The 115,343-nt window shown below is 62.5% G+C and carries 102 protein-coding genes (1 of these 102 running past the window's edge); 40 read left to right on the top strand and 62 right to left on the bottom strand.

Going from position 1 to position 115,343, the window contains the following annotated elements; translation table 11 throughout:
• The 3 genes from B0E55_RS26700 to B0E55_RS26690 all read right to left on the bottom strand — a co-directional run.
• The coding region annotated (locus B0E55_RS26700; protein ID WP_080910826.1) for a non-ribosomal peptide synthase/polyketide synthase crosses the window boundary (this coding region is incomplete at its 3' end): on the bottom strand, nt 1–3,048 show 3,048 of its 18,407 nt. 15,359 nt of the annotated region lie to the left of the window's left edge.
• 209 nt (nt 3,049–3,257) lie between these two features.
• Nucleotides 3,258–4,295, bottom strand: coding sequence for a cation diffusion facilitator family transporter (locus B0E55_RS26695; RefSeq protein ID WP_029255498.1), 1,038 nt, complete (start codon nt 4,293–4,295; stop codon nt 3,258–3,260).
• Nucleotides 4,292–4,714: an ArsR/SmtB family transcription factor gene (locus B0E55_RS26690; protein ID WP_020907992.1), complete on the bottom strand. Its 423-nt coding sequence runs from the start codon at nt 4,712–4,714 to the stop codon at nt 4,292–4,294. Before B0E55_RS26690 ends, B0E55_RS26695 begins: the two co-directional genes overlap by 4 nt.
• Before the next feature lie 109 nt (nt 4,715–4,823).
• Between B0E55_RS26690 and B0E55_RS26685 the strand changes: the two genes are divergently transcribed.
• A complete protein-coding gene (locus B0E55_RS26685; RefSeq protein WP_029255500.1) occupies nt 4,824–5,249 on the top strand; it encodes a nitroreductase/quinone reductase family protein in 426 nt (141 codons plus the stop codon).
• Nucleotides 5,250–5,309: 60 nt separating this feature from the next.
• Here B0E55_RS26685 and B0E55_RS26680 read toward each other — a convergent pair whose 3' ends face one another.
• From B0E55_RS26680 to hisI, 4 genes are all read right to left on the bottom strand, one after another.
• Nucleotides 5,310–5,696: a DUF2784 domain-containing protein gene (locus B0E55_RS26680; protein WP_020907994.1), complete on the bottom strand. Its 387-nt coding sequence runs from the start codon at nt 5,694–5,696 to the stop codon at nt 5,310–5,312.
• A gap of 73 nt (nt 5,697–5,769) precedes the next feature.
• Nucleotides 5,770–6,396 (bottom strand): SRPBCC family protein, encoded by a 627-nt coding sequence (locus B0E55_RS26675; RefSeq protein WP_020907995.1) that lies wholly within the window; start codon nt 6,394–6,396, stop codon nt 5,770–5,772.
• Nucleotides 6,397–6,420: 24 nt separating this feature from the next.
• Nucleotides 6,421–6,714 carry a DUF1905 domain-containing protein gene (locus tag B0E55_RS26670; protein WP_080910825.1) on the bottom strand — a complete coding sequence of 98 codons (294 nt, stop codon included), beginning with the start codon at nt 6,712–6,714 and terminating at the stop codon, nt 6,421–6,423.
• A gap of 6 nt (nt 6,715–6,720) precedes the next feature.
• Entirely contained in the window at nt 6,721–7,068 is a 348-nt protein-coding gene (hisI, locus tag B0E55_RS26665; protein WP_003942390.1) for a phosphoribosyl-AMP cyclohydrolase, read from the bottom strand.
• A 101-nt stretch (nt 7,069–7,169) separates the two neighbouring features.
• Between hisI and B0E55_RS26660 the strand changes: the two genes are divergently transcribed.
• The gene (locus B0E55_RS26660; RefSeq protein ID WP_020907996.1) at nt 7,170–7,691 is read left to right on the top strand and encodes a universal stress protein; all 522 of its coding nucleotides are present in this window, start codon (nt 7,170–7,172) and stop codon (nt 7,689–7,691) included.
• 21 nt (nt 7,692–7,712) lie between these two features.
• Here the strand turns inward: B0E55_RS26660 and B0E55_RS26655 are convergent, their stop codons facing one another.
• Nucleotides 7,713–9,194: a flavin-containing monooxygenase gene (locus B0E55_RS26655; RefSeq protein WP_020907997.1), complete on the bottom strand. Its 1,482-nt coding sequence runs from the start codon at nt 9,192–9,194 to the stop codon at nt 7,713–7,715.
• 118 nt (nt 9,195–9,312) lie between these two features.
• Between B0E55_RS26655 and B0E55_RS26650 the strand changes: the two genes are divergently transcribed.
• Nucleotides 9,313–9,930: a TetR/AcrR family transcriptional regulator gene (locus tag B0E55_RS26650; protein ID WP_029255504.1), complete on the top strand. Its 618-nt coding sequence runs from the start codon at nt 9,313–9,315 to the stop codon at nt 9,928–9,930.
• Here B0E55_RS26650 and hisF read toward each other — a convergent pair.
• The 11 genes from hisF to B0E55_RS26600 all read right to left on the bottom strand — a co-directional run bounded on the left by hisF (nt 9,927) and on the right by B0E55_RS26600 (nt 18,317).
• Nucleotides 9,927–10,700: an imidazole glycerol phosphate synthase subunit HisF gene (hisF, locus tag B0E55_RS26645; protein WP_003942380.1), complete on the bottom strand. Its 774-nt coding sequence runs from the start codon at nt 10,698–10,700 to the stop codon at nt 9,927–9,929. The genes B0E55_RS26650 and hisF overlap by 4 nt on opposite strands.
• The gene (locus tag B0E55_RS26640; protein ID WP_021333657.1) at nt 10,697–11,530 is read right to left on the bottom strand and encodes an inositol monophosphatase family protein; all 834 of its coding nucleotides are present in this window, start codon (nt 11,528–11,530) and stop codon (nt 10,697–10,699) included. Before B0E55_RS26640 ends, hisF begins: the two co-directional genes overlap by 4 nt.
• Before the next feature lie 9 nt (nt 11,531–11,539).
• Entirely contained in the window at nt 11,540–12,274 is a 735-nt protein-coding gene (gene priA / locus B0E55_RS26635; RefSeq protein WP_003942371.1) for a bifunctional 1-(5-phosphoribosyl)-5-((5-phosphoribosylamino)methylideneamino)imidazole-4-carboxamide isomerase/phosphoribosylanthranilate isomerase PriA, read from the bottom strand.
• A 19-nt stretch (nt 12,275–12,293) separates the two neighbouring features.
• The gene (locus tag B0E55_RS26630) at nt 12,294–12,545 is read right to left on the bottom strand and encodes a hypothetical protein (RefSeq protein ID WP_019748773.1); all 252 of its coding nucleotides are present in this window, start codon (nt 12,543–12,545) and stop codon (nt 12,294–12,296) included.
• The gene (gene hisH, locus B0E55_RS26625; protein WP_003942389.1) at nt 12,542–13,177 is read right to left on the bottom strand and encodes an imidazole glycerol phosphate synthase subunit HisH; all 636 of its coding nucleotides are present in this window, start codon (nt 13,175–13,177) and stop codon (nt 12,542–12,544) included. Before hisH ends, B0E55_RS26630 begins: the two co-directional genes overlap by 4 nt.
• A 9-nt stretch (nt 13,178–13,186) precedes the next feature.
• Nucleotides 13,187–14,308: an MFS transporter gene (locus tag B0E55_RS26620; RefSeq protein ID WP_024487482.1), complete on the bottom strand. Its 1,122-nt coding sequence runs from the start codon at nt 14,306–14,308 to the stop codon at nt 13,187–13,189.
• A gap of 92 nt (nt 14,309–14,400) precedes the next feature.
• On the bottom strand, nt 14,401–14,550 hold the full coding sequence (locus tag B0E55_RS31985; protein WP_007732248.1) for a hypothetical protein: 150 nt from the start codon (nt 14,548–14,550) through the stop codon (nt 14,401–14,403).
• A complete protein-coding gene (gene hisB, locus B0E55_RS26615) occupies nt 14,547–15,161 on the bottom strand; it encodes an imidazoleglycerol-phosphate dehydratase HisB (protein WP_003942383.1) in 615 nt (204 codons plus the stop codon). The genes B0E55_RS31985 and hisB overlap by 4 nt, the downstream gene beginning before the upstream one ends.
• Nucleotides 15,158–16,300 (bottom strand): histidinol-phosphate transaminase, encoded by a 1,143-nt coding sequence (locus tag B0E55_RS26610; RefSeq protein ID WP_019748776.1) that lies wholly within the window; start codon nt 16,298–16,300, stop codon nt 15,158–15,160. The genes hisB and B0E55_RS26610 overlap by 4 nt, the downstream gene beginning before the upstream one ends.
• Nucleotides 16,297–17,619: a histidinol dehydrogenase gene (hisD, locus tag B0E55_RS26605; RefSeq protein WP_020908000.1), complete on the bottom strand. Its 1,323-nt coding sequence runs from the start codon at nt 17,617–17,619 to the stop codon at nt 16,297–16,299. Before hisD ends, B0E55_RS26610 begins: the two co-directional genes overlap by 4 nt.
• Before the next feature lie 152 nt (nt 17,620–17,771).
• Nucleotides 17,772–18,317: a hypothetical protein gene (locus tag B0E55_RS26600; protein ID WP_019748778.1), complete on the bottom strand. Its 546-nt coding sequence runs from the start codon at nt 18,315–18,317 to the stop codon at nt 17,772–17,774.
• A gap of 55 nt (nt 18,318–18,372) precedes the next feature.
• Between B0E55_RS26600 and B0E55_RS26595 the strand changes: the two genes are divergently transcribed.
• The 3 genes from B0E55_RS26595 (at nt 18,373) to B0E55_RS26585 (ending at nt 23,532) form a co-directional block, all read left to right on the top strand.
• Nucleotides 18,373–21,642: an arabinosyltransferase domain-containing protein gene (locus B0E55_RS26595; RefSeq protein ID WP_406682341.1), complete on the top strand. Its 3,270-nt coding sequence runs from the start codon at nt 18,373–18,375 to the stop codon at nt 21,640–21,642.
• A 140-nt stretch (nt 21,643–21,782) separates the two neighbouring features.
• A complete protein-coding gene (locus tag B0E55_RS26590) occupies nt 21,783–23,036 on the top strand; it encodes a glycoside hydrolase family 1 protein (protein ID WP_080910823.1) in 1,254 nt (417 codons plus the stop codon).
• 46 nt (nt 23,037–23,082) lie between these two features.
• A complete protein-coding gene (locus B0E55_RS26585; protein WP_020969792.1) occupies nt 23,083–23,532 on the top strand; it encodes a hypothetical protein in 450 nt (149 codons plus the stop codon).
• Here B0E55_RS26585 and B0E55_RS26580 read toward each other — a convergent pair.
• A complete protein-coding gene (locus B0E55_RS26580) occupies nt 23,510–24,313 on the bottom strand; it encodes an AraC family transcriptional regulator (RefSeq protein ID WP_080910822.1) in 804 nt (267 codons plus the stop codon). The genes B0E55_RS26585 and B0E55_RS26580 overlap by 23 nt on opposite strands.
• A 92-nt stretch (nt 24,314–24,405) precedes the next feature.
• On the opposite strand from B0E55_RS26580, the gene B0E55_RS26575 reads away from it, so the two are divergent.
• Nucleotides 24,406–25,209, top strand: a complete 804-nt coding sequence (locus tag B0E55_RS26575; RefSeq protein ID WP_037120385.1) for a sulfite exporter TauE/SafE family protein — start codon at nt 24,406–24,408, stop codon at nt 25,207–25,209.
• On the opposite strand, the gene B0E55_RS26570 is transcribed toward B0E55_RS26575, so the two are convergent.
• Both B0E55_RS26570 and B0E55_RS26565 read right to left on the bottom strand, forming a co-directional pair.
• On the bottom strand, nt 25,206–25,829 hold the full coding sequence (locus B0E55_RS26570; RefSeq protein WP_029255511.1) for a dihydrofolate reductase family protein: 624 nt from the start codon (nt 25,827–25,829) through the stop codon (nt 25,206–25,208). The two genes, B0E55_RS26575 and B0E55_RS26570, sit on opposite strands and share 4 nt — an antisense overlap.
• Entirely contained in the window at nt 25,823–26,479 is a 657-nt protein-coding gene (locus B0E55_RS26565) for a nitroreductase family protein (protein WP_042952053.1), read from the bottom strand. Before B0E55_RS26565 ends, B0E55_RS26570 begins: the two co-directional genes overlap by 7 nt.
• 110 nt (nt 26,480–26,589) lie before the next feature.
• Here B0E55_RS26565 and B0E55_RS26560 point away from each other — a divergent pair, with 110 nt between their 5' ends.
• Nucleotides 26,590–27,219 carry a LysE family transporter gene (locus tag B0E55_RS26560; RefSeq protein ID WP_020908008.1) on the top strand — a complete coding sequence of 210 codons (630 nt, stop codon included), beginning with the start codon at nt 26,590–26,592 and terminating at the stop codon, nt 27,217–27,219.
• Between the two features lie 21 nt (nt 27,220–27,240).
• On the opposite strand, the gene B0E55_RS26555 is transcribed toward B0E55_RS26560, so the two are convergent.
• The 5 genes from B0E55_RS26555 to B0E55_RS26535 form a co-directional block, all read right to left on the bottom strand.
• Complete coding sequence (locus tag B0E55_RS26555; protein ID WP_020908009.1) at nt 27,241–27,912, bottom strand: DUF1345 domain-containing protein; 672 nt, start codon at nt 27,910–27,912, stop codon at nt 27,241–27,243.
• A 68-nt stretch (nt 27,913–27,980) separates the two neighbouring features.
• Entirely contained in the window at nt 27,981–29,300 is a 1,320-nt protein-coding gene (locus B0E55_RS26550; protein WP_080910821.1) for a lipase family protein, read from the bottom strand.
• Nucleotides 29,301–29,320: 20 nt separating this feature from the next.
• Nucleotides 29,321–30,652, bottom strand: coding sequence for an SAM-dependent methyltransferase (locus B0E55_RS26545; RefSeq protein ID WP_080910820.1), 1,332 nt, complete (start codon nt 30,650–30,652; stop codon nt 29,321–29,323).
• Nucleotides 30,653–30,796: 144 nt separating this feature from the next.
• Nucleotides 30,797–32,371: a pyridoxal phosphate-dependent decarboxylase family protein gene (locus B0E55_RS26540; RefSeq protein WP_198538458.1), complete on the bottom strand. Its 1,575-nt coding sequence runs from the start codon at nt 32,369–32,371 to the stop codon at nt 30,797–30,799.
• Nucleotides 32,368–33,765: an MFS transporter gene (locus tag B0E55_RS26535; protein ID WP_198538457.1), complete on the bottom strand. Its 1,398-nt coding sequence runs from the start codon at nt 33,763–33,765 to the stop codon at nt 32,368–32,370. The genes B0E55_RS26540 and B0E55_RS26535 overlap by 4 nt, the downstream gene beginning before the upstream one ends.
• Nucleotides 33,766–33,888: 123 nt before the next feature.
• Between B0E55_RS26535 and B0E55_RS26530 the strand changes: the two genes are divergently transcribed.
• Together B0E55_RS26530 and B0E55_RS26525 are read left to right on the top strand one after the other, a co-directional pair.
• The gene (locus B0E55_RS26530; RefSeq protein WP_080910818.1) at nt 33,889–34,542 is read left to right on the top strand and encodes a GNAT family N-acetyltransferase; all 654 of its coding nucleotides are present in this window, start codon (nt 33,889–33,891) and stop codon (nt 34,540–34,542) included.
• Between the two features lie 41 nt (nt 34,543–34,583).
• Nucleotides 34,584–35,153 (top strand): DUF5655 domain-containing protein, encoded by a 570-nt coding sequence (locus B0E55_RS26525; RefSeq protein WP_080910817.1) that lies wholly within the window; start codon nt 34,584–34,586, stop codon nt 35,151–35,153.
• Between the two features lie 350 nt (nt 35,154–35,503).
• On the opposite strand, the gene B0E55_RS26520 is transcribed toward B0E55_RS26525, so the two are convergent.
• Nucleotides 35,504–51,697 carry a non-ribosomal peptide synthetase gene (locus B0E55_RS26520; protein ID WP_080910816.1) on the bottom strand — a complete coding sequence of 5,398 codons (16,194 nt, stop codon included), beginning with the start codon at nt 51,695–51,697 and terminating at the stop codon, nt 35,504–35,506.
• A gap of 192 nt (nt 51,698–51,889) precedes the next feature.
• Here B0E55_RS26520 and B0E55_RS26515 point away from each other — a divergent pair, with 192 nt between their 5' ends.
• On the top strand, nt 51,890–53,749 hold the full coding sequence (locus B0E55_RS26515) for a DUF4012 domain-containing protein (protein ID WP_080910815.1): 1,860 nt from the start codon (nt 51,890–51,892) through the stop codon (nt 53,747–53,749).
• A 182-nt stretch (nt 53,750–53,931) separates the two neighbouring features.
• Nucleotides 53,932–54,963, top strand: coding sequence for an iron-siderophore ABC transporter substrate-binding protein (locus B0E55_RS26510; protein ID WP_029255518.1), 1,032 nt, complete (start codon nt 53,932–53,934; stop codon nt 54,961–54,963).
• A 36-nt stretch (nt 54,964–54,999) separates the two neighbouring features.
• Here the strand turns inward: B0E55_RS26510 and B0E55_RS26505 are convergent, their stop codons facing one another.
• The 6 genes from B0E55_RS26505 to B0E55_RS26475 all read right to left on the bottom strand — a co-directional run bounded on the left by B0E55_RS26505 (nt 55,000) and on the right by B0E55_RS26475 (nt 62,351).
• On the bottom strand, nt 55,000–55,503 hold the full coding sequence (locus tag B0E55_RS26505) for a GbsR/MarR family transcriptional regulator (RefSeq protein WP_020908019.1): 504 nt from the start codon (nt 55,501–55,503) through the stop codon (nt 55,000–55,002).
• Between the two features lie 574 nt (nt 55,504–56,077).
• Nucleotides 56,078–57,331 carry a hypothetical protein gene (locus tag B0E55_RS26495; protein WP_080910814.1) on the bottom strand — a complete coding sequence of 418 codons (1,254 nt, stop codon included), beginning with the start codon at nt 57,329–57,331 and terminating at the stop codon, nt 56,078–56,080.
• Between the two features lie 34 nt (nt 57,332–57,365).
• On the bottom strand, nt 57,366–59,375 hold the full coding sequence (locus B0E55_RS26490; RefSeq protein ID WP_080910813.1) for an ArnT family glycosyltransferase: 2,010 nt from the start codon (nt 59,373–59,375) through the stop codon (nt 57,366–57,368).
• 93 nt (nt 59,376–59,468) lie between these two features.
• On the bottom strand, nt 59,469–59,981 hold the full coding sequence (locus B0E55_RS26485; protein ID WP_080910812.1) for a GNAT family N-acetyltransferase: 513 nt from the start codon (nt 59,979–59,981) through the stop codon (nt 59,469–59,471).
• Nucleotides 59,982–60,104: 123 nt separating this feature from the next.
• Nucleotides 60,105–61,409 (bottom strand): HNH endonuclease signature motif containing protein, encoded by a 1,305-nt coding sequence (locus B0E55_RS26480; RefSeq protein WP_080910811.1) that lies wholly within the window; start codon nt 61,407–61,409, stop codon nt 60,105–60,107.
• Between the two features lie 48 nt (nt 61,410–61,457).
• Nucleotides 61,458–62,351, bottom strand: a complete 894-nt coding sequence (locus B0E55_RS26475) for a dihydrodipicolinate synthase family protein (RefSeq protein WP_080910810.1) — start codon at nt 62,349–62,351, stop codon at nt 61,458–61,460.
• 71 nt (nt 62,352–62,422) lie between these two features.
• Here B0E55_RS26475 and B0E55_RS26470 point away from each other — a divergent pair, with 71 nt between their 5' ends.
• Complete coding sequence (locus tag B0E55_RS26470; RefSeq protein ID WP_080910809.1) at nt 62,423–63,331, top strand: LysR family transcriptional regulator; 909 nt, start codon at nt 62,423–62,425, stop codon at nt 63,329–63,331.
• Nucleotides 63,332–63,337: 6 nt separating this feature from the next.
• Here B0E55_RS26470 and nadC read toward each other — a convergent pair whose 3' ends face one another.
• From nadC to nadA, 3 genes are read right to left on the bottom strand one after another with little or no spacing between them, the layout of a single operon-like run.
• A complete protein-coding gene (gene nadC / locus B0E55_RS26465; protein ID WP_003941805.1) occupies nt 63,338–64,210 on the bottom strand; it encodes a carboxylating nicotinate-nucleotide diphosphorylase in 873 nt (290 codons plus the stop codon).
• Nucleotides 64,210–65,781, bottom strand: a complete 1,572-nt coding sequence (locus B0E55_RS26460) for an L-aspartate oxidase (protein ID WP_080910808.1) — start codon at nt 65,779–65,781, stop codon at nt 64,210–64,212. The genes nadC and B0E55_RS26460 overlap by 1 nt, the downstream gene beginning before the upstream one ends.
• Nucleotides 65,778–66,815 (bottom strand): quinolinate synthase NadA, encoded by a 1,038-nt coding sequence (gene nadA / locus B0E55_RS26455; RefSeq protein WP_020908027.1) that lies wholly within the window; start codon nt 66,813–66,815, stop codon nt 65,778–65,780. The genes B0E55_RS26460 and nadA overlap by 4 nt, the downstream gene beginning before the upstream one ends.
• Nucleotides 66,816–66,917: 102 nt before the next feature.
• On the opposite strand from nadA, the gene B0E55_RS26450 reads away from it, so the two are divergent.
• Nucleotides 66,918–67,646: an NUDIX hydrolase gene (locus tag B0E55_RS26450; RefSeq protein ID WP_007733069.1), complete on the top strand. Its 729-nt coding sequence runs from the start codon at nt 66,918–66,920 to the stop codon at nt 67,644–67,646.
• A 14-nt stretch (nt 67,647–67,660) separates the two neighbouring features.
• Here B0E55_RS26450 and B0E55_RS26445 read toward each other — a convergent pair whose 3' ends face one another.
• Entirely contained in the window at nt 67,661–67,993 is a 333-nt protein-coding gene (locus B0E55_RS26445) for an SDR family NAD(P)-dependent oxidoreductase (protein ID WP_019748808.1), read from the bottom strand.
• Nucleotides 67,994–68,103: 110 nt separating this feature from the next.
• A complete protein-coding gene (locus B0E55_RS26440) occupies nt 68,104–68,706 on the bottom strand; it encodes a TetR/AcrR family transcriptional regulator (RefSeq protein ID WP_046378680.1) in 603 nt (200 codons plus the stop codon).
• An 83-nt stretch (nt 68,707–68,789) separates the two neighbouring features.
• Between B0E55_RS26440 and B0E55_RS26435 the strand changes: the two genes are divergently transcribed.
• Nucleotides 68,790–69,620, top strand: a complete 831-nt coding sequence (locus B0E55_RS26435) for an SDR family NAD(P)-dependent oxidoreductase (RefSeq protein WP_019748810.1) — start codon at nt 68,790–68,792, stop codon at nt 69,618–69,620.
• 45 nt (nt 69,621–69,665) lie between these two features.
• Here B0E55_RS26435 and B0E55_RS26430 read toward each other — a convergent pair whose 3' ends face one another.
• Genes B0E55_RS26430 through bioB form a run of 3 tightly spaced genes read right to left on the bottom strand, consistent with a single transcriptional unit; the run spans nt 69,666 to nt 71,502 of the window.
• Nucleotides 69,666–70,256, bottom strand: a complete 591-nt coding sequence (locus B0E55_RS26430; RefSeq protein WP_019748811.1) for a DUF2567 domain-containing protein — start codon at nt 70,254–70,256, stop codon at nt 69,666–69,668.
• An 11-nt stretch (nt 70,257–70,267) separates the two neighbouring features.
• Nucleotides 70,268–70,492: a biotin synthase auxiliary protein BsaP gene (gene bsaP, locus B0E55_RS26425; protein ID WP_019748812.1), complete on the bottom strand. Its 225-nt coding sequence runs from the start codon at nt 70,490–70,492 to the stop codon at nt 70,268–70,270.
• Nucleotides 70,489–71,502 carry a biotin synthase BioB gene (gene bioB / locus B0E55_RS26420; protein ID WP_024487821.1) on the bottom strand — a complete coding sequence of 338 codons (1,014 nt, stop codon included), beginning with the start codon at nt 71,500–71,502 and terminating at the stop codon, nt 70,489–70,491. The genes bsaP and bioB overlap by 4 nt, the downstream gene beginning before the upstream one ends.
• Nucleotides 71,503–71,666: 164 nt before the next feature.
• On the opposite strand from bioB, the gene B0E55_RS26415 reads away from it, so the two are divergent.
• Nucleotides 71,667–72,323 (top strand): TetR/AcrR family transcriptional regulator C-terminal domain-containing protein, encoded by a 657-nt coding sequence (locus tag B0E55_RS26415; RefSeq protein ID WP_080910807.1) that lies wholly within the window; start codon nt 71,667–71,669, stop codon nt 72,321–72,323.
• Here the strand turns inward: B0E55_RS26415 and B0E55_RS26410 are convergent.
• Nucleotides 72,309–72,629: an AzlD domain-containing protein gene (locus B0E55_RS26410; protein ID WP_080910806.1), complete on the bottom strand. Its 321-nt coding sequence runs from the start codon at nt 72,627–72,629 to the stop codon at nt 72,309–72,311. The genes B0E55_RS26415 and B0E55_RS26410 overlap by 15 nt on opposite strands.
• A complete protein-coding gene (locus B0E55_RS26405; RefSeq protein ID WP_198538456.1) occupies nt 72,626–73,321 on the bottom strand; it encodes an AzlC family ABC transporter permease in 696 nt (231 codons plus the stop codon). Before B0E55_RS26405 ends, B0E55_RS26410 begins: the two co-directional genes overlap by 4 nt.
• A gap of 64 nt (nt 73,322–73,385) precedes the next feature.
• On the opposite strand from B0E55_RS26405, the gene B0E55_RS26400 reads away from it, so the two are divergent.
• The 3 genes from B0E55_RS26400 to B0E55_RS26390 all read left to right on the top strand — a co-directional run bounded on the left by B0E55_RS26400 (nt 73,386) and on the right by B0E55_RS26390 (nt 74,877).
• Nucleotides 73,386–73,958: a helix-turn-helix domain-containing protein gene (locus tag B0E55_RS26400; protein WP_020908036.1), complete on the top strand. Its 573-nt coding sequence runs from the start codon at nt 73,386–73,388 to the stop codon at nt 73,956–73,958.
• A gap of 101 nt (nt 73,959–74,059) precedes the next feature.
• Nucleotides 74,060–74,473 carry a VOC family protein gene (locus B0E55_RS26395; RefSeq protein ID WP_019748817.1) on the top strand — a complete coding sequence of 138 codons (414 nt, stop codon included), beginning with the start codon at nt 74,060–74,062 and terminating at the stop codon, nt 74,471–74,473.
• 29 nt (nt 74,474–74,502) lie between these two features.
• Complete coding sequence (locus tag B0E55_RS26390; RefSeq protein ID WP_080910804.1) at nt 74,503–74,877, top strand: VOC family protein; 375 nt, start codon at nt 74,503–74,505, stop codon at nt 74,875–74,877.
• 5 nt (nt 74,878–74,882) lie between these two features.
• Here B0E55_RS26390 and B0E55_RS31980 read toward each other — a convergent pair whose 3' ends face one another.
• Entirely contained in the window at nt 74,883–75,047 is a 165-nt protein-coding gene (locus tag B0E55_RS31980; protein ID WP_019748819.1) for a hypothetical protein, read from the bottom strand.
• Nucleotides 75,048–75,335: 288 nt separating this feature from the next.
• Here B0E55_RS31980 and B0E55_RS32505 point away from each other — a divergent pair, with 288 nt between their 5' ends.
• The 7 genes from B0E55_RS32505 (at nt 75,336) to B0E55_RS26360 (ending at nt 82,264) form a co-directional block, all read left to right on the top strand.
• Nucleotides 75,336–75,464 carry a hypothetical protein gene (locus B0E55_RS32505; RefSeq protein ID WP_021333694.1) on the top strand — a complete coding sequence of 43 codons (129 nt, stop codon included), beginning with the start codon at nt 75,336–75,338 and terminating at the stop codon, nt 75,462–75,464.
• Nucleotides 75,448–75,963 (top strand): tail fiber domain-containing protein, encoded by a 516-nt coding sequence (locus tag B0E55_RS26385; protein ID WP_108912743.1) that lies wholly within the window; start codon nt 75,448–75,450, stop codon nt 75,961–75,963. Before B0E55_RS32505 ends, B0E55_RS26385 begins: the two co-directional genes overlap by 17 nt.
• A gap of 10 nt (nt 75,964–75,973) precedes the next feature.
• Nucleotides 75,974–77,947, top strand: a complete 1,974-nt coding sequence (locus B0E55_RS26380) for a helix-turn-helix domain-containing protein (protein WP_080910827.1) — start codon at nt 75,974–75,976, stop codon at nt 77,945–77,947.
• A 106-nt stretch (nt 77,948–78,053) separates the two neighbouring features.
• Entirely contained in the window at nt 78,054–79,343 is a 1,290-nt protein-coding gene (locus B0E55_RS26375; protein WP_080910803.1) for a hydroxymethylglutaryl-CoA reductase, degradative, read from the top strand.
• A gap of 5 nt (nt 79,344–79,348) precedes the next feature.
• A complete protein-coding gene (locus B0E55_RS26370) occupies nt 79,349–80,317 on the top strand; it encodes a hydroxymethylglutaryl-CoA lyase (protein WP_080910802.1) in 969 nt (322 codons plus the stop codon).
• A 61-nt stretch (nt 80,318–80,378) separates the two neighbouring features.
• Nucleotides 80,379–80,885, top strand: coding sequence for a hypothetical protein (locus B0E55_RS26365; RefSeq protein WP_019748825.1), 507 nt, complete (start codon nt 80,379–80,381; stop codon nt 80,883–80,885).
• On the top strand, nt 80,882–82,264 hold the full coding sequence (locus B0E55_RS26360; protein ID WP_003941745.1) for a tripartite tricarboxylate transporter permease: 1,383 nt from the start codon (nt 80,882–80,884) through the stop codon (nt 82,262–82,264). Before B0E55_RS26365 ends, B0E55_RS26360 begins: the two co-directional genes overlap by 4 nt.
• A gap of 59 nt (nt 82,265–82,323) precedes the next feature.
• Here the strand turns inward: B0E55_RS26360 and B0E55_RS26355 are convergent, their stop codons facing one another.
• The 3 genes from B0E55_RS26355 to B0E55_RS26345 form a co-directional block, all read right to left on the bottom strand.
• Nucleotides 82,324–83,736 (bottom strand): GGDEF domain-containing protein, encoded by a 1,413-nt coding sequence (locus B0E55_RS26355; RefSeq protein WP_241896154.1) that lies wholly within the window; start codon nt 83,734–83,736, stop codon nt 82,324–82,326.
• 80 nt (nt 83,737–83,816) lie between these two features.
• Nucleotides 83,817–84,500 (bottom strand): dethiobiotin synthase, encoded by a 684-nt coding sequence (bioD, locus tag B0E55_RS26350; RefSeq protein ID WP_080910800.1) that lies wholly within the window; start codon nt 84,498–84,500, stop codon nt 83,817–83,819.
• Nucleotides 84,497–85,642, bottom strand: coding sequence for an 8-amino-7-oxononanoate synthase (locus B0E55_RS26345; RefSeq protein WP_080910799.1), 1,146 nt, complete (start codon nt 85,640–85,642; stop codon nt 84,497–84,499). Before B0E55_RS26345 ends, bioD begins: the two co-directional genes overlap by 4 nt.
• Nucleotides 85,643–85,680: 38 nt before the next feature.
• Here B0E55_RS26345 and B0E55_RS26340 point away from each other — a divergent pair, with 38 nt between their 5' ends.
• From B0E55_RS26340 to B0E55_RS26320, 5 genes are all read left to right on the top strand, one after another.
• Nucleotides 85,681–86,973, top strand: a complete 1,293-nt coding sequence (locus tag B0E55_RS26340; protein ID WP_080910798.1) for an adenosylmethionine--8-amino-7-oxononanoate transaminase — start codon at nt 85,681–85,683, stop codon at nt 86,971–86,973.
• Between the two features lie 57 nt (nt 86,974–87,030).
• Nucleotides 87,031–89,370: a glycogen debranching protein GlgX gene (gene glgX, locus B0E55_RS26335; RefSeq protein ID WP_021333701.1), complete on the top strand. Its 2,340-nt coding sequence runs from the start codon at nt 87,031–87,033 to the stop codon at nt 89,368–89,370.
• Between the two features lie 13 nt (nt 89,371–89,383).
• Nucleotides 89,384–91,741: a malto-oligosyltrehalose synthase gene (gene treY, locus B0E55_RS26330; RefSeq protein ID WP_080910797.1), complete on the top strand. Its 2,358-nt coding sequence runs from the start codon at nt 89,384–89,386 to the stop codon at nt 91,739–91,741.
• Nucleotides 91,742–91,835: 94 nt separating this feature from the next.
• Entirely contained in the window at nt 91,836–92,648 is an 813-nt protein-coding gene (locus tag B0E55_RS26325; RefSeq protein WP_019748832.1) for a mycofactocin-coupled SDR family oxidoreductase, read from the top strand.
• Between the two features lie 66 nt (nt 92,649–92,714).
• Nucleotides 92,715–93,644 (top strand): NADP-dependent oxidoreductase, encoded by a 930-nt coding sequence (locus B0E55_RS26320; RefSeq protein ID WP_080910796.1) that lies wholly within the window; start codon nt 92,715–92,717, stop codon nt 93,642–93,644.
• Nucleotides 93,645–93,650: 6 nt separating this feature from the next.
• On the opposite strand, the gene B0E55_RS26315 is transcribed toward B0E55_RS26320, so the two are convergent.
• Complete coding sequence (locus tag B0E55_RS26315; protein ID WP_020908051.1) at nt 93,651–94,070, bottom strand: PaaI family thioesterase; 420 nt, start codon at nt 94,068–94,070, stop codon at nt 93,651–93,653.
• A 55-nt stretch (nt 94,071–94,125) separates the two neighbouring features.
• On the opposite strand from B0E55_RS26315, the gene B0E55_RS26310 reads away from it, so the two are divergent.
• A complete protein-coding gene (locus B0E55_RS26310) occupies nt 94,126–94,719 on the top strand; it encodes a TetR/AcrR family transcriptional regulator (protein ID WP_019748835.1) in 594 nt (197 codons plus the stop codon).
• Nucleotides 94,720–94,753: 34 nt separating this feature from the next.
• Here B0E55_RS26310 and B0E55_RS26305 read toward each other — a convergent pair whose 3' ends face one another.
• Nucleotides 94,754–95,650 (bottom strand): EamA family transporter, encoded by an 897-nt coding sequence (locus tag B0E55_RS26305; RefSeq protein WP_029255538.1) that lies wholly within the window; start codon nt 95,648–95,650, stop codon nt 94,754–94,756.
• Between the two features lie 83 nt (nt 95,651–95,733).
• On the opposite strand from B0E55_RS26305, the gene B0E55_RS26300 reads away from it, so the two are divergent.
• Nucleotides 95,734–96,624, top strand: coding sequence for a LysR family transcriptional regulator (locus tag B0E55_RS26300; protein ID WP_029255539.1), 891 nt, complete (start codon nt 95,734–95,736; stop codon nt 96,622–96,624).
• Nucleotide 96,625: 1 nt separating this feature from the next.
• On the opposite strand, the gene B0E55_RS26295 is transcribed toward B0E55_RS26300, so the two are convergent.
• From B0E55_RS26295 to B0E55_RS26285, 3 genes are read right to left on the bottom strand one after another with little or no spacing between them, the layout of a single operon-like run.
• Nucleotides 96,626–96,982 (bottom strand): PLD nuclease N-terminal domain-containing protein, encoded by a 357-nt coding sequence (locus tag B0E55_RS26295; protein WP_019748838.1) that lies wholly within the window; start codon nt 96,980–96,982, stop codon nt 96,626–96,628.
• A gap of 57 nt (nt 96,983–97,039) precedes the next feature.
• The gene (locus tag B0E55_RS26290; protein ID WP_019748839.1) at nt 97,040–97,663 is read right to left on the bottom strand and encodes a TetR/AcrR family transcriptional regulator; all 624 of its coding nucleotides are present in this window, start codon (nt 97,661–97,663) and stop codon (nt 97,040–97,042) included.
• 57 nt (nt 97,664–97,720) lie between these two features.
• Nucleotides 97,721–97,915, bottom strand: coding sequence for a DUF1918 domain-containing protein (locus B0E55_RS26285; RefSeq protein WP_003941743.1), 195 nt, complete (start codon nt 97,913–97,915; stop codon nt 97,721–97,723).
• Between the two features lie 178 nt (nt 97,916–98,093).
• On the opposite strand from B0E55_RS26285, the gene B0E55_RS26280 reads away from it, so the two are divergent.
• Genes B0E55_RS26280 through B0E55_RS32500 form a run of 3 tightly spaced genes read left to right on the top strand, consistent with a single transcriptional unit; the run spans nt 98,094 to nt 100,865 of the window.
• On the top strand, nt 98,094–100,106 hold the full coding sequence (locus B0E55_RS26280; protein ID WP_024487828.1) for an MFS transporter: 2,013 nt from the start codon (nt 98,094–98,096) through the stop codon (nt 100,104–100,106).
• Between the two features lie 40 nt (nt 100,107–100,146).
• Nucleotides 100,147–100,737, top strand: coding sequence for a TetR/AcrR family transcriptional regulator (locus B0E55_RS26275; RefSeq protein WP_019748842.1), 591 nt, complete (start codon nt 100,147–100,149; stop codon nt 100,735–100,737).
• A complete protein-coding gene (locus B0E55_RS32500; RefSeq protein ID WP_274534462.1) occupies nt 100,734–100,865 on the top strand; it encodes a hypothetical protein in 132 nt (43 codons plus the stop codon). Before B0E55_RS26275 ends, B0E55_RS32500 begins: the two co-directional genes overlap by 4 nt.
• 21 nt (nt 100,866–100,886) lie before the next feature.
• On the opposite strand, the gene B0E55_RS26270 is transcribed toward B0E55_RS32500, so the two are convergent.
• From B0E55_RS26270 to B0E55_RS26255, 4 genes are all read right to left on the bottom strand, one after another.
• Complete coding sequence (locus B0E55_RS26270; protein ID WP_019748843.1) at nt 100,887–101,300, bottom strand: arsenate reductase ArsC; 414 nt, start codon at nt 101,298–101,300, stop codon at nt 100,887–100,889.
• Nucleotides 101,297–102,400: an ACR3 family arsenite efflux transporter gene (gene arsB, locus B0E55_RS26265; protein WP_003941673.1), complete on the bottom strand. Its 1,104-nt coding sequence runs from the start codon at nt 102,398–102,400 to the stop codon at nt 101,297–101,299. The genes B0E55_RS26270 and arsB overlap by 4 nt, the downstream gene beginning before the upstream one ends.
• A complete protein-coding gene (locus tag B0E55_RS26260) occupies nt 102,397–102,783 on the bottom strand; it encodes an ArsR/SmtB family transcription factor (protein ID WP_020969839.1) in 387 nt (128 codons plus the stop codon). Before B0E55_RS26260 ends, arsB begins: the two co-directional genes overlap by 4 nt.
• Before the next feature lie 64 nt (nt 102,784–102,847).
• Nucleotides 102,848–103,732 carry a helix-turn-helix domain-containing GNAT family N-acetyltransferase gene (locus B0E55_RS26255; RefSeq protein ID WP_080910795.1) on the bottom strand — a complete coding sequence of 295 codons (885 nt, stop codon included), beginning with the start codon at nt 103,730–103,732 and terminating at the stop codon, nt 102,848–102,850.
• Nucleotides 103,733–103,827: 95 nt separating this feature from the next.
• On the opposite strand from B0E55_RS26255, the gene B0E55_RS26250 reads away from it, so the two are divergent.
• Together B0E55_RS26250 and treZ are read left to right on the top strand one after the other, a co-directional pair.
• Complete coding sequence (locus B0E55_RS26250; protein WP_080910794.1) at nt 103,828–105,189, top strand: NAD(P)-binding domain-containing protein; 1,362 nt, start codon at nt 103,828–103,830, stop codon at nt 105,187–105,189.
• Nucleotides 105,190–105,258: 69 nt separating this feature from the next.
• Nucleotides 105,259–106,980 (top strand): malto-oligosyltrehalose trehalohydrolase, encoded by a 1,722-nt coding sequence (treZ, locus tag B0E55_RS26245; RefSeq protein WP_080910793.1) that lies wholly within the window; start codon nt 105,259–105,261, stop codon nt 106,978–106,980.
• Nucleotides 106,981–107,030: 50 nt separating this feature from the next.
• Here the strand turns inward: treZ and B0E55_RS26240 are convergent, their stop codons facing one another.
• A complete protein-coding gene (locus B0E55_RS26240; RefSeq protein WP_019748849.1) occupies nt 107,031–108,575 on the bottom strand; it encodes an MFS transporter in 1,545 nt (514 codons plus the stop codon).
• A gap of 128 nt (nt 108,576–108,703) precedes the next feature.
• Between B0E55_RS26240 and B0E55_RS26235 the strand changes: the two genes are divergently transcribed.
• The gene (locus tag B0E55_RS26235; protein WP_019748850.1) at nt 108,704–109,225 is read left to right on the top strand and encodes a TetR/AcrR family transcriptional regulator; all 522 of its coding nucleotides are present in this window, start codon (nt 108,704–108,706) and stop codon (nt 109,223–109,225) included.
• 13 nt (nt 109,226–109,238) lie between these two features.
• Here B0E55_RS26235 and ilvA read toward each other — a convergent pair whose 3' ends face one another.
• From ilvA to B0E55_RS26220, 3 genes are all read right to left on the bottom strand, one after another.
• A complete protein-coding gene (gene ilvA, locus B0E55_RS26230; RefSeq protein WP_019748851.1) occupies nt 109,239–110,594 on the bottom strand; it encodes a threonine ammonia-lyase IlvA in 1,356 nt (451 codons plus the stop codon).
• A 79-nt stretch (nt 110,595–110,673) separates the two neighbouring features.
• Nucleotides 110,674–112,449 (bottom strand): pyruvate dehydrogenase, encoded by a 1,776-nt coding sequence (locus tag B0E55_RS26225; RefSeq protein WP_020969844.1) that lies wholly within the window; start codon nt 112,447–112,449, stop codon nt 110,674–110,676.
• 116 nt (nt 112,450–112,565) lie between these two features.
• Nucleotides 112,566–113,000 carry a nitroreductase family deazaflavin-dependent oxidoreductase gene (locus B0E55_RS26220; protein ID WP_019748853.1) on the bottom strand — a complete coding sequence of 145 codons (435 nt, stop codon included), beginning with the start codon at nt 112,998–113,000 and terminating at the stop codon, nt 112,566–112,568.
• Nucleotides 113,001–113,220: 220 nt separating this feature from the next.
• Between B0E55_RS26220 and B0E55_RS26215 the strand changes: the two genes are divergently transcribed.
• Nucleotides 113,221–113,454 (top strand): hypothetical protein, encoded by a 234-nt coding sequence (locus B0E55_RS26215; RefSeq protein ID WP_029255545.1) that lies wholly within the window; start codon nt 113,221–113,223, stop codon nt 113,452–113,454.
• Between the two features lie 95 nt (nt 113,455–113,549).
• On the opposite strand, the gene dnaE is transcribed toward B0E55_RS26215, so the two are convergent.
• A partial coding sequence (gene dnaE / locus B0E55_RS26210; protein WP_133053451.1) for a DNA polymerase III subunit alpha occupies nt 113,550–115,343 on the bottom strand: 1,794 nt, incomplete at its 5' end.

The following is a 115,343-nucleotide window of genomic DNA, read 5'->3' as shown; positions in this document are numbered from 1 at the left end:
ATCTGCCGGGAGTGCGATTTCGGCCAATCGCGCCACCGTCTTGCGTTCGAACACGTCGCGAGGAGTGAAGACAACTCCGGCGGCTTTTGCTCGAGAGACGAGCGAGATCGCGACGATGCTGTCTCCACCCAGCGCGAAGAAGGAATCGTCGACGCCGACTCGCTCGACGCCGAGTACCGACGCAGCGGCGTCGGCGATGATGCGCTCGACCGGACCGCTCGGCGCCCGGTAGTTCTGAGCCGCCGAACGAAATTCCGGTTCGGGTAGCGCCTGGCGATCGAGCTTGCCTGCCGGGGTCAGTGGCACTTCGGCCAGCGGTATCAGCTGGGACGGCACCATGTGAGCGGGCAGGAATCGAGATGCGTGTGCGATCAACGCTTCTTCGTCGAGATCGTGTCCCGGCTTGATCTTCACATACGAGTACACGGTGCCGCCGGCAAGCGTCACCACGAAATCGACGGATTCATGGCGTGCGAGCACAGCGTCGATCTCACCGAGTTCGATGCGAAGTCCATTGACCTGCACCTGGAAATCGGAGCGGCCGACGTACTCGAGTTCGAGAGTCCGAGTCCAGCGGACCACGTCTCCGGTGCGGTACAACCGAGTTCCGCCGCCGAGAGGATCGGCGACAAAACTCGCAGCGGTGAGAGCTGAACGTGAGTGGTAGCCCTGCGCCAATCCGGGGCCACCGAGATACAGTTCACCGGCCACCCCGGCCGGCACAGGTCGCAACCAGCGGTCGAGAACCATCAGATGCGCGCCCTGAATCGGAGAACCGATCGTGATGGCCTCGTCCGACGCCAGCGGGGGTGTCGTGGTGATGACGATGGTCGACTCGGTGGGGCCGTAACTGTTGTAGAACCGGCAGATCGGGCCGAAGCGTCGAACCAGGTCCGGCGGGCACACGTCACCTCCGACAACCACAGCTTCGAGATCCGGAAGATCGGTGGCGTCCACCGTGCCCAGAATTGCCGGCGCACTGATGATGTGGGTGACGCGCTCGCTGCGCAGCAGTTCTGTGAGCTCGCCGCCGCCGTAGACATCTGCCGGAGCGATGACCATCGTCGCCCCGGCACTGAACGCCTGAACCATTTCGAAGACGGAGGCGTCGAAACTCGCGGACGAGAATCGCAGAACTCGCGAATGCGCACCGACGCCGAGTTCGGGGCGACCCCACGCGGTGAAATCGACCAACGCATTGTGCGTGACGGCAACACCTTTCGGTGTACCGGTGGAACCGGACGTGTAGATCAGATAGGCGATGTGATCGCTTCGCAACGGCGCCGTGCGGTCAGAGTCGTCGACGACGGACTCGTCGCCGACAAAGCTGAAGGCGTCGATCGAGATGCAGTCCAGATCGACGGGCAGCATCTGATGGACAGTCGAATCAGTAATTCCCACAACAGCATTACTGTCCCCGACCATGTGACCGATTCGTTCGACCGGGTACGTCGGATCGACCGGAACTGATGCAGCGCCGGTTTTGGCAACCGACCACCACGCGATGACGGCATCGATGGATCGAGGCAGCGCGATCACGACACTGGTGCCAGGACCCACTCCGCGCCGGATCAGCATTCGAGCGAGTACGTTGGAGCGACGATCGAGTTCGCGGTAGCTGAGCTGCTGGGTACCGCAGCTCAGTGCGATCCCCTCAGACGACGCCGCGACGCCGTGGGCGAGAATCGTGGGCAAGGTCATCGGTGCCAGTGCGTCAGGGCCGCGTGCCGGAACGAGCGACTTCCGCTCGGCTTCGCTCAGGATCTCGAGATCGTGAACACGAGTGTCCGGCAGCGCTTGCGTGTACCGGGACAGCAGTTCGACGTATCGGCGGACATGGTCGCTCAGGACATCTGCGGTGTACAGATGGGGATTGGCTTCGAAATCGATTCGCGGCGCCTCTCCCGAGGCACTCGGATAGATGTTGACCGACAGGTCTTCCACCGGCCCTGTCGACAAGATGTGGAATCGACCAGTCACCGACCCCAGGACCACTTCGGGGTGAAAGTTCATGATGTTGATCGCGGGACCGAAGAACCCACGCTCGGCACCGACGCCTCGATCGCGCCTCATGTCCTCGGTGCGGTACCGCTGATGTCTGAGCGCGCCGGTCAGTTCGAGCGAGGCAGCCGCGCTCAATTCGGCAACCGTGGTCGAAGCGGTCACCGCGAGGCGCAGCGGAACGACGTTGGAGATCATGCCACCCGAACCACGCAGAACCCTGTTCGTTCGCGCGGTCACCGGCAAACTCAGCACTACGTCTTCGGTGCCGGTCACCCGGGCGAAGTAGAGCGCGAAGGCAGCCACCGCCGCCGCCGAAGAGAACTCGTCCGCCTTCGCCGTCGCGTTCGCACTGTCGAGTGTTCGGCCGACCACGACCGCACCCGGTGTGACGTCCATCCGCTTCCCGGCCAGACTTGCCACGGCCGGAAGCTCTGCTGTCTTGGCTGCCCAGTAGTCCTGATCTCGGCGGAATCGCGGCGAGTGCCGATACTCGGCCTCGGCGTCGTGCACGGCCAGAAGATCGGTTGCCGACGATTCGGGGACTGAAAGGCCGGCGACCTCCGCTGAGTAGAGCTCGGCGATGCGTGTCATGAAGTTCATGGCGCCGTAGCCGTCGAGGACTAGATGATGGATCCGGCAGTACCAGAACTGGCGGTTCGCGCCGACGCTCAGGACGGCTGACTTCACCAATCGATCGGCGAGTAGATCAAAAGGTCGGGTGTACTCCTGCCGCATCCACTCGAGTGCGGCTGCCTCCGGCTCGCGCTCACCGCTCAGATCGACGACTTCGACGCTCTGACTGAGCTCGGAATCGATCTGCTGAAACGGTTCGCCGTCGATCTCGAGCAGTTTCAGCATCCCGGAGCCGAACTCATGCGCTGCTGTGACGCAGGCACTTTCGAGCACCGCCGCGTCGAGAGTCCCGTCGACTACGACATACTGCGCGATCGTGATCGGCACATCAGTGCGCAGTAGCTGGGCAAACCAGATTCCGCGTTGCGCGCTGGTCAGCGGAAAGGGCTCGAAACGTCGATCAGCATGCACAGCGTCGTTCTCTCATCTGCCGAAAAAAGTACCGACGGCCTGCATCGATTGCCGTGGACCTGCGGCGCGAGACGACCGTGCCGACTACCACTCGACACAGTCCGCCGATTGATCAAAGATAGGGTTGCATAACCTTCCCATCTCGTCAAATGGCAAAACAAGTTCCCATGCGATCACATAAAGGATTCCGCCAGGTCTGTTTCTGCAGATCAGACCTGGGATTCGAGTGCGGTCTCAATATTCGGTGCGTCATGCGCCGGGTACGCATGCACCAAGGCGGTAGCGAGTTTGGGTACCGCGTGAGTGAGCGAATGCTCGGCGCTGTGTGCAATCGCGTGAGCTTCGGCAAGCGTTGCCCGGGGATCGATGTCGAGTTCTGCATCGGCATGCAGTCGGTGTCCGATCCACCGCATCTTCAGATCACGAACACCGAGGACTCCGGGTTCGTGCATCAATGCATGCTCGGCGCCGTCCACCAACTCCGGTTCGACGCCGTCCATCAACCGCCGGAAGACGTCTCGCGCTGCAGTCCTGAGCACCGCCACGATGGCCACGGTGATGACAAGGCCGATGATCGGATCTGCCAACGGGAAACCCAGCGCAACTCCCCCGGCCCCCAGAAGGACTGCGAGCGAGGTGAATCCGTCTGTCCGAGCATGCAATCCATCGGCCACCAGGGCCGCTGAACCGATTTGCCTGCCGACCCTGATCCGATACAACGCCACCAATTCGTTTCCGATGAAACCGATCAAACCTGCCGCCGCTACCCAACCGAGGTGCTCGATCTCGACCGGGTTGATCAATCGCCTCACCGCCTCGACACCGGCGATCACTGCCGACAGTGCGATCATGGCGAGCACGAACAGTCCGGCCAAATCCTCCGCACGCCCGAAACCATAGGTATAGCGCCTGGTTGCAGCGCGCCGACCGAGCGCAAAGGCAATCCAGAGTGGGACTGCCGTGAGCGCGTCGGAGAAGTTGTGAATGGTGTCCGCCAGCAGCGCCACCGAACCCGAGATCGCCACGATCGCAACCTGAGCAACTGCGGTGACTCCGAGCGCGACAAGACTGATCTTGACCGCCCGGATGCCGATTGCGCTCGATTCCAATGCGTCGTCAACACTGTCGGCAGCGTCGTGACTGTGCGGGGAGAACACTTCGCGGACTGCCGATCGAAATCCCTTCGGCCCGTGGCCGTGTCCGTGGCCGTGGCCGTGACCGTGGGACGTCTTTGGTTCGTGCGTCATGACGCACCTTCTTCTTGATCGCTACGATCGACCTTCGCCGAGCGCTCCGGGTGTATCTCCCGAAGCTCACCTTCACTACGGTGATGCCCCGGCAATCCTGGTCCGGCATGCTCGGCATTGAAGACCGCATCCGTAACCAGTTGGCGCACATGGTCGTTCTCCAGACGATAGAACACCGTCGTACCATCGCGGCGCGTTCGTACCAACCTTGCCATGCGCAATTTCGCCAGGTGCTGCGACACCGAGGGCGCCGGCTTGCCGACGCGTTCCGCCAGTTCGTTCACCGAGCACTCGCGGTCTACCAATGCCCACAAAACCTGCACACGGGTTGCGTCGGCCAGCATGCGGAACACCTCGACTACGAGGTCGACTTGATCATCGGGAAGCTTGCGGCGACAAACACCACTATCTGCGTTCATACGTAGATAGTAGATCATGCTGGACGCCGAAGATGACCTCTCGTCGATTCACCAGTTGTGCAAAGCTTGGCGGCAGAGCCCTTCGCCACTCGCAGACCGGGAGACAACGATGAGTACCGACGATTGGAACGCAGGAATCATTGCGGAGTTTCGGGAGAACGAGGGCAAGGTAGGTGGCCCCTTCGAAGGTGCGCCCATGGTGTTGGTCCACCACACAGGACGCAAATCCGGACGCGATTTCGTGAGTCCCATGATGTATCTGGCAGACGAGCAGGATCCGAAGACCATCTACGTTTTTGCATCCAAGGCCGGTGCCCCGACCAATCCCGACTGGTACTACAACCTCGTTGCCACCGACCAGGCAGAGGTCGAGATCGGCACCGAAACATACCCGGTCTCCGTCAGCGAAGTAACCGGCGAGAAGCGTGACCGCATCTACGACGAGCAGGCCAGTCGATACCCGGGATTTGCCGAATACGCGGAGAAGACAGCTGGGATCCGCACAATTCCGGTGGTGGCACTGACTCGCGCGTAAATCCTGATCGCGCCTCCCCGCCGTTTCCATCCGGAAACGGCAGGGATCGTTTGTACGGAATCACGACACTGAAGACGCTTTGACCTCAGCCTTCGAATGCCGTCCGAGCAGCACGTATCCGACCCAGGATCCGACAACCACTGTCGCCGCGAGCGCCTGTACCAGGCCTTCGATACTCGCCGGATAGAACACGCCGGTGATGTAGTGCGAGATGAATCCGGTGGACGGCAACTCCGCGATACCGGCCATTCGGCGGGCCCAGTTCTCGAGATTGGTCAGCGGGCAGTCATATCCGACCGCTATCGAACCGGCTCCCCAGACGACTGCAAGAAGGTGGAAACCGATGGTACGACGCCACTTCCACGCCACGAACCCACCCAGCACCACATAGAGGACAAACGCGAAGTGGACGAACACCGTCACTACTTCGATGAGCCGATACACCATCGTCGTCTCCGCTCGTGGCGCGGAAGTCCCGCAACAACCAGACTAATCCGATGTTAGTCCTCGTAGAGGTGATCTACCCGGTGTATGCAGCGGTCGTGCGAGCAGCGGCGGCTGCAGCCGCATCCGGGTCGTCGCCCGATGCGATCGCAGCTTCGGCCCACAGTTCACTGCTTCCCGCGATGAATGCCTTGGCCTCGTCGCTCGCCGACCACTCGGGTGTCTCGAGTGGCGTCGCGATCCCCAGTTCCACGTGTCGAGCCAGCCCGAGCAGTCCCATGTCCCACCCGACACCGACGGCACCTGGACCGTACTCGCCCCACCGATCCGGCTCGACGTCCGCGGCGTGTTCGAAGTCGAACAGCGTTGCACCACTGCCTTTTTCGGCGAGATTCACGGTCACGTAGCTCACATCGCCGCCGTATTCCCAGGTGATGCGAAGTGTTCGAGGAGCATCGCACGCCAAAATTTCGCCGCCGGCGTTGCCCTCGAGCTGATAGTGGCCGCCGATCCTGGCTTCTCCCCCGACCGGCATGAACCATTGGGGAATGCGGTCGAACTCGGTGATCGCCGCCCAGACCGTGCCGATGGGCGCCGCGAGGGTCCGCGACATGCGCAACGTGCGTGTTTTCGACTCGTCACCGCCGAACGGGCTCAGCTCTCGCGCTACCACCTGCAACGAATCAACCGCTCTGTCGACCACGACGCTCCTTGGTTCGGGAAAACTTCAGCTCAGTCGCTGCTGTAGATGTACCGATACTTCTTCTCCAGCGGCACTCTTGCCGATCGCCTTGCAGAGCGCCACGCGCAGCGGAAGCCAGTGTGGACCGTCACCGGACGGCATCAGCGTCGCCTCGAAGGGATGTTCACCATCGATAGTCCCGACCACCTTCACAGCGCGCCTGGTTCCCAGAAGTTCCGCCGAACCAGGCACCGTCAGAAATGTCGCAAACGCCCCGTCTTTCTCGATGGGAGCGGTGAAGGCGTAATCGAGCGGTTGTGGAGTCTTGTCAGCGGCCATCTCGTGTCACTGTTCCGCAGCGAGTAGGACGTCGGTGTCGAAACAGGTGTGAGTGCCGGTGTGGCACGCGGCGCCCTCCTGATCGACGATCAGCAAGACCGAATCGCCGTCACAGTCGAGTCGCACTTCGTGGACGTACTGGGTGTGCCCCGACGTCTCACCCTTGACCCAGTACTGCTGGCGCGAGCGCGAATAGTACGTCCCCTTACGGGTTTCCAGTGTTCGCGCGAGCGCTTCGTCGTCCATCCACGCGACCATCAGCACATCACCGGTCGACTTCTCCTGCGCAACCGCGCTGAACAGTCCGGCGTCGTTTCGCTTCAGCTTCGCCGCGATTGCGGGATCAAGACTCATATGACGTTTATACCTTCCACCTGTGACTTCCGTGGAATTCCCCTGCTTGGTCGCCGTAGAATGGAAGTTTCTTCGCTTCTCGCTCTGGAAGAGGATCCGACATGAACCATCAACGTCATGACGGCCCACACCCGGAGTACACCTGCCACCTCGTGAACGCGAGCACCGATCGCGTCCCGACCCGCCACATCGTTGTCGGGATCGGCACAGGCCTGAGCGGCAAGAATGTCGTCAGCTACGGATTGACGCTTGCCGCCAAGGAGGATTCAGCACTCCACGTCGTTCACTGCATCACGTCCGAGGACTTGCCTGTCGAAACCGACTCACCACAGTTCGAAACGCGTCTGCACGACGAGATGGTGTCGCAACGCGAACAGACAACCTCGACACTTGCCTCGCACACGGACACCTGGACATACGACTGCACCTACGGCGACCCGGCCGGTGTCATCCTCGCGACCGCGGACAAGTACGACGCCTTCACCATCGTGATCGGCTCACCGCGAAAAGGCGCTGCCTCCGCGGTGAGCCAACTGATACACAGCTCGGTCTCTTCCCGACTGAACCGGCAGAACCGCTATCCCGTGATATCGGTTCCGAGCGGAGTCAGATCGGCGAGATAGCCGAACACGGGGCATGCCCGCCTAGCTGATCGAATAATCCTCGAGCGGAAAGCGTTTCGCTTCGACAAACGCATTGCGTGTAGACGTGGGCCGCAGGATCGCCGCCTCCCCGTGCTGATTGAAGTAGTAGCTCCGCGAAGTCTGGCAACTGCCGCCGTAGAAGACGGAGTCCGCCAGGTTCGCCGTCATCCGGTCCAGGAACTCGGCGTTGGCGGTTTCGGTGACCTCGAACGTCTCCGCGCCACGCCGCTTCACCTCGCCGAACAGTCGATCCATGTGCTGCATCTGGGATTCGATAGTCGTGAAGTAGGACAACCCGCTGTACGAGTACGGACTGGCGAGCGTGAGGAAATTGGGGAAGTAGGGAACCGCGACCCCCTCATAGGCCTGGAAACGGTTGTCGCGCCACCACTTACCGAGGTTTCGGCCCTCACGGCCGATAACCTCGATGGCCGGAAAGTTCACATCCCAGAGGTTGAATCCCGTTGCCAGCACCAGCGTGTCGATCTCGGTCTTGCGGCCGTCGGCCGTGACGATTCCGTCGGCAGCAATGTGGTCGATCGACGTGGTTTCGAGGTGCACGTTGTCTTTGGTGAAGGTACGGAAATAGCTGTTCGAGAACGTGGGTCGCTTGCACCCGAAGTCGTAGTCCGGTGTGAGTTGCTTGCGGAGATGCGCGTCACGGACCTGCGACCGCAGAAACGCTCGTGATGCGGCTGCAGCGCCCTTGTTCAACAGTTTGACCTGCTTGTAATGCAGGACCGCGCTGACCATGATCATTTCGAGTATCGACGAACTGACAGCGCGGGCGATTCGCTGGGTGAGCGGAATGCGCGAGAACAGCTTCTGCACTGCGCTCGGAATGGGGACGTCGATCTTGGGAACGACCCAGATCGGGGTGCGTTGGTAGACGGTCAACTCTGCGGCCTGCCGCGCCACCTCGGGGATCAACTGCACGGCGGTGGCGCCGGTTCCGATGATTGCAGTCTTGGTGCCCGACAAGTCGTAGGAATCGTCCCAGGCGGTGGTGTGGATGATCTTGCCCGCAAATTCGTCGATACCGGAGATGTCCGGTCGATGAGGCTGCGAGAGGAAACCCGTCGCAGTCAGGAGGTACTTGGCAGTGATGTCCGGTGCCCCCTCCACGGATACGACCCAGTGCGAGGAATCTTCGTCCCAGCGGGCTCCGTTGACCACGGCACCGAACGTCATGTGCTTCCGCAGGTCGTACTTGTCCGCGACATGATCGGCGTACTTCTTGAGTTCGGCACCCGGTGCGAAGAGCCTGGACCAGTTCGGATTGGGCTCGAACGAATACGAGTAGGTGACCGACGCGATGTCGACAGCCAAACCGGGATAGCGGTTGACGTGCCAGGTTCCACCCAGATCGTCCTCACGCTCGAGGATCGCCAGGTTGTCCAGGCCCATCCGCTTGAGTTGAATGGCCGCACCCATTCCGCCGAAGCCCGCCCCCACCACTACTGCGTCGTACTGCACTGCCATCGGAGAATCCCTCTCATGAACTGCACACCCATGAACCACGCACCCGTGAACTGCACATCAGAAACTGACACGTCATTCCGTTATTGAGAACGGTATCATTCCAGACGTGACGAAGGCCATGACCCGAGCGGAACGAAAAAAAGCGGAATTGCGCCGCGAGATCATCGACGCATCATTCGAGTGCTTCGCGGAACGCGGCTACCACGCGACCGGAATTGCCGATATCGCAACAACTCTCGGAATCGGTCACGGCACGTTCTACCGATACTTCGAGAACAAGCGCGACATCATCGACCACGTCATCGACGATCTGATCGCAAAGATCATCAGCGCACTCGCCGTCGAAAATGCCCCTGACGCAGCAAATACGTTGGACGAGTACCGCGCCCAGGTCGGTCGCATCGCCGAAGCGCTCCCCCGCATCTTCTTCGACGACCCGCGCATTCCGCGGGTTCTGCTCTTCGAGACGACAGGCGTCGACGCCGATCTCACTGGCCGGATGCTCGATCTACTCGACCAGTCGGCATCGTTGACCGCGGCGTACCTGCATCACGGAGTCGAATGCGGCTATCTACGCGCCGACCTCGACGTCGACAACACTGCGCAGGCCGTCAACGGCATGATGCTGGCAAGTGCGATTCAAGGATTGCGAGCCGATTCGTCCGTCGACTGCACCACGCTGAACCAAGCCATCAGCCGCCTCATGTTCGACGGAATCCGCGCCGAGAACGCCTAGCGAACGACGATTCCCTCGGCACGCATCGCATCCTTGACCTCCGGGATGCTCAGATCGCCGAAGTGGAAGACACTCGCTGCGAGAACTGCGTCTGCGCCCGCTTCGACTGCCGGGGCAAAGTGCTCGACCAGGCCGGCACCGCCACTGGCGATCACCGGTACGTGGACTGCTGCCCGGACAGCGCGGATCATCAGAAGGTCGAAGCCCGCTTTGGTGCCGTCGGCGTCCATGGAGTTGAGCAGGATCTCCCCCACTCCCAACTCGGCACCACGCTCGGCCCACTCGACAGCGTCGATGCCCGTGCCGCGCTTGCCCCCGTGCGTGGTGACCTCCCACCCCGACGGTGTGTCCGGCTGCCCCTGGGGAACGGTGCGGGCGTCGACCGAGAGGACGATGCACTGCGAGCCGAAACGCTCACTCAGTTCCTTGAGCAGTTCCGGGCGCGCAATCGCCGCGGTATTGACGCTGACCTTGTCGGCACCGGCACGCAGCAGACGATCGACGTCCGCGACCGTGCGCACTCCACCGCCGACGGTCAGAGGAATGAAAACCTGCTCGGCAGTACGACTTACGACGTCGAGCATCGTGCCACGATCCGACGTGGAGGCGGTGACGTCCAGGAAGGTCAGTTCGTCGGCGCCCTGAGCGTCGTACGCTGCCGCGAGTTCCACCGGATCTCCGGCGTCGCGAAGATTCTCGAAGTTGACACCCTTGACCACTCGTCCGGCGTCGACGTCGAGGCACGGAATCACACGAACTGCGAGGGTCATGACTGTGGTCCTCCTGAGGACGAAGCGCGCGGATCACCGAGCGCGTTGAGGATATCGAGAATCTCACCGTGGATGCCCGGGGCGGCAGCGAGCACCGACTCCGATTCTACGGTCCACGGGTTGCCGGCCAGATCGGTGACCACCCCACCCGCACCGCGAACGAGAGCGACCCCGGCCGCGTTGTCCCACGCGTTGCGGCCGTAGACGATCGCTCCGCCCAGGATGCCGGCCGCCGTGAAAGCGAGATCGACTCCGGTGGAGCCGTGTATCCGGATCCGCGAGGACACCTTGCTGATCTCGGCGAGGAGGTCGAGACGGAAACTGCCGGGGATCCGGCCGCGACTGTTGACGTTGAGGGCACCCAATCCGACGATCGACGACGCCAGATCGGTTGGCTCCAGCGGCGGTACGGCGATTCCGTTGACCAACAACGGACCGCCGGCACGAGTGGCGTACGTGTGACCGATCAACGGAAGCCAGGTCAATCCGAGCACCGGGACACCATCGTCGAGAAGCGCCAACAGTGTTCCGGCAGTAGGCAATCCGGCCGAATAGTTGAAAGTACCGTCGACGGGGTCGAGAACCCAGACGAGCCCCGAACCGACGTCTGGGCCGCCGAATTCCTCGCCGTGCACCTCGATGCCGGTCTGCTCGAACAACTCCGCGGTCAACCGCTTCTCGAGCGCAAGATCGACCTCGGTGGCAAAATCACCCCAGCCCTTGCGGACCGCACTCGGGGCGCCGACACCGGCGACGAACTGATCGTGGACGCCATCGAGAAGCCGACCCGCAATCGCGAGAAGTTCGTCGAGGTCACGCGTCGGAGTCATCTGGAAAATCTATCCGGAAACTGCTGCCAGCGCTTCGGGGAGAGTGAAGCGACCGGCATACAGCGCCTTGCCCACGATCGCGCCCTCGACACCCTGATCAACCAGGCTGGAAATGGCGAGCAGATCCTCGATGGTCGACACACCACCGGAGGCGACGACGTGAGCGTCGGTGACAGCGCAGACCTGACTGAGAAGTTCGAGGTTGGGACCGGTGAGTGTGCCGTCTTTGGAGACGTCGGTGACGACGTAACGGGTGCAGCCGTCGCGATCGAGACGGGCCAGAGTCTCCCACAGATCGCCGCCGTCGGTGACCCAGCCGCGCCCACGGGTGCGGTACTGGCCGTCGACCAGACGAACGTCGAGTCCGACGGCGATCTTGTCGCCGTACTTGGCCAATGCACGGGCACACCACTCGGGATCTTCGATAGCGGCGGTTCCGAGATTGACGCGGGCACAGCCTGTGGCCAGTGCAGCTTCCAGGGAAGCGTCGTCGCGGATTCCTCCGGAGAGTTCCACCTTGACCGTCAGGTCGCCGATGACGCCTGCCAGCAGTTCGCTGTTGGACCCACGCCCGAAAGCGGCGTCGAGGTCGACAAGATGCACCCATTCGGCACCGTCGTTCTGCCACGCAAGAGCAGCGTCGCGGGGCGACCCGTAACCGGTCTCACTTCCCGCCTCTCCTTGCACGAGGCGAACAGCTTCACCGTTGACAACATCTACAGCAGGCAAAAGGACCAGGCTCACGTGCGGTAACCCTAGTAGGTCAGGACCTCGAACCGTCTTCCGGGTCACCGAACGCTTTTCGGGTCATCCGCTTGGATACGACGCCCATTGCCGCGATCGCAGCAACGACCCCCACGAGACCGATCGCGAGACCGACACCCGGCGAGGGTTTGAGCACGACGATGACGACGGTGGCGACCGCCAACGCAGCCACAGCGGCGCCGAGCGAGAACAACGCCAGACGAGCGAGGGAAAAGTCGTCGCCGCGGTTCGGGCCGGAACTCCCGGTCACAAACTCTGCACCCAGTTGCTCAGCAACTCGGCGCCTGCGTCGCCGGATTTCTCGGGGTGGAACTGCGTTGCCGACAACGCACCGTTCTCGACGGCAGCGAGGAACTTTCCGCCGTGATCTGCCCACGTCAGCTTCGGAGGTGCGATGTGCTCGGACGGCGCGAGTTCCCAACTCTGCACACCGTACGAGTGAACGAAGTAGAAGCGGGTGTCGGCGTCGATACCCTTGAACAGCGTGCTCGACTCCGGAGCCTCCACGGTGTTCCAGCCCATGTGCGGCAAAACCTCTGCTTGCAGCCTCTCGACGGTGCCAGGCCATTCGCCGCAGCCCTCCGCCTCGACACCGAATTCGACTCCCCTGTCGAACAGAATCTGCATGCCGACGCAGATACCCAGCACCGGTCGGCCACCGGCCAAGCGTCTACCGATGATTCGGTCACCCTGGACTGCGCGCAGACCTTCCATGCAGGCCGCGAACGCACCGACGCCGGGCACCACCAGACCGTCGGCCGCCAATGCAACCTTCATATCGTTGGTCACCTCCACCTGCGCCCCGGTGCGCGCCAGTGCGCGAGTAGCCGAATGCAGGTTGCCGGAGCCGTAATCGAGTACAGCAATCGTGGAAGCGCTCATGCCCCAACTCTATCGGGCAACCCTGCTGCCAATCACTTTGCCGCCCGCGGCCAGTGCCGGGAGCAGAGCGACAACGACCGCGGAGACCGCGAAGACCCACGCATAGCCGGCAGTCGTGGCCACGAATCCCAACGCCAATGCACCGATTCCGGTGCCGGCGTCGTAGCCGATGTTCCAGATCGCGCTGGCGGATCCGAGTTGCCTCGGGCCGGCAGCCTGAAACGCCATGACCAAGGATTCGTTCTGCACCGCCCCGAACCCGAGCCCGAAAAGGACCGCCGCGCAGAACAAGACCGGCGTCGACCCGCCGTCGACGTTGATCGCGAACAGCACCAATCCGATGGTCGACGACGCCAATGCCGGCGCGAGTGTCCGACCACTGCCGAGACGATCGGCGATCAGGCCCGCCGAGTACCGGCCGATCAACATCGATCCACTGGCGGTCGCCAACACCACACCTGCAACGGCCGCGCGCTCCGAGATTGCGATCGGCAGTAGAGACGACAGCCCGCCGAACGACGCGGACACACACGCCAGAGCGAGCACCGGGACCAAGACGACGAACACACTCAACCGGGCGGATTCGCCGGTGGGCTGGGCGAAGATCTTCGGCAACCCGGCAATGGCCACCAGCGCGAGTGCCGGGATCAGCGCACCGAGAACGAACACCGGTGTTGCCGACCACCGTTCCATGATCGCAAGCCCCAGCGGAAGCCCCGCCATTTGTGACGCTGCGATCGCGATTCCCTGAGCGCCGGTGGCACGGCCCAGAATTCGTTTGGGCGCCAACTCCGCCACGAGCGCACTGCCGGCAACAGTCAGCATGCCGAAACCGATTCCTCGCACCGCGGAAACCGCCAGGACGGGGCCGGCGTCGGCCGAGATCAACAGCACCAACGACGGTGGACCGAGGAGCAGACATCCGACCGCCAGCACGCGCCGGTAGCCCTGCGTCCGCAACAACCGAGGCACGAGCAGTTGCGTCACGACTGTGGCCGCCATGAAGACACCGGTCACCGATCCGGCGAGCGCATCCGATCCGCCGGAATGCGCAACCAGCAACGGCACCACCGGCAACAGCAACGACCAGCCACCGAAAGCTGCCGCCGCCATGATCAGGACACCGATCATGCCCGGAGTGCGAAGCAACCCCGGCGATGGAGCAGGATCTTGCGTCTCAGACACAGTCACTTTTCGCGTCACAGACGCAGTCACTTTTCGCGTCACAGACGCAGTGCGCCCGCTACCGCCGCCAGAACCGCCAACGCCAGAAGGATTCCCGACGCAAGCTTGTTGACCTTGAACATCGAGTAGGCGCCGCCCACGGCAATACCCGCGCCGATGAACAGCAAGTAGGTGAAGAGGACGCTCACAGTGTGCCCTTCGTCGACGGCACGCCACTCACGCGCGGATCCGGCTCGACCGCCTCACGCAGAGCGCGCGCAACGGCCTTGTACTCGGCTTCGGTGATGTGATGCTGATCGCGGCCGTACAGAACCCGAACGTGCAGTGCGATACGTGCATTCAATGCGATCGACTCGAACACGTGGCGGTTGATCACCGCGTGATACGGAACGCCCGGGTACCCGCCGATGACGGAATGCACCATGTAGTCGGGCTCACCGGTGTGCACGCAGTAAGGGCGACCGGAGACGTCGACCGACGCGTGCGCCAGCGTTTCGTCCATCGGGATGAAAGCGTCGCCGAAACGACGGATGCCCTTCTTGTCACCGAGAGCCTGGCCGAGCGCCTGGCCGAAAACGATCGCGGTGTCCTCGACGGTGTGGTGAGCGTCGATCTCGACGTCACCCTTCGCCTTGACGTCCAGATCGAAGCTGGCGTGCGTACCCAAGGCATTGAGCATGTGGTCGAAGAACGGAACGCCGGTGGAGACGTCGACGATGCCGGTCCCGTCCAGATTCAGTTCGACGACGATGCTTGATTCCCGAGTTGTTCGTTCGATCCGCGCGATGCGATCGCTCATGCCGTCTCTCCTGAATTCGTGTCGACCAGCTGGGTGCCTGCGATTTCGTCACTGGCCTTGATGAACGCGTCGTTCTCGGCTTCGAGTCCCACGGTGGCCCGCAGATATCCGGGGATGCCGATGTCGCGGATGAGAACCCCGCGGTCGAGGTATTCCTTCCACGCCTGTGCGCTGTCGGTGAACTGACCGAACAAGATGAAGTTCGCGTCACTGGGAATCACTCGGAAACCGGTGTCCGCCAGCGCCTTCGACACCCGATCACGCTCGGCGGACAACGCGTGGACACTGCCGAGGGTCTCGTCGGCGTGACGCAGGGCGGCACGTGCCGCCGCTTGCGTGACCACCGAGAGGTGATAGGGCAAGCGCACCAACAACAGTGCGTCGATGAACGCAGGAGCGGCGGCGAGGTAGCCGAGTCGGCCACCGGCAAACGCGAAAGCCTTGCTCATGGTGCGGGTCACAACCAGCTTGGCCGGGAACTCGTCGATCAGCGTCATCGCGCTGGGGGCAGCGGAGAACTCCGCGTACGCCTCGTCGACGATCACGATGCCCGGCGCCACGTCGAGGATGCGTCGTAGTTCCGCAATACCGACGCTGTGTCCGGTCGGGTTGTTGGGACTGGTCACGAACACGACGTCCGGTCGACGTTCCTCGATCACTGTGACGGCAGCATCCACGTCGAGTGCGAAGTCGTCCCGACGGAAGACCTCGACCCACTCGGTATCGGTACCGTCGGCGATGATCGGGTGCATCGAATACGAGGGAACAAAACCCATCGCGCTACGTCCCGGACCTGCGAATGCCTGCAACAGCTGCTGCAGAATCTCGTTCGATCCGTTTGCCGCCCACAGATTGTCGACGGTGACCGGTACACCCGTCTGCTTCGACAGGTACGCCGCCAGATCCGTCCGCAACGCGACAGCGTCACGGTCGGGGTAGCGGTGCAGTTCCTTCGCGGCTTCGCGCACGGATTCGGCGACATCGTCGATGAGCGCCTGCGTCGGCGGATGCGGGTTCTCGTTCGTGTTGAGCTGAACAGGCACCGTCAATTGCGGTGCGCCGTATGCCGACTTTCCACGCAGGTTCTCGCGAATCGGAAGGGCGTCGACCGTAATCGATTCTCCAGGAGCACTACTCATCGCAGAGCCTCGAATCGCAGACGCACAGCCTCGCCGTGAGCGGGCAGGTCCTCCGCGTTGGCGAGCGTGATGACGTGTCCGGCAACGTCTTTCAGAGCCGACTCGGAGTAGTCGATCACGTGGATCCCACGCAAGAAGGTCTGCACGCTCAGACCGGAGGAGTGACGTGCACACCCGGCCGTCGGCAGAACGTGGTTGGAGCCGGCGCAGTAGTCGCCGAGGCTGACCGGCGCCCACGGGCCGACGAACACGGCACCAGCGCTGGTGACCTGAGCTGCGACACCGGTTGCGTCCTCGGTCTGAATCTCGAGGTGCTCGGCCGCATAAGCGTTGACGACGCGCAGACCAGCGGAAACATCAGAAACCAGCACCGTGCCCGACTGGCTGCCGGTCAGTGCCGTGGTGACGCGTTCGCGGTGCTTGGTGATCTCGAGCTGCGCAGCCAGAGCCTTGTCGACGGCGTCGGCCAATTCGACGCTGGTCGTGACAAGAACGCTGGCGGCCATCACGTCGTGCTCGGCCTGGCTGATGAGGTCGGCGGCAACGTGGACCGGGTCAGCGGTGTGGTCGGCGAGGATCGCGATCTCGGTGGGACCGGCTTCTGCGTCGATGCCGACCAGTCCGCGGCACAGACGCTTGGCCGCAGTGACGTAGATGTTGCCGGGACCGGTGATGAGGTCGACCGGGACAAGCTCGGTTCCATCGGTGTCGGTTCCGCCGTAGGTAAGGAGGGCGACGCCCTGCCCGCCGCCGACGGCCCACACCTCGTCGACGCCGAGCATGGCTGCGGCGGCGAGAATGGTCGGGTGCGGCAATCCGCCGAAGTCGGCTTGGGGCGGCGAGGCGACAACAAGCGACCCGACGCCGGCCGTCTGAGCCGGCACGACGTTCATGACAACGCTCGACGGGTACACGGCATTGCCGCCGGGTACGTACAGCCCGACGCGCTCGACCGGCACCCAACGCTCGGTGACCGTGCCACCCGGAACGACCTCGGTGACGGTGTCCTTGCGACGCTGATCGGCGTGCACCTTGCGGGTGCGCTCGATCGCAACCTCGAGGGCTTCCTTGACTGCGGGGTCGAGTTCACGAAGTGCGCGCTCGAGCTCGGCTGCGGGTACACGAACCGAAGCCGGACGAACGCCGTCGAACTTCTCGCCGAACTCGAGGGCGGCTTCTGCCCCGCGATCACGAACAGCTTCGACCATCGGGCGAACCTGATGCAGCACCGCGTCCACATCCACTCCACCTCGGGGAAGCGCGGCGCGAAGTTCGGCCGTGGATGGGGTACGACCACGCAGGTCGGTGCGGGCAAGCATGAGAGTTCCTCTCGTACGCAAACGGGGTGCCTGTGCAAGCGGCAGCAAACCGGTCCGGCATTACAGGCCTGAACAACGCGCCTGAAACACAGAACTGATGTCAATTATCCAGGATAGGCGCACCCCATTTTTCACCGGTCCACCTGCGACGCTCACTGCAGGTCCGGCGCCCGCCGCCGGGCGAGTTCGATCAGCTCGTCCCTTCGGTCGGTCGCCACCGAGATTTCGCGTCCGTCGTGCAGACGAAAGCGGACCCCGGCGCCGGGTGACGCGAGAATTACCCGCATACCTGGGCCGGTCATTCGATAACCGATTCCGGAGCCCATCCCGATATGTACTGCAGTTGCAGACACAACTTCGTCCCACCGAAATACCTGACGCAGCCCCGGAGACAGCGCGATCGACACTCGTTCGACGTCTGTGGTGATGATCACGCGCACCTTCCACATGTACGCGGCCAACCCGAAGGACAGGACCGCGGACAACACGGCGCCGACGTAGCCCGCCGGGTCGTGTTCCACGATCGCCGCGAACCCGCAGACAATCACCAGGACAATTCCGAGGACGACGCACAATGCGGCCGTCGAACGCCGCAGAAGTGGGCTCAACGAAATGGACTCGTGAACTTCGTGCACAGCACCCCCGCCTCGATCGCCGACAACCCCCGCACCGCGGAACGGCACCGGGAACACGACCATCCCATTACTCGCGCTTTTATAACAAACACGTCACGCACAGCTAGGGTCCAAAGTCGTGACAGACAGTGACGTGGCCACGACCGCACCTCCGGCCTTGCCGACCCCTCAGCGATCCAGCGGACCGAACCGAGCACGGATCGTTGCGATTGTCGCATCGATCCTCGGCATAGTTTTGTGCGGATCAGTGCCGTTCCTGCCGATCGAGCAGGACACAGCCGTCGTCAACTGGCCGCAGGCCGGGTCGACGAAAAGCGTCGAGGCGCCATTGGTCTCGTACACACCGCTGCGCATGGAGGCATCGATCCCGTGCGCGTCGATCAGCGAGTTGGCCGCCACCGGCGGAACACTCGTCTCGACGGCTCCCCCGGGTGCCGCCGATGCGCGCCGCTACGGATTTGTTGCCACTGTCTCCCCCGAATCCGCCGACGCTCCCGCTCGGGTCGACGTTGTCCTGCGCGATCAAGTGCTGCTCTCGACACCCGTTGCTGATCTGCAAACTGGATGCGCACTCACGCTCGCCGCCGAGCCGACCCGAACCACCTTCAGCGCCACCGGTTCCGAACCGCGCGTCATCGAGGGCGACAGCCGACCACAGGTAGTCGGCGTCTTCAGCGACCTCGATTCGGCATCAGCCGGTTTGAACGTCTCGATCGAGGCGGACTCTCGCTTCACGTCGAGTCCGTCGGTGATCAAGACTCTCGCCATGATTCTCGGGGCACTCACGGCTGTCGTGTCCCTCTTCGCGCTGCACCGCCTCGACAACCGCGACGGCCGGGGCACACGCAAATTTCTGCCCGCCCGATGGTGGAAGTTCACCGTCCTCGACGGCGTCGTCGTCGGAACTCTGGTGCTGTGGCACTTCATCGGCGCTACCACCACCGATGACGGCTACCAGTTCACGATGGCCAGGGCCTCCGAGCAATCGGGCTACATGTCCAACTATTTCCGGTGGTTCGCGGTCCCCGAGACCCCGTTCGGAACGCCGTACTACAACATCCTCGGACTCCTGGCGCACGTCAGCACTGCAAGCCCCTGGGTCCGTCTGCCTGCTCTGTTGGCAGGCGTCATCACCTGGCTCGTCATCAGCCGCGAGGTTGCGCCTCGGCTGGGCGCCGCAATTCGCGGAAATCGACTCGCCCTCTGGACCGGCGCGCTTGTCTTCCTTGCATTCTGGCTTCCGTTCAACAACGGACTGCGTCCCGAACCGATCGTTGCTCTCGGCGTCCTGCTGACGTGGTGCTCGATCGAACGGGCCGTCGCGACGAGACGACTTCTGCCGGTCGCAGTCGCGATACTGATCGCCGGATTCACCTTGACCGCCGGGCCTTCCGGCCTCATCTGCTTCGCCGCACTGATCGCCGGAATCCGCCCGATCATGCGCATCATCATCGAACGTGCCCGCACCACCGGTTACGTCGCGGCTGTCGGACCATTGCTGGCTGCCGGACTGTCGATCCTCATCCCCGCGTTCGGCGATCAGAGCCTCGCCGCCGTCATCGAGATGCAACGCGTCCACTCGATCTCGCCGAATCAGCCCTGGTTCGACGAGTACCTCCGTTATCAATACCTCTTCAACATCTCCGTCGACGGTTCTCTGACTCGCAGATTCGGTGTGTTCGTCATGGTTCTGTGCCTTGGCGTCTGCACCGCGATGATGCTGCGCAAGGGCGGCCGGATTCCCGGTTTGGCCGCCGGTCCGTCACGCCGCGTCGTGGGGCTGACGATCGGCGCACTGCCACTGCTGATGTTCTCGCCGACCAAGTGGACGCACCACTTCGGAATCTTTGCCGGACTCACCGCCGTTCTGGCGATGATGACGGCGGTCGCCGTGGGTACAAAACTCCTGCGCTCGCCGCGCAATCGGGCCCTCTTCGCGGCAGCCGTACTGTTTCTCCTGGCCGTCGCATTCACCGGCAGCAACAGCTATTACTACGTGTCCAGCTACAGCGTTCCGTGGTTTGACAAGCCGGTGTCGATCAGCGGACTCGGCGCGAGCACCGTCCTCCTCGGGCTGACGGTGCTGATGCTCGGCGTCGCCGCGTGGTACTTCTTCCGTGAGCCGTACACCGCTGGGAAGGAACCGTCCGCGAAGCACGCTCGACTGCTTGCCATCTCGCCACTGACGATTGCCGCAGGTGCCATGGTCCTCTTCGAGGTGCTGTCCATGGCCAAGGGCGCGGTCACCCAGTACCCGGCCTATTCGGTGGGCCGTGCAAACGTCGACGCCGTTCTCGGCCAACACTGCGGACTCGCCAACGACGTTCTGCTCGAGACCGATCCGAACGCCTCGATGCTGACGCCCCTCTCGGGCAGCGTCGCCACAGCACTCTCCGCCGGTGGGGCTACAGGATTCGATCCGAATGGCGTCGCCTCCGACCTTCGAGCAGACAAGGAAGCCACGGCTACCGGCGGCGCGAACACCGTCGACACCTCCGAGGACACCGCCGGTAACTCGGCCGGAACCGGCGGAGGCGCCGGACAGACCGGGGTCAACGGCAGTTCGGTCGCGTTACCGTTCGGTCTCGACCCGGCGACAACACCCGTCATGGGTAGTTACGGTCAGCCCTCCCCCGGCACTCTGACCAGCGACTGGTACCAACTCCCCGACGTGGGCGAGAACGCCACACGCGGAGACATCATCTCGATTGCAACCGCTGGTCGTGTTCGGTCGGTCGACAAGGACGGAATCGTCACCTACGGCCAGAACGTCGAGGTCGAATACGGAACAGCGCGTGGCGTCGACGATGCCGAAACAGACGCTGTGGAAACACTCGGAAAGATCGCGCCCCTCGACATCGGTCCGGCACCGTCGTGGCGGAACCTGCGTGTGCCGCTGGACCAGATTCCCGTCGAAGCCAACAGCATTCGACTTGTCGTCAGCGACTACGACAGCAAGCCCGACCAATGGGTGGCCGTCACCCCGCCGCGGGTTCCGAAGACCCAGAAGCTCAACGACGTCGTCGGTTCACAGGCGCCCGTCATGCTGGATTGGGCTGTCGGACTGGCATTCCCGTGCCAACGCCCCTTCGATCATCGGGTCGGTATCGCCGAGGTCCCCGAGTATCGGATCCTTCCCGACCATTCCGGCGCGCTCGTGACCAGTGCCTGGCAGGACCACTACGGCGGTGGACCGTTGGGGTGGATCGATCTGCTCCTGACCGCTCAGACCATTCCGTCGTATCTCGACAACGACTGGGCTCGCGATTGGGGTTCGATCGAGAAGTACACACCGATCGATCCGAGTGCAGTGCCCGCCCAGGTCGACGAAGCGACCGTTCAGCGCTCCGGGACGTGGAATCCGGGATCGATGACCATGGTTTTCTGAGCGGAATTTCTGAGCGGATGGGTCACTGAGTGACACGGTCCAGTCGCGGGCGGATCGGACGAAACGCCTGCGACTGGACACTTGTATGACTTAGTCTCCCAGGCATGGGAGCCCTGTCACGGTCTGTTACGCCTGCACTCATGGCACTGACGTGCCTGCTCGGGGCGCTCGCCTTTCCCACTCGCGCCTCGGCGGAGGTACCGGATGACTTCCTCTGGGGCGTTGCCACCTCCGGATTCCAATCGGAAGGTTCGTCGCCGGACAGCAACTGGTCTCGATACTCCGATTCCGGACGAACCCACGACAAGATCGGTGATTCGGTCGACTTCCGGCATCGCTACGCCGAGGACATCGACCGGGCGGCCGATCTGGGATCGAAGGTTTTCCGATTCGGCGTCGAGTGGGCGCGAGTTCAGCCCGCCGCCGGGAGCTGGAACGAGGCCGAATTCGCGTACTACGACGACGTGGTAGCTCACATCCGCGCGCGGGGCATGACTCCGATGATCACGCTCGACCACTGGGTGTATCCGGGATGGGTTGTCGATCAAGGCGGCTGGACAAATCCGAAGACGGAAGCCGATTGGCTGGTCAACGCAGAGAAGGTAGTCGAGCGGTACTCCGGAATCGGAGCGCTGTGGATCACGATCAACGAGCCGACTGTGTATGTTCAGCGTGAATTGACCTACGGCGGAATCGCACTCACCCAGGCACCGTCGATGTTCGATTCATTGGTCCGAGTCCACCGGGCGATCTACGACCGCATCCATGTTCTCGATCCCGGTGCCCGCGCGAGCAGTAATTTCTCCTTCATTCCCGGCGTGTCCGAGGCGATCGATTCGGTATTCACGGATCGGGTGCGCGACAAGCTCGACTTTCTCGGGATCGACTACTACTACGGTGTGGCCCTGAACAATCCGACTGCCGCGTACGCCGCACTCGACGAGTTCTACAACGTCACACCACAACCCGAAGGCCTCTACGACGCATTGATGCGGTACTCGTACAAGTATCCGGAGCTCCCCCTCTACATCGTCGAGAACGGCATGCCCACCGACAATGGAGCGCCGCGCGCCGACGGTTACACACGCGCGAATCACTTACGCGATCACATCTATTGGATGGAACGCGCCCGAGAAGACGGTGCCGACGTGATCGGCTACAACTACTGGTCCATCACCGACAACTACGAATGGGGTTCGTACCGACCTCGATTCGGCCTCTACACGGTCGATGTTCTCGGCGATCCCACTGCGGCGCGAATCCCGACCGACGGCGTCGACGCCTACCGCCGGATCATTCACGAGAACGGCGTCGGGGCCGACTACGTGCCCGTCATGGCCCCGGCTTTCTGCTCGCTCGTCGATCCTCCCCGCAGCTGTACGGCTACTCGATGACGGCCGTTTTCCGAAATTCCTCCACACCTCGTCGTTAGGATGTCCCATGCGAACACTGCGAAATATCGCCGGAACTGCCGCTGCCACGGCTGCCCTGATCCTGGTTGCCGGAGGCGCTGCGACAGCAGCCCCCAACCCGGCCGATTCACCCCGCGAGGCGCAGGCACGCGCCTACATCGACGCCCTGGTCTCCCATGACGTTTCCGATGTTCATTTCGCCCCGGATGCGACGCGCGTCGAAGCCGGACTCAAGACGGGGTTCTCCGGACCACAGATGTCCGCCGACCTCGAAAACGGTATCCAATACCGCGTTATCCAGGGCGTACGAGACCTCGAGATGTCGGAAGCCGGGGACATCGTCTCGACCACCTATCTGCTCGACGCGGGAATCGGTGGCACTCGCCTCATGACCGTGGAGATTCGTGAAACCTTCGAAGTCCGTGACGGTCTCATCCACGACGTCGTCGCCCACATCATCCCAGTGTCTGTGTCCTGACGCGCGCCCGATAGCTACTGGGCGGTGCACCCGAAACTCGGGTGCACATCGCTGCGAAGGCAGCCGGCGTCGAGTATCCGAGTTCAGACGCAACGGCTGTCACACTGGCACCGGCAGAGAGTTTCGGCAGCGCGTGAAGAATGCAGGCACGCTGCATCCACGACGACGCGCTCATCCCCGTTTCCGAGATCAGCAAGCGGTGCAGTGTTCGTTCACTGATGTGGAGTTGCTCGGCCCACCGCGTGGGCGAGTCGTGGATCGACGGGCCGGCGAGATACCGCGTGCACAACGCCCGCAATCCCGGGTGCCGAGGCAGCGGGAGTTCCACAGGTAGGGGCGCAAGATCGCGAAGTTCGTGCAGGATCAGCTGAAATACCGCGGCGCCGCGTCCGTGTGCGGGGAAGTCGTCCTCCGCGTTCAGCTCGACATCCATGTCGACTGCAGCGACGAGCAGCTCACGCAGGAGCGACGATACTGCGACGACTCGGCACCTGACCGGGAACCACGGCGCTGCGGACGGTTCGATGTAGAGGCTTCGCGTGCTGACGCCGTCCATCGTCACTGCATGAGCGACACCGGCGGGAATCATGACCGCATTGGACGGCAGAACCGTCCACTCACCGTCATCGGTTTCGACGTTCATCGCACCGTTCACAGCGAAGAGAAACTGGGCTCGTCGATGTTCGTGGGCGGCCAGCACGTGACCTGGTGGGTAGTCGGTTCCGATTGCGAGAACACCGCGAGGTGAGTGATCGACGTCGTTGATCGAGATGTTGCGCACCGGAGGAACCTACCGAGTCCGTGTCTGATTGACAATGGAACGTGGCGAACCTTCGAATGTGCGCCAGCGGAGAAATCGCTACCGTTCATCAAGTGCTTCACTACGCCCTCATCCTTCTCGCTTTCGGCGCCTTGACCGGAGTCACTACCGTTCTGTTCGGATTCGGTGGCGGGTTTGTCACCGTCCCAGTCGTTTACGCTGCATCCACACTTCGGGCGGACGTCACCGATCCGATGCATGTCGCCGTCGCATCCTCGGCGGCAGTGATGGTGGTCAATTCACTCAGTGCCACAATCGCATTCAGGAAATCAGGACGGCTTCGGGCGGAGTACATCAGACCACTGATGGGCCCCGTCGCAGCCGGAGCAGGCCTCGGAGCGGTTGCGGCAGGTCACGTCGACGACGGCGCCGTTCGGATTCTGTTCGTCCTCTACCTCGTGGTCACAATCCTCGACAGCCTTCTGCGACAAGGGTTTCTGACACCACCTGAACCTCGAGAACATCTTGACCGTCACGGCGTCCGCGCTGTCGGGATAGGCATCGGCGCCGTCGCAAGTTTCCTCGGAGTCGGCGGGAGCGTCATGACGGTTCCGATGATGCGTCGCGGCGGAGTTCCGATGGCCGACGCCGCCGCGAGCGCCAACCCGTTGAGCTTGCCTGTCGCCGTCGTCGCGACTGCGGTGTACGCGGCCTCATCAGGGCACAGCACCGCCTCGGATCTGTCAGCGGGCAGAGTCGGCGCAATCGACCTTCTCGCCGTTTGCGCGTTACTGGCCGGCTCTCTACCTGCGATTGCACTGAGCCGGCGAATTGTCGGCGCCATCCCGGACCGGATCCATGCCGCCGCCTACATCGCTCTACTCGCAGTAGTCACGGCGGTGATGATCGCGGCTTAGCGGACGGCGTACCGCAGATAGATGACGCCGCCGTCGAAGGTTTTCTCTTCGAGCAGCTGCAGGTCCAGTCGCCCGCGCGGAAGGGCAGGCAATCCGCCTCCTACGCTGACCGGGCAGACGAACAGTCGGCATTCGTCGACCAGCCCCGCCGCGAATGCACTTGCAGCGATCGTCGGCCCGCCGATCGAGATATCTTGTACCGCTTCGCTCTCGAGCGCACGAACGGCGTCGGCGTCGAAGTCCCGGGAAATCGTTGTGCGCGCCGTCGACACCTCGTTCAGCGTCGTGGAGTACACGATTTTATCGATGCCACCCCAGATCTGAGCGAACTCGACTGTCGCCGCCTCGATTCCGGCAAACTCGTCCGGCACCGAAGAACCTACCGATGCGGAAGTACCTTGAAGGTCCTCGTGTGCCGTTGTCTCCCAGGGAATCATCGTCTCCCAGGGAATCATCGTCTCGTACATCCGGCGCCCGAGCAGGTACGTGCCGACTCCCCTCTCGAGCTCGTTGACGAACGAATGGACCTGCGCGTCGGGAACCGCCCAGTCGAAGTTCCCCTGCTCATCAGCCACATACCCGTCGATCGAGCAGATCGCCGAGTAGATCAGGCTCACCATCGGTCCACGTGCAGCACGTTGTCGACCGGTTCACGGGCGGCGGGTTTGAACGTCTCGCCGGTGAAGTACGCCGTCGGGATAAGCGCCGCCTGATGGAATCCGGCCGGAATACCCAGCAGCTCGGCAACTTCCGCTTCACGCTGCAGGTGCAATGTCGTCCACGCCGTACCGAGTCCACGTGCCCGTGCGGCCAGAGCGTAACTCCACGCGGCCGGGAGTAGAGAACCCCACAGACCGGCCTGGTTCCCCTCCGGCAACGTCTTACCCGCCTTGATGCACGGAATGAGAAGAACCGGCACCTCGCCCATGTGCTCACCGAGCCACGCGACGCTGGTGCCTACTCGCTGTTGGATCGGCGCGCGATCGGGATCATCGGGGAAGAGTTTTGCCGCCGAACCGTGAGAAGCAAGGTACTCGTCGGTGACTTCCTTGTAGATCTGCCCGACTGCTGCACGCAGTGCCGGATCGGTCACCACCATCCACTGCCACCCCTGGCGATTCGAACCGGAGGGCGCCTGCAGGGCGATCTGGAGGCATTCCTTCACCAGGTCCAACGGCACGGGACGGGTCAGATCCAGACGCTTTCGAACCGTCCGCGTTGTGGTCAGTAATTCGTCGGGTGTCAGGTCGAGTACGGGATACGACGTCATCTCCCGATCATTGCACTGTCGCGAGCAGTGAGCAGGACAGTCCGTCTACACTTTTCTGATCCCGTGCGTGCTGGTTGTCGGGAGTATTCCCCGATCAAAGGACTTTCGACATGAGTTGGCACGTCTGGTTGGCGTTCTTCGGAGCAAGTTGGGTGATCAGCCTGTCACCGGGGGCCGGCGCCATTGCGTCGATGTCGTCAGGGCTTGCCTACGGCTTGCGGCGCGGATACTGGAACATCTTCGGGCTGCAGTTGGGATTGCTGCTGCAGATCGGAATTGTCGCGGCCGGGGTCGGTGCAATTCTCGCCAGTTCGACCGTGGCTTTTTCCTTGATCAAGTGGTTCGGTGTGGCATACCTCGTCTACCTGGGAATCAGGCAGTGGCGATCGGCGCCCACCGAGGTGGAGACCGACGAGGCAACCGCGAGCAGTTCGGGCCCGATGATGATGCTTCGCGGTTTTCTCGTGAACGCGAGCAACCCGAAGGCCGTCGTTTTCATGCTCGCTGTGCTCCCACAGTTCCTGGACCCGTCGGCACCGCTGCTTCCGCAGTATCTGATCATCGCCGCCACGATGTGCGCAGTCGACGTGATCGTGATGACCGGATACACCGGGCTGGCCGCACGAGTGCTCACCCTGATGCGATCCCCCAAACAGCAGCGAACCACCAATCGAGTGTTCGCCGGCCTGTTCTTCGGAGCCGCCGGCTTCCTCTCGAGCATCGGGCGTGCAGCAGCTTGATCGGTCACACGGCTTGATCGGTCACAGACCTGCAATCAAGTTGACGACGGACGCCACGATCACCGAACCGAACAGATACGACAGCAATGCGTGGCCGAGCGCCATCGCGCGCATGTCCGACGACTTCAAGTTGGTGTCGGAAATCGCGAAGCTCATCCCGACCGTGTACGCCACGTAGGCGAAATCGCTGTACCGCGGCGGTTCTTCCTGATTGAAATCGATTCCGCCGTCGGGGCCCGAGTAGTACAGCCGCGCATAGCCGAGGGCGAACAGCGTGTGGACCGCCAGCCACGAGATCACGACGCTGCCTACTGCAACCGATGCCGCCACGACTTGGTAGTGATGTCCGTCGGGTGCCGCCAAGAGCAGGAACGCGATACCGACCAGGCTCGCGACGGCAGCGCCGAGAATCAGCAGGTGTGCGACGTTGCGAGCCGGTTCTTCCCGCGTTGCGTGGCTCGCGGTGAGCGTCGCATCGAAGGGCCAGACCAGAATCCACGTCCACACCGTGAACACCATCGCCGCGACATCCCAGCCGATCAGGAAAGCGAACCGGGGGTAGCCGACCAACGCCGTGACGACGCCTGCAGCGACACCGAGCACCAGACCTGTCGACACTCTCAGCGCTGGCCCGGCACCCAGCTCACTCCGCGGAACCGGGTTGATCGGAAGGTCGTGCGATCGATCGTTCACGGGCTCAGTCAACCACCGTTCGCAATGAGACGGTGGTTACGCCGCAAGGTAATCGAGAAGCAGGCGTGTCAGGCGTTGCACGTGTCGACCAAAGGCTTGCCGTTGAATCTGTCCAGCACGTACTGCAATCCGACACCGAAGTCCGCTACGGCCGGCGCGAGGTGATTGTTACCGCTCCCCGGATTCACTGCAGGCAGGGTGTCGGTGAACAACGTCGCCTCGGCCCCGCGCGCGCACCAGTCCTGAACCAGGCGCCGGGTTTGCTCGTACGGGATGAAATCGTCGTTGAGCGCTCCGTTGACCAGAATCGGCGAGGCCGGGGTTCGCCGCCCGATGCGTTGTTCCTCGATCACCTGCTGGATCTCCGGTACCGATTCCACCACGTCGGCAAGTGGCCGGCCGTCCGTGGTCCACGACGCCGTCGACTGCTTCCCGTACTTGGTTCGGGAATCGATGAGGCATTGCCCGGCGACGTCGGCGAGCACGGACCGGCCGTAGTCGTTGAGTCGAGATTCGATCGGCTCTCGGGCGGCGGGATATCGGTCGAGGACGCCGTTGATCGTGTAGCCGATCGCGGCCATCAGGCCGGTACCGTCGATATGACGCAGAACGCTTGCCAGGTCTGCCGGGGGCGCGCTCGCGTAACTCCCGACCAGATTCAACTCAGGCGCGTATTCGGGTGCCAGTTCGGTTGCAGCGGCAGTGGCGCCGCCGCCCTGCGAATGGCCCCACAGCGCTATCGGATCGTCCTCTCCTGCCTTCGCCAAGGCTCGGGCAGCGCGTGCACCGTCCAACATCGCGTGGGCTTCCTCGGCGCGATTGACGTAGGTATGGATACCGGGTGTTCCGAGTCCGATGTAGTCGGTGACAAACACGCGAACGCCCTGGGCTAGGAATGCGAAAGCAAATGCGGACTCGTAGTTGACACCGACACTGTCCACACCGGCACCGTAGTTCGACGGATTCCCGGGTTCCGCCAGGCGGAGTTGACCGGCAGTGGGGAACATCCTCGACGGCGCGCACTGATCACCTTGGCCCTGCGTGCCCGGACCGATCACGACCGTCGGGCGCGGGCCCGCGCCTGACCACGGGGCAGCCGGCTCCAGGTATGAGCCCGACACAGCAACATTGGATCCGTGGGTGTCGGTACTCGAATACAGGATCCGGGTCCCCACACCAGGCACTCCGCCGACGGCACCGGCCAGCGGCAGCGGTTCCGTCCGAATCACCGAGCCCGGATCACCGACGTCGCCCGGAATCGCGTCGTAGAAATCGTTCACAGGTTCGGCGTTCGATATCGGTGTGAACAGTAGCGAGGTCGACAACAGCGCCGATACCGCAACGGCCGAAATCTTCAGTGCCGCGAGGACAACCTTCCGGGTGCTCATGGAAATCCAACGTATAGGCCTCAGTCGACGCGCGGACCGGTTTCGATCTGCGGGACTTCAATCGATCGATACCAACTGCTACGCGAGCGGGCCATGCCACTGGCCCCCCGATCCCCTGGTTTCACGGCCAGGACCTGATGAATCGTAAGCCTGTGCGGCTCCTCGAAACCCAGGGCACTGGCAGCGAGATACAGCAACCAGGTACGCACGCGGGGAGCACCGACCTGTAGGACCGATGCGTCCCAGTTCTCGCGAAGGTTCTGTACCCACGCGCGCAGCGTCAAGGCGTAATGCTCGCGCAACGCCTCGCTGTCACGCGTCTCGAAACCTGAAAGTTCGAGCGCATCAATGGTTTTGCTCAGCGGAAGGATCTCACCGTCCGGGAAGATGTACCTGTCGATGAAACTGCGTCCGTCATCGACGTTGTCCGACAAAGACTTCACCGCCGCGATGGCGTGATTGAGCAGAAGACCCTGTGGCGCGAGCAGGTCGAAGAGTTTTGCCGTGTACACCGGCAAATTGGCCAGGCCCACATGCTCGGACATGCCGATGCTCGAAATCGCGTCGTACGGGCCGTCGTCGACGTCGCGATAGTCCTGCACCCGAATCTCGATACGATCGGCCAAACCCGCGTCGGCAACTCGTCCCTTGGCGTACTCGACCTGCTCGTTGCTCAGTGACACTCCGACGACGTCGACGCCGTAGTTCTGGGCAGCGTGCAGTGCCATCGATCCCCAGCCACAACCGACGTCGAGCAGTCGCATTCCCGGCTTCAGATCGAGCTTGCGGCAAATCAGATCCAGCTTCGCGTACTGAGCAGCTTCGAGGGATTCGACCCCTTCCGGCCAGTACCCGCACGAATAGACCATGCTCGGCCCGAGAAACATTTCGTAGAAGCGGTTCCCGACGTCGTAGTGATGGGAGACCGTGGCCGAATCGCGTGATTTACTGTGCCGCTTGCCTCGCTTACGACGCATCTCGATCGACGGAGGCGATGGCGGTGGACCCACCGCCCCCAAGCCGGCGAAAGTACCGGCGGCGCGCACCAGTGAGCGCAACGGCAACGCCGACAAACGATTCTCACCGAGCCGCGTGACCAGATCCGGGACATCGAGGAGCGCAAAGATATCGCCGTCTACGTCCAGATCGCCGGACACGTATGCCCTCGCCAGCCCCAATTCGTTGGGAGAGTACAGGACTCGACGTAGGGCACGCCGATTCCGGAAATGTACCCGCGCAGCGGCGTCCGGCGGACCTGCCTCCGAACCGTCCCAACATCGCACGCGAACCGGAAGCGGAACCCCGATCACTTCCTCGAAAACCGTCAAAATCTTGGTCGCGGCACCAGTCACAGATCAACCCCTCCGACAAAGATGGTTAGCCGATGACAGAAAACTTACGCCCGATTCGCGAATCTTTCGCGCCATTTGTCCGAGTCTTGGGCAGTGTTCACCGCAGTTTCGGTATTCATCGAGGTTTCGGTATTCATAGCGGTGTCAGGGCTCCACCAGCCCGGCGAGGAATTCCACCAGCAGTCTCTTAGTCACCTCACGTGGCAGCGATTCCACTGCCGCGAGGACGGCCGCCATGTCCAAGGGAGAATCAGCAGAACCCCGAGGATCCAGCCCCGCCGACCTCAAAGCTGCCGCGACAGCGTCACTTGGCAACGCAAGAACATCGGCGACGGTGACATCGCCACGTTCGAATGCTCCGGCCAACTCTGCCAGTGCCGGCGGCGCCTCGGCTGCCGCCAAGCCGCGAACGTCGTCGGCACCGAGGACGAGCGCATTGGTCAACTCGCCGAGCACCGACTCGGTCACCGGGGTGACGGTGAGGTGGGTTGTTCGAGGCAATACAGTTCCGTCAGGTTGCGTCGACGCCGGCTGCCCTTGAAGGACGAAGCCGCGGGCACCGACAGCGCTTACCCAGCGATGCGGATCGACTCGACGTTCGAGGGGCACCGAACCATCGGTGGCGACCGCGAACAGCGGCCCCACCGGCGAGCCCACGACGCGAAGCCCGTCGATGCTCTGGACCGTCTCGATCAGCGCACGGGTGGCCCGCTGCGCCCGGGACACCAGTTCGGCGTACCCCGATTGCCCGAGAACTTGCGAAATCGCCCACGCTCCGGCCAGAGCAGCAACGGATTTGGAACCGAGAAGCGTGGGATTGACCACCGGATACCCCGGCCAGTCCGTGAGCCCGAAATACTGCTTGCGATGCAGGTCACGCCCGCGGTGCAGCAAGACCGAGACGCCCTTGGGTGAGTATCCGTACTTGTGGAAGTCGACCGACATGCTGGTGACACCGGGCACCTGGAAATCCCAGGGCGGCAGATCACCCCACCACGGCAACGCAAGCCCACCGATGCAGGCGTCGACATGTAATGGAATCGAATGTGCACGAGCAACTTCCGCGACGTCGGCGATCGGGTCGAGCGCCGCGAACGGGTAATTGGGCGCCGAGACGACGATCAGAACCGTGTCCTTCCGAACTGCCGTCGCAATATCTTGTGCGCCCACGCGCCCCGACGTGGGATCTACGGGTACCAGGATGAGTTCCAGTCCGAGTAGGTGCGCTGCCTTGTGGAAAGCGGCGTGCGCGGTGGTCGGAAGAACCAGCGAACCCTCACCCGGCGGGAGCCCGCGGAAGTCGCGAGCTGCCTTGACGGCCAACACACAACTCTCCGTTCCGCCGCTGGTGACATTTCCGACGACTACTCCTCCGGTGTCTGTGTCTGTGTCTGTATCGGTATCTGCGGCTGGGTCTGAAGCTCCATGGAGGAACTCGCGAGCGAACGCAACCAACTCACGCTCCATCACCGCCGTGGACGGGAACACCGTCGGGTCGAGACCGTTGACCGGCTGAACCAATCGAGCTGCGTCCGCTGCCAACTCGTCGAGGGCTGCGAGACCGCTGTCGTACACGTACGACAGAACCCGGCCTCCGTGCGTCGGGGCGTCCTGCTCACGAAGCGAACGCAGCCGAGTCAAGATGTCGGCCGCCCTCTTCTCGAGGTTCGTGCTCTCGACGATCTTGCCCTGAAGTTCCTCGGCCTGAGTGGAACTCATCGTTCACCTACGTTCTCGTGAGTGGATTCTTGTTCAGTGCGGTAATTCCGCAATACGACCAGGCTGATCGCAACCAGGATCGCCGGCACGACCGAGAAGCCAAGGGCTATCCCGGTCAGCGCTGATTCCGGTTGCACGACAGTCTCGCCCGCAGTTTTCGAAACGAAGCCGGTCACCGCGAGTACACCCAAGAACACCGCGGGCCCCAGAGCAAGGCCTGCGGTTTCCGAGGCTGTCCAGATACCACTGAGCGAACCACCACGTTGGCGTCCACCGATTCGCGCGTCGTCCTCGATGACGTCAGGAAGCATCGCCAACGGGAACACCTGCATGCCGGCATATCCGACGCCGGCAAGGGCGACTGCACCGTAGATCCACGAACCGGCGTTGACAGCCGCAAGGGTCAACAACGCCGTCGCGACGACAAACAGAACCGAGGACACGACGTAGCCGCGAAGCTTTCCGTACCGATGCGAGAACCGGTACCACAGCGGCATGACGACGAGAGCTGGTCCGACGAGTGCAACGAACAGACCGGTGAGCGCGCCTTCGCTGCCCATCACATAGGTCGCCAGATATTGCGCACCCGCCAACATCACAGCGGTGGCAAGTGCTTGGAGCACGAAGACGATGACCAGCAATCGGAACGCGCGGGTGCGTCGTATCGCGTCGAACCCGTCCCGGTACTGCGAGAGCAACGAGCCGACCGGCGCGTCCGCGTGAGTCACCGTGTGGCGCGCCGCTCCGCGAACTGCCCAGATCATTGCCCCACACATCAGCGCCGACACCCCGATCGCCATGACCAGATAACCGCGTGCTCCACCCCCGGCAGCGTCGCGAACTTCCGGTCCACCAGCGCCGATGACCAGAATTGTCAGGGCCAACACCGCAATTCGAACCGATACCAAACGAGTGCGTTCGTGGTAATCGCCGGTCAACTCGGTCGGCAACGCGATATATGGAACCTGAAAGAGGCTGTAGGCACTGGCCGCGAGCAGGAAGAAGACGAGCACCCACAACGCCCCGACTCCGGGGCCCGCAGACACGGGGGCTGAGAACGTGAGAATGAAGAGCAACGGCAGTCCCAGAGCGCCTGCGAGCATGAGTGGCACTCGCGTACCAGTTCGATGAGAGCTTCGATCGCTGATCGACCCGATCAGCGGATCGATCAGGACGTCGGCGATTTTCGGGACAATGACCACAAGCGACGCGAGCGCCGCGGCCACGCCGAGCGTATCGGTCAGGTAGTACGCCAGTACCAGACCTGGAAGCACACCGAATCCACCCGTGCCGACACTTCCCGCTGCGTATCCGGCCACCACGCCGCGCGAAAGCCTGTCAGGCGATCTACCTTCACGAAGACGTACCGGTTTGTCTGTAGTCACCGTCCACACACTAATGTCACGACTCCGTACCGCGAGGGCAAAAGAATCTCGATGACCAGAAGTCGCTCACTCGGACGGGCCGGGCATGCCAGACTGTGAACCGATTCGTACACGAACGAAAGCCTGAAGACGATGGTTGATCCACTGACAGAGATCTGGCCTCCGTACGGAGTCACGATCACGTGTGGGCCCGTCACCTTGGTCCCTGTGCGCGACGACCATTTCCCCGAACTCGCTGCGCTGGTCCGAGCCGGCATTCACCCTGCCGAACAGATGCCGTTTCTCGTCCCCTGGACGGTGGGCACTCCCACCGAAGTGTCGCGAAGATTCATCCAATACCACTGGTCGGTCCGCGGAGCGATGACCACGACCGACTGGAAATTCGAAACAGCCATTGTCGTCGACGGAGAAATTGTCGGCTGCCAGGCGTTCGCCGCGACGGACTTTCCCAAAAGTCGTACCGGTGAAACCGGCTCGTGGATCGGGCGCGGGTTCCAAGGCCGGGGCATCGGCACTCTTGCCCGACAGGCAATCTGCGCATTCGCATTCGACTCTTTGGGCGCACGCAGCGTCGTGTCGTCGGCGTTCACGGACAACCCCGCCTCGATCACGGTGTCGACCAAAGTCGGGTACCGCGCCGACGGCACAGTCGAGGAGTTGGCTGCCGACGGCCGAATGACCGTGCGTCGACTCTTCACCCTCAGGCGCGAAGATTTTGTCGCACCGCCGTACCCCGTCGAAGTGACCGGCGCAGACGCGCTCAGGGCGATGCTGGGCATCGACTGAGCGAGCTACTCGTGCACCGTGACAGCCGGTAGAACAGACACATGGAACCCTCCGACATGATGGCCGCAGTCACCTCGTCCATGCGCGACCGTACCGGACGCACGCTCGAAGAATGGGTAGAGGCTGTGCGGACGTCGGGGGTCGACCCGCTCGATCAGAACGAAGTCCGCAAGTGGCTGAAAGCAGAGCACGGTGTACCGCAGAACTCGCAGTGGGCAATTGCATTCGAGACTGCAAAACAGTCCGGATGGGCGGAGCCGACCGTCGAGCAATACATCGACCAGCAGTACAGCGGCCCGAAGGTAGCACTGCGACCCATCTTCGATGCAGCCCGACGTCTGATCGAAGAGCTCGGAACCGATGTTCGAGTCGAAGGCCGCGGAACATACACGCCCTTTGTTCGCGCTCGCCAATTTGCTGCCATCGCAGCGGCCACCAAAGCCCGAGTCGACCTCGGACTACGTTTTGTCGAGGCCCCCGGTTCCGAACTTCTGGTGCCGGCCAAAGCTCCCGGGCAGTCGACTCACAAGATCGGGCTCACCAGCACCGAGGACGTGAACGACGAAGTCGGATCGCTGATAGCCATCGCGTATCTACAGAACGGCCGGTAGGACACTAACTCGCCGCCACGGAACCACTCACCGGCACGCTGCACGAAAGTCCCTGTTCTCCTTGTCGGAGAACAGGGACTTTCTTCACCGCGGGGGAAGGTCGCTGCGACGTGTCAGCTCAGGCCGAAGATCGCGCCGATGATGGTCCGAGCAGCCTCGAAGAGCGCATCAACGGACGGGACACCGATTTCAGAGCTGATGGAAAAAAGGGAACCCAACATACGATCCTCCGGAGATAGTTTCTGAATGGCTTACTGCCACAAGGAAAATGCTACGGGTTCTACTTGTGGAACGGAAGCATGGGGACCCCGGGTGTGACAACTCCGGACCAAAGTCCCGGCACCGCAGATCTACTGCACCCCAGCATGATTGCTCTCCCCCGCTTCGGATTCGACGCCTCCAGGATTGTCGACGAGGACTTTCGCAACACTCGCCAAAGCCTCCATGCTCGACATTTCCGCGTGAGAGCAGTCGACCAGGTACGCCCGCAGCGACCCCACCAGTTGGGACCATTTTTCGACCAGGTGACGATGTTCAGGCAGATCATGCTGCGCCACAAACAATTCCACTGAGCCGAAATAGCGCCGCGGCGTGTGGTCCCGAACGATTCGCGACAGTTTTTCAACCCGCCCCACTACGGATTCGAGAACCGTATCGGAAAGGAAATCCATACCGGTCTGCCTTCGGATCTCTGCCGCAACGTCTACGAAAGTCAATGCTGCAGTTTCAGTTTCAACCTCAGCTAGTCCGATCTGCGCAAACAGTTCGGAAGGTTTCGGAGCCGCTTGTACCGATGGCATCATCTCCGGCAACAGCGCGTCGAGCATGACAACCGAACCGACCAGATCGCCCGTCTCTTCGAGCTGGCTCGCCATCTCGAGCGCGATCGTTCCACCGGCAGACCAACCCAGTAGATGGTATTCACCCGACGGCTGCACATTCCGTACGGCATCGACGTACCCCGACGCCAACTCCGCCACCGTGCCGGGTAGCTCACCTGCACCCGTTGCCTGGATGCCGTACACCCGTCGACCTTCGAGCTGACCGACGAGTCCGACGTAGCACCAGGCAATTCCGCTGACCGGATGCACACAGAACAACGGCGGCCTTACGTCATCAGGATTGCCGCCCAACATGACGATCGTGTCCAGCGGATCCGAATGGAACGAATCACCCTCCACGACGTCGGCATGAACGAGATCCATCCGAGAGGCAAGCTCCGCCACAGTTCGATCGGTGAAAATCCATTGAACCGGGAAATCCCTGTTCAGGGTCTCACGCAAGCGCGAAGCCACTCGAACTGCACCCATGGATGTCCCGCCGAGCTCGAAGAAGTCGTCGTAGCGGCCCACCGATTTCGCGCCGGTCACGCCCTCGAATGCCTGTGCCACTTGACGTTCGGTATCCGAGACGGGTCGATCCACACTCGACCCTACCTGCGGCGAAGGAGCAGGAAGTGCCGCTACGTCTATCTTCCCCGAAGCGAGCAGCGGGACCACTCCCACCACCGTCACCGACGAAGGCAGCAGGTGCTTCGGCAGCAGGCCGGAGACAAACCCGCGAAGCTCCGATTCCGTCACCGAACCGTTTTCCGCCAGCGTTACGTACGACCGGAGTTCAGCGGATCCGTGCCCGTCGTCAGAGACGACGGTAACCGAGAAGGTCACTGCTCCATGGCTTGACAGAGCCACGTCGACCTCCGCCGGTTCCACGCGGACACCCCGCACCTTCACCTGTGCGTCGTTGCGCCCCAGGTACTCGAGCGCTCGGTCGTGACGCCTACGACGCACGAGGTCACCCGTGCGATACATCCGAGTCCCCACCGCATAAGGATTGGCAACAAAACGCTCGGAAGTCAGACCCGGAGAGGCGACGTACCCCCGTGCCACATTCTCGCCGGCGAGGAATAGCTCTCCCGCAACGCCATCCGGAACCGGTCGGAGCCTCTGATCGAGAACAAACGGCGTCGTGCCAGGTACCGGGGTGCCGACGGTGACGTCCCCGTCAGTGATCCGCGCGGAAATCGATGCCGCGATCGTTGATTCGGTCGGTCCGTATCCGTTGACGATGCGATGTCGGGGTGACCACGCCGACGCCAGGCGGGCAGAGAGCGGCTCCCCCATCGATTCGACGATCAACGGTTGCACTGCATCCGGATCGACTGTGGCCAGGACCGTTGGCGTCACGATCAGATGTGTGACGTCGGCAGCGATCAGCAGATTCGTGAGTTCCTCTCCCCCGTAGACGAAGTCAGGAGCCAGAATCAACGTTCCACACCCTGCCGCCGCCAGAAGAATCTCGATCACCGACGCGTCGAAGGTCGACGACGCCAATTGCAGGACTCGGGGGCCACGATCGAGCTCGGCGATCTCGGCGTGCGCGGTGTAGACGTTCATGATGCCGCGGTGTGAAACCTCGACACCCTTGGGTCTTCCCGTGGAACCCGACGTGTAGATGACGTAGGCGAGGTTGTCGGGATGAGCCGGCGTTGCCGATACCTCGACAGCCCCACCAGCAGTGCAGGATTCATCCATCGCCACCCACTCGACGGAGTCAGGCAAACTCTCGGATGCACCTCGCGCTGTCAAACCGACAACCGAACCGCACTCCTCGACCATCGTCTGCCGGCGCGCTGTCGGCAGCGCTGGATCGAGCGACAGCCACGCTGCGCCTGCCCGCGCTACCGCCCACAGCGCAACGATCCACAGATGCCCGCGACCGAGCGCAACGGCCACCACGTCATCGGGTCCGATTCCTCGGACCACCAACTCGCGAGTCCAGTGCGACGACTCCTCGTGCAGGTCGCGATAGGTCCAGCGCCTGCCGTTCTCTTCCAGCGCGATGCCGTCGGGTGCCTGCCGCAGCGCGCGTTCGAAAATGTCCGCAATCGTCAGCGGTTCGACGTGTCGAGGATTCGCAGCCGTCAGCGCCGAGCGTTCGAGACCGGACAGCAATTCGATCTCCCCGACCACGATCTCGGGTTCACCTGTCACTGCTTCGGCGATACGTGTCACCCGCTGCATGAACAGTTCCGCCGTCGACGCGCGGAATCTGTCTGTGGCATACAGCAATCGAATCGTCAGACTGTCACCGGTGTCGACCAGGTCCCACGTCAAGTCGTAACCGGTCGACGACCCTGCCTTGTCGATGTCGAAGACGGTGATGCCGTCGATCTGCGGCACGTCGAGCGCTCGCCGATATGCCAGCATGACCGTGAACAGGGGATGCTCGTTCATCCTGCGCGGCGGATCGACCTTCGCAACTACATCGTCGAACGAGACGTCCGCGTTCGCCATTGCTTCCAGATCGACACGGCGAACCTCGTCCAGGACAGCAGCGAAGCGGTCGGAGGAGTTGATCCTCGTGCGCAATGCGACAGTACCCACCATCATGCCGGCCACGCTCAGCAGCGCCGGATCGTTCCGCAGACTCACAGCTGCTCCCACCACGACGTCGTCCGTGACGCACTCGCGAGCGAGCAGCACGGCAATCACGCTGTGGACAACCATGAACACCGTGACGCCATGCGAACGAGCCAACGCCGACAACGCGTCATAGGTGGCACCATCGAGGACTTCCGTCACCATCTCGTCGGATCGTGAAGACACCGGACTCCGGGGGTTGTCGACGGGTAGAGCCAACACATCCTCGACGCCACCAAGTGCGTTCGACCAGTAGTCGAGTTGCCGATGCGCCACGCTCAGAAGATCCTCCGGATCGCCCAAGCTCTCTCTCGCCCAGAGACTGTAGTCGCCGTAGCTGATCCCGCCGGCGGAGCGATCCCATTCCCTTCCGAGCACCCTCGCCTCGAAGGCTGCCGCGAAATCGGCAAGGATCGGGCCCATCGACGCACCGTCGATTGCGATGTGGTGAACAACCAGTACCAGGACAGTCAATCCTGCAGAATCGGCTCCTGCATTTTCGCTGAACACACGCACACGGAACGGAACATCTCGTTCGAGATCGAACGGCACAGTCGCGAAGGCCGAAGCGCTCGCACGGATATCGTCGACGCACTCAGCGGTGAGATCGACTGCAACAGAGTCTATTTCAACCTGTTGTGGACCGAGTTCACCCGGAACAAACACAGTTCGCAACACGGCATGGTGATCGACGACGTCACCGAGGGCGCTGCTCAAAACCGAACGATCGATGTCGTCTGCCAGGACCGCTGCAAACGTCAGGTTGTACGCAGTCGATTCCGGCTGAAGCTGATTGATCAGCCAAAGTCGTTGTTGCGAGGGCGCCAGCGGGGCCGGCATGCCGGGATCACGTCGAGTCAGTTCGCGGCGTTTGCCATCGGACGCGCTCGCCGACAGCCACTGAGACATCGCTCGCGGCGACGGATTGTCGAAGACGGCGCGAACAGGCACATCCCGCGCGAAGATCGAGGCGAGTCGACCTGCCACCGCTGCCGCGGCCAACGAATCACCACCTGATTCGAACAGGTTGTGCAGAGCGCCGAAACTTCCGGACACGTGTTCCGACATCACAGCGGTGACGAGTTCCTCCGAAACCGTCACTGCTGCATCGGGCGCCTGGCTCTCGAACACATGGCGCCGCAACGCATCTGCGTCCAGTTTTCCGTTCGTCGTCAGCGGGATCGACTCCAACACGACCACGCGGCCGGGCATCAGATACGCAGGCAACATCGCGGCCAACTCGATTGTCAGCTGATCCGCCTCCACACCATCGCCAACCGCGCACGCAACGGCGATCTCGTCGACGAGGACAACCGCCGCAGCCTCGACGCCCGTGCACCGCCGCAGAGCTGATTCGATTTCGGCGGGCTCGACGCGGATTCCTCGCACGCTCATCTGACGGTCGGAGCGTCCGACGAATCCGAGCGTGTCATCGGTGCGGCGGTGAACCAGATCACCGGTCCGATAACGGCGGCGTCCACCTGGTGCTGCGACGAACGAGCTGGCGGTGCCGGCGGGATCTCCGGCATAGCCCATCGCAAGCCCGGGCCCGCTGACGTACAACTCACCGATCCCGGCCCACGGCACCGGACGCAGTCGCGTATCCAGTACCTCTGCACCGATTCCGGCGAGCGGAACTCCGATGGTGACCCGATGATCCACCTCGGCGACGGTCGTGACCACCGTGCATTCCGTCGGTCCGTATGCGTTGAGCATTCGCGCGCGGCGACTCCATGCACGCGCGGTAGAAGGTGAGAGCACATCGCCACCGACTGCCACCACCTCCAATGAGTCGAACCGCTCCGGAGCCATGGTGTCGAGTACGGCCGGAGTGGACAACATGTGAGTGACGCCGCGTTCTGCGACGAATTCTTCGAGTGCCCTTCCGCCGAAAGCCTCCCGAGGAGCGACCGCCAAGGTAGCCCCGGCGCCGATCGCCAACATCATCTCGAGAATCGCCGCATCGAACGTCGGTTTGTAACCGTGCAGCACAACCGAGTCCGAAGTCACGCCGTACTTCCGGATTGCGTCGTCGGTAAGAAGGCCCAGCCCTCGGTGGGTGACTGCAACGCCTTTCGGTTCACCAGTCGACCCGGACGTGTGAACGACGTACGCGACTGAATCCGGATACTGCCGACCGGGAACGGGGCTGCGGTCGGAGAGCACTGTGCGCAGTTGCTTCAGCCGTGCCGGCGGCAGGTCGGGGTCGATCGGCACGAATGCCGCGCCCGTTTTCGAGATCGCCAACATTCGGACCAGGTACGCGATAGTCCGTACCGCCGGAATCTCGTACACGGCACCCGGTCCTGCGCCCCGAGCCACCAGTTCCCAGGCTTGGGCATCCGAGGCAGAGTCGAGTTCGGCATACGTCACCGTGCGCTGCCCGTCGTCGAGAGCAATGTTGTCAGGGAATCGCGCCGCTGTGGCGGCGAAAATCTGGGTCAGCGTCCGGGACGAATCGACCTCGACAGCAGTCCAACTGGGCGCCGCGCCCACCGCGAGATCCGAAACGAGTACTGGCACATCCTCGGCCATCGAGGTGAGCACTCTCGACAGTTGTCGAGCAACCGCGTCGGCGCTCGAAGGATCGAACGCGCTCGCGGCATAGATGAGCGCTCCGGTCAATGATCCGTCGACAGCGGGTGCGAGCGAGACGTGCATGGGGAACTTCGTTGTCGCGGTCTCGATTTCGCGAGCCTCAATCGTGAGACCGGCCACCTCCACGGCAGGGATCGCGAAGTTCTGCAGACCCAGCGCAATCTGGGGAGTTCGTCCGCCGAGCAGCTCACCAACCAATTCGGCAGGAACAGAGCTATTTTCGAATGCTGCCACATCAGCATGGAAAGCTGCACCCAACAGAAGGTCGATCGGCACGTCCCCGTCGATCCGAAGGCGAAGAGGCACCGTATCCACGAACATGCCGACCACGCCGTCGAGCTCAGGCGTACGCCGTCCGTCGACAGCTGTGGCGATCACGACATCGGGATTTCCACTCAGCTTGGCAAGCACCACGGACAACGCCGCATGAACCACCGCAAACAGCGAGACCTTCAATCGATCGGCTCGCGCCTGCAGTGACAAGTTGATGACGGCTGGAATCACGAAGTTCACTCGCTGCGCTACGGAATCCGGCCCGCCATCAGAATGATCCACCGTCAGCGGCGACACAGATGTCACACCGTCGAGCGTTCGGCGCCAGAACTCCTCGACGACAGGGGAAACGTCACGTGCTGTCTCCCACGCGGCAAAATCCCCGTACTGGATCGGCAGCGGAGACCATTGCGGATCCAGTCCAGCTCGTCGCTTGCCGTAAGCGGTCAGCAGGTCGCCGACCACCGTTCGCATCGACACCCCGTCGACTGCTATGTGATGAAAGCTCACTGCCAGAACGTGCCTGACCGGTGACACCTGGAGCAGCATCCAGCGCACCGGCAGGTCTGCCGCTACATCGAAACCGCGCGAGCCGAACTCTCGCAGCAGCACCTCGACCTCGATGTCGGCGACCAGTCGCGTTTCCATTGTCAGGGAGGTCGGAGGATCCACGACCTGAACCGGTGGAGTGCCCGGATATCGGGTTCTGAGGACGTCATGACGGCCGACAAGATCCGTCGCTGCGTGACGCAGCGCGGGCACGTCGAGTTCACCGTCGATCTCGATGCAGATCGGCAGGTTGTACGCACCGCTCGACGTGTTCCGCTGGTTCAGTACCCACATCGCACGCTGGTTCCGTGACAGAGGTGCGGGCGTGGGGTCGCGCCGCGGTTCCAGTCGGACAACATCGGTCGCCGGGCCACTCTGCTCGAGCGAATCGATCCGGGCCGCCAACGCCGCAACTGTTGGATGCTCGAATACGGTCCGGAGCGGAACAACCAGCCCAAGGGAACTACTCAAGAGCGAGGTAACCTCTGCGGCCGACAGCGAGTTGCCGCCGAGCGAGAAGAAGTCTGCGTCGCGGTCGTCCTCATTCCCGCCGAGCACCGAAGTAAAAGCTTCGGCAACAAGGCGTTCTGTGGCGGTGGCCGGCCCCTGTGCACGGGAAGCATCCAGTGTCGGCGCCGGGAGACGGGCGAAGTCGACCTTGCCGTTCCGCATCGGAAGCGCGCCCTCGATTTCGACGATGACATGCGGAACCATGTACGTCGGAAGGACTTCTGCGACAGCGGCGCGAAGTTGACCCGTGTCAACTCTTTCGGCATCCGAGCTTCGCACGTAGGCGACCAACAGAGGACTTCCACCCTGGGCCGACCGAACCCCGGCGACGCAGAAATCGACGTTCGCGACAGACTGAATGACTGCCTCGATCTCACCCGGTTCGATCCGGACACCGTTGACCTTCACCTGCACGTCGGTTCGCCCGAGATAATGCAGGCGATACATATTGCCTTCAGATTTGGGGCTTTCCGGCTTCCACATCACCAGATCGCCGGTCCGGTACATCCGGGCTCCTGAACTGGTTGCCACGAATCGTTCCGCGGTTCGGGCCGGTTGGCCGGCGTAACCGCGCGCGAGCATTCGACCGGAGAGATACAGTTCGCCGGCGACTCCCGGCGGCACCGGTTCGAGTCGATCATCGAGCACGACGGCGTCGACCCCGGCCAGTGGATACCCGACGGATCCGTCGTGAGTGTCAGCTGACAGATGTTCGATCGACAGTGGTTCGGTAGCAAGCGAATACATCGCGGACTCGGCAGGTCCGTATCCGTTGATCACTCTGCGTCCGGCTTGCCAGCGCTTCGCCAACGCACCGCCGAGTCGCTCGCCCCCGAACATCACCGTTGCAAGGTCCGGCAGCGACGGATCGCCGATCGAGGCGACGACAGTAGGTGTGGCGCACAGATGAGTAATTCGCTCGCGCCTCAGTGCTGATGCAAGTCCCGAGCCGAACAGTTGGTCGTCCTTCGCCAGAACGAGCGTCGCCCCGGACGCACTCGCGATGAGCACCTCGAGCAACGTCATGTCGAACCCTGGCGCTCCGCGATGGAATACGCGCGAACCCGGACCAGCCGAGAATCGACGGGGCAGGTCTTCGGCGATCACGCCGAGCCCGCCGTTGGTCACCACCACGGCCTTCGGAGTTCCAGTCGTTCCTGACGTGAAAACTACGTAGGCCGCAAGGTTCTCGGAATGACGTCGGGCCCAGTCTGCGTCCTGCTCACCACCGGCGTCGAGGCCGCAGACCGCGCCGTCGCCCAGCGCTTCGAGGACATCGCGTACTCGCGCCTGCGGCTGTTCCGGGTCCACCAATGCCGGAGCTGCACCGACCTTCGCGATCGCCCACAATCGCACGATCGACGCTATGGTCCGATCGGCAGTCCAGGCAACGACGTGGTCCACTCCGACTCCCCCGGAACGCAACTCGTCGGCTGCGACGTCCGACTGTGCATCGAGGTCTCGGTAAGTGAGTGTGTTGCCCTCAGCTTCGACCGCCACGGCGTCCGGAGCGAATTCGACGCCGTATCGCAGCATCGAGGCAAGCGTCGTGCCGGAACACCGAGATGCATCGGGCCGGTCGACCGCGCCGTGTGCGGGGACGAGAAGAGCTCGCTCCGCACTCGTCAACAGGTCGATTCGCCCTACCGTGACATTGGGGTCGACAGACACTTGATTCAGGAGGTGCTCGAACCGACCCGCAAAGCTCGATACCGTCAGATCATCGAATAGATCAGCGTTGTACACGAATTCGAGACCGAGACCGCCCCCGATCCCCTCGTCTGTCACATTGAGCTGCAGATCGAAATTTGCTTGCCTGACATCGGGCGAGATCTGAGTGACGGACAACCCCGGTATGGACCACGCGGCGGAATGAGTTGTCTGGAACGAGAGCGCCACCTGGAACAACGGATGTCGCGAACGCGATCGCGGTGGGTCGATCAGGTCAACCAGCGATTCGAAGGGCATCTCTGCGTGCGCGAACGCCGCTACGTCTCGCTGACGAACCTGCTCGACCAACCGGCCGAACGACTTCGACGGATCGACTTCGGTCCGAAGAACAATCGTTCCGGCAAACATGCCGACCAGCTCGTCGAGTTCAGGTGTGACGCGTCCGGACACAACAGTGCCGACAGCTACGTCATTGCTGTCGTTGTACCTCGCCAGCAGCGCCGCGAGTGCAGCGTGGACAACCATGAACATGGTTCCGTTGTTCGATCGTGCGAGTGCTTGAAGGCCCGTCCGTACCGAACCCGAGATCTCTGCCCGGCAGCTCGTCGCGCGGGCGGACGTCGAACGCGGACGGTCCAGGGGTAGCGTCACCTGCTCGGGAAGGCCTTCGAGAGCCTGCTTCCAGTAGCTGGATACCGTCTCGGGAATCCCCGATTCCCGTTGCCATGCGCTGTAATCGGAGTATTCGAGCGCGAGCGGCGACCACGTCGGAGCTTGCTGCGCCGAGCGAGCGATGTACGCCGCCGTGAAGTCACGTACCAACAATTCGAGCGATCGAGCATCGGCGGCAATGTGATGGATAACAACAGCCAGGATGTACTCGTCAGGCGAAAGCTGGAGAAGTGCCGCACGTACGGGCGGATCCACGGTGACATCGAAGCCCGGACCCACCAGTTCTGCAACACGATTCTCGCCGTCGTCGCCGTCGAGTGCCTCGAGCTGAAACAGCGGAAGCGAATCCTCGGCGTCGAGCACCGTCTGAACCGGACGCTCGCCGACAACCGGATATACGGTCCGCAAAGTGCGATGACGGTCGATCAGGTCGCGAATTGCCAGTTCGGCTGCAGCTACGTCCAATTCACCCGTCAGGCGCAACACTATCGGAATGTTGTAGCCGGAGGACTCTGTATCCAACTGATTCAGAATCCACATTCGGTGTTGGGGAGCCGAAAGCTGCACCTCCGCAGCGCCTGGGCGAGGTACCAAAGACAGACGAGGTACCAAAGACAACGGAGACGCTTGCCCCGCGCCGATTCGGGCGGCAGCGATGCCGGCGAGCTGATCGACGAATGGGTGCTCGAACACATCGCGGACGTCGAGGTTGCAGCCCAAAGCGGAGTTCAGGCGCGACGAGAGACGGGTGGCGATCAAGGAATTGGCCCCTTGATCGAAGAGATTCCGGACCGGATCTATATGCGGAACTTCCATCAAATCGCTCAGAATGGCTGCAACCGTCTGAGCGAAGAAGTCTCGCGACTGCCGAGACGGCTGCACTTGCGACGTCGGGTCCGGCAGTGATGCTCGGTCGATCTTGCCGTTGATCGTGACCGGCAATGACGCAAGCGGCATCAAAGCCGACGGGACCATATGTGCGGGCAACAACGAACGAGCAGTCCGCAACACACCGTCGAGGTCGTGTCCGTTCTCAGGGGTGATGTAACCGACCAAAGTCGGCCCACTGTCGAGTTCTCTCACCACCACCGTGGCCTGCTCCACCGACGTGTGAGCCAACAGCGCGGATTCGACCTCGCCCGGTTCGACGCGGTAACCGCGCAGGGCCATCTGACCGTCGGCGCGGCGAACATATTCGAGTCGACCGGCTCGCCGACGGACCAGATCGCCACTGCGGTACATCCGCGATCCTTCGAATCCGGGTTCAGACACAAATCGGGAAGACGTCATCCCTGGTTGACCCAAGTAGCCTTCGGCCACCTGCGGACCGGCAACGTACAGTTCGCCGACAGATCCCGGCGGGACGGGCTTCAACGACGCGTCGAGCACGTAGCTGCGAAACCCTGGTAGTGGGGACCCGATCGGCGAGACAGTCTCGTTACCGGAGATGAGATCGAAATTGGTTACATGGACCGTGGTTTCGGTGATTCCGAACATATTGACACCCCGCACGTCCGGGTGCCGATCGAACCAACCCTGCACGCGCCCGACGTCGAGGCGATCGCCGCCGAAAACAATCGTCCGGAGCGGAAGCAGCATTTCCGGCGCAACTTCCGCCAACGCATAGAAGGCGGCCGGGGTCTGATTCAGAACGGTGACTTTCTCCCGCACAATCAGATCCGCGAATCTTTCGGGAGAGCGCGCGACGTCACCGTCTACGATCACCAGGGATCCGCCAGTGGTCAACGCACCCCACATCTCCCAGACCGAGAAGTCGAATGCGTGCGAATGAAACATCGACCACACGTCTTCGTCGCCGAAGTCGAAGATCTCGCGAGTCGAGGCCAGCAGAGCCAACACGTTGTCGTGAGTCACCACCACACCTTTGGGCGCTCCGGTCGATCCGGACGTGTAGATCACGTAGGCGGCGGCCTCCGACTGCGGAACAGGCCAACCGCCCGTCGCGTCAGCCGTCTCGTTCACGAGGATGACAGCTTGCTCGTACCCAACGAACCGCCCAGCTGATTCGTCCGTCGACACAATCGCTTTCGGGCCTGCATCGGCAAGTACGTAGTGGATGCGAGCGTCGGGATACTGCAAGTCGATCGGGACGTACGCAGCGCCCGCGCGAACGACGGCGATGATGGCTACGACGAGGTCGACCGATCGAGGCAGGGCTACCGCCACGCGATCCCCGACTCCAATTCCTCGATCGATCAAGACGGCGGCAAGGCCCTCCGAACGAACTCGCACCTCTTCATAGGTGACGCGAGTATCGCCACTCGACACCGCGATTGCATTCGGATGCCGGGCTGCGACGGCCCCGAAGAGGTCGGGCAGCGACTGCGCGACAATCGAAGGCCCCGGCACCCAAGCCAGCAATTCTTCGCGCTCCGTAACGCTGAGAACATCGATGTCGCGCAGCATGATTGACGAGTTCTCGGTAATCGATTCACATACTCGACGCAGTCGCTCGACCCAGCTCTGCACGGTGCCCGCATCGAACAGATCGGCGGCATATCGGAAAGTGCCGCGAATACCGCTTGCGTCGCCGTCAATCGTACGATCTTCGCGCACAGTCACTTCGAGGTCGAAGCGAGGGTGCGCGGGAGGTAGCGGAGTGCCGTGGGCCGTCAAAGTTCCCACCGCGATCTCGGAATCCGGTGCTACCGGATCGACCGCGAGAACCACTCTGAGGAAGGAATTCTTGTCGCCAGCGGACCCACCGACCGCGCGGTCGACCACCCAGTCGAACGGGACGTCGGCATTGGACAAAGCTGCCACGTCGGCCTCGCGTACCCGACTCAAGAACTCACCGAAGGTGTCTCCGCCGCGAAGGAGCGTTCGCAGCGCCACGGTCCCGACGAACATACCGACGGCGCCGTCGAACGAAGGGTGTGTTCGGCCGGACGTCGGGGTTCCGATGACCACGTCGGACGCACCGGTGATCTTGCTCAGCGCAATCGCAAGGCAGGCGTGCAACACCATGAAGGTTGTGCAGTGATGCGCTCGAGCGATCTCATTGAGCGCCGCGTGGACGAACGAGGGCAATTCGAAAGTCACGTCCCGAGCCGACGACGGTTGGTCCGGCCGGCGGGATCTGTCCACGGGAAGCGCAAGAGTCGGATCAACGCCGGCGAGTGCGTCGGACCAGAATTCCAGCTGGCGACCTGCCAAGCTCTGTGGATCCGCAGGATCACCGAGAATGGTTCTGTGCCAAGCGGAATAGTCGCGGTAGTCGAGCGCGGGCAAAGGCCAGATCGGCGACCGTCCGTCGGCGCGAGCGTCGTACGCGGAGATCAGGTCAGAAACGATCGTGGCGAACGAAAGGCCGTCCAAGGCTATGTGATGCGCAACCACGGTCAAGCGGTGGTCGGCATCGCTGCCGGAGGTGAGGATCAAACGAAGCGGCGCATCGGTCTCCAGGTCGAAACCTGCCGCAACCAAATCCGCTGACGCAGCCTCGTAATCCTCGGACGGAACCTCGATCAGAGTCACCGGAATCGCGGTCGCAACCTGGATCGGCCACGTGTCGTGATTCTGTTCGAACGAGAACACGGTACGCAAGACGAGATGGCGATCGGTCAGGTCGGCTACCGCCGCCCTCATCACCTCTGTATCCAGTGCACCACTGAACGCGACCTCGAACGCGATGTTGTACGCCGACGACTGGGGATCGCGACGGTTGAGTAGCCATAGACGTTGTTGCGCCGGAGCGATTTCGACGGTGACCTCGTCCGAAATGCGCTCGGGCTCCACCACCCATTCCGCCCGGTCCTCACGAATCTTCTGGGCCAGACGCGCCGGAGTCGGGGCGCCGAACACGTCCCTGACACCAACTCGTCTACCGAGTGCAGAACTCACGCGCGCTGCAACATACACGGCGTCGAGGGAACTACCGCCCCAGGCGAACAAGTCGGAGTGCGGTCCGAGAACTCCGACGCCCAGGACCTCGGCCATCACCGAGGCAATCAATTCCTCGTCGTACTCGATCGGACGGTGCACGGTCGAGTGCTGCTCGGCGACCGCGGACCATGTCGGTTCAGGAAGCGCTGAACGGTCCGTCTTTCCATGGCTCGTGACGGGCAACGCTGCCAGAATCGTCACCGAACCCGGAAGCATGGAACGTGGAAGTAGTGAAGCCAGATGTTCGCGGACCGCCTTCTGACTCAATAGATGAGCAGTGCCGTCCTCACCTTCGGCCGCAGTCACGTACGCCGCAAGCGACCCGGATCGCTCGACCACCGCTGCTTGCGCAACACCGGGAGTCGACAGGAGCACAGCCTCGATCTCGCCCAGTTCGACGCGTACTCCACGGATCTTGACTTGTTGATCAGAGCGGCCCAAGAACTCGAGCTGACCGGCATCGTTCCATCGCACGACGTCGCCGGTGCGGTACATGCGCTCGCCGGCACCAGTGGCACCAAAGGGCGCCGCTACGAAACGCTCCGAGGTCAGCGTCGGGGAAAGGTACCCGCGCGCCAGTCCTGGTCCCATCACGTACAGCTCACCCACGGCGCCGACCGGAGTCGGACGCAACCACGAATCCAACACCACAGCGGCAACGCCGTCGATCGGACGCCCGATCGGAGTATCACCGCCAGGCTCGAGTGGCTCGCTCATGAATGCCGCGACGGTCGCTTCACTGGGTCCGTACGAATTCACGATGTCGACATGACTCGACCACACATCCACGAGCGCCACCGGCGGTCGCTCGCCGCCGACGTTCAACACTCGAAGATCCGGCAGTTTCCGAGGATCCATCGTCAGCGGAACCGATGGTGTCGAGATCAGGTGCGTGACACCCTCGAGCCGCAGATAGTCTTCGAGGTCCACTCCGCCGATCAATCCGGGAGGAACGATCACGGCGGTCGCGCCGCAGCCGTGAGCAAGCAGAATCTCGAGGATCGCCACGTCGAACGAGGTAGCTGCCAGGAGCGCGACGCGGGAGGAACTATCGATGTTCAGTCGCCTGGCGTGAGAACGCAGCAACGGCACAATGCCTCGGTGCGTGACCGCGACGCCCTTCGGTCGTCCGGTCGACCCCGACGTGTAGACCACGTAGGCGGTGTCGTCCAGGGACACGTCGCCTGAAGACGAACCGGTCCCCGCGCCTCGATCGATCGGCCCATCGACGGTCTCGTCTTCCCTGGGGTCGACGACGCAGACCCAAGCCGGCACGTTCACGAGTTCGCCACCGACCACAACGGACACGTCGGCGTCGTCGAGGATGAAAGCGACACGCTCGGAGGGTGTTTGAGGATCCACGAAAAGAAGGACAGCACCAGCCCGCACTACTGCATGAAATGCAACTACGGAATCGGTCGAGCGCTCGGTGAGGATCCCGACGACGTCACCTCGTCCGACGCCGTTCTCCACGAGCAAGGCGCACAGTGCATCCGCGCGAGCGCCGAGCTGGTCGTAAGTGATGTCCACACCTTGCTCGCGGATCGCGACGGCACTCCCCTGCCCTGCGCCGCCTCTGACGACCGAATCGAGCGTCGCGAATCCGTCCGTCCGCGGACCTAACGCGGGGACCAGATCCTTCGCTTCGTCCGTCGAGAGGATGCGGAGGTCACCGAGCGCACGGGTAGCCGAGTCGAGGAATCCCTCGAGAAACCGAACGAACTGACGATGATGCATCGCCAGGTCACGTTCGCTGTAGAGGCGTGGATTGGCTTCGAAGGACAGGCGAACGTTCTCCCCCGCGATCGACGGATAAATGCTGAAGAACAGATCTTCGGTGGGTCCGGATGTGAGGACGTGAAATTCGCCGACGACGTCGCCGAGCCGAATGGCTTCGTGAAACATCATGACGTTCACGGCCGGGCCCGCCGCCTCACGGGATCTGCCCTGACCCTCCTGGAAGCCCATGTCCTCGTAGCGGAATCGCTGGTGGCGTAGTGCACCGGTCATCTGAACCGAGATCTGACGCACCAGTTCCTGTGGCGACAGATCCCGTTCGAGTTGCGCACGAACAGGCACGATGTTGGACAGCATCCCACCTGAACGTTTCGACGTCGCCGTGGTGCGGCCGGACACCGGCAAGCTGAGGACTACGTCATCGGAATCAGTCATGCGGCCGAGATAGGACGCGAATGCACCGACGAGGACCGCCACCTCGGACGTAGTCCACTCGGTCGCTACATTCGAAAGCTGTTTTGCAAGAGTTGGATTCAGTGTCCGCACCATCATGTGCTGCGGCATGGACGTCAGGCCGGCGCCGTCGGTGAGGCGAACCGGGCGGGGCAGGCCTTCGGACATCTCCGTCCAGTACTGCTTGTCCGATCGATACCGCGACGAGGATCGGTAGTCGACGTCGAGGTCATGCAGTGCACGTACCCCGACACCACCGAATGGAGTCAGCGTCTTGCCATGAACCAGATGCGAATAGCGCTCGGCCACCCGCGCGGTGAGTGTCATCGCCGCGTGTCCGTCGAGCACAAGATGATGGGCGTGCGAGTACCAGAAATAGTGATCGTCTGCCAGATGAAGCAAAGTCGCCGAGATCAGGCGGTCAGACATCACGTCAAGTGGCCGTGAGTATTCCGCTGTCATCCACTCGTTCGCGCGCTGAACCGGGTCGTCGTCGCTGCGTAAGTCGAGGTATGCGAGATCGTCGACGATCGAGTGATCGACAATCTGCGCCGGCTCGGCATCAGTGGCGACGAGGCGAACGAACGGCGACTCCAATTCATGACATGCCGTGTTCGTTGCCGCGATCAGAGCGTCGACGTCAACCGGTCCTCGTAGCTCCACGTACTGAGCCACCACGAACGGAGTTGACGGACTCAGTTGCTGCGCAAACCACAGCGCGAGCTGAGCCCGAGACAACGGAAAAGCACTCAACCCGTCACCTCACATTTCACCAGCCTTGTTTTTCACGAACATTCGATGGCTGATCACGTGAATCCATGGGAGCGAACACCACGAACGGCCGAACCGAACCCTACTGTCTCGTCTAAGTTTTCACCACTGGGCCAACACTGCTAGACATGTCGACGCAGCTTTCACGCACTCAAACGTCAGGAGCTTCATCGGATGAACAACGACACGGTGGGACCAAAGTCCGACGACGATTCCGGGGCTGAACCGAGCGGCTCCAACACCATCCCGCCGAGGGGCCCGGAGCGCGAACCGAAGAGGACGGTCACACTGCCGGGAGGCCGTCGAACTGCACTCGCAATCACGGGAACGGCACTGGTCGTGGGCGGTTTCGTGGCCTGGCTCGGGTACACGGCATACGAGGCGAAAGACAACCTTGAAGCAGCTCGCGACCATGCACAATCGGCGAAGAGTGCACTTCTGGCCGGGGATACCGGGGTCGCAGAGTCCGCCGCGGCGGAAGCCGATCGAAATGCATCCGCAGCGTACGACAACACCCATTCACTCCCCTGGAACATCGCCGCCGCAATTCCGGTCATCGGGTCGCCCTTCGACACGACGCGTCAGATGACCGAGGTCGTTCAGGGACTCACGCGTGACGTTCTCGGTCCCGCTGTCACTGTCGGAACTTCACTCGCACCAACGGAATTGGTCCAGCCTGGTGGACGCTTGGCACTCGCACCGTTACGCGAAGCGGAACCGAAATTGGCCGAAACAGCTATCGCCGCGGAATTGCTGTCGTCGCAGGCACAGGAAGTTCGCGAATCGAAGTACCTGGGCCGAGTTAACGATGCCAGAGCAGAATTGCAGTCGCAGACAAGCGAACTGGCTACCCTCCTGACGAACACCGCCACCGCGGCGCGCATCGCGCCGGCGATGCTCGGCACCGACGGACCGCGCAATTACTTCATCGGTTTCCAGACCAATGCCGAAGCCCGAGGAACCGGCGGCCTGTTGGGTGGATACGGCATCGTCCGAGTCGACAACGGCGCCGCTCGGGTGGACACGCTCTCCCCCAACTCCGAACTAACACTGGACAATCAACCGATAGACCTTGGTCCTGACTTCAACCAGCTGTACGGAACCAGTCGCCCGACCACCGATTCTCGCAACAGCAACCTCAGCTCGCACTTTCCCTACGCAGCGCAGATCTGGCAGTCCCTGTGGTCACAGGAGTCCGGGGGTGAGATGGTCGACGGTGCGATAGCGACCGATCCGATCGCCCTGAGTTACATCCTCGCAGCGGTGGGACCGATCAAGATGCCCGACGGAGAGTCGGTCACCGCCGACAACGTCGTGGAACTGACCGAGTCGACTGCGTACGCTCGCTTCCCTTCCGACAACAAGGCACGAAAGCAGTATCTGCAGACAATCGCAGCTCGTGTCGTGGAGAAGATGACCGGGAACATCAAGTCGCCGAGCGCACTGCTGGAAGCTCTGGGCAAGGGCGTCAGCGAGGGCAGAATCGCCGTGTGGAGCTCTCACCCCGACGAACAGTCGGTTCTCGCCGACACCGTCCTCGGGCACACCATTCCCGATGATGCCGCTCCGTACGCCGGTGTGGTGATCAACAACCAAGCCGGCAACAAGCTCGACTACTACCTCACACGAGAAATCGACTACACAGCCCAGACGTGCACCGGCGACACCCGAAAGACAACGGTCACCGTTCGACTGACAAACAACGCGCCCGACGCCGACCTGACTGAATATGTCAGCGGGATCGTCGACAACCCCGGACGACTACCCAAGGGCACCAACGTGGCTGCAGTCACACTACTGGCAACGACCGGCGCCAAACTCGACGCAGTCTCCGTGGGCGGGCAGATTTCGTTTGCCGTCAACGGAACCGAACAGGGCCACCCGGCATTCATGACAAGGGCCGTCATTCCGCGAGGGCAGACCGTTGAGCTGAAGTTCGATCTGACCGAGCCAACAGCCGAGGGCGAAGCCCGTGTCCCTGTCCAGCCGCTGGTCGACGAGCCGAAGATCACGGTCGACGTGCCTACCTGCTGAGCCTGACCGGCAAACGTCGACGGATCCCCCTGTCGTGTCGACGTTTGCCGCCGCGCGAACTTTCAACAGATTTGAAACTTCGGCAAAGGCTAGCCTATGCTTCCTGACGCGCCTGGAACCGGCCGTCGGCTGCGATCCGTCGGAGTCTCACTCCTCGGCGCATCGACAACGGAAGGTTCCCCATGCGATACGCCCGTGTGCGCTCACTTCGCCGAACTGTGGCCCTGAGCGGATTGGTCATTGCCGCCCTTGTAATCGGCGGATGCAGTAACAACGACACCGCAACCGAATCGAGCAGCAGCGACTTCGAAACCGTCACCATCGAAAGTGCGCTCGGAAACGCCGTCATCACCGAAAAGCCCGAGCGAATCGTGACCCTCGGCATGGGGTCGGCGGAGACCGTGATCGCGCTCGGCACAATTCCCGTCGGCGTCGAAAAGTACGCATGGGGCAGCGACGACACCGGATATCTGCCGTGGGTGCACGAAGCGGTCACGAAGCAGGGTGGCGAACTGCCAGAGCAGTTCACCGGCGGCACCGACCTCAACATCGAAGCGATCATCGCTCTCGAGCCCGACCTGATCCTCGCCCCCTGGTCCGGCATCACCCAGCAGCAGTTCGACTCTCTGAACGCGTTCGCGCCGACCGTCGCCTACGCCGAAAGCCCGTGGACCATCACGTGGGAAGAGCAAATCAACGTCATCGGCAAAGCCATGGGCGAATCCGAGAAGGCGACGGCCGAAATCGACAAGATCAAGTCGCAGTTCGCGGAATCGACTGCAGCACATCCGAACTACGCCGACGTCAGCTTCTCCTTCATCTACAACACGGGTCCAGGAACCCTCGGCGTCTTCTTCGCCGAAGAGCAGCGCGTGGCCATGGTCCGCGCACTCGGCTTGCAGGTGGATCCCGTCGTCTACACCTTGACGGAATCTGAAGGAACAGACTCCGCCGTCATCGGCCTCGAGAACGCAAACCTCCTCGACAAGTCCGACCTGCTCTTCACCTTCTACTCGGACCCGGCCAATCGGGCCGAGATCGAAGCGCAGCCGGCCTACCAGGCCATCCCCGCTGTGACTCGGGGAACTGTCATCGCTCCGACCGAGCAGCCCTTCGTCACCGGTTCCTCGATGATCAACCCGCTGACCGTGCCCTGGTCGCTCGAGCGCTACGTGCCGATGATCGACGAGTCAATCGCAAAGCTGAACAAGTGATGTAGATCAGCATCGCGCGATCGAGAAGCCCGCGTCCTATTCGGATGCGGGCTTCTTGCCGTCGCGTTGGGCTTTGAATCGCATCCACTCGCTACTCAACATTCGATTGTCGATGATCCACCCCATGTAATCGCGCATGTTGAGGACACGAATGTAGGCGGGGCCGTTGGGATTTGCGTACTGCAGTGCTTCAGTCGCGAGTTTGCGTTGATTCTCGAGATACACGTGCTCTGTTTCGAGGAATCCGCCCCACACGTCGGAATCCATGACGTAGTAGTGAGTCCGATCCCGAGGCTTGCGCGTGAGCTTGACGAACCCCCGGTCGATCAACCGGCGAATGTAAGTGGACACCGATCCGCGACTGGCGCCCAGTGCCTGCGCCAACTCTTCGGCACTGACCCCTGGCGACTCGCTGATCAACAAATAGCCCGCAATGCGTCCCTCGATGCGAGCTCCACCACCGGACTGCCAGTACACGGAGAACTGGTCAATGAACCACGTGGAGAAGTCGTCACCGCGAGCAGGGCTGGCATCGCCCATTCGTTGAGCCTCCGACGTCACTCGACAACAAGAACATTGACTTCCGATTCTGCCAGCTGATGCCTACACCCACGCATTCCGCGTCGCCGCAGGGTCGCCCGAGAAGTCGTGCGCTGTGAAGTCGGCACACGTCACCGTCGTCGCCGACCCATTCGGCTCGCGGACTTGGACGACCATCGAGCTCACCGAATCACCAAGAGGCGAAGCCTGAATGGCCCGGGCGGTCAACGAAGCCGAGTCGCGCGGGTCGGTATCCACGACGCACAGATCGAGGCGGACATTTCGCGATTCACTATCGAACGACCCGCCGCCGACTGTCAATCCAGTAGGTAACTCGGATGCTCGTGAGCGCAGTGCGTCAGCCAATGCCGCCTCCACAATGGGGGCTCCTGGGCACTCTGAACCTGCAGAAAGACCACCGGATGGTGTCGCCCGCGAGGGTGACGATTGCTCCAGATCGACTGTGCATCCCACGAGTCCGATCGAGGAAGCCATGCCTACTACGCAAATCAACAGACGCCACCGACCAATTTCCCCTGCCATTCGCGACACGGTAACCGAGACGCGTCCACTACTACCGCGAAATCAACAATCCTGGAGTCGTTGCGATGAACTCGAGCTGTTCGATCGTCAAAGGCGACGCCGATGTGGAGCCAGCCGATTTCACGAACTGGGTCACCACTACTGTTTCGCCGGAGGGGTGAACAACCCGGACCGTGTCATCGCCCGAGCCATCGGGATCGACCAGGCGAGTCACCGTGGTGGCGTTGGGCAACGTCAGGATCGCGCCTGGTTCCGGGACAGCCGTACCAATCGATATTTCGACATCACCGCGGCCGTCCGATGTCGAGACGACGATTCGTTCGCACGCCCCTCCCCGTCCGTAGTCATCCGGAACCAGCGAACCGAGCGGGCGTTCCAAAGTGACCTCTTCCGCGCCGAGATCCTTCCAACGTGCATCGAGCAACTGATTCAGCCGGTCGATCTCCATGCGCGTCGCAGGTGGACCGGCATTCACGAAATCGGTGTAGCAGGATGCCATCGGTGGCGGCGTCGAGTCTGGGACCGGCTCAGTCACAGCGAGCCCGGGCGCTGTCGCGACCGCGATCAGTTCGTCCATCGTCAAAAGCGGACCAGTATCCGTCGAAGTGCCGGTCGACGTGTCGATGCTCGCAACAACTCTGGATCCGTCACCGAGATACGCGACTACACCGCGCTCGCCCCCGACTTCCGAACCGTCTTTGTCTTCGAAATCTGCTCTGTCCTCGAAATCTGCGATGTCGAGTACCGTTCCGTTCGCGAGATACTCCCGCCGATCCACCAGCCCCTCCAGGCACGGTGGCACCGGCTGATCCCATGCACGAACCTGAACCGAGATATCCGCAGTCCGCCCGACGCGAGTCAAGGTTCCCTTCGCCGACGTCGAACCGCTGAACTCGATCGGGTCGACCCCGTCGGGAAACGAAACGCCTCGGTAATTCTGGATCGGCGCGAACTCGAGCGATTTCGATGGACTCGCAAATGCAACGTCGACATCGGAAGGCAACGATTCGAGTAGTGCGTCGCTCATGGCGGTGGCCTTCGGTCCCGAGAACCATGGATAGTCCGGGTCGTCATAACCGGGCTCACCGGTAAAACCGTAGTTGATTCGCACCGGCGGACCTGGCGATTCCACCGACTCGCAGCCGGGAATCGACGTGCCCGTGCCCTCGTTCGTCACCGCTGCGACAACAGTTCCCAATGCGACGATCGAGACGATCACCAGCCCGTCGCGCCAGGTCCATTGCTCGCGGCGACGGTTCGACTCGTGTGCAGTGCGCCCAGACATTTCTCGATCATTGCCTACGACAACAACTACGTCGCTATCCGACATACCCGCTGAGGTCGTAGATCGTGGAATTTCCCACCGTTGTCGACGAGAAATTCGCTCCGACCCATTCCTGAATAGCACTCGACGTACCGTCCCCGCCTTGGCTGTCTTTCGGGCTTCCGCCCTGGCCACTGGCGATGTAGTAGTGGATCTCGCCGTCTGCCACGTACTCGATGAACTGGTCCAGCGTCGGTGCGGGATCAGAACTCCAACCGCCGATCGCCATCACCGCAGTATCGCTGGCCAACTCGTAGGTTGCTGCGCTTTGCGATCCGTTGGTCGCGGCCGACCACGTGGTGCCCGCATTGACCAACATTGCCGTCAACTCGGAAGTACTTTCGCTACCACTGCTTGTTCCTGGCCCACTCGTTGTTCCTGGCCCACTCGCCGTCGGATTACTGCTCGCGTCATCAGAGTTCGGCAGAGCCCCACCGTCTCCCTGCCCTTGGTCCCCACCCATGCCTCCTCCCCCGCCCATTCCGGAGTCTGACACGGCGCCGGTTGGTCCTGCTGTCGGGATGGACCCACCATGCGCTGTTGCGGCAGTGGCAATCGCGTAAGACGCCGAACCGGTTATCCCTGCCAACGAACCGATGATCAATCCAGCGACAGCGAGCTTGCGAAATCGACCCTTGGCTCCCACCAGAACCAGGATCGCGCCGACGACAGTGCCCGCCAACAGAATCCACTTCAGCATCGGCAGCCATTCGGCATTGCGGTGCAACAACACCCAGCTCCAAATTCCTGCGGCCAGCATCATCGCTGCCAAGCCGCAGCGTCCGATCCAGCGGGCACGCACCAACCACAGGGCGTATCCACCGACGCCGATCATCCCCGCAACAGCAGGCGCCAGCGCAACTGTGTAATAGGGGTGGATCGTTCCGGACATGTAGCTGAAGATCAGGCCGGTAGCGAGAAACCAACCACCCCACAGGATCAACGACGCACGGAGAAGATCTGTGCGCGGTGCACGCCCACGGGCGAGGAGTCCGAACACCAATGCGATCAGTGCCGCAGGAATCAGCCAGGAAATCTGGATACCCATCTCGCTGCCGAACAGCCGATCGAGTCCGGCACTTCCCCCAAAGCTGGAACCTGCACTGCCACCAGCCATTCCGCCACCGCCACCGGTGCTCCCGAAAAGTCGACCCAATCCGTTGTATCCCAGTACCAAGTCCATGACACTGTTGTTGGTCGATCCGCCGATGTACGGGCGAGAATCAGCGGGCCACAGCCACACTGCCAACACCCACCACCCAGCCGATATGACAACGGACGCAGCACCGATCACCAGGTGGACCAGGCGAGTCCGCAAGCGCACCTGTCCGGCAATCAAATACGCGGCACCAAATGCAGGCAACACCATCAGCCCTTGCAACATCTTGGTGAGAAAAGCGAAGCCCAGCGCGACTCCTGCGAGCGCCACCCACATTGCGGCTCGTCGACCCACCGCCGTGCTCATGGCGCGAATCACGAAGTAGCCGGCGAGAGTCATGAGCAGAACAAGCAATGCATCGGGATTGTCGAACTTGAACATCAGGGCGGCAGCGGGCGTAGCTGCCAACACAGCTCCCGCCACAAGACCCGCAGCCGGCGTCGCCACTCGTTTGACGGCCGCATACACGAGCGCAACCGATCCGACGCCCATCAACGCCTGCGGAACAAGAAGGCTGGCACTCGAGAATCCGAAGATTCGTCCGGACAGACCCATGACCCACAATGAAGCGGGCGGTTTGTCGACAGTGATGAAATTCGAGGTATCGAGGGAGCCGAAGAACCACGCTTTCCAATTCTGGGAGCCGGCCTGCGCCGCCGCAGCGTAGAAGGTGTTGGCGTAGCCACTCGCGGTCAGATTCCACAAATACAAGACCGCCGTTGCTGCCAACAGGATCGTCAGCGCCAATCCTGTACGCCGAGTGCGGAACCACGACGGCGAGGGCTCGGCTCGATGGGCAGTTGGTGCCGGCCGCTGAGGCGGGGCCGGATGCAGAACGGCGGTCATCAGGAAGTCCCTTCACGAGTTACTGTCCTGCCAACGATCGCGCTTTCAACCCCGGCTGCACTGGGCGCCGGCTGGAAAGTTGCTGTGAATGAATCAGGTCAGGGAACGCTCGAACAGCACGACGCTGAACCAACCGTTGTCGACAACATCTCCGAAGTCACGACGCCCTACTTCGGCGAAACCCGCGTCTCGGTAATAGCGGCGCAACCGCACGTTCGTTTCGACACAATCGAGCCGCAAGTACTGCGCGTCCTCCTCCGCGGACCGTCGATGGGCCCAGACGAGTAAGCGTTCGCCCAACGAGTTGCCCGAGAATTCTCGATCGATAACCAATCCGTGCACGTAGCCGGCAAGCTCGTTCGAATCGGGCCAGACCACGGGGTCTGACCAGATCAACCGCAGGGCGCCGACAATCCTTGACTGCGCCCGGTCTCGCGCAACAAAGAACTCCCCTCTCGAAATCTGCTCCCCGACCTGCTCGACAGACACTTCACGCGGGCGCCACTGGATGATTCCGCGTTCTGCCAACCAGTCTTCTGCCGCGTGCCGCAGCGCCAGAATCTCCGGCCCATCGCTCTCGACCGCTTGCACAACGTCCACAACCATATGACCTCCCCCATATCTGCAGCCGTTCACAACACCACGGCCTCCAGGCCCCAACCCGGATGTATCTCCGAGTTGAAGCCTATCGACGTGAAGTTGTGTATCTGAACGGGTCTCACCACTCAGTCAGGTTTTGAATGTGGTGTTCGCCGGTCGCGGGTGCTGCTGCGGGTCAATCGAGGGCGGCGGGATGAACCACGGTTTGTTGTCGACCCCGATGCGGATTTCCCACTTCCCGACGAACCCGGATTGCCGGTGCATCAGCCGATGATGTGAACGGCACAGTAGGACAAGGTTGTTCATCACCGTCGGGCCGCCGTTGGCCCAGTGCCGGATATGGTGCGCATCCGTCCAGGCGGGCACGCATGTGCAGCCGGGGAAGGCGCAGCCTTTGTCTCGGGCGATCAGCGCCACTCGCTGCTCCGCGGTGACCAACCGTTTCCCGGGTTTCGCATCCAAGGGCGCCCCGTGATCATCGAGCAGAACAGTCGACAGGAAACAGTCGCACCCGAGGAGTCTGCTCTGCGACACCGACAGTGGCCCCAGCCAGGGCATGTGCCCGACATCGAGATCCGACACAGCCGCTCCACCATCAGGAGCAGCGGGTGTTGCTGCGCAGTCCCGGTGCTCCGCAAGATCACGCGCGTTGATGTGCACGTTCACGTGCGGACGCTGACCACCATCGACACCGGTTTTCGCGCAATCCAGATACCGCCGAATCAGTTCGGTGAACCCGTCCGCGGTCCGCTTCGCTGCCGACCGGGTATCGGGGGTTCCATCGGGTGCCGGGTTGGGCATCGTCAGATTCGACAGGGCGGAGAGCAGCATTTCGCCGGTGAGAGCGTCGAAATCGCCGCGCACCACCACCCGACCATTCAACGTCGACGCGATCCGCAACTCGTTCCGATCGACATCTTCGGCGGGCGGAATCTCATCGGACTCGAACACTCGCTCCAAGGTCGCGATGACGTTTCGCACCTTCGTGGTCGTCGCCTCCACACCCGACGCAGCAGCCAACAACAAATCGACACAGCGAGGGAGCGCTTCGTCCGGCATTCCCTTCGGCGGTGACTCGCAGAACGCCACGATCAACACGGCATGCTCGAACGAGCAATCCCCGCCATCGAACCGGGCCGCCACCGCCGGAAAAGGCCGCAGCGCCGCACCCAGGTCGGCGATCTTCTTCCCGTCCCGAACCTGCAGCATCGTGTTGGCCGCCAACCAGCAACCCACCCCGCGGCTCGCAATCACCTGATCATCAGGACGCAACGACAACTCGTCCACCACCGCCACCCGAACAGCCTCGAGGCGAAGAATCTCCGCACTCGCCTCGATAGCAGCAGCACGCAACTCAGAAGCAGACAACCGCCACAGACGTCCGCGCAACCCCACCGCAGAACCAGACACCACATCCGACAACAGAACACTCATTGAATCCCCCGATCCCCACCCCAGACAATACTCGAACACTCGTTCGAGTCAAGAGTGGTAGACCTCGAGCGCCCGCGCTACCGATTCGTCACTCGCAGGCAGCAACGGCAGTCGCACATGGGGAGTCGGAATCTGCCCCAATGCATGCAACACGCCCTTGATGACAGTCGGGTTCAATTCGGAAAAGAGAGCTCCTGACAGCGTCGACAACCGTCGTCCAAGATCGCGAACACTGTCCACATCTCCACTGTCCCAAGCCTTCACCAGGCGTACGAACTCGGCGGTCGACAGATGAGCGGACGCCAAGATTCCACCTGACGCACCCAAGGCCAGAAGCGGCGCGAGAAACAGATCATCCCCCGCCAGTACGGCGAAGTCGTCCGGAAGATCCGCGAAGAGTTCGACGGCAGCTGCGTCGATACCGCCCGCGGCATACTTCACACCAACAACCCCGGGCAAAGCACCCAACTCCCGCAAAGTGTCGCTGTCCAGATCGCACGCAGTTCGGTACGGCACGTGATAGACGATCAGCGGCACGGGGCTCGACGACTGCAGATGCGCGAAATGCGCCACCACACCGGCTTTCGACGGCCTCGTGAAGGAGGGAACCGGCACCAACGCGGCCGAGACGTCAGGCCACCGAGTCAGCCTCCGGAGCGCCTGCGCACTGCCCGCCGTGTCGTTGCTGCCCGCGCCCACGATCAACGTCGCACCTCTCGCACGGCACACGCTCGCACAGATATCCAGAACGGTCACTCTCTCTTGCTCGGTGAGGGTTGCGGTTTCCGCTGTAGTCCCCAGTGCAACGAGTCCGACCGCACCTTCGGAGAGGACCTGGTGCGCAAGCTGTTCGAGTGCGTCGGTTGCAATACGACCGTCGCTCTCGAAGGGCGTGATCAGTGGTACATGGATTCCGGCCAGGTCAACTCGGGTCGTAGTCATAGAACTCAGCCTCACCGAACAGACCTTGTAGGTCTAGTTCGCATTTCCATCGTCGAGCGTAAGCTGAGCTGATGCTCGATGTTCGTCGACTGAAGCTATTGCGCGAACTAGCGCTGCGCGGAACCATCGTTGCCGTTGCCGAGGCGCTGTCGTTCAGTCCCTCCGCGGTGTCGCAGCAATTGGCCGTCCTCGAACGTGAAGCCGGCGTGCCGCTGCTGGAACGAACAGGCCGTCGCGTCCGCCTCACGCCGGCCGGTGAGAACCTCGCACGTCATGCCGAAGTCATCCTGCAACGCCTGGAGCAGGCGTCGGGTGAATTGGTCGACGCGCGTCGTGGACTGGCGGGGCCGCTGCGCATCGGAACGCTCCCGACCGCCGCACGGGCGATCCTCCCGCCGGCATTGATCGCCCTCTCTCGCGAGCATCCCGGGTTGGAACCGATGGTTTCGGAGATCGACCCAGCGGACGTCGCCGACGCCCTACGAGCTGGGAATCTGGACTTGGCGTTGATTCACGACTACGACTTCGTCCCTCGTCCCAGCGAACCGGGCCTGACAGCGTTGCCTCTGTGCAGCGAATCGGTCTATCTGGCGTCGAACGACACCGCTACAGATCCCGACAGCACCATTACCGCGCTGGCCGACTGCGTGGAGCAGCACTGGATTACTGCGATCCCCGGAACTGCTTGTCATGCAATGACCATTCGCGCGTGCCAAGCGGCCGGGTTCACCCCGAAAGTGCGACACCACATCGACGAGTTCGCCACCGTTCTCGCCCTCGTCGCTGCAGGGCAGGGCGTTTCACTGGTCCCGGAACTCGGAGCCATCCATCCGCCACTCGGAGTGCGCCTGACGCCGATGCCCATCCGACGAAGGACCAAGATCGCACACCGAGCCGGCTCCGACGCTCACCCGGCGGTCGCAACCGTGACAAGCGCGCTTCGCTCGGCCGTCCCGCAAGTGCTGGACGCCGAGCAATAGCGGCACCTACATGTCGAGCCCGAGGTCGAGCACTGTCACCGAGTGCGTCAAGGCACCTACAGCGAGGTAGTCGACGCCGGTTCGGGCGTACTCTGCGGCAACGTCGATGGTGAGACCACCGGATGACTCGAGCTTGGTTTCGGGGGCAACAGCGTCTCGGCGTTGGACCGCGATCTGCGTCTGCCACAGCGGGAAGTTGTCCAGCAGAACAAGTTCCACGTTCTCCGCCAGCACCTGGTCGAGCTGAGTGAGGTTGTCGACCTCGACTTCGCACTCGATGTCCGGCGCGAGCTCACGGACCGCACGAAGTGCTGCGACCACCGAACCGGCAGCGGCAACGTGGTTGTCCTTGATCAACGCCGCGTCACCCAATCCCATGCGGTGGTTGACGCCTCCGCCCACGTGGACTGCATATTTCTGCAGAGAACGCAGTCCGGGCAGTGTCTTTCGGCTGTCCCGCACTTTGGCATGAGTGCCGGCGATGGCGTCGACCCACTGCGACGTCGCCGTGGCGATTCCCGAGAGATGGCAGACGAGGTTGAGCATCGTCCGCTCTGCCGTGAGAAGGCCGCGGGTGGGCGCGACGACGGTGAGCACCGATTGACCTGGCGCAACCCGAGTTCCATCGGCCACCCGATCAACGACCTCGTAGTTACCCGCGCCGATCACCTCGTCGAGAACAAGCAGTCCGACGTCGATGCCGGCGACAGTACCCGAGGAGCGTGAGACGACCGAAGCCTTCGCGACCGCATCGGCGGGAACCGTTGCGGTAGAAGTGATATCAGGGCCATAGCGCAGATCCTCGTCCAGAGCGAGCCTGACCAACGTGAGCAGTTCGTCACGGTCGAGCGGCGCGGGCAGGATCTTCTGCTCGGTCATCAATGAACTCCTGTCAACAACATGTCTAGTATTTCGAGCGCTCCATCGGCACTCATCTTGATCCGAGTGCTGCGACGCTGATTCGGATCTGTTTCAGGATAGTCGGTGCGGGTGTGACAGCCTCGGCTCTCGGTTCGTGCCACGGCTACATCGACCAACGCTGTCGCGGTCAGTGTGAGCGCCGCGTCTTCGAGGTCCCCAGCAGCCACCGCCACTGTCTGATCGGCGCCGGCAAGCGCGGCTCGCGCAGTCAGGAGACCGCCTCCGTCGCGAACCACCGACGCGTGTGCTGTCATGACGGACTGCACAGTCTCTCGTGGGAGGATCGGCATCGGCTTGCGCACCACGTTGACCACTTCGGCATGAACCTCGCGACGCTCGGCAGCTGCGATTCCGGCACGCTCCCCGACCACCAAACCCTCGAGAAGGCTGTTGGACGCAAGACGATTCGCGCCGTGCAATCCCGTGCGAGCCACTTCGCCCGCTGCGTAGAGTCCAGGCACTCCCGTTCGTCCATGGACGTCGGTGGCGACTCCACCGCACGAGTAGTGCGCGGCCGGAGCGACCGGAATGAGTTGGGTGCGTGGATCGATGCCCGCTTCGAGACAGGATGCGGTGATCGTCGGGAACCGCGAATCGAAGCCGTCGAGCTTGCGGGCGTCGAGGTAGACGTGATCGGTACCGAGATCTCGTAGGCGTGCTGCGATTGCGCGCGAGACCACGTCACGCGGGGCGAGATCACCCAGCGGATGAACACCTGCGGTGACCGAATCGCCGTTGGTGTCGACAAGAATCGCACCTTCGCCGCGGACCGCCTCACTGATCAAGGGCCGGCGACCCACTCCACCCGGAGTGAAGAGCACCGTCGGATGGAACTGAACGAATTCCAGATCCGCAATTGCCGCACCTGCTTCGAGCGCCAACGCGATTCCGTCGGCAGTTGCACCGGGCGGATTTGTACTGCAGGCATACAGCTGACCGAGTCCACCGGTAGCGAGCAGTACCGCGGGCGCATGGATCACTCCGAGCCCTTCCGGCGAGGAGACGATGAGGCCACATACCCCGCGACGGTTGGTCACCACCTGAACTGCCGCTGCACCGAACAGAACGGGGAGGCCGGCAGCGTTGAGAGCCCGCTGCACTTCCGCGCCCGTGGCGTCGCCGCCCGCATGGATGATCCGACGCGTGCTGTGCCCACCCTCGCGGGTGCGCGACACCTCGCCGTCTCGCCCGCGATCGAAGACCGCGCCCAACGCGGCCAGCGCCGCAACTGCGTCGTGACCAGCTTCGACGATGGAATAGACAGCTTCCTCGTCGCACAAGCCGACGCCGGCCTCACACGTATCCGCAACGTGCGACTCGACGGAATCCGTATTCAGATCGTCGACGACTGCGATGCCGCCCTGCGCGTACTGAGTCGAGGTGTCCGTCGGACCACCCTTGCTGACCGTGAGTACTTTCAGCCCCCGCAGAGAAGCGGTGCGCGCAGCGGTGAGGCCCGCGACACCGCCTCCCACGACGACCAGGTCGGCATGAGCCTCCCAGGCGAAACGCCCGGCAGGGCTGGTCACTCGCCGCCGCCCGGATTACCGATCTCGATCATGCGCTGCACCGATTTCTGTGCACGCTTGGCCATCTCGAGATCGACGTGGACCTCGTCCTTGCCCTCGAGAAGGCAGCGAAGCAACGCGGCAGGCGTGATCATCTTCATGTACGGGCACGACGCGCGGTCGTTGACGGCCTGGAAATCGACGTCGGGCGCTGCCTTGCGCAACTGGTGCAGCATCCCGATCTCGGTGGCGACCAGAACCTGCTTGCTCTTGGTGACGCGGGCAGCGTCGAGCATTCCGCCGGTGGAGAGGATCTTGACCTTGTCCGCGGGGACCGCGCCTTCACCGGCGAGGTACAGAGCCGAAGTAGCGCAACCGCATTCAGGGTGCACAAAAAGCTCGGCATCGGGGTGAGCCTTGGACTTCGCCGTCAACTCGTCACCGTTGATACCCGCGTGGACGTGGCATTCACCGGCCCAGATCTGCATGTTGGTGCGGCCTGTGACGCGCTTGACGTGAGCTCCGAGGAACTGGTCCGGGAGGAAGAGAACTTCCCGGTCGGGATCAATCGAGTTGACCACGTCGACGGCATTGGACGACGTGCAGCAGATGTCGGTGAGACCCTTGACCTCGGCCGTGGTGTTGACATAGGACACGACGAGGGCGTTCGGGTTGTCGGCCTTCCACTCACGAAGCTGCTCGGCATTGATCGAGTCGGCCAGAGAACAGCCGGCTCGCTCGTCCGGGATCAGCACGGTCTTGGACGGCGACAAGATCTTCGCGGTCTCGGCCATGAAGTGCACACCGCAGAAGACAATCGTGTCCTCGGGCGCCTCGGCAGCGATTCGCGAAAGCGCCAGGGAGTCGCCGACATGATCGGCGACGTCCTGAATCGCAGGCAGCTGGTAGTTGTGCGCAAGAATCGTCGCGCCGCGTTCGCGAGCCAGACGTTTGATCTCAGCGGCCCACTCGGGGGTCGCTTCGACTCCGTTGTATCCGCCGGGGCCGTCGTGAATCTGCGAGGCCGATCCCTCCCATAACGTCGTGGTCGTCATGGCGTTCTCCTTCACCGTGAACCCGGGCTCGTCACCCAGTTCAAATCCGGACGGGCTGGCCCGGATTTCCGTATTCGAGGTTTTCGACTTAGGATCGAAAACGTGCCCAATAGTAACACCACCCACGAAGTGCTTGCAGCGGTGTTCCAAGTTCGCACCTTCCCCGCAAGCATCGCCGCAGGTGACGGCGATCACTGCCCACAAGGGCGTGAAGAGTTGGCCGTGCTGCTGTGGCAGCGCGCACTCAACCCGCAGAAAGGCACATGGTCACTGCCCGGGGGCACTTTGCGCGACGACGAGGACCTGACGACCTCCGCTCGACGACTCCTCGCTGAGAAGGTCGACCTACGAAAGGTCGCCCACCTCGAGCAACTCTCCGTCTTCAGTGATCCACAACGAGTGCCGGGCCCGCGCCGCATCGCGTCGACCTTCCTCGGACTCGTTCCCCTCAGCGCCGACCCACAACTTCCACCCGACACGGCCTGGCACCCCGTTTCGAAGTTGCCGGAGATGTCGTTCGACCACGGAACCGTCGTACGGCACGCGCGTAATCGACTGGCTGCAAAACTCTCCTACACCAACATCGCATTCGGGCTGGCTCCCGAAGAGTTCGCGATGTCGACACTGCGCGAAATCTACTGCGCTGCGCTCGGTTACCAAGTCGACGCAACCAACTTGCAACGCGTACTGGGTCGCCGAGGCGTACTGACTCCCACCGGCAACACCGCACCGTCCGGCAAGTCGGGCGGACGCCCACCGGCCCTGTACCGCTTCACCGACTCCACCTTGCGAGTCACCGACGAGTTCGCTGCACTGCGTCCCCCGAGCTGACGTCGATCAGGTTCTCAGGCAACGGCTTCGAAACTTCCGCGTTGCAGCCACGCCGAGTTCACCGCGCCGGCCGGATCGATGACCCGATTGATTGCGCCGAACCGCGTCGTCACCCGATCGAGAATCCGATCGGCCTGCCAACGATCCGTCGGATCAGCGACTATCGCAAAGAAGCGATGGGTCGGTTTTCCCGCCATGACGCGCACCAATTCTGTCACCGTCCGCGCGGTGGCCGCCACGCTCCAACCGGCGTCGAGAAACTCGGTGGCGATACGCGCACCGTGCTCGAATCCGATGTCCGTGACAAGTACAACTCCCCTGTTCGGGGCGATCTCAGAAACGCTCATTGCGAAACCTCCACTCGGAATCAAACTTCTTGACTCCCATGTAAGTCCGCAATCTTGTGGCTCCCTTGTGTTGGTTCTGTGAGAACTCTGGGGATTCCGCGCCCCACACATCAGGCAGATCGAGACAGCCCCGCCCAGAAGACCGTCGAGGCCGCGTTCACCACATCGCCGACCGGCACGTCGCCCAACATTCCGCCCGCGGCCAGCGTCGCGACGCCATGGAACGTCGCAAAGGCAACCAGCGCAATACTTTCCGGATCACCGGCGGCAATGTCACCCGCAGCCTGCGCTTCCGATACGAGCCGAACGGTCAGGTCCATCGTCGCGTGCCCCGCGTTCACGACAGTCTCGGCCGCACCGGGTGCATGCTTGTTGCTGTACATCAGAGACAACAGGCCCGGATGCTCCAACGCAAAATCCACATAGGCGTTGGCGAGCGAGGAGAACCGGGCTCTCGCGGTCGGCGGCGCCTCCGAAACTGCTCGCTCGAGTGCACCGGTCATCCGATGGAATCCGCTTTCAGCCAAGGCGTCGAGCAAAGCCTGACGGTCGCGAAAATGCTTGCCGGGGGCCGCGTGACTCACGCCCGCCTCGCGCGCAAGCTGCCGCAGCGACAACTTGTCGACGCCATCACGCTCGAGGGTCGCTTCAGCTGACGCCAGGAGTTCCTGTCGCAGGCTGCCGTGGTGGTACGGCTGTTCGTGGGCGGGCATAGTGGCACCATATCAAAATGTTGTCATTGACAACTATGGTGTCAGTGCCTACATTTGGGATCACCCGAACCGAAGGAGCCACCATGGCCATCGACGTAACCGGAACCACCGTCCTCATCACCGGAGCCAGCGCTGGGCTCGGAGTGGAATTCGCTCACCGCTTCGCCGCTCGCGGTGCAAATCTGGTTCTCGTCGCCAGGCGGGCAGATCGCCTCGAAGCCCTCGCTACCGAACTCCGCGTCGCCCACGGCATCACAGTCACAGTTCTGCCTGCCGACCTGGCGGCGCCCGGCGTCGGCGCAACACTGCACCAGGAGCTGACAAACCGTGGCATCACCGTCACCTCGCTGATCAACAACGCCGGATTCGGAACACACGGAGCATTCGTGGACGAAGATCTCGAGCGCGTCACGTCCGAAATTCAGCTCAACATCGCCACGCTGGTCGAACTGACGCACACCTTCCTGCCCGATCTCCTGGGCGGACGTGGAGCGCTCGTCAACATCGCGAGCACGGCGTCGTTCCAGCCGACCCCTGGCATGGCCGTCTACGGCGCGTCCAAGGCTTTTGTGCTCAACTTCACCGAAGCACTCTGGGCAGAAGCTCGCGGCAGCGGATTGACCGTATTGGCGGTGTGCCCCGGCCCGACACGAACCGAGTTCTTCGACGTCGTCGGCTCCGAAGATGCTGCGGTCGGGCGAATGCAGACGGCAACTCAGGTGGTGGATACGGCTTTCCGGGCACTGGATCGACGCAACGCACCGCCGACAGTCGTATCAGGTTTGCCGAATTGGGTGTCCTCGATCAGCACTCGCTTCGCAACCCGCCGGTTGGGAGCGTTGATTTCGGGTCGACTGTTGGGTGACGTGCGAATGAAGTCCGCAGCGAACCGCCCGTCGACGTCGGCGGTATAGAGAAGCGTCGGCTGTATAGAAGCAACGGCTGTATAGAAGCAACGGCTACGGGAGTTTCGGCTGGACCTCGTCGTCGGTCTGTTCGGCCTCGGTGGCCGGATCCCCGGATTCCGGATCCCCAGATTCCGGATGGTCCCCCACACCGAGGTCGTCGTACGGATTGAGCACTGCCAGAACCAAAGTCACGACGCACGCCGCGAGCGGCTGAAACAGAAGCACAAGCAACGTGCCGATGTTCGGTGCGCGCGCGATGATCTCCCCGACCGCCGGATTGTCGGCGGTGGGGAAACGCAGTTTTGTCACGCCCGAACCCACGAGTGCCATCAGTCCGGCACCTGCCGCCGAGCCGACTATCAACCCGCCCAGGGCATACGGGCCTCGACTCAGACGCGCCAACCACGCCGCTACTGCCGACAGCACACCGACGATCAGTGCCAGCCAGATGAACACAGCACTCGCGTCGAACTGATGGAGGCTCTCACCCGTCAACGCGACGCCGCGCCCCTCGGACACCACCAACAGATGCTCGGCCGGAGCCAAGAACGCCCACACCACACCGACGAGCACGCTCACGCCCGCAGTGGTTGCGGCGATCACGATCGCGGTGCGCAGACGAGTCTGCCGAAGAGAGATCACACAGAGTGACGCTACCTGCGGGCGGCGTCGATCGAGTCGACGACACCGTGTCGGGAGCATTTCGCCCACCATCCGTCAGGGCTGACCTGAACGATCATGCGGCGCCCGCACTGCTCGCAGAAGCGAGGCGGCTCTAGCCCCATCGACGCCGCAGTCGGCGTCGGATCGTCGACACCGTCGACGATCCGACGCCCGGTGAACGGGTTGTACCGCTCCTCGGTCACCGGAGTGCTCACAGAGTGTCGTTCAGTGCTTTGATCGGCATCTGCAGATCCACCAACAAATCCAGATCCTTCTCGGCGGGACGCCCGAGGGTGGTCAGGTAGTTGCCGACGATGACGGCGTTGATTCCGCCGAGGATGCCCTGCTTGGCGCCCAGATCGCCGAGAGTGATCTCGCGTCCACCCGCGAAGCGCAGGATCGTGCGGGGCAGCGCGAGACGGAATGCCGCCACGGACTTGAGCGCCTCGCTGGCGGGCAGCACATCCAGATCCCCGAAGGGTGTGCCGGGACGCGGGTTGAGGAAGTTGAGCGGGACCTCGTCCGGCTCGAGTTCAGCCAAGTTCGCGGCAAATTCTGCGCGCTGCTCCAATGATTCACCCATACCGAGGATTCCGCCGCAGCACACTTCCATGCCTGCTTCGCGAACCATCCGAAGCGTGTTCCACCGCTCTTCCCACGAGTGTGTGGTCACGACGTTCGGGAAATGCGACTTCGAGGTCTCCAAGTTGTGGTTGTACCGGTGCACACCCATGGCGGCCAGTTGGTCGACCTGTTCCTGGGTCAGCATGCCGAGCGAGCAGGCGATCTGGATGTCGACCTCATTGCGGATCGCCTCGATACCTGCGGCTACCTGAGCGAGCAACCGGGCGTCAGGTCCGCGGACGGCGGCCACGATGCAGAACTCGGTAGCGCCCGACTTCGCAGTCTGCTTGGCAGCTTCCACCAGGCTCGGGATGTCCAACCAGGCCGCGCGAACCGGCGACTGGAAGAGTCCGGACTGCGAGCAGAAATGGCAGTCCTCGGGGCAACCGCCCGTCTTGAGGCTGATGATGCCCTCGACCTCGACCTCCGGTCCACACCATTTCATACGCACATCGTGGGCGAGAGCCAGCAGGTCTTCGAGCCTGTCGTCGTCGAGTCGGAGTACGTCGAGCACCTGGCTTTCGGTCAGGCCAACTCCTCTTTCGAGAACTTGCTCGCGCGCCTGGTCGAGGATGTCGACCGTCGCAGGGGCCGTGCTAATCGGGGGCGGGGTCACAGACGTCTCCTTCGAAACCAGCAAAATTGAACACCGTACAAGTTGAACGGTGTTCACGTTAGAGACGTGGTGGAATACTGTCAAAGGCGGGTCCGATCGACATTCGATCGCGAGCGCCCCACAGCGGGACGAAACGAGGGGAACAACAAGTGCAGTTGCGACGCGGCGACGTGCTGGACGGCGCCATGGCGATACTCGACGAGTTCGGACTTGCCGACCTCACGATGCGCAGGCTCGCAACGTCACTGGGTGTCCAACCCGGCGCCCTGTACTGGCACTTCCCGAACAAGCAGACCTTGCTCGGTGCGGTCGTCGACAAGATCCTCGAAGACCTCGACACTCCCGTAGACGCAGAGACATGGCAAGACGCGTATTCCGAACTGGCACACAGACTTCGGTCTGCCCTGCTGGCGCACCGCGACGGCGCCGAGTTGGTCAGTGCCACCTTCGCTTCGCGGATGACAAGCAGCAAGGTGCGCGAGCACTTCGTACACGCCGGCGAAGAATCCGGGCTATCACGCGAGCATGCCCAACTCGCGGCGTACGCCCTGCTGTACTACGTGCTCGGCCACACCGTCGACGAGCAGTCCCGAGCGCAGATGGAAGAAATGGGGGCACTTACCCGAGCACCCATTTCCCCCGACTCCCCCGAGGTGATCGGCGGCGGTTCCGACGAGGACCTCCTCGACGGCGATCCGACAGTGCGCTTCCAGTTCGGCCTGGACCTGTTCATCGACGGCATCCGCACTCGCCTGAATTCGACCACACATTCAACGCGCACAGAATCGGCTCTACGACACTCCTGACAGCCGTAGTAGTGCAGTAGTGCCGGCCGCGACAATCACCACTAGTACCAATGGCGCCTTGAACCAGGCGCAGATGCCTCCGGCCACCACGCCAAGCATCCGCGCCGGCCCCGCAACGTCATGCCCGGTGAAGATCGTCGATGTCGCAACCACTGCAAGCAGCAGCACCACGACAGCACGATCGAGGGTTTTCTCGGCAAAGCTCGAAAGCTTCACCCGAGAGCGGAGCAGAACGCCACTTGCCCGCAAAGCGTAAGAGCCGCAAGCGAACACGACAATACCGATCCAGACCGACGCGGCATTCATCGAACCTTCTCCCGGAACGGTATCGTCACCGCGATACTCAGCAGCGCTACGAGCGGCGCGGTACCGGGCGGCAGGAACGGCGACGTGGCCACCGCGACTGCTGCACCGATCAGGGCGGCAAGCAGCGTCACCTTTTCCTTCAGCGCAGGCAAGACAAGGGCCAGAATGACAGCGGGAAACGCGGCATCCAATCCCAACGCGCCGGGGTCTCGGACGACGCTGCCGAGCAACCCGCCCAGCAGCGCTCCGATCGGCCACGACACCGCGATCCCGATTCCACAGAACCAAAAAGCCGCACGCTTGCGCTCCACCGATCCCTGCGCCATGGCGACCGCGACGCTTTCGTCGTTGACCAGGTGCGCGCCGACCATACTGCGCCAGCCTGAATCTTTGTAGCGACCCCTGCCGAGAAATGATCCTGCCGACATCCCGTAGGCGAAGTTACGTGAGTTGATCAACAAGCCCGCCACAACAGCAGCGGTGGCACTGCCTCCGGCTGCGATGATTCCGATGAACAAGAACTCCGACGACGCTCCCAGAACGAGTACAGCCAATGCCGAAAGCTGCCACAACGAGAATCCAGCCGATCCTGCCGTCACACCGTAGGACACACCGACGATGGCCACGGAGAGCCAGATCAGCACGCTCACCCGAACCGTGTCTCGATCAACTGTTCGCCATAAAGAACGCATGTATTCTATGTTGAACGAAGTGACACCGTTCGTCAAGTAGAACGACCGATCGGAGAATCGAACGATGACCAGTAATGAAACGGATACAGCGGAGACTCCTCAGAAACTGGTCGCCGTCGCACTCAAACGCGAACGTGCCCGAGCAGGCTTGAGCCTCTCGGAGGTGGCGCGGCGCGCCGACATCGCCAAATCCACACTCTCCCAACTCGAATCCGGCCTCGGGAACCCGAGCCTCGAAACACTGTGGGCACTCGGCAACGCGTTGGGTGTGCCGTTCTCACAACTCGTCGACTCGCAGGCACAGACCGTTCAATTGATTCGAGCCGGAGAAGGTCCCGCAATTGCTTCGGCAAACGCGTCGTACATCGCGACGCTCTTGGCGCCGAGCCCACCGAACGCACGACGCGATCTGTATCGGATAGTCGCCGAACCGGGCGAGCCGCGTATTTCGACTCCGCATGCGCGCGGCACCACCGAACACGTTGTGATCGGCACCGGGCGAGCGGAGGTCGGGCCCACTGCAGATCCGATCGAGCTCGGACCGGGCGACTATCTCGCTTATCCCGGCGACGAGGAGCACATCTTTCGGGCGCTCGAACCAGGGACGACGGCGATCATGGTGTCGGAACACATCTGAGCCGCGATGAGTTTCGCCGCTGCGGGAAGTCTGTATCTGGGAGGTGATGTGGCCAGAGCCTCGATTGCCGACGACAGTAACGACCGACAGCAGGAGGACCCATGTCCGGATCCAGCATCAGCAGCATTTTGCTCTCGAGCACCAACCCCGAACGCTTGCGCGACTGGTACGCCGAGGCGTTCGCCCCGAAGGTCGACCGGACTCCCGGTGACCCTGGCTACGACGTCCTCGACTTCAACGGTTTCTACGTAATGCTCGACAGACGCGACGACGTCGGTGAGACCAACCCCCAGCCGGGTCGCATGTTCCTCAACGTCGAGACCGACGACGCCCGGTCGATCGCACAGCGCATCGACGCACTCGGCGGAAACTGGCACGCTCCGCTCGAAGTCCGCGGGGGCAGTTTGTTCGCCACCGCGATCGACCCCGACGGAAACTACGTTCAGATCATCGAGTTCAGCGAGGAAGCCAGGGCCGACATGGAATCCGGAATGACGGATTCCCAACCCACCTAGTCCGACACCAGCTAAGAACGGAGACAGTCATGCTTGCGGACACCAAAGCATTCAGCGGATTTTCGGTGACAGACATCGATGCTGCAAAGAAGTTCTACGGCGAAATACTCGGGCTGAAAGTGACCGATGAAGACATGGGGCTGATTCGGCTACATCTTGCCGGCGGAACCGAAGTCCTCGTCTATCCCAAACCGAATCACGAAGCGGCGACGTACACGATTCTCAACTTCGTCGTCGACGACATCGATACAACCGTCGATCAACTGACCGCACGTGGCGTGGAGTTTCTGAAATACGACGGATTCCCCCAGGATGCGCGAGGCATCATGCGTGGCAACGGCCCCGACATCGCGTGGTTCACCGATCCAGCCGGCAATGTTCTGTCGGTAATCAAGGAGTCCTGACGCGCTTAACCGCTGAACAGCTGTGACTGCCGCTGTTCAGCGGTGTCGGTGTTCGAGCGTTCTGCTGCCGCAGTTTCACGCTCGGCCGCCAGTTGCTCGGCGCTTTTTGCGTCGACAACGGGCTCCGACGCGCTGAGGTCGGAAAACAAGCCATTGCTCGATTCGTTCACATGCCACCCTTTTGCCTGGTCATCGTTGCCGCGCGCAGATAAACCTGCGTTAGAGATCGGTCGATGGCTACTTGATTACTGCCGCCCGTACGGCGCCGACAAGGCGCCGATGACCCAGCAGTTCTTGACCCAGTGTTGCACGCCTGTGTTTTCCACGAGAAATTCGGTCCAGACGGGTTGTCATCGCCCGCACGGCGGAGCAATGTGAAAGATGAGCGCGGAGCAGGTCGGCAGCACTTTCGTCGGACACCTGGCCCCTCAATTCACCGCACAATTTTTGGAGGAATCATGTTGGGAATTGCTTTGGGCCTCGGCAGCGCTGCTGTCGGAATCGGCCTCGGACTACTGGGCGCGGGAGCGGGAATTCTGCTGAGCGACAAGACCGTCAAAACTGCGCGACGTGACCTCACCGCCTGACGAGGGCGAGCGCACTGACTATTTGGACACTCGGGTCAGCACTCGGGTCAACGCGGCGATGCGCCACCCCGCGCAGTGGGTGCTCTCGCACGCCACACGTCGCCGCGGCGTGGACACAGACGCAGCCGTTCCCACCAGCGCCCAGGACGTGCTCGACCGGTTGACGGCTCTCCGAATCAGCACGTGGAGTTACGGTTTCGACCACAAGTCGATCCGTCATCTCGGACCGATGGCACAGGATTTTGCCGCAGTCTTCGGCCTGGGATCCAACACCCGTCGGATCTCGGCCGTCGATGCAAACGGCGTCTGCATGGCGAGCATCCAAGCATTGAACCGCAAAGTTCTCGCCCTCGAGACAAAGGTCAGCGCGCTCGAGAAGGACATGGACAGACTGCACGAAGAACTGGGAGGCACGGGCACGGATCGAAATGCATTAAAGGTCAACAACAGTCACACACCCCCGCCGCTCGACGAGTTCGGTAGGTCCGCAGGTCTGTAGTTTGTTCGGTGTGACCGCCCCTGATTCAGACTCCGACTCAGAACCCAACGAGATTGCCGCGCTGTTCGACGTGACGTCCGACTCCGTCGGTGACGAACATGTCGAACAGGTACTTTCCGAATTCGGCCTCGGCGCAACGGAGATCACGCAGACCGCGGCCCGCATCCGGGCCAGTCGGTCGGAATTCCGCCGACTGCGCCGTCGCGAGAACGAATTGGCGGTCCTCTACTCGAGTGCGCGTGAACTCGCGCAAGTTCGCGACGTGGACACTCTGCTCCAGCGACTCGTCAACCGAGCACACGACATCATGGGCACCGACGTCACGTACCTCTCCGAGTTCGATGTGGTCACCCGAGATCTGAATGTTCGAAAGACAGCAGGCGCCGTCTCGCCGGAACTACAGCATTTGCAGGTTCCCGCCGGCGCGGGACTGGTCAGTGCGATTGCCGAATCTCGAGCAGCCCAATGGGTTCAGAACTACAACGACTACACGCAGTCGCGTCACGACGAGGTGGTCGACGCCGCGATAGTCGCCGAAGGTCTGGTGGCGATTCTCGGCGTGCCGATGCTCTCGGACGGCCAGATCCTCGGAGTCCTGTTTGCCGCCGACCGCCGGGAACGACGATTTACTGCCGATCAGATAGCCCTGCTCTCGGCGCTGGCGGATCATGCCTCGGTGGTCCTGCAAACCGCGCGGGCGCTCGACCGCGCCGAGGAATCCGCCGCCGAGACCGGGCGAGCACTCGACGAACTGCGGGAGCACGTGTCCGCGCGCGACAAGTCGAACATCGTCCACCAGGATCTGATCCACGCCGTTCTCCGTGGCGGCGGATACGCCCAGGTTGCACGAACCCTCAGCAGCGCACTCGAGCGCGGCACCGTCGTGGTCGACAGTGAGCTACGCCCTCTGGTCAAATCCTCGGGCGAGCAGATCACGACGGTGCCGTTGTCTCTACCTCGCGCCGTGTCCGAGGCCATCGACCAGAGTCGCCGAAGCGGCCGATGCACGTTTGTCGCCGATGACAGTGAAACCGTGATCCAACTCGTCAGCGCCATCACCGCCGGCGAATCATTCCTCGGGGCCATCTTGCTGAATCGTTCGGACGCGCCGATCGGACCTGTCGAACTCAGGACCGTGGAACGGGCCGCTCAGGTTACTGCGATCCTCGTGTTGCAACACACGGCGGCGGCAGCAGCGGATCGGCGCGCACGTGACGAACTGGTCGCCGATCTGTTGAGCACTGCGCCCGAGCGCAGGCGCGATCTCGAACGTCGGACCCGCAACCTCGGCATCTCCCTCGGCGAACTCGATACCGTCCTCGTGGTGTCGGTTGCTCCGGAACTCCGCACCGCTGCGCTCCGCGCAATCGGGCAGAGTTTGCCGGTCGGGGCTTTGGCGTCGCAGCACGCCGGATTGATCGCGGTGGTCTCACGCTCGGGGAACCCGGCAGCCGCGGCGACCGTCGTCCACCGCCAGATCACCGGTTCGGTGGGACCTCACGCCGTGGTGATTGCGCCGGCAACGGCGGAGCGTCCCGAAGACCTCCCGGCGCGCTTCACCTCTGCCCTGCGTACTGCTCGCCTGCTCTCGGCGTTGGGCAAGACCGACGGCGCGGTCACGACGGCGTCGTATCTGCCGTACACCGTTCTGTTCGGCGAAAATCCGGAATCACTTCATCAGTTCATCGACGACGTGATCGGCCCGGTACTCGCCTACGACCGCGACAAGGACACCGATCTCACTGCGACCGTGCGCGCCCTCGTGCGCAACGAAGGAAGCCCGACCAAGGCTGCCCGCGCCCTCAACTATCACCCGAACACCGTCATTCAGCGTCTCGAACGCATCCGCACGCTCCTCGGTCACTCGTGGCGTGAAGACGAGAACTTCTTTCGGGTGTCCATGGCGACGAGGCTCGACGAGCTTCGGCAAGTGGGCGCCGAAGAGGCCGGGGGTGAGACCGTCGACAAAGACGGTGGTGCATGACACTACAATTTCGACCGATCGATGTGCCCTGAGCACGTGGCCTGGCAGCCATCACCCTCCCTACTGTGAAGCGGAGCACAGAATCACTTCAGGAGGACCACCCCCCGTGTCAATCAACAGCCGGTCTATCAATAGCCGTATCGCCAATTTCCGGTCCTACGATGTCGCCGCACGGCGCGCCGAGATCGTCCGCCAGACGGACCTGACCGAAGCAGACATCGCGGTCTACGACGCTGCCGACGGTCTCACCATCGATCAGGCCGATCGCATGGTCGAGAACGTAGTCGGTGTCATCGGCATCCCGGTCGGCGTCGCCACCAACTTCACGATCAACGGCACGGACTACCTGATCCCTCTCGCCACCGAGGAGCCGTCGGTAGTCGCAGCCGCGAGTAACGCTGCCCGCATCGCACGCGGACTCGGCGGCTTTCACGTCTCGAGCACCCCGCCGATCATGCAGGCCCAGATACAACTCGTCGACGTCGTGGATCCGGCGGCCGCCCGAATCCGACTCCTCGAGGCTCGCGAGGAAATCATTGCACTCTCCAACGAGCAGGACCCGAAGTTGGTCAGCGTCGGCGGTGGTGTGAAGGACATTTCGGTTCGCATCGTCCCTTCGGACAAGGCCACCTACGTGGTCCTCCATCTTCATGTCGACGTACGAGATGCCATGGGCGCCAACGCCGTCAACACGATGGCCGAGGCAATCGCGGATCGAGTCGCCGAGATCGGCGGCGGACACGTCGTCCTGCGCATTCTCACCAACAAGGCCGATCTGCGGCTGACGCGCGTGCGCGCCGTGTTCGACGCCGAATTGATCGGCGGCCCAGAGGTTGTGGACAACCTGATCCATGCCGCGCGCTTGGCGGAGCTGGATCCCTACCGCGCCGCGACGCACAACAAGGGCATCATGAACGGCATCAGCGCCGTAGTGCTGGCTACCGGAAATGACACGCGCGCAGTCGAAGCCGGATGCCACTCCCATGCAGTCAACGCCGACGGAATCTACTCCTCGCTCTCGCATTTCGAGAAGAATGCCGACGGAAACATCGTCGCCACCCTCGAGCTGCCCATGCCGGTCGGCCTCGTCGGCGGGGCCACCAAAGTGCACCCCGTAGCGCAGGCCGCAATCAAGATGCTCGGCGTCGAGAGCGCCGAGGAACTCGCCGGCATCATCCTGGCAGTCGGTCTGGCGCAGAACCTGGCCGCTGTCCGCGTTCTGGCCAGTGAAGGTGTCCAACGCGGACACATGGGACTGCACGCCCGCAACATCGCTGCCACCGCCGGAGCGCAGAAGAGCGAGATCGACGCCGTGGTCGCACGCCTGATCGCGGACAAGAGCATTCGCGTCGAACATGCCGAGAAGGTTCTCGCCGAGATCCGCGGCGGAAACTGACGACAATGACCGAAACAGTTGCAGGATCACCAGTGTGGAAGCCGGCGCCTCATCGAGTGCCGGCGCCGGGACTACCGACCTCGGTCCGGATCTACGAAGTCGGGCCACGCGACGGACTTCAAGCAGAGACGGCGGTGATCCCGACCGAGACGAAAGCCCAGTTCATCGAACGCCTCGTCGCGGCCGGTTCCCGCACTGTCGAATTGACGAGCTTCGTCTCACCTCGATGGATCCCGCAACTCGCGGACGCGGAAGAATTGATGGATCGGCTGCACCTGCCGGACTCGGTACGTACGGTCGTTCTTGTCCCGAACCGCAAGGGTCTCGAGCGGGCCGTTGCCGCCGGAGCGCGCGAAGTTGCAGTATTCGTCAGCGCTACAGAGGAATTCGCTAAACGAAACCTCAACTCGACGGTAGACGGCGCTATAGCCGCGGCCACCGAGGTCACTGCCGCCGCAAGAGCTCTGGGACTTCCCGTCCGCGGCTACATCTCGATGTGCTTCGGCGACCCTTGGGAAGGCACTGTGCCCGTCGAACGAGTCGCCGACATCGCGAAGACCCTGGTCGACAGCGGTGTCACGTCACTCTCACTCGGCGACACCATCGGCGTCGGCACACCTGGCCATGTGCTCGCCTTACTCGACGCCCTCCGAGAACGTGGCATCCCCACATCGCAGATCGCCATGCACTTTCACGACACCTACGGCCAGGCGCTGTCGAACGTCTATGCGTCGTTGACCGCTGGAGTATCCGAATTCGACAGTTCAGCAGGTGGTCTCGGACGGTGCCCGTACGCCAAGGGCGCGACCGGGAATCTCGCCACCGAGGACCTGGTGTGGATGCTCCACGGCCTCGGGATCGACACCGGCATCGACCTGGATTCCCTTACCGACACAAGTAGTTGGATGGCCGAACAGATCGGACACTCGAGTCCGTCCCGAGTCGTCACCGCCCTCCGCGCAGCACGTACCTGACACTCGCACGCAAGCCCCTCCCTGTACGACCCCCTGCCATGCATGACACTGGAGAAGACTGATGTCACCACCGCAGTCGGCAACGACGCCGACCACCACAACCGCGCCGACCGATCAGCAGACATACCTCGAAGTCTGGGGCGACACTGTCAACGGTCGACACCTCGCGATCTCCGTCGCAGTCGGCAGTGTCGTGGGCGCCTCGGCTCTGCTTGCGGCCCAGTCGCTGTTCGAACGGGTCGTCAGCGAACCCTCGTTGGCCCAGGCGTACAGCCTGCTGGTCGGGATCGCGGCCTGCCTGCTCGCCGGCGTCGTCTGCGGAATCTTCATCAAGCCGAAGCGGATAGTCGCCTTGGCCGCCGCCGACGCGGAGTCGATCGACGGTGTCATCACGACGATGAGTGAGCAGCGTCAGGGTCTGGGCACTCTCGCCGACATTCCGGAGCAGAGCCGACAGGAACTTCGCGAACTAGGTCTGTACGACCACTTCGCCGCTGCCGAGGCCGAGCACGCACAGGCCTCGAAGACATCGCCCTCGAACCCGCCGAAGGACGGTGGGCGCGCATGAGTTCGGTTCTGACCAACGAAATTCTCATCGCCGTTCTCTTCGGCATCATCGGTGCTGTCGCGTTCACGTTCATCGGATTGATCTCCGGCACGGACGAGACCGCCACCATCGCACCGCTGACTCTGCTCGTGATTCTGCTCGGCGCTCCCCCGGCGGCAGTCTTCACGTTCTTCCTCTCCGGTGCGATCGCCAAACACATGACGCATGCGGTGCCGACGATGCTGCTGGGCATTCCCGGCGACACGATGGCGATTCCGCTCTTGCCGGAAGCGCAGATGATGCGCTCACTCGGCATCCCGCACATCGCACTCCGCAAGGCGATCTCGGGAGCAGTGATCTCGGCGTTCGTCGCCGTGCCGGTTGCCGTTCTGTTCGCGACCATCCTCGCGCCGTTCGCCGACACCGTTCAGTCGATCGCACCGTGGCTGTTCCTGGTCGCCGCCATCGGCATCGCCTACGCCTCACCAGGCCGTTGGGCCGGGGTGGTCGCCCTCGTTCCGTTTGTCATCTTGATCCTCGGTGCCCGCGCGTTGACGTCGAATTACGATGTGTCGCTGAACATCAGCTACTTCCTGGCCATTGCGGTCGGGCCGCTGATCGCCGACCTCGCGCTGACCCTGGGGCCGTCGAGCCGCAAGGACATGGAACGCAGCGAACCCAAGACCGTGGCACTGGCCCCGGACATCAAAGGATGGAAGGGATACTTCCCCAATCCTCTGAAGGTCCTCGATCGCAAGCAGATCGGTTACACCGCAGCCGCTTCCACGGTGTCGAGCGCAACATTCGTTTTCAGCCCTGTCGCCATGACAGTTCTGATGGGTGAGCTGGTAGGTGCGCGGATCAAGAACGGCTATCACCGACTGACCACCATGGTCTCGGCAAAGAACGGTACGACGGAATCCACCTACATCGCGGAAACCCTCATCCCTCTCGTGGCCTTCGGCCTTCCGCTCAGCCCGCTGGCAGCAGGTCCCGCGGCCCCTCTGTTCAACGCTCCGCCGGTCTTCGAGACCAATCAGGAAACCGGAGTGATCAACAATCTCTCCACGTACCTGACGCAGTGGGAGTTCCTGCTCTACGGACTGCTCGCAGTGGTCACGGCAACGGTCATCGCGTACCCGTTTGCCATGAACTACGCGTACCGCGCTGCGTCAGCGGTGGTCAAGCACATCAGTCACGAAGCTGTGATCGCGGTGTTCACGGGACTGGTTGTGGTCATCAGTATCTGGGAGGGCGGCATCCTCGGGCTTCTGATCACCGTGACGGTCGGCCTGGTCGGTGGCCTTCTCGGGCGCCTGTTCAAGATTCACGGCGGTGTTCTGTTCATGGGTTACTACGTGGCGCTGTTCAGTGTTCCTGCCCTGATCAATCTGTTCTGATTCGCTGGATTCCACCAACACGTGCGGACCCGCAAGAATGCGGGTCCGCACGTGTTTCTTCAGCTACCGACCGTGAGCGCCACGGTTCGATTCCGGTCCAGCTTCTTCGCTCGGTACAACGCCTCGTCGGCGCAATCGACCAATTGCGTCAGGTCTGCGTCGCCGTGGGGTGAACATGCGACGCCGATGCTGACCGTCGGCCCGAGTTCACCCAACACCGCCGACGAATTCTCCGCTTGTGCGCGTCGAATCATCTCGGCCGTTTCGGTCGCACCCTCGAGATCGACGCCGGCCATCAGTACGACGAACTCCTCACCGCCCAACCGGGCGAAGAGATGCTTGTCATCGAGGTTCCGCCGCACCTGATCGGCAAAACTCACCAACGCGGTATCGCCGGCGCGATGACCGAGGTTGTCGTTCACCATCTTGAAGTGATCCAGATCCATCATCAGGACGCTCACCGGACGACCAGAGTGGCGACGCGGATCGGGCGCACCCGTCACGCTGCCGCCTCGCCGCAAGAACTCGTCCCGGCGCAACGCACCGGTGAGATCGTCGTGGGTGACGGCCTGTGTGAGTGCCTCGAGCGCGCGGCGGCGCTCGAGGATCACACACGCCACCGCGATCGGCGCTACCGCCAGCAACGACAATCCGATCTGGACGGACGCACTGACGGGCGAGACGCCTTCGCTGGACAATCCGAGATGCCCGTCGGCCGTCAGTACCAACGTCCAGGCAGTTGATGCGGCGGTGAGCACCGACGTGACAAAGACATTGGTGAGCAAAGCGGCAGTCACCAGCGCCGGCATGGCAAACGCGATCGCTCCGGCGCCGCCGATCACCCACTCCAAGATGATGCAGATGGCCAGCAGCGCTGTCGGAACAACTGATCGACGCAGAAGTGTGGCAACAGCTTTCGGGTCTCGATCCACCCGCCGAAGCGAAGGGAAAGTCAGCACCAACGGGACGATGGTCATGTAGTTGACGAACTCACTCGAGAACCAGAGCAACCAGCCGTCCCACCACTGCCCGCCGAACAGCACGCGGTTCGCGATTCCGCCCACGAGCGCCGCCATCGACGCGGCGACGACAGTCATCGACACGAGATAGCCGACGGACTGAATACTGGTCAGTCGACGATCGTCGCCGCCCACCCAGCGGAAGGCGTAAAAGCCACTCGCAACACCGACGATGTTGGCCGCGTTGAGCCACACCGTGGACTGCCACGCCCCGCCCGTGATGAGGTCGGCTCCAACGTAGCCGGCTGCAGCGCAGATCCAGGTGAGCGGTGTGGCCGAGCGCGGCGATCGAAAGAGAATCCCGAGAAGCAGCGCATTGGCCGGCCAGAAGACAGCAAGCGTGCCCGGTAGGCGGCTCAGAATTCCGACCAGGCACGAGACGAAGACGACTACGCCGATAAGCAGTGCGCGACGTACGGCCGATGACGACAACGACTTTTCGACCGTGCTCACCACCTACATTCGACTGACCTACTCACAATTCGCCCCACTGTGCCTTGGCTATCGATGCAGACAAATCGGATGTTACGGCGTCAGTTGGCCAAAGGAGACTTACCGAGCGCGCCCGAAGCGGTCTGAGCAAACTCTTGGACACTCTCGCTGCCACTTCCCGCAGGCATCAACCCGAGAAGGGGAACACCACTGACCGAGACAAGATCCTCGCGATTGCATCTCTCGGCGAGGTCCGGTTCCTGCGGCCACGAACCGATCACCAACCCGGCGCATTCCACACCGGATGCACCCAGCGCTTCCACGGTCAGAGCGGTGTGATTTAGCGTGCCCAGGCCGGACGCAACCACCAGCACTACCGGTGCTGCCAGAGCTGCGGCGAGATCGCGCGCGGTGAACCCGTCCACCCCCAACCGAACCAACAAGCCGCCGGCACCTTCGATCAGGGTCAAGTCGTGGGTAGTGTCCAGGTCGCGAGCAACTCGGACTACGTCGTCGAGCGCCAACAACGGGAGACCACTTCGACGTGCAGCAGTATCCGGCGCCAAAGGTTCGGGATACCGCGCCAACTCGACCAGCGTCATGCCGCCACCGGTCAGACGCTCGATCTCGGCCAGATCACCCGCACCGTCCACGTCGACGCCGGTCTGGGCCGGTTTGAGCACTGCAACCGACTTGCCCGACTGCAAGGCCACCGATGCCAATGCGGCTGTCACCACTGTTTTTCCGACGTCGGTCGACGTTCCGGTCACCAGGAAAATGCTCATGCTCGGGCACCGGCCAAGACGCCGCGCAGTACGAGAGCGATCTGCTCCATCTCGGATGCGGACAGCGTCGCTCGTGCGGTCAGACGCAGCCGTGACGTTCCTTCCGGAACCGACGGCGGGCGGAAGCAACCGACATGCAACCCCTGGTCCCGGCACGCCGACGCGGCATCGAACGCCCGTTGCGGATCGCCGAGAACGACCGAGACGACAGCAGATTCAGGCGACGGCGCACCGGTGACGTCGGCGAGTTCGGATGCCCGGGCCAGGACGTCGAGCGCTCGCGTCGGCTCGCGCTGGAGTACGGCGAGTGCAGCTCTGGCCGCGCCGACAGCGGCGGGAGCGAGACCGGTGTCGAAGATGAACGTTCGTGCCGCGTCGATGAGATGCGCGCGAATCTTGTTGTCTCCGAGTACAACTCCGCCCTGGCTGGCGAGCGACTTGGACAGCGTTGCCGTCACGACGACGTCAGGTTCACCCGCCAGGCCCGACTCGTGGACGAGTCCACGTCCACCGGCACCGCGCACACCGATGCCATGCGCCTCGTCGACCAGCAGGATCGCCCCGTACTCGCGGCACACCTGATGCATCTCCCGCAGCGGCGCGAGGTCTCCGTCGGCGCTGAAGACCGAATCCGTGACGACCAGCGCTCGCTCTTCCACTCTGCTGCGCAACGTGTCGGCGAGAAAGCTCACGTCCGAATGCGGAGCTACCGCAACCCGGGCACGTGACAGGCGGCAGGCATCCACGAGTGAGGCATGCGATCCCGCATCGGAGACGATCAACGATCCGGGACCCGAGAGCGCCGTCACCGCGCCGAGATTGGCTGTGTAGCCGGAAGAGAAGACCAGTCCGGAGTCCGCCCCGACGAACTCGGCCAGTTCGACTTCGAGCAGTTCGTGTTCGGTGGTGGTGCCGGTGACCAGACGCGAACCCGTGGCGCCCGCGCCCCAACGGCGCAGAGCCGCCGTTGCACCCTCGATCACGTCGGGGTGCCGCACGAGTCCGAGATAATCGTTCGACGCCAGGTCGATCAACGGGGAGTCGACCGTGCGAGGACGGAGTTCGCGGCGCAGTCCAGCGGCCCTACGGTCCGCTTCGACGGCAGTGAGCCAATTCAGCGAGGTGTTCACTTTTCCGACCATACTTGAACACCGTTCAACTCAATGGTTAGGGTGCATCCGTGCTCACAACCGGACTTGATCCCCATGACGTCTCCGCCATCGATGCCGATGTCCTCTGGCATCCGTACGGATCATTTCCCGCGTCGACTCGTCCGCTGATCGTCGACTCTGCCCAGGGGGCTACCCTCACGCTCTCCGACGGCCGCCGACTGGTCGACGGAATGAGCTCGTGGTGGGCCGCCATTCACGGATACCGCAATCCCGTGCTCGACACTGCTGCTGCACGGCAGCTGGGCAAGATGAGTCATGTCATGTTCGGCGGACTGACGCACGAACCCGCCGCTCGCCTTGGGCGACTGCTCGTCGACATCACACCACCTCACCTCGACAAGGTGTTCCTCTCCGACTCCGGTTCGGTGGCCGTCGAAGTAGCAGTCAAGATGTGCCTGCAGTACTGGCGGAGCCTCGGAAAACCGTCGAAAAATCGTTTGATGACCTGGCGCGGTGGATATCACGGCGACACATTCACCCCCATGAGCGTCTGCGACCCCGACGGCGGCATGCACTCTCTCTGGACCGACGTCCTTCGCCCTCAGGTCTTCGCGCAGACTCCCCCGGCGGACTATCTCCCCGAATACGTGCAGGAGTTGGAAACGCTGCTGGCCGAGCATCACGAGGACCTCGCCGCGGTGATCGTCGAACCGGTAGTCCAAGGCGCCGGCGGAATGCGTTTCCACGACCCCGCGTACCTGATCGACCTACGTAACCTCTGCGACAAATACCAAGTCCTCCTGGTCTTCGACGAGATCGCGACCGGATTCGGACGCACCGGTGAACTGTTCGCCGCCGATCATGCCGGCGTCAGTCCCGACGTCATGTGCATCGGCAAGGCACTGACCGGCGGGTACATGAGTCTGGCGGCAACGCTGTGCACCACGGAGATCGCAGAGACCATCACTGCCGGCGAGGGCGGCGGACTGATGCACGGCCCCACCTTCATGGGCAATCCACTCGCGTGCGCTGTCGCGGTCGCGTCGACCGAACTTCTGCTCGCAATGGACTGGCGGCGTGACGTCGCAACCCTCGAACGTGGCCTCACTCGCGGCCTCGCCGAAGCCGTCACAATTCCCGGGGTGGTGGATGTTCGAGTCAAAGGCGGAATCGGGGTGATCGAACTCGAGCAGCCGGTCGAGATGCAGAGCGCCACCGATGCGGCCGTCGACGCCGGGGTCTGGCTTCGACCGTTCCGCAACCTCGTGTACGCGATGCCTCCGTACCTGTGTTCGGACGCGGAGGTGGAACAGATCACAGCCGGAATGCTTGCAACCGCCCGCAGCCAGGCGAAACGGTGATCAGCGGCGTAGACAGTCGACAAGATTCGATCGGCTGCACCCGATAGGGTCTGATTCATGGATCAACCGCCGAGCGCGCCCTCAGCCACTCCCATCCCGGTATGGCCTGGCAGTGCGTACCCACTCGGTGCCACCTACGACGGCGCGGGGACCAATTTCTCGCTCTTCTCCGAGGTCGCCGAAGCCGTCGAACTGTGCCTGATCGCCAAGGACGGCACCGAAACCCGCATTCGGATGGACGAGGTCGACGGTTACGTCTGGCATGCGTACCTTCCGTCCGTGTCCCCCGGCCAGCGATACGGCTACCGCGTGCACGGGCCGTACGATCCGGCTGCAGGTCTGCGCTGCGATCCGAGCAAACTCCTGCTGGACCCGTACGGAAAAGCGTTCGACGGAGACTTCGACGGAGATCGTTCACTGTTCTCGTACGACGTCGAGTCGGCGGCGGACCCCGAACCTGCTGGAGACGACGAAACTCCTGCCGTGGAGCCGGAAGAAGCCACCGACGAAACGAGTTCGGAGGCCGAATCGGGCGAGGTGGGCCTCGAAGACGAGTCACCCACGGACGATCAGGAATCGGACGAGAGCCTCGACCCAGAACCCTTCGATCCCGAACCGCTCGTCGACGAACCCGCTACCATCCCTTTCCCCCAACATGATTCGCTCGGTCACACGATGTCGACCGTCGTCATCAATCCGTTCTTCGACTGGGCATCCGACCGCTCGCCGAAGCGTCCGTACCACGAGACGGTCATCTACGAAGCGCACGTCAAGGGTATGACCGCGACGCACCCCGGAGTTCCGGAGGAATTGCGCGGCACTTACGCCGGACTCGCGCATCCGGTGATCATCGAGCACCTCACCAATCTGGGTGTCACGGCGATCGAACTGATGCCGGTCCATCAGTTCATGCACGACCAGGTGCTGCTCGATCAGGGACTGCGAAACTACTGGGGCTACAACACCTTCGGCTTTCTTGCTCCACATACCGACTACTCCTCGGCCGCCAAACCCGATGCGGCCGTGGCGGAATTCAAGGCAATGGTGCGCAGTTTCCACCAGGCGGGTATCGAGGTGATCCTCGACGTGGTCTACAACCACACCGCCGAGGGCAACCACATGGGGCCGACCATCAGCTTCCGCGGAATCGACAACGCCGCCTACTACCGACTGGTCGACGGCGACGAAGCGCACTACATGGACTACACCGGAACGGGCAACAGCCTCAATGCCCGTCATCCGCACACCCTGCAATTGATCATGGACTCGCTGCGGTACTGGGTCACCGAAATGCATGTCGACGGTTTCCGCTTCGACCTGGCCTCCACACTCGCCCGTGAACTGCACGACGTGGACCGCCTTTCCGCCTTCTTCGATCTGGTGCAACAGGATCCGATCGTCAGTCAGGTGAAACTGATCGCCGAACCGTGGGACGTCGGCGAAGGCGGTTACCAGGTCGGCAACTTCCCAGGCCTGTGGACCGAATGGAACGGTAAGTACCGCGATACCGTCCGCGACTACTGGCGTGGTGAGCCGGCAACGCTGGGCGAGTTCGCTTCCCGCCTCACCGGATCCTCTGATCTCTACGAGGCGACCGGACGTCGCCCCGGCGCGAGCATCAATTTTGTCATCGCCCACGACGGTTTCACCCTGCACGACCTCGTCTCGTACAACGAGAAGCACAACGAAGCCAACGGCGAGAACAACAACGATGGCGAATCGCACAACCGATCCTGGAACTGCGGCGTCGAAGGCCCCACAGACGACCCGGAAATCCTCGAACTGCGTGGACGTCAGAGCCGAAACATCCTGGCTACGCTGATGCTCAGCCAGGGCACCCCGATGCTTGCCCACGGCGACGAGATGGGCCGAACTCAGCAGGGTAACAACAACGTTTACTGCCAGGATTCGGAACTGTCATGGATGGATTGGGCTCTCGCAGAAACCAATGCGGACCTCGTCGAGTTCACCAAGCGCGCAATTGCCTTGCGCGCCAAGAACCCGGTCTTCCGGCGTCGTCGATTCTTCGAGGGCCGACCCATTCGAAGTGGCGATCAGGGCCGAGACATCGCGTGGCTCACGCCGTCGGGCGAGGAGATGACTCCGGCCGACTGGGACAGCGGTTTCGGTAAGTCGTTGGCCGTCTTTCTCAACGGCGACGCGATCCCGGAACCGAACTACCGCGGCGAGCGTGTCACGGGAGATTCGTTCCTCCTGTGTTTCAACGCTCACTACGAAGATCTCGAATTCTCCACCCCCAACGCGGACTACGCGTCGGAGTGGACCGTCGTACTCGACACCTCGGTCCCCACTGGTGAGAGCGATACCGTGATCAAGGCCGGAACAACATTGGATGTAAAAGCGCGAGCATTGACGGTACTTCGCAGAACCGCCTGAGGGAGACGTGCACATGGCCCCGATAACCAGCACCTACCGACTGCAATTGCGACCGGATGCATTCACTCTTCGTGATGCGGCCGCACAGGTGGACTACTTCGAGGCATTGGGGGTCTCACATCTTTATCTCTCCCCCATCCTCACTGCGACGTCCGGGTCGACGCACGGCTACGACGTCACCGATCCGACAACCGTGTCCGAAGGACTTGGTGGCCGCGAGGCTTTGGTGGAGCTCTCACGCGCGGTTCGATCACGTGGGATGGGCCTGATCGTCGATCTGGTCCCCAACCATGTCGGTGTCGCCAAACCTCGCGAAAATGCTTGGTGGTGGGACGTTCTCACGCACGGGCAGTCGTCGGAGTACGCGGACTTCTTCGACATCGACTGGGCAGACGACAACGGGGCCAACGGCAAAATCTCGCTCCCGGTGCTGGGCAGCCAGGACGATCTCGACGCACTGACTGTCGAGAAGGATGGTGAGGAAACACTTCTCGCGTTCTACGAGCACCGCTTCCCTGTCGCCTCCGGCACCGAATTCGGATCTCCACAGGAGGTCCACTCCAGGCAGTCGTACCGACTCGTACCGTGGAACGCCGGAATCATCAACTACCGACGGTTCTTTGCCGTCAACGAACTCGCTGCACTGCGCCAAGAGGACCCCAAAGTCTTCGAACTCTGCCATCGGCAATTGAAGTCGTGGGTCGATGAAGGACTGATCGACGGCGTTCGCATCGATCACCCGGACGGACTCGCCGATCCGGCGGAGTATCTGGGGCGCCTGCGGGAACTGATTGGACCAGATCAGTGGCTCGTGATCGAAAAGATCCTCGGCCATACGGAACCACTCGATCCGCTGCTCCCGATCGACGGCACCACCGGATACGACGCACTCAATCAACTGGGCGGCATTTTCGTCGATCCCGCCGCCGAACTCGAATTGACCGAACTCTCCGCAGATCTGACCGGCGACGACGGGGACAGTACGTGGTTGCATCACACCGAACGTCAGTTCAAACGCGACACCGGGCGCGGTGACCTTGCACCCGAGGTTCGCAGGCTCGTGCGCGCAATCCGACGCGAAACCGGAAGTCGTTGCAGTGAGACCGAACTGAACGACGCAGTCGTCGTCGCGATCGCTCGGATGCCGGTCTATCGATCCGACTACAGTCCGCTCGCCGGTTTGGCCGCTCACATCGTCGGCGACATGCACGAACTGGCTCCTGGGCATGAAGCAGCGTTCAACGTGCTGGCGCAATCCCTGGTGAACGGCGGTGAAGCGGCGGTTCGCTTCCAGCAGGTGTGCGGCGCCGTCATGGCTAAGTCCGTCGAAGATCGACTCTTCTATCGGACGGCGCGACTGGTCTCACGTCAGGAAGTCGGCGGCAACCCGGCATCACTTGCCGTCTCCGTCGCCGAATTCCATCTCCACAACGCGGACCGAGCGAAGCGGTGGCCGCGGGCGATGACGAGTCTGTCCACTCACGACACCAAACGCGGCGAGGACGTGCGGGCACGGATCGGTGTTGTGTCTCAGGTGCCGACCCTGTGGTCCCGGCTGATTCGCGACTGGGAAAACGTCTGCCCCAGCCCTGATCCGCTGACCGGATTGTTCTTGTGGCAGAACATCATCGGCGTGTGGCCGGCGGACGGCCGCTCGGCAGCCTCGGTTCCAGAGCTGCGCGAGCGTTTACACGCCTATGCGGAGAAAGCCGTCCGCGAGTCCGGCGCCAGGACTTCCTGGAACGATCCGGACGTCGGCTTCGAGTCGGCAGTGCACCGCTGGATCGACGAGGTGTTCGACGGACCTGTCGCTGATTCGGTCAGCGAATTCGTCGGCCGGATCGCGCGTCACGGCTGGGCGGACTCTCTGGGCCAAAAGCTGCTCCAACTCCTCGGGCCCGGCGTTCCCGACGTCTACCAGGGCACGGAGCTGTGGGAGGACTCGCTGGTCGACCCGGACAACCGGCGCGTTGTCGACTACGGAACGAGGCGATCACTGCTCGAATCCGGCGCCGCGCCGATCGACGCGACAGGAACCGCAAAGTTGCACCTCGTTCGCACGGCACTGACACTGCGGCGGGAGAACCCCTCGTGGTTCGATCACGGTGAGTACCGGCCCATCTTCGCTTCAGGTTCCGGATCCGGTCATCTGGTCGGCTTCTCGCGCGGCCCGGCAGGTGATCCGCCCATGGTCGTTGCTCTGGCGACGCGACATTCGCTCGGACTCTCGTCGCACGGCTGGCGAGACACCCGAATCGACCTTCCCGAAGGCGAATGGCTCGACGCACTGAGCGGACAACCCGTCACGTCCGCAGATGCGCGCGATGTCTTCGCCGACGGACCATGTGCCCTGTTGACCAGGGTGTGCTGAGCGGTTTCCGCTGACTGGACATTCACCCCCGAAAAGAACTTCGTCGCGCTAACTTCCGAAGAGCAGATCGTCACCACTATTCGGAGGTTTGAGCATGACTGCCAATCGATACACCGGAAAAGTTGCCTTCATCACCGGAGCAGCCCGCGGTCAGGGGCGGGCGGAAGCTGTCCGGCTGGCAGAAGAGGGCGCAGACATCATCGCCGTCGACGCGTGTGTTCAATTCGAATCCACGTCTTACGCCGGCGCCACCGAAGACGACCTGGCCGAGACAGTCGAACTGGTCAAGGCTCTGGACCGACGAATTGTCGCTACCAAGACCGACGTCCGCGACTTCTCTGCGCTGTCCGCGGCGCTCGATGCCGGCATCGACGAACTGGGGCGCCTCGACGTCGTCGTCGCGAACGCCGGAATCTGTTCTGCCAACATGTCCTGGGAAATCACGCCCGAGCAGTGGCAGGAAACGCTCGACGTCAACCTGACCGGAGTCTTTCACACCGCCAAGGCAGCGATCCCGCACCTGATCAAGCAAGGCACCGGTGGCTCGATCATCTTCACCAGCTCCGTCGCCGGCCTGCGTGGGCTCCCCTTCCTCGGCCACTACGTCGCGAGCAAACACGGCATCACCGGTCTGGCCAAGACGATGGCCTCGGAATTGGGGCAGTACAACATTCGGGTCAACACCATCCACCCGCACGGCGTGGAAACCGGAATGCAGATGACGGACATGCGGCCGCTCATCGACGCCAACGCTCACACCCTCGGTCCGATCTTCATGCAGACCTTGCCAGACCCGGTCAGCCAGCCGGAGGACATCGCCGCAGCCGTCGCGTTCCTCGGTTCCGACGAGGCCCATCACATCACCGGCATCGCGATGCCGCTCGATCTGGGCACCCTGATCCGCTGATCGAATCTTCTCGAGTTTTTCCCGTCCTCGGGGAATATCGCTTCCCCGAGGACGGTTGCGCGAGACATGACCAAAACTGTTGTAGCGCAGACGTACGGCACGCCCGAGGTCCTGGAGCTGGTGGACATCGATTTACCGGCACCGAAATCAGGCGAAGTCCTGGTCGACGTGAAGGCGATCGGCGTCAATCCCTTCGACTTCAAGCTCTACAGCGGTGCTTTCGGCACTGATCCCGAGAAACTTCCGATCCGCCTCGGCGGCGAGGCAGCGGGCGTCGTCTCGGCGGTCGGCGACGGCGTTACCGGTGTTGCAGTCGGAGACGAAGTTATCGTCAGCCCCGGCAACGGTCTTTACGCCGAACAGGTAGTCGTTCCGGTCTCCTCGATCACCGCGAAGCCCGCCGGCATCAGCTGGGAACAGGCGGCCGGACTCCTTCTCGTCGGCGGAACTGCAGTCGACGCCCTCGACACCATTCGCGTCGGCTCCGGGGACACCGTCCTCATCCACGGCGCGTCCGGTGGCGTCGGCGCTATTGCGGTTCAGCTCGCCGCAGCACGCGGTGCCACCGTGATCGGCACTGCGGGAGCATCGAATCAGGACTACGTGCGCTCGCTCGGCGCCACGCCGGTGCTCTACGGCGACGGCCTCGAAGCCCGCGTTCGTGAACTCGCACCGAACGGTGTCGACGCCGCTTTCGACACCGCCGGAACTGACGAAGCCGTCGATACATCTCTGACATTGGTCGCCGACAAGAGCCGTATCGTCACCATCGTCGCGTTCGGACGCGCCCAGACCGACGGCTTCGAGTCTGTCGGCGGAGGCAATCCGGCAAGTGCCGAAGCACGTTTGAAGGCTCGCTCCGAACTGGTCGAACAAGCCGGGTCCGGACACCTCACCGTGAAGATCGCCAAGACCTTCCCGCTCGCAGACGTCGCACTCGCTCACACCGAGTTGCAGAGTTCTCATCCCGCCGGGAAGTTCATCCTCATTCCCTGAGGTTCCCTAAGCCTGAACGGCGAGTGGAACCAAGAGGGTAGTGCCGAACGCGACGAGCACGGATTCGCCTTCGCGTTCGGCATGTACCTCGGCAGTGACGAACACCTGCTTGCGCCCAGCCTTGACCGAGCGTGCCGTGGCGACGAATGCCGTTCCTACTCCCGGGCTCACGAAATTGACCGCGCAGTTGGACGCCGCCACGACACCAACCTGTGTAAAGGCAGCAAATCCGCACGCAGTGTCGATAAGTCCCGCCACAAGCGCAGCGTGCAAGTGTCCCGAGTACTGGCCGAGATCCTCACGCCATTCGAGCCGCAGGCAGACACGGCCTGGTTCGGCCTCCGTCACTTCGAATCCGGCCCACCGGTTGAAGGCCGCCGAGGCGTTGACTGCGCGCAACTGTTCCAGCATTTCCGAATTTTCCATGTAGACCAGTCTACATAGATTGTGGTGGATCGCTGGGGTGTTTAAGCTCCAACTCGTGGCGACTCCCCCGAAACACCGCGAAGCACTGGTACGAGCTGCAGCCGATCTGTTTCGCCGCCAGGGGTATGCGGCTACGGGGCTCAACGAGATCCTCAAGTCGAGTGGCGCCCCGAAAGGTTCGCTCTACCACTACTTTCCCGGCGGCAAAGAGCAGATCGGCGAAGAGGTCGTCCGCGTCGGCGGGCAGTTGGTCACCGACACTCTGACCGAACTCGCCGACAACCACCCAGACGCCGGAGCACTGCTGCGCGAGTATGCGCGGCTGCTCGCTGGATGGGTGAGCGATTCGGACTTCCACGAAGGCTCGCCGATCACGACGGTGTTGTTGGAACTTGCCCCCGATTCGGAGAGCGTGACAGCCGCAGGGCAGGCGGTCTACCGACAGTGGACTTCACTACTGCGCGACTCACTGATCGAGTCCGGTGTCGCACGCACTCGAGCGGAACGGCTTGCCGTCCTGGCAGTGTCCGCACTCGAGGGTTCGCTGGTGCGGGCTCGCGTCGAACGATCAGGTCAACCGATCCTCGATTCCCTCGGCGAGGTCGCCGACGTGTTCGCCGGAGCAATCGCTGCGGCAGCCGTGCACTGAGCCGACACACCCTGAGCGAACGGCACTCTCGGTCTCATGAAGGCGCCGAAAGGTACGTTCGCTCGGAATCGGACGGTGGGCCTGCCGGCTTCCCGCCACCACCCCGAGTGCCACCGCGGGCCGCGCCGATCCCCGCGACGACGACGCATGCGATACCTGCCACCGCCAGAAAACTCGGAACCTGTTGCAGCACAACAAGACCGATGAGCTGCGCGAAAGCGGGCTCGAGACTCATCAGCGTGCCGAATGCTGCCGTCGACAGCCGCCGCAGTGAGACCATCTCCAGAACGAACGGCACGACGGGCAGCAAGATCGCAAGTCCGAGGCCCACGAGAACCAGGTGCGGGGTCAGCCGCCCAATGGCCGAGTGGCCCACGGCAATTGTCGCGGCCAACCCGGCAACCGCCATCGACACCGCCAGCCCGTTGATACCGGCAACCTCGTCGCCGACCCGCTGGGTGAGCAGTATGTACATCGCCCAGCAGAGCGCCGCGCCAAGTGCGTACGCCACACCGACCAGATCGACTGTCCCTGCCCACGGTTCAGTGAGAAGGACTACGCCCACGCCTGCCAGAACCGGCCACAGAACGCGGCCACGCCCCCGGAGCAAAGCAACCGTCAGCGGACCCAAGAACTCCAGCGCGCTTGCCGTTCCCAGAGGAAGACGCTCGACGGCCGCCATGAACAACAGCGTCATGCCGGCGGTGACCACACCCAGGACCACGCAGGCCAGAAACGCTTTGCGAGTGAACGCGGAGGGACGGGGCCTGACGATGATCAGAAGAATGATGCCCGCCCAGGCGAGACGTATCCACGCTGCTCCGTCTGCTCCGAGCTGATCGATCAGACCCACCGACACGGCGAGCCCGAGCTGCACGCACAACATCGCCAGAACAGCCAGGCCCACTCCGGCCCGCGCTTTCGTATCCATAGCTGAATTGAACGGGACGCCAACCGTTCGTGTCCACGCGATTTTGACCTACATTATGTTCACGATTAGTGAATGATCGAACGATGGAAACCCGTCGACTCCATCTCCTCCTCGAACTCTCCCGCTTGGGTTCCATGCGCGCGGTCGCCGAAGCTCACAACCTCACGACATCGACAGTGTCCCAACAGCTCGCGGCTTTGACCGCGGAAACCGGTACTGCATTGATCGAACCGGAAGGCCGACGCGTTCGCCTCACACCTGCCGGTCAACGACTCGCCGATCATGCCGTCACCATCCTGGCAGCCGTGGATGCAGCTCGCCTGGACCTCGATCCGACCGCCGAACCGGAGGGGACACTGAGAGTCGGCGGATTCGCTACTGCCGTCAGAACCGCGATGCTCCCCGTCGCCCTGAGCCTGCAACACAGCCATCCACAGGTAGACGTGGTGATCTGCGAGTACGAACCGGCCGAGGCTTTTGCCCTACTCGAACGAGACGACCTGGACCTCGCGCTGACGTACGACTACAACCTCGCCCCCGCATCCCCGAGCTCGTTACTCGAAGCACTACCGCTCTGGTCGACGCCGTGGGGATTATGCGTTCCCGACAACGCCCACACACCCGACGAGTCCACGAAATCCGGGATCGATCTCCGTGCCTTCGCAGACACACCATGGATAGTGAACTCGCGAAATACAGCCGACGAGCGGGCCGTGCGAACCCTCGCGTCACTGGCTGGATTCACCCCTCGGATCACTCACCAGATCGACAGTCTCGACTTGGTCGAACTCTTGATCCTCAGTGGTTACGGCGTGGGGCTGATGCCACTCGAACGCAAGACCCGCGAAGGCGTACGCGTCATGCCGCTGACCGATCCGCCTGTCATCCTCACCGCCTATGCGGTGACGCGTCGCGGCCGATCGTCGTGGCCGCCGCTTCGGCTCGTGCTGGACCGTCTCACGGCCTACCGATAACTCAAATCCGATCAGCGTCGCCGTCGCGGCGCTGCTGCTTGGCAATTCGACGCTGCTCTTCCGCCCGCTCGCGGCACTGACGCAAGAATGCTTCGTCCGCCGCCGGATCCTGCGCAACGGCGCGTCCCGGACGCTCGTATTCGCCGTAACCGGTTGGGCCGACGTAACCGCGGGGCGCGTTCTGTCCGCGCCCGACCACCAGCCACAGAACGGACCCCAAGGTGGGAAGGAAGATGATGATCAGAATCCAGACGACCTTGGGTAGGTACTGGATGTAGGCGTCATCTCTCGTGATGGCGTCGACGATGCAGAAAATCCACAGCAACATCGTGATGAGGCCGAACAAGGCATAGGGCACGCTGGCGATTCCTCCCGAGAATAAAAAACCCTCGCCATGCTAACGAAAACAGACCGATTAGTACATTAGATTCTGGCGAATGTTGAACTCGAGCCATCCTCGGTATGCATCGACATCCCATCCACTGACCCGACGCAATTGCTGATGAAGCTGAGGCGAGACGAAAGCGGCAAGTATGCCCGCGGCTTTCTCGAGCGAAATCTCGGGCCTCAACAATCCGTGCTCGGACAGACCCTCGGCTATCGACATCGCATTGACGGCCGACTGATCCGACGATTCCTCGGACAGTCGCCGCATGTCGGCATCCGCACCTGACGATTCGACCGCGACCATCATCAGAGCGCCGGCACGTTCGAGCAGTCCGATGCCCTGTGCCACGATCTGGGAGACGATCCGGCGAACGTCATCGGGGTCCGAGGCCAGGTTCGGCGCGCCGAGTGGAACCTCGTCGGCATCGAGCGCCGCGGCGAGGGCCGCTTCGAAGATCTCGAGCTTCCCGCCCGGGAAGGCTGTGAACACCGTCCGATTGGCGACGCCGGCCGAGTCGGCAATCTGTTTGACGGTGGCACTGACGTATCCGTCTCGGACAAACAAGGTCGTCGCCGCATCACGAATGAGTTCACGCGTTCGCTGTGCGGAAGCTTCACGCACGCGGGAGTGGTACTGGCGTCTGCCCTCCATTGCGCACACTTTAGCCGCATTCGATGCAACGGCCATGCAGGGAAAGAATCGTGCAGTTCAGGAGCCTTTTCCGGGGTGATCTATCCAGCCGTCGCTACCGGGAAACACCAACGCCTCGTGCCCGTTGTCGTACCTGACCAGATAGGGCGGCCCTCCGTCCTCCCCGTGGACTTCAAGGACCTCGGCAGTTACCTCCGCCTGCCCAACCACGCGTCCCTGGACATGGAGACGGTCACCCACTTCGGCATGCATCACTCCTCCTCGCTGCCCGCTCGCGCGGGCGCAGACCAACCACTGACGTTGTTCCCGCGATACCGACTTGGAAACCCTGGGCGGTTTGCCGTCGTGAGGAATCGCATATTCACCGAAGGTGACAGCGAGGGGTGAACAGTGGTTCACTCATGGGTGAATTCCCGTTCACCACCGCCGCGTGAAGGACCGTCTCTTGGCATTGCACTCGTCTCCGACCACTCGCCGTTCAAGTCGGCTCATCACCGCAATTCTCTGCCTTTCCGGCACCGTGGTCGCGCTGCAGCAAACGATGGTCATTCCGTTGTTGCCAGATTTCCCGAAAATCCTCGGTGTCAGCGCGGACGACGCCTCCTGGCTCGTCACCGTCACACTCCTCACGAGCGCCGTCGCCACTCCGATCGTCTCCCGCCTGGCGGACATGTTCGGAAAACGACGCATGATGCTGATCTCGATGACGATGATCGTGGTCGGATCACTGGTCGCGGCGATCGGCGGCAACTTTGTCGCCCTGCTGATCGGACGTGGCCTCCAGGGCTTCGCGATCTCGATGATCCCCGTCGGAATCAGCATCATGCGCGACGAACTGCCCAAGGAGAAGGTGGCGTCGGCAACAGCGTTGATGAGTGCCACTCTCGGAATCGGCAGCGCACTCGGGCTCCCCCTGTCCGGGTTGATCTTCGAGCATCTAGGCTGGCCCGCCATCTTCTGGCTCTCGGCGATCGTAGGCGTCCTGCTGATCATCGCGGTAGCCGCCGTCGTCCCGGAATCGAGTGTTCGCACCCGCGGCAAATTCGACTTCCTCGGCGCGGTCATGCTCTCGACAGCACTCACGGCGATCCTCCTCGCCATCTCCAAAGGCGCCCGTTGGGGATGGACGAGCGAACTGACATTGCTCATGTTCGTCATCGGAATCGTGACGCTCGCACTGTGGTTCCCGTACGAACTTCGCGTCACCCAGCCGATGGTCGACTTGCGAACGTCGGCCAAGCGGCCCGTTCTCCTGACCAACGTCGCCTCGATCCTCGTCGGCTTCTCGATGTATGCGAACAACCTCTCCACCACTCAACAACTCCAGATGCCGAAGATCTCCGGCTACGGCTTCGAACTGGGAGTGATGGCGGCCGGACTGTGCATGATTCCGGCAGGCCTCGCGATGGTCTTCTTCGCTCCCGTCTCCGCGAACATCACGAAACGATTCGGAGCCAAGATCACCCTGATCGTCGGCGGCACTGTGCTCGCGCTCGCCTACATCGCGCGCGTGTTCCTGACCGGCTCGATAGCACTGATCATCATCAGCGCGGCGGTGGTCAGCATCGGAACTGCAATCGCCTACTCCGCGATGCCGATGCTGATCATGCGATCGGTTCCGATCACCGAAACCGCGTCGGCAAACGGCCTCAATTCGCTGCTCCGCTCAGTCGGTACGTCCACATCCAGTGCAGTGGTTGCCGCCATGCTCACCTCGATGGTCATCCCGTCCGGGCCGGGCGAGGGCCTTCCGTCGATCGACGCCTTCAAGAACATCTTCTGGCTGGCCGCCCTCGCCGCCGTGGCTGCTGCCGCTGCCGCTGCGTTCATTCCTCGCCGCGGCGCAAAACCGGAAACGGCGCTTCGCCCGGTGACCCCGGAAGGGTTCGAGCTTCCCGATGCCGCCGTGTCCGAAACGGAAATTGTGGTTGCCGGTCGTGTGGTCCGAGCCGACAGCCGACCGATCCGGCAGGCTGTTGTCACCGTGATGGATATGGAGGGGCGACCGATCGACTGGAGTCGCGCCGACAACGAGGGCAACTTCTCCCTCGCACTACCCCGGCCCGGACGGTATTTGGTAGTGACGAGTGCCGACGGCTGGTCCCCTCGGTCGCAGGTGATCGCTTTCGACAGCGCGCAATCGACGCACACCGTCGAACTCGGTGACCGCCTCACCATCTCCGGCAAGGTCGGAGTCGACGGCCGAACAACCTCGGGAACCGTCGTCACACTCACGAAACCGACCGGCGAATTCGTCGCATCCACCGTCACCGACGGAACCGGGCACTACGGAATCGCACTCCCGACATCCGGCCGGTACATCCTGACCGCGCTGACCGAGAGTGGACACGGCACATTGGCTCGTCAGATAGCGGTCATCGCGCAGTCCACCGTCGTCGACTTCGACGTACCCGTCGATGCCGAGCCGTTGACGACAGTATGAGCAACCAAACGCATGGCGATCGGGTACCGAGGCGAGCGGCATGAGCAGCGGTGAAGCCAGCATCCTCACAGCAGCAAAAGCCTTGTTCGCGGAACGAGGTTACGCATCGACGACCATCAAGGACATCGCGGTCGCGGCCGGTTACTCCCCTGCCCTGGTCATGAAGATCTACGGCAGCAAAGCTCGGTTGTATTCGGCTGCGATCCCGTCCGCACCTCCGATGGACGAGGATCCGAATGCCGACGCCACCGGAAACATCGGCTGTCAACTGGTCGAGAAACTTGTCGCTCGTAGAGAATCCGACGAAACCGATCCGTGGGCAATGCTCGCAGTACACGTTCACGAGGCGCCAGATCCGGACGCCGCCCGGGCAGAGATCAAGGAACGATACGTTCACGGGATCGCGCGACGCATCGGCGACACCGAGCCCGGTTTGGTTCGCAGTCAGGTCGTCGTCTCACTGTTGCTCGGACTTGCCACCGGCATGCGGACGCTCGAACTCCTCGGTGAGGATTCGTTGTCGTCGAAGGACCTGATCCGGCGCTACGGAAGTCTGATTCAAACAGTCGTCGACGAAATCGAACCGGTATCCGAGCACGAATCGGACATCAGTGGCACGGTGGAGGAATGACTACCTACCGATACCTCGACGAAGATCGAAACCTCCTCGAAGAGAAAGATTTCGAAACCGAGCAGGACGCACAGGAATACCGACTCTCGGTCCTCGGTGCCGAACACATCGAGCCCGCGGGCGAATGATCCTCTCGATTCCCCGATCGGTCAGGGAGACTTCGCGGCAGTGGTGAGTTCAGCGATCAAGGCTTGAACGCGACGCTCGATTTCGTCACGGATCGGGCGAACCGCTTCGAGGCCCTGTCCCGCCGGATCGTCGAGAACCCAGTCTCGGTAGCTCTTGCCGGGGAAGATCGGGCACGTGTCGCCGCAGCCCATGGTGATGACGACATCCGAATCCTGGACGGCGTCAACGGTGAGGATCTTCGGAGACCGAGCTGAGATATCGATACCGCGCTCTGCCATCGCCTCGACCGCTGCCGAATTGACGGTCTCGGCGGGTGCGGATCCGGCGGAACGGACCTCGATGGCGTCGCCTGCGAGATGGCTCAGGAATCCCGCGGCCATCTGAGATCGGCCGGCATTGTGGACGCAGACGAACAACACCGATGGTTTGCTCATGACCTCGCTCTTTCTCGACTGGATGAAACCTCTTCGACTGCAAAGCGTTTGCGTAGAGCAAGGGAGACATAGACCAGCCCGACGAGCACCGGTACCTCGATCAGCGGGCCGACAACACCGGCAAGAGCTTGCCCCGAGGTGGCGCCGTAGGTGGCGATGGCTACCGCGATCGCGAGTTCGAAGTTGTTGCCCGCGGCGGTGAACGCCAGGGTCGTCGTGCGTTCATAGCCCAATCCGATTGCGGCGCCGAGGATGTAGCCTCCGCCCCACATGAGCGCGAAGTACGCGAGCAAGGGCAGCGCGATCCGGACGACATCCCAAGGCTGGGAGGTGATCTGTTCGCCCTGCATCGAGAAGAGCACGACGATGGTGAACAGCAGACCGTAGAGCGCCCAGGGGCTGATCTTGGGGATGAACTTGTTGTCGTACCAGTCGCGGCCTTTGGCGCGTTCACCGAAGAAGCGGGACAGAAAACCTGCCAGCAGCGGGATACCGAGGAAGATCAGGACCGATTTCGCGATCTGCCAGGGCGAGGTGTCGATGGTGGTCTGTTCGAGGCCGAGCCACCCGGGCAGGACCGAGAGGTAGAACCAACCGAGCACGGCGAACATGATCACCTGGAACACCGAATTGATGGCGACCAGCACCGCGGCGGCTTCGCGGTCTCCGCAGGCCAGGTCGTTCCAGATGATCACCATCGCGATGCAGCGAGCGAGACCGACGATGATCAAACCGGTTCGGTACTCCGGCAGGTCAGGCAGAAACAGCCAGGCGAGGGCGAACATCAGCGCCGGGCCGAGAACCCAGTTCAGGAACAGGGAGCCTGCGAGGAGTTTCTTGTCCCCGGTGACAGTGTCGAGGCGGTCGTAGCGGACCTTCGCCAGGACCGGGTACATCATGATCAGCAGGCCGAGGGCGATCGGCAACGAGATGCCGTCGATCTGCACCTTGTCCAGGGCAGTGTTCACACCGGGGATCCAGCGTCCAACCAGCAGGCCGACGACCATGGCCACGCCGATCCAGACCGCAAGATAGCGGTCGAGGGTGGAGAGTTTTCCGACGACTTCGGGGTGTTCGGTGGTGGCAGCGGTGTTGCTCATGCGGTGACCTCTGCGCACGCGTCCGCGACACTCACGCTCGTACCTTCAACCAGTAGAACGGCGGAAAGCTGTTGCAGTGCAGTAGGAATCACCCAGTAGTACACCCAGGTCCCGCGACGTTCACAGTCGAGCAGCCCGGCCTGGCGCAACACCTTGAGATGATGCGAGATCGTCGGCTGAGACAGATCGAACGAGTCGGAGATGTCGCAGACGCAGGCTTCACCACCCTCGTGACTTGCCACCAAGCTCAGCAAGCGGAGACGAACCGGATCGCCGAGGGCTTTGAACATCCGCGACAAATCGCCGGCCCAATCCTCGGTCAGCGGTTCACGGACGAGCGGGGTGCAGCAAGGCTCGGACTCCGGTGACTCTTGATTCGACATTCTTCGATATTGACAGATATCGAATCAACGCGCAATCGAGTGCCCGGTCGGCCGGATCCCGGACTCACCCCTCGGCGGTCACCGCACGTCGTTCGAGCAGAACGGTGTCACGCCACACACCGTCAAGCTGGGCAATCCTCTCGCGGAGACCGATAGTTCTGAACCCGGCCGAATGATGCAGCGAGATGGAGGCGCGATTCTCGGGAAATATCGACGTCTGCAGTGTCCAGAGGTCGTCGACATCAGCGGCCATGACTTGCTTGCGCAACAACGCCTTTCCGACACCCCGACCACGCATTCCGCCCGCGACGTACACGGAGTTTTCCGCCACCCCGCGGTAGCAGTCACGCTCGGAAACTGGACTCAACGCAGCCCAACCGACAACAACACCCTCGATAGTCGCGACCCACCGATGCTTCGACAGCCACCGTTCGTGGAGATGCTCACGCGAGGGGACCTCAGTAGCAAAGGTGGCATTTCGGGTGTCGATACCCTCGCCGTAAATACGGCGAACCGCATCCCAGTCGTCGTCGATCATGGCCCGGACAGAGACATCGTCGGGCAGATCACTCGGGCAGCAAGGACGCAGAGCAAGGACTCCCATCACCACGTCCGCCGCCTGCGGCAAGGCAACGCAACACGTCGGATTCACCGCGACGACCGTGCTCGTCCCCTCCTTACGCATGGTCACAAAACCCACATCGGCGAGCTTGCGCAGGTGGTGCGACACCGTCGGTTGTCCGATCCCCAACGCCGCGGCGAGCGCGCCGACGGTAATACCACTGACCGCGCTCGCCACCCGGTGAAGCAATCGGACGCGCATCGGCTCGGCAAGGCAGGCGAACCACTGCGCGTAGGTATCGGCATCGCCCTGCGCGAGGACGGAAGAACCAATCTGTTCCGGGTCCGAATCGCCGACGCGCACCGTCGGAGTCTGCAGCGATGTCATCTAACCACTATATCGACAGCTGTCGATGGTTGCCTACATTGATGATTGTCGATACAGTTCCATATAGATCGATAATCGTCGATGAAAGGTACGAGATGAACCCCCTACCCGTTGTCGTGATCGGGGCCGGCCCGATCGGCCTGGCGGCCGCAGCAGAACTGCGCGAACGCGGACTTACACCCCTTGTCTTCGAGTGCGGAAGCACAGCCGGTGCTGCGATCTCCGAGTGGAATCACGTTCGACTGTTCTCCCGGTGGTCAGAACTCGTCTCCCCCGCCGCGAGGCGACTCCTCGAGCAGAATGGATGGCGCTCTCCCGACGCTGAGACGTACCCGACCGGCCGTCAATGGCGCGACCTCTACCTCGGGCCACTCGCCTCAGCACTCGGCGACGCCATCCAGTTCGACACCGAAGTGATCGGCGTAGCCCGACGCGGACGTGACCTCGTCGTCGACGCCGGCCGCGATACCGAACCCCTCTCGATTCATCTGCGCCACCGTGACGGAACTGAGGACCGCGTGTTCGCCCAGGCGGTTGTCGACGCATCCGGCACCTGGGGTACTCCCAACCCGCTCGGCGGTGAAGGTCTTCCCGCCCTCGGCGAGGGCGCTGTGGGCACTGCGATCAGGTACCGGGTTCCTGATCTCGACGATCCGGCGGTGCGTGCACAGTTTGCCGGAAAACACACGGTCATCGCGGGGAGCGGCCACTCTGCGCTGACGGCGATCGTTGCGCTGTCGGGGTTGGCGGAGCAGGCTCCGAGCACCCGCATCATCTGGGCGGTCCGCCGAGGAAACGTCGGCTCAGCGTTCGGTGGCGGCGAAGCTGACGAACTGCCCGCTCGCGGCGCCCTGGGATTGCGCGCAAAGAAGGCCGTCGAGGACGGACTACTGAGAGTGGTCACCGGCTTCCGCACCGCAGAGGTGACAACAACCCCTTCGGGACAACTCGTACTTGCCTCCGATGCCGGTGATCGCATCGAGAACGTGGACAACGTCATAACGCTGACCGGATTCCGCCCCGATCTTTCCTGGCTTTCGGAAATTCGACTCGGCCTCGACCCGGTCTTACAAGCACCGGTCGAGTTGGCTCCACTGATCGACCCGAACGTCCACTCGTGCGGCACGGTGTACCCGCATGGCGCGAAGGAGCTTCGCCATCCGGAGCCAGGCGTGTACTTGGCAGGAATGAAAAGCTACGGCCGGGCACCCACCTTCCTGGCGATGACCGGCTACGAGCAGGTTCGCAGCATCGCCGCCGAACTCGCCGGCGATCACGAAGCGGCAGCCCGGGTCGAGTTGATCCTTCCGGAGACCGGAGTCTGCGGCGGTGCAGGTGTTTTCGACGAAGCTGACGCAGCGGAAGCCGAAGGCGGGGAAGCCGAGGGCGGATGCTGCGGCGCACCCACTCCGAAACTGATCACGTTGTCCGCTCCGTCTGGCAACACCCGCGGCTAGAAACAGTCCATGACGACGGATCCACCCCGCCGGGCTGCCACATCCGACCGAACAAGGCATGCTGATCGTGTGCATACTTTCGAGGTCTGGGCGCCAACGCCGGAATCGGTCCGGGTCGAAGTCGATGGCATCACGCACGACATGGAGCGGACCGACGACGGGTGGTGGCGAGGCGAGGTCGACTGCGACAACGAAGCTCGCTACGGCTTTGTCGTCGACGGTCAAATACTCCCGGATCCGCGGTCACCACGCCAGCCCGAAGGCGTGCATCTCCGCTCCCAACTGCACCAACTCGACGAGTCCTCCTGGACCGACTCTCAGTGGACCGGACGGCAACTCCCGGGATCGTCGGTCTACGAACTGCACATCGGAACGTTCACCCCCGAAGGAACTTTCGACGCCGCGATCGAGCGTCTCGATCAGCTCGTCGACCTCGGTGTCGGGTTCGTCGAGATCATGCCGGTCAACGGTTTCAACGGAACTCACAACTGGGGCTACGACGGTGTGCTCTGGTACACGGTCCACGAGATCTACGGTGGCCCGGACGGGTTACAGCGCTTGGTGAATGCAGCCCACGAACGTGGACTCGGCGTGATCCTGGACGTGGTCTACAACCACCTGGGCCCGTCGGGCAACTACCTCGAAAAGTTCGGCCCCTACATTGCCGATGGCGCGAACACCTGGGGCCGAACGATCAACATCGGAGGCCCGCAGTCGGGCGAGGTTCGCGAATACATCATCGGGAATGCCCTGCGATGGATGCGTGATTTCCACATCGACGGCCTACGCCTCGACGCCGTCCACGCGTTGGTCGATCACACCGGAACGCACATCCTCGAGGAACTCGCCGTCCGAACGGAAACACTGTCGGCCCATCTGGGCCGACCGCTCACGTTGATTGCCGAAAGTGATCTCAACGACGCCACTCTGATCACGCCACGAGCGGCGGGCGGGTTCGGCTTGGACGCGCAGTGGGACGACGACATCCACCACACCATTCACACAGCCGTCTCCGGCGAACGTCAGGGTTATTACGCCGACTTCGGATCCTTGGAATCCCTTGCAAGTACATTGCGGCGCGGGTTCTTCCACGCCGGAACGTATTCCTCGTTCCGTGGGCGGGTTCACGGCCGGCCGATCGACATCACGCACCAGCCCGCCAGCGCTCTGCTCGCATACACGTGCACCCACGATCAGATCGGTAACCGAGCGATCGGCGACCGCCCGAGCGCCTATCTGACGCCAGGACAATTGGCGATCAAGGCAGCACTGGTCCTGCTCTCGCCGTACACGCCGATGCTGTTCATGGGCGAAGAATGGGGAGCCACCACTCCGTTCCAGTTCTTCACCTCGCATCCGGAACGGGAACTCGGCGAGGCGACCGCCAAAGGCCGTAAGGCGGAGTTCGCGGCACACGGCTGGAACAGCGACGACATTCCGGATCCGCAAGATCCACAGACATTTCTGCGGTCCAAACTGGACTGGGACGAGCGAACCGACCAGACACACGCTCGCGTCCTGGCGTGCTATCGCGATCTCCTTGCCCTGCGCAAGAAGCGAATCGAGATCACCGACCCCTGGCTGGGGCACCTGCACGTCGACTACGACGAGGACGACCAGTGGATCACCCTGCGCCGCGGCGCATTACAGATCGTGTGCAATCTGGGAACGGACGCGGCCTCGGTCCCAGCCGGCGGAACCCCCATCCTCTGGTGGGATCCGCCGACACAGGACGAGACCGCGTCCGCAACAGTCGTGCCTGGGCACTCGTTCGTCGTACTCGAAAGCTGACTACCCGGATTCTGCAGGAGCTAGCGCTTCGCGTTCTACCGTTACACGCGTTACCGCTTCGCGTTCTCTGGTGTACTCCGCAGCATCCGCAATACCAATGCGGCACTGACGAACAGAACCAAAGCGGTTGCGCCGGCAGCAACGTGCATACCGTCGACAAACGCCGCCTTCGCGGAATCGGCAAGCACCGAACCGAGTTCACCAGGTAGGTACGTCGCTTCCTGCAGCGCACCGCCGAGGGTGCCCTGCGCAGCGTGCGCCTGATCTGCTTCGAGCATGGACGTGTCGATTCCCTTGCGGAAGATCGCCATCACCACGCTGCCCAGGATCGCCACACCGAGCGCGATACCGAGTTCGTACGCAGTCTCCGACACCGCGGACGCAGCGCCGGCACGCTCGGGTTCCACCGAACTGACCACAAGATCCGACGTCAGGGTCAGTGCGACACCGACACCTGCACCGGCCAGACCGAAGCCGATCACGAACATCAACGGGCCGCTGTCCACCCCGAGGGCGAGCAGCATCGCAGCACCGATACCTGCAACCGCGAGGCCTGCACTGAGCACGTGAGACACCGACCACCGGCGAATCAACCAGGCCGCCGCAACCGCGGTGAATGCGCTGAGCAACATACCCGGGAGCATCAGCAGGCCGGCGTCGAGCGCCGAGTTACCCAGCACCAACTGCAGGTACTGCGAGCCGAAGAACAGGACACCGGCCAGCGCGAAGATCGAGAGCAGGTTGGTGATGACGGCGGTGGAAAACGACGCATTGGCAAACAGTTTCAGATCCAACATCGGATCCTTCAGCATCCGCTGACGACGCACGAACACGTAGCCGGCGGCGAGACCCACAAGGCCGATCACCAGCAACGTGATGCTGACGCCGTGCACCACGGATTCCTTGACCGCGTACACCAACGGCAACATGGTCGCCATCGACAGACCAGCGCTGATGAGGTCGAATCGACCCGGGTTGGGGTCTTTCGACTCCGGGATCAGGATCGGGCCGAGTACAACCAGCGCAATCATGACCGGAATGTTGATCAAGAAGACCGAACCCCACCAGAAGTGCTCGAGCAACCAACCACCGACCAAAGGTCCTGCCGCTGTACCGCCACCGGCCATCGCGCCCCAGACACCGATTGCCTCGGTGCGCTGACGCGGGTTGACGAAGATCGTGCGGATCAGACCGAGGGTGGCCGGCATCAGCGTTGCACCGGAAATACCCTGCAGCACGCGGGCGGCAATGAGCATCTCGGGACTGACAGCGAGAGCGGCGATGATCGAGGCGAGACCGAAGCCGACTGCGCCGATCAGGAGCAGTTTTCTCCTACCGATCCGGTCACCGAGCGTACCCATGGTGATGAGCAGACCGGCGAGCACGAACGAATAGACGTCGATGATCCACAGCAACTGCGTGCTGCTCGGCTCGAGGTCGGCGCTGATGAACGGAAGCGCAAGATCGAGCACCGTGCCGTCGACTGCGATGAGCAACACAGCAAAGGCAAGGACTATCAAGCCCGCCCAGTCACGCTTTGTCGCCCGAACCTCGTCGGGATTGATTGCAGACGTCTGATCTGCCGACACTGACATTGCTCCCCTGCGACTTTCTCTGAGTTCTTTCGAAAAGATTTCACTGAACCGTCCAGCCGGTACAGTAGGTCTACGGTAACAGTGAACCGTCCAAGCGGTAAAGTTATTTCCGGGTAGGGTCACATCACATGGCTGCCGACACTCGCGATCGAATTCTCGACGCACTGGAGAAGCTGCTGCTGGTCAGCGGCGTTGCCCAAGTCACGCTCGAAGGCGTTGCCGCCGAAGCCGGGGTTTCCAAGGGCGGACTTCTCTATCACTTCCCCAGCAAGGAAGCACTCCTCGCGGCGATGGTCCGCAGACTCGGAGAACGCTCGGATCAGCAACTCGAAGACGCCGTAGCAGGCGGTACGACGGTCACCGAGTTCTATCTACAGATCCCCGATGCGAACGAAAGCGAAGAACTCTCACTCTTCCGGTCGATCATCGCGGCACTGAGAACAGTCGACGGACAACACGACGAGATCCAGAAAGCCGTTACCCACGTGATGCGCAGCTGGGACAAAGGCCTTCAGACCGAGATCGCCGATCCCATACAAGCCGAGATCATCCGACTCGTCGGCGACGGTCTGTACTTGGCGGCCATGCTCGGGCTCCCCCAGCCAGATCCCGAATTGCATCGACAGGTGGTCGAGCGACTGCGGCCCTGACCGGGGGCGTCCCTTACGTCAGATAGCGGTACGCCGGGCTTCCCGGCTCGAGCCTCTCGGACTGCATCGGCGCGCGCTCCATCCGCTCGAGCAACGCCGCCAACCCGTCGGCGGAACCGAGTTCGATACCCACCAACGCGGCACCCGTCTCGCGATTGTTTCGCTTGACGTACTCGAACAGCGCGATGTCGTCGTCCGGCCCGAGCACGTCCGAGAGGAAGCGACGGAGCGCTCCCGGTTCCTGCGGAAAGTCCACCAGGAAGTAGTGCTTGAGCCCGAGGTGAACGAGCGAACGCTCGAGGATTTCGCCGTAGCGGGAGACGTCGTTGTTGCCACCGGAAATCAGGCACACGACGGTCGAACCCGGCTCGAACGTCAAATTCTGAAGTGCCGCAACGGAAAGCGCTCCCGCGGGTTCGGCGATGATGCCCTCGCTCTGATACAGCTCGAGCATCGCCGTGCAGATAGCGCCCTCGTCGATCTGATTGACGACAAACGATCCCGAACCGGACCGTGTCTGAAGTTGACGAGCCACGAGCGGCAACGAAGCGTGCGACACCACGGCGGCACCCAGACGTGAGACGACCTCGTAGGGAACATCGCCGATCCTCTTGACCGCTGCCCCGTCGACAAATGGATCGACGTCGGGAAGAGTCACCGGGCCCCCGGCAACGAGAGCGGCCGTCATGGACGCCGCGCCGGACGGCTCGATCCCGACGATCGACGTCTTGGGCGATCGCTCGTGCAGATAGGTGGCTATGCCCGCGATGCAACCGCCGCCGCCGACCGGCACGACGATCGTGTCGAGAGGTGCGTCCAGTTGCGTGAGAATCTCCGCTGCGATGGTTCCTTGCCCCGCAGCGGTGCGCACGTCGTCGAACGGGGGAACCATGGTTGCGCCGGTTTCGGCTACGTCCTCCGCGGCCGCAGCAGCGGCGGCGTCATAGGTCTCACCGATCATGAACAGTTCGACAAACGCTCCACCGTGGGCGCGGATGCGATCACGCTTCTGCTTGGGGGTATTTGCCGGAACGTAGATCCGACCCTTGATCTGCATCGTTCGGCACGCGAAGGCAACACCCTGCGCATGGTTACCGGCACTGGCGGTCACCACGCCGGCCGCGCGCTCGGCCTCGTTGAGCTGAGCGATCAGGTTGTACGCGCCACGAATCTTGTACGAACGAACGCCCTGGAGGTCCTCGCGCTTGAGGTACACGTGCGCGCCGGTCAACGCCGAAAGACGGTCGCTGTACTGCAGGGGTGTCGCCGCAATGACGTGCTGAATTCGCTCGATGGCCGCGTCGATCTCCTGCGCGTCGAGCGCGGGGACGGTGGACTTCGTTACTACGACATCGGGCGAGTTAGACACTCCGCCATTTTCGCACGTCGGGGATCAACCTTCCCACCACCCCGCCCCACATGGTCTGCGAGGCAGGGCGGCGGGTAGGTCAGCCGCGAGGATCCAACTGTGAGGGACGTGGCACGTTCCGCAGGTTCGACTTGGCCATCTGCACAGCCTCGCCGACGCCGCCGTTCATCACCATCTTCGACATCGCCAAAGCGAAGCCCTTCATCTGACCACCGGTGATGGTGGGCGGCAACGACAACGCCAGCGGATCGGTCACCAGATCAACCAAGGCCGGACCGTCGTGATCGAGCGCGGCGCGTAGGCCCGCTTCGATGTCCGCGGGATTCTCGATTCGGCGCGAGAAGATACCGAGCGCAGCAGCAACCGCCGCGTAGTCGACCGCGGGCACGTCGACCCCGAAATCCGGAAGGCCGTCGACCAGCATCTCGAGCTTGACCATTCCGAGCGTCGAGTTGTTGAACACCACGATCTTGACCGGCAACTTGTACATCGCGACGGTGACCAACTCACCGAGCAGCATCGACAATCCACCGTCGCCCGACACCGAGATGACCTGACGCCCCGGACTCGACCATGCCGCACCCATCGCATGTGGGAGCGCATTGGACATGGATCCGTGCAGCGCCGAGGAGATGAAGCGTCTCGATCCGTTCGGATTGAGATAGCGCGCCGTCCACACGTTGCACATCCCGGTGTCGGCGGTGAAGATTGCGTCGTCGGCCGCCAGATCGTCGAGGATCGAGGCCGCATACTCGGGATGAATGGGTGTGCGCTGCTTGACCGGATCCGTGTACGCACCAACCACTTTGGTCATCAAAGTGTTGTGCTTTGCGAGCGTATCCTCCAGGAACCCGCGGTCGGTCTTTCGATCGAGTTGCGGAATCAGTGCGCTCAAGGTGCTCGCGACGTCACCGTGCACCGCCAGGTCCAGGCTGGTTCGACGCCCCAACCGCTCGGCCGCGATGTCGATCTGAGCGGTACGAACGTCATCGGGCAAGAACTGGTCGTAAGGAAAATCCGTACCGATCAGGAGCAGGAGATCGGCGCCGTGGATACCGTCGTGCGCCGCACCGTAACCGAGCAATCCCGTCATCCCGACGTCGTACGGGTTGTCGTACTGGATCCATTCCTTGCCGCGCAGCGAATGCCCGATGGGAGCCCCGACGGTTTCGGCCAGCGCCAACACCTCGGCGCGTGCGTCTCGCACGCCTGCGCCGGCGAAGATCGCAACCTTACGCGAGCCGTTGATCACATCTGCCAACGCCTTGACGTCACCGGCATCCGGAACGACTGTCGGCCTTCGGGTTTCGACGAGCGTCGGCGGGGTGCCTTCTGCCGGACAATCGGCGATGTCCCCGGGAAGCACGATCACCGAGACGCCGTTTCGAGCCACCGAATGCTGAATCGCCGACTGCACCACGCGAGGTGATTGGACTGCCGTGCTGACGAGTTCGGTGTAACTCGAACATTCGATGAAGATCCGCTCGGGATGCGTTTCCTGAAAGTAGCCCATTCCGATCTGGGCACTGGGGATGTGTGAGGCGATCGCGAGGACCGGGGCGCCCGAACGATGAGCGTCGTACAGGCCGTTGATCAGGTGAAGGTTTCCGGGACCGCAGGATCCGGCACACACCGCGAGTTTTCCGGTGATCTGGGCATCCGCTGCGGCCGCAAACGCAGCTGCTTCCTCATGACGGACGTGTATCCAGTCGATTCCGCCCTTTTCGGAACCACCGGTGCGACGTACCGCATCGACGATGGGATTGAGACTGTCACCGACAATTCCGTAGATCCGACTGACACCCGCGTCAACGAGCTGCTGAACCAATTGATCTGCAACGGTTTTCGGACTCATCAGACCTCCATGACACACTCACGGGAGTCGGGATCGCCGACCCCCGCGAGTGACGATTTGCTTGTGGTTTATGCAGTGCTTCTTGTGGACTGCCGTTTCGTGAGGACTGCAGTGCGTTACTTGGGTTCGAGCACGAACACCGGGATCTCACGATCGGTCTTCGTCTGATAATCGGCGTAGTCGGGGTACGCAGCGACAGCGCGCTCCCACCAGATCGCCTTCTCGTCTCCGGTGACTTCACGAGCAACCAGGTCGAAGACCTGCGTCGCGTCACGCAGCGTGACGTGCGGATCGGCTTTGACGTTGTAGTACCAAACCGGATTCTTCGGAGCGCCACCAAGCGAAGCCACAACGGCATACGAGCCGTCGTGCTCGACGCGCATCAGCGGCGTCTTCCTGACCTTGCCGGACTTTGCCCCGACGGTCGTGAGAACGACGACGGGCATGCCGTTCATGTCGTTTCCCTCGGTGCCACCGGAGTTCTCGATGCGTGCGACCTGATCGGCGGCCCACGACGCTGGACTGGGTTCGTACTCACCTGTGATTGGCATGTGTACCAGTGAACACCCACTCGAGCACCTTGGCCACCGAACCACACCGACCAGGTCCGTCGTCGGCACACTCCCCTGGTTGATCGATTAAGTGAGCTGCCGATCAATAAAGTTCGCTTGCCCGAACTCTCATCTCTGGTTACTCTGAAACCACAGCTTCGAACAGCCGTATCGCTAACCAGGCCGCAGCGAGAACAGACTGCACCGAGAAAGGGACGAGATGACTACCGCAGATATCTCCACTCGCGAATCACGCCCCTCGTCCGACCATTTCGTCGATCTGGCCGGGACTCGGTGGCCGCTGTACAAGATCGAAGCTCTCGCGGTCGGTTTTGTGCTGTTCGTGGCCGCCGGAGCTGTCACCCAGTCGATGCAGGTAGCCGTACTGACTGCCGCAACAGCAGCCGTGGTCACCTGGTGGGCGCGTCGCGTGTACTACTCACGCACCACCTGATCACCCCACTCCCCGATCTCCCGCGAACCACGAAGGGACCTTGCTGCTGATGCAGCAAGGTCCCTTCGTTCGGTTCAGATCCGCTCGATCGGCGGTCAGACCGTCAGACAGCTCGGCCCGAGTAATGCCTTCAGGTCGCCCATCAAAGCCGAGGATGGTTCGACCCGAAGGACGTCGTCGACCTTCCACAAGCTGATCTCGGTTCCACCGATCAGCCGAACGTGAACGTCGGATGTTCCGGGGTGCCTCGTCAGCACCTGCTTGAGAGCACTGAGCTTGTCCTTGGTGCATTGCCGAAGCGGCAGCGAGACCGACAGGGGGCGCGCGACCCCGATCGCCGAAATATCAGGCACCGCAAGGTCGTTGCCGATCAGCGACATCCGATCGTCTCGGATCGAAACGCGAGCCTTGACCAACACGATGGCATCCTCGGCGATGTCCATCCCGTACACGGCGTAGGCCTGCGGGAAGAACAGCACCTCGATTCCACCCACGAGGTCTTCGAGCTGCACGATGCACCAGGTCAGACCGTTCTTGTTGACCCGACGGTCCACCGAGGCAATGATTCCGCCGAGAGTTACCTGGGCACCGTCCTGAACGCCGCCTTCGAGTATCGCAGCGATGGACGTGTCGGACTGCTGGCGAAGAATGTGCTCGACTCCGTTGAGCGGATGGCCGGAGACATACAGCCCCAACATTTCTCGTTCGAGTGCCAGGCGATGCTTGGAGTCCCACTCTTCGTCAGGAATCTTGACGTCGAACACCGAGGTGATCGACTCGTCCGCCTCGGCACCGCCGAAGAGGTCGAACTGTCCGATCGCCTCTGCCTTCTTGGTGCTCATCACGGAATCGATGGCGTCGGCATGAACCAACATCAGGCCCTTGCGCGGGTGACCCAACGAGTCGAAGGCACCGGCCTTGATGAGAGATTCGGTGACCTTCTTGTTGCAAGCCATCGCGTCGATCTTGCCGAGATAGTCGGAGAAATCGGTGAACTTCGATTTCTCGGTGCGCGCCTTGATGATCGAGGCAACGACGTTGGCGCCGACGTTGCGCACCGACCCCATACCGAAACGGATGTCGTCGCCGACCGTCGCGAAGTCGACGCGTGACTCGTTGACGTCCGGTGGGAGAACTGTGATGCCCAACTTGCGGCAGTCTGCGAGGTAGATCGCGGACTTGTCCTTGTCGTCACCGACGGAGGTCAGCAGACCTGCCATGTACTCGGCCGGGTAGTTCGCCTTGAGGTACGCAGTCCAGTACGACACGAGTCCGTAGCCGGCGGAGTGCGACTTGTTGAACGCGTACCCGGCGAAGGGAAGGACCGTGTCCCACAGCGCCTTGATGGCGGCTTCGCTGAAGTTGTTGTCCAACATGCCCTGCCGGAAGCCGGCGTAGGCCTTTTCCAGCTCGGACAGCTTCTTCTTACCCATGGCGCGACGCAGCAAGTCGGCCTGACCCAGGGTGTAACCGGCCACCTTCTGCGCCAGTTGCATGATCTGCTCCTGGTAGATGATCAGGCCGTATGTCTCCGAGAGGATCTCCGCGAGCGGCTCCTCCAGCTCGGGGTGAATCGGCTTGACGTCTTCCAAGGCGTTCTTGCGCTTGGCGTACGAGATGTGGGCGTCCACACCCATCGGTCCCGGTCGATACAGCGCCAATGCGGCGACGATGTCGCCGAATCCGGTGGGCTGCATCAGTTTCAGCAACTCGCGCATGCCGCCGCCGTCGAGCTGGAACACACCGAGAGTGTCGCCGCGGGCGAGCAGTTCGTATGTTGCCGCATCGTCCATCGGCAAAGTGTCGAGGTCGAGGTCGATGCCGCGGTTGGCTTTGATGTTCTCGAGCGTGTCGCCGATAACCGTGAGGTTTCGCAGACCGAGGAAGTC

The organism is Rhodococcus sp. 66b, assembly GCF_002076325.1.
Lineage (GTDB): Bacteria > Actinomycetota > Actinomycetes > Mycobacteriales > Mycobacteriaceae > Rhodococcus_F > Rhodococcus_F erythropolis.
Note: the sequence above shows the minus strand (reverse complement) of the source record. Positions and strands in the feature narration are given on the sequence as shown.

Bases quoted from the DNA above. Each gene is read 5' to 3' on its own strand.
- B0E55_RS26445 (WP_019748808.1), bottom strand. From the start codon at position 67,993: ATGAGCGTTTCTGAGATCGCCCCGAACAGGGGAGTTGTACTTGTCACG.
- B0E55_RS26550 (WP_080910821.1), bottom strand. From the start codon at position 29,300: ATGAGCACCCGGAAGGTTGTCCTCGCGGCACTGAAGATTTCGGCCGTT.
- B0E55_RS26610 (WP_019748776.1), bottom strand. From the start codon at position 16,300: ATGAGTAGTGCTCCTGGAGAATCGATTACGGTCGACGCCCTTCCGATT.
- B0E55_RS26600 (WP_019748778.1), bottom strand. From the start codon at position 18,317: ATGGTCGTGTTCCCGGTGCCGTTCCGCGGTGCGGGGGTTGTCGGCGAT.
- B0E55_RS26345 (WP_080910799.1), bottom strand. From the start codon at position 85,642: ATGGTCGGAAAAGTGAACACCTCGCTGAATTGGCTCACTGCCGTCGAA.
- B0E55_RS26585 (WP_020969792.1), top strand. From the start codon at position 23,083: ATGCGAACACTGCGAAATATCGCCGGAACTGCCGCTGCCACGGCTGCC.
- hisF (WP_003942380.1), bottom strand. From the start codon at position 10,700: ATGACCCTCGCAGTTCGTGTGATTCCGTGCCTCGACGTCGACGCCGGA.
- B0E55_RS32505 (WP_021333694.1), top strand. From the start codon at position 75,336: ATGTTGGGAATTGCTTTGGGCCTCGGCAGCGCTGCTGTCGGAATCGGC.
- hisH (WP_003942389.1), bottom strand. From the start codon at position 13,177: ATGAGCGCTTCCACGATTGCTGTACTCGATTACGGCTCCGGCAACCTG.
- B0E55_RS26510 (WP_029255518.1), top strand. From the start codon at position 53,932: ATGCGATACGCCCGTGTGCGCTCACTTCGCCGAACTGTGGCCCTGAGC.
- B0E55_RS26320 (WP_080910796.1), top strand. From the start codon at position 92,715: ATGACCAAAACTGTTGTAGCGCAGACGTACGGCACGCCCGAGGTCCTG.
- B0E55_RS26220 (WP_019748853.1), bottom strand. From the start codon at position 113,000: ATGCCAATCACAGGTGAGTACGAACCCAGTCCAGCGTCGTGGGCCGCC.
- B0E55_RS26305 (WP_029255538.1), bottom strand. From the start codon at position 95,650: ATGGATACGAAAGCGCGGGCCGGAGTGGGCCTGGCTGTTCTGGCGATG.
- B0E55_RS26225 (WP_020969844.1), bottom strand. From the start codon at position 112,449: ATGAGTCCGAAAACCGTTGCAGATCAATTGGTTCAGCAGCTCGTTGAC.
- B0E55_RS26670 (WP_080910825.1), bottom strand. From the start codon at position 6,714: ATGGCCGCTGACAAGACTCCACAACCGCTCGATTACGCCTTCACCGCT.
- B0E55_RS26300 (WP_029255539.1), top strand. From the start codon at position 95,734: ATGGAAACCCGTCGACTCCATCTCCTCCTCGAACTCTCCCGCTTGGGT.
- B0E55_RS26540 (WP_198538458.1), bottom strand. From the start codon at position 32,371: ATGAGTTCCACTCAGGCCGAGGAACTTCAGGGCAAGATCGTCGAGAGC.
- B0E55_RS32500 (WP_274534462.1), top strand. From the start codon at position 100,734: ATGACTACCTACCGATACCTCGACGAAGATCGAAACCTCCTCGAAGAG.
- bioD (WP_080910800.1), bottom strand. From the start codon at position 84,500: ATGAGCATTTTCCTGGTGACCGGAACGTCGACCGACGTCGGAAAAACA.
- B0E55_RS26495 (WP_080910814.1), bottom strand. From the start codon at position 57,331: ATGTCTGGGCGCACTGCACACGAGTCGAACCGTCGCCGCGAGCAATGG.
- B0E55_RS26215 (WP_029255545.1), top strand. From the start codon at position 113,221: ATGACTACCGCAGATATCTCCACTCGCGAATCACGCCCCTCGTCCGAC.
- B0E55_RS26440 (WP_046378680.1), bottom strand. From the start codon at position 68,706: ATGCCCGCCCACGAACAGCCGTACCACCACGGCAGCCTGCGACAGGAA.
- B0E55_RS26660 (WP_020907996.1), top strand. From the start codon at position 7,170: ATGAACCATCAACGTCATGACGGCCCACACCCGGAGTACACCTGCCAC.
- B0E55_RS26525 (WP_080910817.1), top strand. From the start codon at position 34,584: ATGGAACCCTCCGACATGATGGCCGCAGTCACCTCGTCCATGCGCGAC.
- B0E55_RS26270 (WP_019748843.1), bottom strand. From the start codon at position 101,300: ATGAGCAAACCATCGGTGTTGTTCGTCTGCGTCCACAATGCCGGCCGA.
- B0E55_RS26690 (WP_020907992.1), bottom strand. From the start codon at position 4,714: ATGAACGCAGATAGTGGTGTTTGTCGCCGCAAGCTTCCCGATGATCAA.
- B0E55_RS26640 (WP_021333657.1), bottom strand. From the start codon at position 11,530: ATGACTCCGACGCGTGACCTCGACGAACTTCTCGCGATTGCGGGTCGG.
- B0E55_RS26490 (WP_080910813.1), bottom strand. From the start codon at position 59,375: ATGACCGCCGTTCTGCATCCGGCCCCGCCTCAGCGGCCGGCACCAACT.
- treY (WP_080910797.1), top strand. From the start codon at position 89,384: ATGGCCCCGATAACCAGCACCTACCGACTGCAATTGCGACCGGATGCA.
- B0E55_RS26480 (WP_080910811.1), bottom strand. From the start codon at position 61,409: ATGAGTGTTCTGTTGTCGGATGTGGTGTCTGGTTCTGCGGTGGGGTTG.
- B0E55_RS26470 (WP_080910809.1), top strand. From the start codon at position 62,423: ATGCTCGATGTTCGTCGACTGAAGCTATTGCGCGAACTAGCGCTGCGC.
- B0E55_RS26650 (WP_029255504.1), top strand. From the start codon at position 9,313: ATGACCCGAGCGGAACGAAAAAAAGCGGAATTGCGCCGCGAGATCATC.
- hisB (WP_003942383.1), bottom strand. From the start codon at position 15,161: ATGAGCGATCGCATCGCGCGGATCGAACGAACAACTCGGGAATCAAGC.
- hisD (WP_020908000.1), bottom strand. From the start codon at position 17,619: ATGCTTGCCCGCACCGACCTGCGTGGTCGTACCCCATCCACGGCCGAA.
- B0E55_RS26360 (WP_003941745.1), top strand. From the start codon at position 80,882: ATGAGTTCGGTTCTGACCAACGAAATTCTCATCGCCGTTCTCTTCGGC.
- B0E55_RS26590 (WP_080910823.1), top strand. From the start codon at position 21,783: ATGGCACTGACGTGCCTGCTCGGGGCGCTCGCCTTTCCCACTCGCGCC.
- B0E55_RS26410 (WP_080910806.1), bottom strand. From the start codon at position 72,629: ATGAATGCCGCGTCGGTCTGGATCGGTATTGTCGTGTTCGCTTGCGGC.
- B0E55_RS26505 (WP_020908019.1), bottom strand. From the start codon at position 55,503: ATGGGCGATGCCAGCCCTGCTCGCGGTGACGACTTCTCCACGTGGTTC.
- B0E55_RS26655 (WP_020907997.1), bottom strand. From the start codon at position 9,194: ATGGCAGTGCAGTACGACGCAGTAGTGGTGGGGGCGGGCTTCGGCGGA.
- B0E55_RS26560 (WP_020908008.1), top strand. From the start codon at position 26,590: ATGAGTTGGCACGTCTGGTTGGCGTTCTTCGGAGCAAGTTGGGTGATC.
- B0E55_RS26285 (WP_003941743.1), bottom strand. From the start codon at position 97,915: ATGCATGCCGAAGTGGGTGACCGTCTCCATGTCCAGGGACGCGTGGTT.
- B0E55_RS26325 (WP_019748832.1), top strand. From the start codon at position 91,836: ATGACTGCCAATCGATACACCGGAAAAGTTGCCTTCATCACCGGAGCA.
- nadC (WP_003941805.1), bottom strand. From the start codon at position 64,210: ATGACCGAGCAGAAGATCCTGCCCGCGCCGCTCGACCGTGACGAACTG.
- B0E55_RS26400 (WP_020908036.1), top strand. From the start codon at position 73,386: ATGACCAGTAATGAAACGGATACAGCGGAGACTCCTCAGAAACTGGTC.
- B0E55_RS26255 (WP_080910795.1), bottom strand. From the start codon at position 103,732: ATGACATCGCTGCAGACTCCGACGGTGCGCGTCGGCGATTCGGACCCG.
- B0E55_RS26475 (WP_080910810.1), bottom strand. From the start codon at position 62,351: ATGACTACGACCCGAGTTGACCTGGCCGGAATCCATGTACCACTGATC.
- B0E55_RS26565 (WP_042952053.1), bottom strand. From the start codon at position 26,479: ATGACGTCGTATCCCGTACTCGACCTGACACCCGACGAATTACTGACC.
- B0E55_RS26530 (WP_080910818.1), top strand. From the start codon at position 33,889: ATGGTTGATCCACTGACAGAGATCTGGCCTCCGTACGGAGTCACGATC.
- B0E55_RS26515 (WP_080910815.1), top strand. From the start codon at position 51,890: ATGAACAACGACACGGTGGGACCAAAGTCCGACGACGATTCCGGGGCT.
- B0E55_RS26685 (WP_029255500.1), top strand. From the start codon at position 4,824: ATGAGTACCGACGATTGGAACGCAGGAATCATTGCGGAGTTTCGGGAG.
- glgX (WP_021333701.1), top strand. From the start codon at position 87,031: ATGGATCAACCGCCGAGCGCGCCCTCAGCCACTCCCATCCCGGTATGG.
- B0E55_RS26250 (WP_080910794.1), top strand. From the start codon at position 103,828: ATGAACCCCCTACCCGTTGTCGTGATCGGGGCCGGCCCGATCGGCCTG.
- B0E55_RS26485 (WP_080910812.1), bottom strand. From the start codon at position 59,981: ATGGTTGTGGACGTTGTGCAAGCGGTCGAGAGCGATGGGCCGGAGATT.
- B0E55_RS26290 (WP_019748839.1), bottom strand. From the start codon at position 97,663: ATGGAGGGCAGACGCCAGTACCACTCCCGCGTGCGTGAAGCTTCCGCA.
- arsB (WP_003941673.1), bottom strand. From the start codon at position 102,400: ATGAGCAACACCGCTGCCACCACCGAACACCCCGAAGTCGTCGGAAAA.
- B0E55_RS26570 (WP_029255511.1), bottom strand. From the start codon at position 25,829: ATGGTGAGCCTGATCTACTCGGCGATCTGCTCGATCGACGGGTATGTG.
- B0E55_RS26620 (WP_024487482.1), bottom strand. From the start codon at position 14,308: ATGATCGGTGTCCTGATCATGGCGGCGGCAGCTTTCGGTGGCTGGTCG.
- B0E55_RS26315 (WP_020908051.1), bottom strand. From the start codon at position 94,070: ATGGAAAATTCGGAAATGCTGGAACAGTTGCGCGCAGTCAACGCCTCG.
- B0E55_RS26695 (WP_029255498.1), bottom strand. From the start codon at position 4,295: ATGACGCACGAACCAAAGACGTCCCACGGTCACGGCCACGGCCACGGA.
- hisI (WP_003942390.1), bottom strand. From the start codon at position 7,068: ATGAGTCTTGATCCCGCAATCGCGGCGAAGCTGAAGCGAAACGACGCC.
- B0E55_RS26390 (WP_080910804.1), top strand. From the start codon at position 74,503: ATGCTTGCGGACACCAAAGCATTCAGCGGATTTTCGGTGACAGACATC.
- B0E55_RS26395 (WP_019748817.1), top strand. From the start codon at position 74,060: ATGTCCGGATCCAGCATCAGCAGCATTTTGCTCTCGAGCACCAACCCC.
- B0E55_RS26405 (WP_198538456.1), bottom strand. From the start codon at position 73,321: ATGCGTTCTTTATGGCGAACAGTTGATCGAGACACGGTTCGGGTGAGC.
- B0E55_RS26680 (WP_020907994.1), bottom strand. From the start codon at position 5,696: ATGGTGTATCGGCTCATCGAAGTAGTGACGGTGTTCGTCCACTTCGCG.
- B0E55_RS26370 (WP_080910802.1), top strand. From the start codon at position 79,349: ATGACCGAAACAGTTGCAGGATCACCAGTGTGGAAGCCGGCGCCTCAT.
- B0E55_RS26435 (WP_019748810.1), top strand. From the start codon at position 68,790: ATGGCCATCGACGTAACCGGAACCACCGTCCTCATCACCGGAGCCAGC.
- B0E55_RS26235 (WP_019748850.1), top strand. From the start codon at position 108,704: ATGGCTGCCGACACTCGCGATCGAATTCTCGACGCACTGGAGAAGCTG.
- B0E55_RS26240 (WP_019748849.1), bottom strand. From the start codon at position 108,575: ATGTCAGTGTCGGCAGATCAGACGTCTGCAATCAATCCCGACGAGGTT.
- nadA (WP_020908027.1), bottom strand. From the start codon at position 66,815: ATGACGACCACGACGTTATGGGAGGGATCGGCCTCGCAGATTCACGAC.
- B0E55_RS26260 (WP_020969839.1), bottom strand. From the start codon at position 102,783: ATGTCGAATCAAGAGTCACCGGAGTCCGAGCCTTGCTGCACCCCGCTC.
- B0E55_RS26275 (WP_019748842.1), top strand. From the start codon at position 100,147: ATGAGCAGCGGTGAAGCCAGCATCCTCACAGCAGCAAAAGCCTTGTTC.
- B0E55_RS26365 (WP_019748825.1), top strand. From the start codon at position 80,379: ATGTCACCACCGCAGTCGGCAACGACGCCGACCACCACAACCGCGCCG.